Origin of the sequence: Apibacter adventoris (genome assembly GCF_002964965.1) — a bacterium.
Taxonomy (GTDB): Bacteria; Bacteroidota; Bacteroidia; order Flavobacteriales; family Weeksellaceae; genus Apibacter; species Apibacter adventoris.
Genome location: NZ_PSZN01000002.1, coordinates 115344 through 220224, shown reverse-complemented (window position 1 = coordinate 220224; position 104881 = coordinate 115344). Strand labels below are relative to the sequence as shown.

Annotated in this window: 97 protein-coding genes, 2 pseudogenes and 1 riboswitch (1 of these 100 running past the window's edge); of the genes and pseudogenes, 78 read left to right on the top strand and 21 right to left on the bottom strand. The window is 29.8% G+C overall.

What is annotated here, in order from left to right; translation table 11 throughout:
* The 15 genes and pseudogenes from C4S76_RS11720 to C4S76_RS01690 form a co-directional block, all read left to right on the top strand.
* Positions 1 to 404 (top strand): annotated as a pseudogene (locus C4S76_RS11720) (hypothetical protein); the annotation flags it as partial.
* 5 nt (positions 405 to 409) lie between these two features.
* Positions 410 to 1306, top strand: coding sequence for a hypothetical protein (locus tag C4S76_RS01755; RefSeq protein ID WP_105192972.1), 897 nt, complete (start codon positions 410 to 412; stop codon positions 1304 to 1306).
* A 5-nt stretch (positions 1307 to 1311) separates the two neighbouring features.
* Positions 1312 to 1968, top strand: a complete 657-nt coding sequence (locus C4S76_RS01750; RefSeq protein WP_146105659.1) for a hypothetical protein — start codon at positions 1312 to 1314, stop codon at positions 1966 to 1968.
* Positions 1969 to 1986: 18 nt separating this feature from the next.
* Positions 1987 to 2166, top strand: a complete 180-nt coding sequence (locus C4S76_RS01745) for a hypothetical protein (protein WP_105192090.1) — start codon at positions 1987 to 1989, stop codon at positions 2164 to 2166.
* Positions 2147 to 3148, top strand: coding sequence for a hypothetical protein (locus C4S76_RS01740; RefSeq protein ID WP_105192088.1), 1002 nt, complete (start codon positions 2147 to 2149; stop codon positions 3146 to 3148). The genes C4S76_RS01745 and C4S76_RS01740 overlap by 20 nt, the downstream gene beginning before the upstream one ends.
* A 344-nt stretch (positions 3149 to 3492) precedes the next feature.
* A complete protein-coding gene (locus C4S76_RS01735) occupies positions 3493 to 3852 on the top strand; it encodes a CHAP domain-containing protein (RefSeq protein ID WP_105192086.1) in 360 nt (119 codons plus the stop codon).
* A gap of 2 nt (positions 3853 to 3854) precedes the next feature.
* Positions 3855 to 4781 (top strand): hypothetical protein, encoded by a 927-nt coding sequence (locus C4S76_RS01730; protein ID WP_105192084.1) that lies wholly within the window; start codon positions 3855 to 3857, stop codon positions 4779 to 4781.
* 36 nt (positions 4782 to 4817) lie between these two features.
* Positions 4818 to 5648 (top strand): DUF3828 domain-containing protein, encoded by an 831-nt coding sequence (locus tag C4S76_RS01725; protein ID WP_181044025.1) that lies wholly within the window; start codon positions 4818 to 4820, stop codon positions 5646 to 5648.
* Positions 5649 to 5790: 142 nt separating this feature from the next.
* Complete coding sequence (locus C4S76_RS01720) at positions 5791 to 6930, top strand: SH3 domain-containing protein (RefSeq protein ID WP_105192080.1); 1140 nt, start codon at positions 5791 to 5793, stop codon at positions 6928 to 6930.
* 294 nt (positions 6931 to 7224) lie between these two features.
* Positions 7225 to 8844 carry a DUF4139 domain-containing protein gene (locus C4S76_RS01715; protein WP_105192078.1) on the top strand — a complete coding sequence of 540 codons (1620 nt, stop codon included), beginning with the start codon at positions 7225 to 7227 and terminating at the stop codon, positions 8842 to 8844.
* A gap of 105 nt (positions 8845 to 8949) precedes the next feature.
* A complete protein-coding gene (locus C4S76_RS01710; RefSeq protein WP_105192076.1) occupies positions 8950 to 9570 on the top strand; it encodes a SagB/ThcOx family dehydrogenase in 621 nt (206 codons plus the stop codon).
* 62 nt (positions 9571 to 9632) lie between these two features.
* A complete protein-coding gene (gene menA, locus C4S76_RS01705) occupies positions 9633 to 10556 on the top strand; it encodes a 1,4-dihydroxy-2-naphthoate octaprenyltransferase (RefSeq protein ID WP_105192074.1) in 924 nt (307 codons plus the stop codon).
* Between the two features lie 10 nt (positions 10557 to 10566).
* Complete coding sequence (locus C4S76_RS01700; protein WP_105192072.1) at positions 10567 to 11271, top strand: YjjG family noncanonical pyrimidine nucleotidase; 705 nt, start codon at positions 10567 to 10569, stop codon at positions 11269 to 11271.
* Between the two features lie 4 nt (positions 11272 to 11275).
* Positions 11276 to 11758 carry a ribonuclease HI gene (rnhA, locus tag C4S76_RS01695; protein ID WP_105192070.1) on the top strand — a complete coding sequence of 161 codons (483 nt, stop codon included), beginning with the start codon at positions 11276 to 11278 and terminating at the stop codon, positions 11756 to 11758.
* A 172-nt stretch (positions 11759 to 11930) separates the two neighbouring features.
* The gene (locus C4S76_RS01690) at positions 11931 to 12536 is read left to right on the top strand and encodes a C40 family peptidase (protein ID WP_105192068.1); all 606 of its coding nucleotides are present in this window, start codon (positions 11931 to 11933) and stop codon (positions 12534 to 12536) included.
* Positions 12537 to 12915: 379 nt separating this feature from the next.
* Here the strand turns inward: C4S76_RS01690 and C4S76_RS01685 are convergent, their stop codons facing one another.
* Entirely contained in the window at positions 12916 to 14538 is a 1623-nt protein-coding gene (locus tag C4S76_RS01685; protein WP_105192066.1) for an ABC-F family ATP-binding cassette domain-containing protein, read from the bottom strand.
* A gap of 44 nt (positions 14539 to 14582) precedes the next feature.
* On the opposite strand from C4S76_RS01685, the gene smpB reads away from it, so the two are divergent.
* The 7 genes from smpB to C4S76_RS01650 all read left to right on the top strand — a co-directional run bounded on the left by smpB (position 14583) and on the right by C4S76_RS01650 (position 20453).
* Complete coding sequence (smpB, locus tag C4S76_RS01680) at positions 14583 to 15041, top strand: SsrA-binding protein SmpB (RefSeq protein ID WP_105192064.1); 459 nt, start codon at positions 14583 to 14585, stop codon at positions 15039 to 15041.
* A gap of 60 nt (positions 15042 to 15101) precedes the next feature.
* On the top strand, positions 15102 to 16622 hold the full coding sequence (locus C4S76_RS01675) for an OmpA family protein (RefSeq protein ID WP_105192062.1): 1521 nt from the start codon (positions 15102 to 15104) through the stop codon (positions 16620 to 16622).
* A 164-nt stretch (positions 16623 to 16786) separates the two neighbouring features.
* On the top strand, positions 16787 to 17533 hold the full coding sequence (kdsB, locus tag C4S76_RS01670) for a 3-deoxy-manno-octulosonate cytidylyltransferase (RefSeq protein ID WP_105192060.1): 747 nt from the start codon (positions 16787 to 16789) through the stop codon (positions 17531 to 17533).
* Positions 17534 to 17537: 4 nt separating this feature from the next.
* Complete coding sequence (locus tag C4S76_RS01665) at positions 17538 to 18098, top strand: hypothetical protein (RefSeq protein WP_146105658.1); 561 nt, start codon at positions 17538 to 17540, stop codon at positions 18096 to 18098.
* Positions 18099 to 18126: 28 nt separating this feature from the next.
* A complete protein-coding gene (locus C4S76_RS01660; protein WP_105192056.1) occupies positions 18127 to 19200 on the top strand; it encodes an iron-containing alcohol dehydrogenase family protein in 1074 nt (357 codons plus the stop codon).
* Between the two features lie 80 nt (positions 19201 to 19280).
* The gene (locus C4S76_RS01655; RefSeq protein WP_105192054.1) at positions 19281 to 19946 is read left to right on the top strand and encodes a LolA-like protein; all 666 of its coding nucleotides are present in this window, start codon (positions 19281 to 19283) and stop codon (positions 19944 to 19946) included.
* A 3-nt stretch (positions 19947 to 19949) separates the two neighbouring features.
* A complete protein-coding gene (locus C4S76_RS01650; protein WP_105192052.1) occupies positions 19950 to 20453 on the top strand; it encodes a hypothetical protein in 504 nt (167 codons plus the stop codon).
* Positions 20454 to 20502: 49 nt separating this feature from the next.
* On the opposite strand, the gene C4S76_RS01645 is transcribed toward C4S76_RS01650, so the two are convergent.
* The gene (locus tag C4S76_RS01645) at positions 20503 to 20964 is read right to left on the bottom strand and encodes a hypothetical protein (RefSeq protein WP_105192050.1); all 462 of its coding nucleotides are present in this window, start codon (positions 20962 to 20964) and stop codon (positions 20503 to 20505) included.
* Between the two features lie 174 nt (positions 20965 to 21138).
* Between C4S76_RS01645 and C4S76_RS01640 the strand changes: the two genes are divergently transcribed.
* The 10 genes from C4S76_RS01640 to mnmA all read left to right on the top strand — a co-directional run bounded on the left by C4S76_RS01640 (position 21139) and on the right by mnmA (position 30473).
* The gene (locus tag C4S76_RS01640) at positions 21139 to 22599 is read left to right on the top strand and encodes an SLC13 family permease (protein WP_105192048.1); all 1461 of its coding nucleotides are present in this window, start codon (positions 21139 to 21141) and stop codon (positions 22597 to 22599) included.
* Positions 22600 to 22717: 118 nt separating this feature from the next.
* Complete coding sequence (gene miaB, locus C4S76_RS01635; RefSeq protein WP_105192046.1) at positions 22718 to 24151, top strand: tRNA (N6-isopentenyl adenosine(37)-C2)-methylthiotransferase MiaB; 1434 nt, start codon at positions 22718 to 22720, stop codon at positions 24149 to 24151.
* Between the two features lie 2 nt (positions 24152 to 24153).
* Positions 24154 to 25419, top strand: coding sequence for a sigma-54 interaction domain-containing protein (locus tag C4S76_RS01630; protein ID WP_105192044.1), 1266 nt, complete (start codon positions 24154 to 24156; stop codon positions 25417 to 25419).
* Positions 25409 to 25915 (top strand): LptE family protein, encoded by a 507-nt coding sequence (locus tag C4S76_RS01625; RefSeq protein ID WP_181044023.1) that lies wholly within the window; start codon positions 25409 to 25411, stop codon positions 25913 to 25915. Before C4S76_RS01630 ends, C4S76_RS01625 begins: the two co-directional genes overlap by 11 nt.
* Positions 25916 to 27076, top strand: coding sequence for a hypothetical protein (locus tag C4S76_RS01620; RefSeq protein ID WP_105192040.1), 1161 nt, complete (start codon positions 25916 to 25918; stop codon positions 27074 to 27076).
* Between the two features lie 21 nt (positions 27077 to 27097).
* Positions 27098 to 27418, top strand: a complete 321-nt coding sequence (gene secG, locus C4S76_RS01615; RefSeq protein WP_105192038.1) for a preprotein translocase subunit SecG — start codon at positions 27098 to 27100, stop codon at positions 27416 to 27418.
* A gap of 78 nt (positions 27419 to 27496) precedes the next feature.
* Entirely contained in the window at positions 27497 to 28402 is a 906-nt protein-coding gene (gene nusB / locus C4S76_RS01610) for a transcription antitermination factor NusB (protein WP_105192036.1), read from the top strand.
* A 13-nt stretch (positions 28403 to 28415) separates the two neighbouring features.
* Entirely contained in the window at positions 28416 to 28874 is a 459-nt protein-coding gene (locus tag C4S76_RS01605) for a DUF1573 domain-containing protein (protein ID WP_245915768.1), read from the top strand.
* A gap of 14 nt (positions 28875 to 28888) precedes the next feature.
* Positions 28889 to 29209: a preprotein translocase subunit YajC gene (gene yajC / locus C4S76_RS01600; protein WP_105192032.1), complete on the top strand. Its 321-nt coding sequence runs from the start codon at positions 28889 to 28891 to the stop codon at positions 29207 to 29209.
* A gap of 73 nt (positions 29210 to 29282) precedes the next feature.
* Positions 29283 to 30473, top strand: a complete 1191-nt coding sequence (gene mnmA / locus C4S76_RS01595) for a tRNA 2-thiouridine(34) synthase MnmA (protein WP_105192030.1) — start codon at positions 29283 to 29285, stop codon at positions 30471 to 30473.
* A gap of 4 nt (positions 30474 to 30477) precedes the next feature.
* On the opposite strand, the gene recO is transcribed toward mnmA, so the two are convergent.
* On the bottom strand, positions 30478 to 31188 hold the full coding sequence (recO, locus tag C4S76_RS01590; RefSeq protein ID WP_105192028.1) for a DNA repair protein RecO: 711 nt from the start codon (positions 31186 to 31188) through the stop codon (positions 30478 to 30480).
* A gap of 170 nt (positions 31189 to 31358) precedes the next feature.
* Between recO and rplM the strand changes: the two genes are divergently transcribed.
* The 4 genes from rplM to tsf all read left to right on the top strand — a co-directional run bounded on the left by rplM (position 31359) and on the right by tsf (position 34015).
* The gene (gene rplM / locus C4S76_RS01585; protein WP_105192026.1) at positions 31359 to 31814 is read left to right on the top strand and encodes a 50S ribosomal protein L13; all 456 of its coding nucleotides are present in this window, start codon (positions 31359 to 31361) and stop codon (positions 31812 to 31814) included.
* A 13-nt stretch (positions 31815 to 31827) separates the two neighbouring features.
* On the top strand, positions 31828 to 32214 hold the full coding sequence (gene rpsI, locus C4S76_RS01580) for a 30S ribosomal protein S9 (RefSeq protein WP_105192024.1): 387 nt from the start codon (positions 31828 to 31830) through the stop codon (positions 32212 to 32214).
* 152 nt (positions 32215 to 32366) lie between these two features.
* Entirely contained in the window at positions 32367 to 33167 is an 801-nt protein-coding gene (rpsB, locus tag C4S76_RS01575) for a 30S ribosomal protein S2 (protein WP_105192022.1), read from the top strand.
* A 29-nt stretch (positions 33168 to 33196) separates the two neighbouring features.
* Positions 33197 to 34015 carry a translation elongation factor Ts gene (gene tsf / locus C4S76_RS01570; RefSeq protein WP_105192020.1) on the top strand — a complete coding sequence of 273 codons (819 nt, stop codon included), beginning with the start codon at positions 33197 to 33199 and terminating at the stop codon, positions 34013 to 34015.
* Positions 34016 to 34091: 76 nt separating this feature from the next.
* On the opposite strand, the gene C4S76_RS01565 is transcribed toward tsf, so the two are convergent.
* The 3 genes and pseudogenes from C4S76_RS01565 to C4S76_RS01555 all read right to left on the bottom strand — a co-directional run bounded on the left by C4S76_RS01565 (position 34092) and on the right by C4S76_RS01555 (position 37454).
* On the bottom strand, positions 34092 to 35951 hold the full coding sequence (locus tag C4S76_RS01565; protein ID WP_105192018.1) for an Nramp family divalent metal transporter: 1860 nt from the start codon (positions 35949 to 35951) through the stop codon (positions 34092 to 34094).
* Positions 35952 to 36013: 62 nt separating this feature from the next.
* A pseudogene (locus C4S76_RS01560) lies at positions 36014 to 36332 on the bottom strand (MGMT family protein).
* 594 nt (positions 36333 to 36926) lie between these two features.
* Positions 36927 to 37454, bottom strand: a complete 528-nt coding sequence (locus C4S76_RS01555) for an NUDIX hydrolase (RefSeq protein ID WP_105192017.1) — start codon at positions 37452 to 37454, stop codon at positions 36927 to 36929.
* 252 nt (positions 37455 to 37706) lie between these two features.
* Here C4S76_RS01555 and tpx point away from each other — a divergent pair, with 252 nt between their 5' ends.
* From tpx to metE, 5 genes are all read left to right on the top strand, one after another.
* Positions 37707 to 38207: a thiol peroxidase gene (gene tpx / locus C4S76_RS01550; RefSeq protein WP_105192015.1), complete on the top strand. Its 501-nt coding sequence runs from the start codon at positions 37707 to 37709 to the stop codon at positions 38205 to 38207.
* 126 nt (positions 38208 to 38333) lie between these two features.
* Positions 38334 to 39401 carry a class II fructose-bisphosphate aldolase gene (gene fbaA, locus C4S76_RS01545; protein ID WP_105192013.1) on the top strand — a complete coding sequence of 356 codons (1068 nt, stop codon included), beginning with the start codon at positions 38334 to 38336 and terminating at the stop codon, positions 39399 to 39401.
* Between the two features lie 99 nt (positions 39402 to 39500).
* Complete coding sequence (locus C4S76_RS01540; protein WP_105192011.1) at positions 39501 to 40235, top strand: SIMPL domain-containing protein; 735 nt, start codon at positions 39501 to 39503, stop codon at positions 40233 to 40235.
* 15 nt (positions 40236 to 40250) lie between these two features.
* Complete coding sequence (locus tag C4S76_RS01535) at positions 40251 to 41357, top strand: NADH:flavin oxidoreductase (RefSeq protein WP_105192009.1); 1107 nt, start codon at positions 40251 to 40253, stop codon at positions 41355 to 41357.
* Between the two features lie 61 nt (positions 41358 to 41418).
* A riboswitch (cobalamin riboswitch) is annotated at positions 41419 to 41602 on the top strand.
* Between the two features lie 175 nt (positions 41603 to 41777).
* Positions 41778 to 44087 (top strand): 5-methyltetrahydropteroyltriglutamate--homocysteine S-methyltransferase, encoded by a 2310-nt coding sequence (metE, locus tag C4S76_RS01530; protein ID WP_105192007.1) that lies wholly within the window; start codon positions 41778 to 41780, stop codon positions 44085 to 44087.
* 248 nt (positions 44088 to 44335) lie between these two features.
* Here the strand turns inward: metE and C4S76_RS01525 are convergent, their stop codons facing one another.
* The 4 genes from C4S76_RS01525 to C4S76_RS01510 all read right to left on the bottom strand — a co-directional run bounded on the left by C4S76_RS01525 (position 44336) and on the right by C4S76_RS01510 (position 48136).
* Positions 44336 to 45979: an AMP-binding protein gene (locus C4S76_RS01525; RefSeq protein ID WP_105192005.1), complete on the bottom strand. Its 1644-nt coding sequence runs from the start codon at positions 45977 to 45979 to the stop codon at positions 44336 to 44338.
* Between the two features lie 63 nt (positions 45980 to 46042).
* Positions 46043 to 46651 (bottom strand): fumarylacetoacetate hydrolase family protein, encoded by a 609-nt coding sequence (locus C4S76_RS01520; RefSeq protein ID WP_105192003.1) that lies wholly within the window; start codon positions 46649 to 46651, stop codon positions 46043 to 46045.
* Positions 46648 to 47412, bottom strand: a complete 765-nt coding sequence (locus C4S76_RS01515; RefSeq protein WP_105192001.1) for a 3'-5' exonuclease — start codon at positions 47410 to 47412, stop codon at positions 46648 to 46650. Before C4S76_RS01515 ends, C4S76_RS01520 begins: the two co-directional genes overlap by 4 nt.
* A complete protein-coding gene (locus C4S76_RS01510) occupies positions 47393 to 48136 on the bottom strand; it encodes a CDP-alcohol phosphatidyltransferase family protein (RefSeq protein ID WP_245915767.1) in 744 nt (247 codons plus the stop codon). The genes C4S76_RS01515 and C4S76_RS01510 overlap by 20 nt, the downstream gene beginning before the upstream one ends.
* A gap of 343 nt (positions 48137 to 48479) precedes the next feature.
* Between C4S76_RS01510 and rimP the strand changes: the two genes are divergently transcribed.
* From rimP to recA, 14 genes are all read left to right on the top strand, one after another.
* Positions 48480 to 48950: a ribosome assembly cofactor RimP gene (gene rimP / locus C4S76_RS01505; protein WP_105191997.1), complete on the top strand. Its 471-nt coding sequence runs from the start codon at positions 48480 to 48482 to the stop codon at positions 48948 to 48950.
* A gap of 8 nt (positions 48951 to 48958) precedes the next feature.
* Positions 48959 to 50194: a transcription termination factor NusA gene (gene nusA, locus C4S76_RS01500; RefSeq protein ID WP_105191995.1), complete on the top strand. Its 1236-nt coding sequence runs from the start codon at positions 48959 to 48961 to the stop codon at positions 50192 to 50194.
* A gap of 67 nt (positions 50195 to 50261) precedes the next feature.
* A complete protein-coding gene (gene infB / locus C4S76_RS01495; RefSeq protein WP_105191993.1) occupies positions 50262 to 53075 on the top strand; it encodes a translation initiation factor IF-2 in 2814 nt (937 codons plus the stop codon).
* Positions 53076 to 53306: 231 nt separating this feature from the next.
* Entirely contained in the window at positions 53307 to 56426 is a 3120-nt protein-coding gene (locus C4S76_RS01490) for a SusC/RagA family TonB-linked outer membrane protein (protein WP_105191991.1), read from the top strand.
* A 10-nt stretch (positions 56427 to 56436) separates the two neighbouring features.
* Positions 56437 to 57843 (top strand): RagB/SusD family nutrient uptake outer membrane protein, encoded by a 1407-nt coding sequence (locus C4S76_RS01485; RefSeq protein ID WP_146105657.1) that lies wholly within the window; start codon positions 56437 to 56439, stop codon positions 57841 to 57843.
* 119 nt (positions 57844 to 57962) lie between these two features.
* Positions 57963 to 59885: a S8 family serine peptidase gene (locus C4S76_RS01480; RefSeq protein WP_105191988.1), complete on the top strand. Its 1923-nt coding sequence runs from the start codon at positions 57963 to 57965 to the stop codon at positions 59883 to 59885.
* 95 nt (positions 59886 to 59980) lie between these two features.
* Positions 59981 to 61921, top strand: a complete 1941-nt coding sequence (locus C4S76_RS01475) for a putative porin (protein ID WP_105191986.1) — start codon at positions 59981 to 59983, stop codon at positions 61919 to 61921.
* A gap of 35 nt (positions 61922 to 61956) precedes the next feature.
* Positions 61957 to 62364 carry an acyl-CoA thioesterase gene (locus tag C4S76_RS01470; protein WP_105191984.1) on the top strand — a complete coding sequence of 136 codons (408 nt, stop codon included), beginning with the start codon at positions 61957 to 61959 and terminating at the stop codon, positions 62362 to 62364.
* A 4-nt stretch (positions 62365 to 62368) separates the two neighbouring features.
* Positions 62369 to 63085, top strand: coding sequence for a nucleotidyltransferase family protein (locus C4S76_RS01465; RefSeq protein WP_105191982.1), 717 nt, complete (start codon positions 62369 to 62371; stop codon positions 63083 to 63085).
* A 60-nt stretch (positions 63086 to 63145) separates the two neighbouring features.
* Positions 63146 to 64069 carry a GYDIA family GHMP kinase gene (locus tag C4S76_RS01460; protein ID WP_105191980.1) on the top strand — a complete coding sequence of 308 codons (924 nt, stop codon included), beginning with the start codon at positions 63146 to 63148 and terminating at the stop codon, positions 64067 to 64069.
* A gap of 407 nt (positions 64070 to 64476) precedes the next feature.
* A complete protein-coding gene (locus C4S76_RS01455; protein WP_105191978.1) occupies positions 64477 to 66786 on the top strand; it encodes a multicopper oxidase domain-containing protein in 2310 nt (769 codons plus the stop codon).
* A 209-nt stretch (positions 66787 to 66995) separates the two neighbouring features.
* On the top strand, positions 66996 to 67451 hold the full coding sequence (gene bcp, locus C4S76_RS01450) for a thioredoxin-dependent thiol peroxidase (protein ID WP_105191976.1): 456 nt from the start codon (positions 66996 to 66998) through the stop codon (positions 67449 to 67451).
* A complete protein-coding gene (locus C4S76_RS01445; RefSeq protein ID WP_105191974.1) occupies positions 67448 to 67843 on the top strand; it encodes an effector binding domain-containing protein in 396 nt (131 codons plus the stop codon). Before bcp ends, C4S76_RS01445 begins: the two co-directional genes overlap by 4 nt.
* 2 nt (positions 67844 to 67845) lie before the next feature.
* Positions 67846 to 68859, top strand: a complete 1014-nt coding sequence (recA, locus tag C4S76_RS01440) for a recombinase RecA (protein WP_105191972.1) — start codon at positions 67846 to 67848, stop codon at positions 68857 to 68859.
* A 223-nt stretch (positions 68860 to 69082) separates the two neighbouring features.
* On the opposite strand, the gene C4S76_RS01435 is transcribed toward recA, so the two are convergent.
* The 3 genes from C4S76_RS01435 to C4S76_RS11710 are packed head-to-tail and all read right to left on the bottom strand — an operon-like array spanning position 69083 to position 71560.
* Positions 69083 to 69877: a triose-phosphate isomerase gene (locus C4S76_RS01435; protein ID WP_105191970.1), complete on the bottom strand. Its 795-nt coding sequence runs from the start codon at positions 69875 to 69877 to the stop codon at positions 69083 to 69085.
* Positions 69878 to 69895: 18 nt separating this feature from the next.
* Complete coding sequence (gene dhaL / locus C4S76_RS11715) at positions 69896 to 70534, bottom strand: dihydroxyacetone kinase subunit DhaL (protein ID WP_181044021.1); 639 nt, start codon at positions 70532 to 70534, stop codon at positions 69896 to 69898.
* A 24-nt stretch (positions 70535 to 70558) separates the two neighbouring features.
* Entirely contained in the window at positions 70559 to 71560 is a 1002-nt protein-coding gene (locus C4S76_RS11710; RefSeq protein WP_181044019.1) for a dihydroxyacetone kinase subunit DhaK, read from the bottom strand.
* 221 nt (positions 71561 to 71781) lie between these two features.
* Between C4S76_RS11710 and C4S76_RS01425 the strand changes: the two genes are divergently transcribed.
* The 16 genes from C4S76_RS01425 to C4S76_RS01355 all read left to right on the top strand — a co-directional run bounded on the left by C4S76_RS01425 (position 71782) and on the right by C4S76_RS01355 (position 90928).
* Positions 71782 to 72636: a transketolase gene (locus C4S76_RS01425; protein ID WP_105191968.1), complete on the top strand. Its 855-nt coding sequence runs from the start codon at positions 71782 to 71784 to the stop codon at positions 72634 to 72636.
* Between the two features lie 5 nt (positions 72637 to 72641).
* Positions 72642 to 73601 carry a transketolase family protein gene (locus C4S76_RS01420; protein WP_105191966.1) on the top strand — a complete coding sequence of 320 codons (960 nt, stop codon included), beginning with the start codon at positions 72642 to 72644 and terminating at the stop codon, positions 73599 to 73601.
* A gap of 285 nt (positions 73602 to 73886) precedes the next feature.
* The gene (gene gltB, locus C4S76_RS01415) at positions 73887 to 78386 is read left to right on the top strand and encodes a glutamate synthase large subunit (RefSeq protein ID WP_105191964.1); all 4500 of its coding nucleotides are present in this window, start codon (positions 73887 to 73889) and stop codon (positions 78384 to 78386) included.
* A gap of 6 nt (positions 78387 to 78392) precedes the next feature.
* Positions 78393 to 79814 carry a glutamate synthase subunit beta gene (locus tag C4S76_RS01410; protein ID WP_105191962.1) on the top strand — a complete coding sequence of 474 codons (1422 nt, stop codon included), beginning with the start codon at positions 78393 to 78395 and terminating at the stop codon, positions 79812 to 79814.
* A gap of 121 nt (positions 79815 to 79935) precedes the next feature.
* The gene (locus C4S76_RS01405; protein ID WP_221404965.1) at positions 79936 to 80826 is read left to right on the top strand and encodes a DMT family transporter; all 891 of its coding nucleotides are present in this window, start codon (positions 79936 to 79938) and stop codon (positions 80824 to 80826) included.
* Positions 80827 to 80832: 6 nt separating this feature from the next.
* Positions 80833 to 81525: a nicotinamide riboside transporter PnuC gene (gene pnuC, locus C4S76_RS01400; RefSeq protein ID WP_105191958.1), complete on the top strand. Its 693-nt coding sequence runs from the start codon at positions 80833 to 80835 to the stop codon at positions 81523 to 81525.
* A gap of 203 nt (positions 81526 to 81728) precedes the next feature.
* A complete protein-coding gene (locus C4S76_RS01395; protein WP_105191956.1) occupies positions 81729 to 82724 on the top strand; it encodes a hypothetical protein in 996 nt (331 codons plus the stop codon).
* A gap of 12 nt (positions 82725 to 82736) precedes the next feature.
* Complete coding sequence (locus C4S76_RS01390; protein WP_105191954.1) at positions 82737 to 83042, top strand: hypothetical protein; 306 nt, start codon at positions 82737 to 82739, stop codon at positions 83040 to 83042.
* 118 nt (positions 83043 to 83160) lie between these two features.
* Entirely contained in the window at positions 83161 to 83634 is a 474-nt protein-coding gene (locus C4S76_RS01385; protein WP_105191952.1) for a DUF4280 domain-containing protein, read from the top strand.
* 2 nt (positions 83635 to 83636) lie between these two features.
* Positions 83637 to 86405, top strand: a complete 2769-nt coding sequence (locus C4S76_RS01380; protein ID WP_105191950.1) for a hypothetical protein — start codon at positions 83637 to 83639, stop codon at positions 86403 to 86405.
* 9 nt (positions 86406 to 86414) lie between these two features.
* Positions 86415 to 87314: a hypothetical protein gene (locus C4S76_RS01375; protein WP_105191948.1), complete on the top strand. Its 900-nt coding sequence runs from the start codon at positions 86415 to 86417 to the stop codon at positions 87312 to 87314.
* A gap of 90 nt (positions 87315 to 87404) precedes the next feature.
* Positions 87405 to 88265: a hypothetical protein gene (locus C4S76_RS01370; RefSeq protein ID WP_146105656.1), complete on the top strand. Its 861-nt coding sequence runs from the start codon at positions 87405 to 87407 to the stop codon at positions 88263 to 88265.
* Positions 88266 to 88357: 92 nt separating this feature from the next.
* Positions 88358 to 88486: a hypothetical protein gene (locus C4S76_RS12065; protein WP_262494540.1), complete on the top strand. Its 129-nt coding sequence runs from the start codon at positions 88358 to 88360 to the stop codon at positions 88484 to 88486.
* 18 nt (positions 88487 to 88504) lie between these two features.
* A complete protein-coding gene (locus C4S76_RS01365; protein WP_105191944.1) occupies positions 88505 to 89410 on the top strand; it encodes a hypothetical protein in 906 nt (301 codons plus the stop codon).
* Positions 89411 to 89450: 40 nt separating this feature from the next.
* Positions 89451 to 90488: a hypothetical protein gene (locus C4S76_RS01360; protein WP_181044018.1), complete on the top strand. Its 1038-nt coding sequence runs from the start codon at positions 89451 to 89453 to the stop codon at positions 90486 to 90488.
* Between the two features lie 83 nt (positions 90489 to 90571).
* Positions 90572 to 90928, top strand: coding sequence for a hypothetical protein (locus C4S76_RS01355; protein ID WP_105191940.1), 357 nt, complete (start codon positions 90572 to 90574; stop codon positions 90926 to 90928).
* 7 nt (positions 90929 to 90935) lie between these two features.
* On the opposite strand, the gene rlmN is transcribed toward C4S76_RS01355, so the two are convergent.
* From rlmN to C4S76_RS01320, 7 genes are all read right to left on the bottom strand, one after another.
* Positions 90936 to 91976, bottom strand: a complete 1041-nt coding sequence (gene rlmN / locus C4S76_RS01350; protein WP_105191938.1) for a 23S rRNA (adenine(2503)-C(2))-methyltransferase RlmN — start codon at positions 91974 to 91976, stop codon at positions 90936 to 90938.
* Between the two features lie 33 nt (positions 91977 to 92009).
* Positions 92010 to 93059: a tRNA preQ1(34) S-adenosylmethionine ribosyltransferase-isomerase QueA gene (gene queA / locus C4S76_RS01345; RefSeq protein WP_105191936.1), complete on the bottom strand. Its 1050-nt coding sequence runs from the start codon at positions 93057 to 93059 to the stop codon at positions 92010 to 92012.
* A 182-nt stretch (positions 93060 to 93241) separates the two neighbouring features.
* Positions 93242 to 93976 (bottom strand): GH25 family lysozyme, encoded by a 735-nt coding sequence (locus tag C4S76_RS01340; protein ID WP_181044016.1) that lies wholly within the window; start codon positions 93974 to 93976, stop codon positions 93242 to 93244.
* A 169-nt stretch (positions 93977 to 94145) separates the two neighbouring features.
* On the bottom strand, positions 94146 to 94784 hold the full coding sequence (gene gmk / locus C4S76_RS01335) for a guanylate kinase (protein WP_105191932.1): 639 nt from the start codon (positions 94782 to 94784) through the stop codon (positions 94146 to 94148).
* Positions 94785 to 94792: 8 nt separating this feature from the next.
* Complete coding sequence (locus C4S76_RS01330) at positions 94793 to 95653, bottom strand: YicC/YloC family endoribonuclease (protein WP_105191930.1); 861 nt, start codon at positions 95651 to 95653, stop codon at positions 94793 to 94795.
* A gap of 29 nt (positions 95654 to 95682) precedes the next feature.
* A complete protein-coding gene (locus C4S76_RS01325) occupies positions 95683 to 96903 on the bottom strand; it encodes a metallophosphoesterase (RefSeq protein WP_105191928.1) in 1221 nt (406 codons plus the stop codon).
* Between the two features lie 11 nt (positions 96904 to 96914).
* A complete protein-coding gene (locus C4S76_RS01320) occupies positions 96915 to 97997 on the bottom strand; it encodes a 3-oxoacyl-ACP synthase III family protein (protein ID WP_105191926.1) in 1083 nt (360 codons plus the stop codon).
* 99 nt (positions 97998 to 98096) lie between these two features.
* Here C4S76_RS01320 and C4S76_RS01315 point away from each other — a divergent pair, with 99 nt between their 5' ends.
* The 6 genes from C4S76_RS01315 to rny all read left to right on the top strand — a co-directional run bounded on the left by C4S76_RS01315 (position 98097) and on the right by rny (position 103316).
* Complete coding sequence (locus C4S76_RS01315; RefSeq protein WP_105191924.1) at positions 98097 to 98663, top strand: hypothetical protein; 567 nt, start codon at positions 98097 to 98099, stop codon at positions 98661 to 98663.
* A 38-nt stretch (positions 98664 to 98701) separates the two neighbouring features.
* A complete protein-coding gene (gene ubiE, locus C4S76_RS01310; protein ID WP_105191922.1) occupies positions 98702 to 99424 on the top strand; it encodes a bifunctional demethylmenaquinone methyltransferase/2-methoxy-6-polyprenyl-1,4-benzoquinol methylase UbiE in 723 nt (240 codons plus the stop codon).
* 27 nt (positions 99425 to 99451) lie between these two features.
* Positions 99452 to 100210 carry a type IX secretion/gliding motility protein PorT/SprT gene (gene porT / locus C4S76_RS01305; RefSeq protein ID WP_105191919.1) on the top strand — a complete coding sequence of 253 codons (759 nt, stop codon included), beginning with the start codon at positions 99452 to 99454 and terminating at the stop codon, positions 100208 to 100210.
* A 693-nt stretch (positions 100211 to 100903) separates the two neighbouring features.
* Entirely contained in the window at positions 100904 to 101197 is a 294-nt protein-coding gene (locus tag C4S76_RS01300) for a hypothetical protein (RefSeq protein ID WP_105191917.1), read from the top strand.
* 4 nt (positions 101198 to 101201) lie between these two features.
* On the top strand, positions 101202 to 101483 hold the full coding sequence (locus tag C4S76_RS01295) for a cell division protein ZapA (RefSeq protein WP_105191915.1): 282 nt from the start codon (positions 101202 to 101204) through the stop codon (positions 101481 to 101483).
* Between the two features lie 261 nt (positions 101484 to 101744).
* Positions 101745 to 103316, top strand: coding sequence for a ribonuclease Y (gene rny, locus C4S76_RS01290; RefSeq protein ID WP_105191913.1), 1572 nt, complete (start codon positions 101745 to 101747; stop codon positions 103314 to 103316).
* Positions 103317 to 103406: 90 nt separating this feature from the next.
* Here the strand turns inward: rny and pdxA are convergent, their stop codons facing one another.
* Positions 103407 to 104498 (bottom strand): 4-hydroxythreonine-4-phosphate dehydrogenase PdxA, encoded by a 1092-nt coding sequence (pdxA, locus tag C4S76_RS01285; RefSeq protein ID WP_105191911.1) that lies wholly within the window; start codon positions 104496 to 104498, stop codon positions 103407 to 103409.
* 193 nt (positions 104499 to 104691) lie between these two features.
* Between pdxA and C4S76_RS01280 the strand changes: the two genes are divergently transcribed.
* Positions 104692 to 104881, top strand: partial view of a riboflavin synthase gene (locus tag C4S76_RS01280; protein WP_105191909.1) — the 5' portion only. Its footprint extends 398 nt past the window's final position; the window shows 190 of its 588 coding nt (coding positions 1-190); the start codon lies at positions 104692 to 104694; its stop codon lies beyond the right edge, outside the window.

Genomic DNA, 104881 nt, shown 5'->3' with positions numbered 1-104881 from the left:
AATCATTTAATTTAATTGCAGGCAAATATTATTCGACATATTATTTAGGTAACAATAAAAAACGCACTTCTGGATGGACTTCTGAACTTCAAAATATATATGCTGAAGATTGGAATCAAGATCTTTCGTTAATTTCAGAAGGCTCAGCAATGAAAGATGGAACATGTTTTCCAAGTGTTTCACATACTAATGGAGAAAGTATAGATTCGGATTATTTTAATTTAATAAATACACAAAAATATGTGAATGCAATGGCAAATTTTGGCATAACAACATTTTATTTTAAACCAGGAATGAAGTTAGTCAAACCTAAAAAAGCAATAACATTTAAAGAAGATTCTCATCATAAGGCTCATCTTTATTGTGGAGTAAAAAATATAGCTGTAATAGAAATAAAAGAATAAATTAAATGAAAAGAATACTTAGTTTAGTAATATTTGCATTGACAATTAATATTTCTTGTCAAAAAAAAGAAGTGATTCATAATATGACGGAATCAACAATAGATAGTTTAGTAGAAAAACCAAAATTATTATATTTTGATGATGATAATATTGAAGATAAAGCACAGATTCAAGAAAAAAATAGCACAAAATTTTTAAATTTTGTTCTTAAGATTTATTTGTCATCTCAAAGTAAAACAATTGAAATACCTGTTTTAAATAATAGTATATTGTATAATAATATAAAAACAGATTATTATGTAAGTGATCCGATTATTAAAGGTAAAATTATAGAGCTAAGTGTAGATTATGCAAATCAGGTTACGAAGAAAAATATTTCAGGAGAAAAGAAAAATTTGATTGAAAAGATTAAGTTTAGATATGATATTCATAATAAAAAAATACAAGTTATAGGATATGACTTAAGTTATACGAAAGATAATAATGGTGCCTATACTAAATCATTTAATTTAATTGCAGGCAAATATTATTCGACATATTATTTAGGTAACAATAAAAAACGCACTTCTGGATGGACTTCTGAACTTCAAAATATATATGCTGAAGATTGGAATCAAGATCTTTCGTTAATTTCAGAAGGCTCAGCAATGAAAGATGGAACATGTTTTCCAAGTGTTTCACATACTAATGGAGAAAGTATAGATTCGGATTATTTTAATTTAATAAATACACAAAAATATGTGAATGCAATGGCAAATTTTGGCATAACAACATTTTATTTTAAACCAGGAATGAAGTTAGTCAAACCTAAAAAAGCAATAACATTTAAAGAAGATTCTCATCATAAGGCTCATCTTTATTGTGGAGTAAAAAATATAGCTGTAATAGAAATAAAAGAATAAATTAAATGAAAAGAATACTTAGTTTAGTAATATTTGCATTGACAATTAATATTTCTTGTCAAAAAAAAGAAGTGATTCATAATATGACGGAATCAACAATAGATAGTTTAGTAGAAAAACCAAAATTATTATATTTTGATGATGATAATATTGAAGATAAAGCACAGATTCAAGAAAAAAATAGCACAAAATTTTTAAATTTTGTTCTTAAGATTTATTTGTCATCTCAAAGTAAAACAATTGAAATACCTGTTTTAAATAATAGTATATTGTATAATAATATAAAAACAGATTATTATGTAAGTGATCCGATTATTAAAGGTAAAATTATAGAGCTAAGTGTAGATTATGCAAATCAGGTTACGAAGAAAAATATTTCAGGAGAAAAGAAAAATTTGATTGAAAAGATTAAGTTTAGATATGATATTCATAATAAAAAAATACAAGTTATAGGATATGACTTAAGTTATACGAAAGATAATAATGGTGCCTATACTAAATCATTTAATTTAATTGCAGGCAAATATTATTCGACATATTATTTAGGTAACAATAAAAAACGCACTTCTGGATGGACTTCTGAACTTCAAAATATATATGCTGAAGATTGGAATCAAGATCTTTTAAATAAAATATTGTTATATGGAAATGAGAGGGAGTGATGCTTTATTTAAATTTTGATGGAAGAGTATGTTAGGTTTGACTTACAAAAGGAATGGCAAAATAAAATACTTAAATCATTTGCCAAAGAACACAGAAAAATCATCACCACCAAAAGTAAAGAAAAGGATGACGCAGTTAATTATAAATATACAGAAAATGGATACAAAACAAAATTGAATGCTCCAAAACAAGATTAAACAAAAGATTAAAATAATAGTATATTTCTTTATATTATTAAATTTTAATTCATGCCAATCCCAAGAAAAGAATATAGCTTTAGGTATAACTTATAATAATATTACCAATTTTTCTGACGTAATTTATGATGATTACAGTGGGGTAGGAATTACTCAAATTAAATCTGAAAGTATTTCAAGCTTTCTAAACACTAAATCCAGATATTTTATTCTATGGAATGAAGAAAACATTTCCAATACAAATAATATTTCTTTTACAGAATTAGCCCTTATTAATTCTAAAGATGATATAAAATCTGGAAAAGAAAAAATAAGATACCTGTTTATAGAAAGGAAAAAAGGAAAAAATAAAGAATTAATAGATACTTTAAAAATACCAAAAGGCTTTGATTATTCTCAATTTAATTACAAATCTGGTAATGTTGATAAAACAGGTATTGCTATTGGGAAATATAGCAACAGTACAAAAAAAGAATCTTTTGAGTTATACGAACTTTATGGTATAAGTAATGTAGGGAAAATAACTAGATTACCATTATCAACTATTATTTACGATTGCCCTCCCCCAACATACTATTTAAGAGAATATGAACCAGAAGAATATACATATAAAACTAAGCAAGAATATAATAAAAACAAAATTATTTCAAGTAAATGGTTTGGAATATATCATGTGGTAAGTAAAGAATCTAAAGATTGGAGGGAAGATAAAAGTATTACATTAAGTATTTCAAAAGATTCTATAATTTATGAAATAGCAGGTTATCAGATTTATCAAAAATATTTATTAACAGGAAAAGAAGTTGATAATAAATTATTATTGTCTTATTCAAAGTATTTAGATGGTAGTGAGAGCGCTATATTAGAAAAAACAAAAGATTTTGGGAATATATATTTTGATGGTAAAAAATATTTATGGGAATCTCCATATTTAGATTTTTATTATGATAATAAACAATATATATTAAATAAAATGCAGTAAATAAATATACATAACTAAGACTCCGCCTAGTATTTATCTCTTTTTTTCAATACTAAAAAAATGAAGAATTACTTTAAAATAAAAATATAATTCCTTTTTTATTACTTATAGCTTTGATAAGTTGTAAAGGAAGAACAGAGCAAAAACAATTTTTAGATTTTCAAAATAATGAAATTATCTGATGCTGTAAGGATAGAAGAAAAGAAAACACATTAATAAATAATTTTTATACATTGGGAGCTTATTGACGTAACACGATCTTTTGATAAACCTATCGAAGAAAAAGATTTAGAGAATTTAAAAAAAATTAAAAATTAAATTTTCAGAAGATACCTTAAAAATTAATGACAACACAAAGTGATTTTAGAAAAGCTATAAATTCTGATAAAATTGATTTTGTTTCAGGAAGTAATAAATCGGATTTTAAACCAGAAAGAGGAGATATATTTGTTTGGCGAAAAAGTAATGGTGTTGGTCATACAGGAATAGTATATGAGTATGATGAATCTACAGATTTAGTGACTATTTTAGAGGCAATAGGAAGAACAGGGGCTGTAGGAGAATCTCAACAAGTTAAAAATGGTGGATATTCAGGAAAAGGCTGTTCGAGGACGGCTATTTATATGAAGAATAGTGGAGCATTATCTAGTCATGATGGATGGAAAGGATATTTTAGACCTAAAAATTATACTAAAAAATTATAATTATGAAAAACAATTTTTTATATATAACCTTAATTATAATCTCATGTACTTTAGTTTTTTGTAAAGGGCAAGATAAAGAAAAGTCTTTGATTGAAATAAAAAATAAAGTAGATAGTTATTCTTTTGATAACATATTAAAATGCGGAGACTTTTCCTTTGAAAATGGTTATTTTGTAACAGCGGATTATGGCTGTATTTATAGTCCAAAAGAGAATAACAATTTAGGAAATATTCTAATTTATTATATACCTAAAAATGGCATAAATTTAAATACTGAAGAATCTGTTAAAGAAATTAATGAGTTATCTATTGATGAACTTAAACGTAAATTTAACATTTATGTTTTTCTGATTGAAAAAAAGTATTTAAACTATAATAAATCAGGAGATCCAATATATTATCAAAAAGATAACTATATGGAGAAATTATTTACAAATAATTTAAATGAGTGGGAATTATTAGATTCTATTAAAATTCAGTCCTTAAATGAAAATAATTTAGAACAAGAATGGAGAGAAAATTTCATAAATACTAAAATTCAAAAATTAAGAACTAATAATTTTATCACAGTAAATAATATTTCTGAAAAATGGTATGGGAATTATTCAGTATGGTTAGATTATGGAGATATAGGAGGGCAAAAGGTAGGTTATGAAATTATTATAGAGATAACAAAAGATAGTATAAAAGCAACGGGAGACGGTTTTCAAATGAGCTTTATAGACCTATTAACAGCTAAAGAGGAAAACAGTAAACTCATTTTATATCATTCAAGGAATTTGTATGGATATAAACAAGGGGGTGGGATGAATCCTGAATTTGTTTTAATTGAAGATAAAGGGAACTATTATTTGACAACCCAATGGGTATCTCAAGATGTAATAACAAAACCTAAAAAACTAGGTTATGAAATAATAAAGAAAAAATAATTATGATATATAAAGTTCAATAAAATAGCAATGGGCATGATTAAACCTGTTCTCTTTTTATTCCTTTTCTTTTGTAAGCAAAAAGGAATAAAATATGATGACAACAATTTATTGGAGCAAAATATTTCCATACAACAAGATTCGGCAATTGTTTTTTTAACAAACTTTTATTCAAATTACATTAAAGAAGGAATAAGAAATTCTCCTAATGAGAAGGCTTTAAATTCTTTAAAAGAAAAATATTTGTCTAAAAAATTTTTATCCAGACTTAGCAATAAAGAACTTGATTATGATCCGGTAATTAATGCACAAGATTTTATAGAACAATGGTTAGAAACAATAAATATAGAGCCTTTAGTTAAAGGACAGTTTTATAAAGTATGTCTTCCATATAATGATTTTGAAGGAAATCATAATCTTTGTATGAAAGTGAAATTAGAAAAAACAAAAGAAGGTTATTTAATAGATGATATAGAAGAATATAAAATGAAGGAAGAAATCACTGGTCAAATAGAACAAAAAAATATTGTAACAAGTTGGAAAGGAAAGTATGTGTATTTAACTAATGATAGAGATAACTATAAAAATGAATATAAAATAAACATTAAATCCTATGAAGATGTAAGAATATTAAATATTATAGATAATGATACCATTAAGTATAAGTCTAAAATTATTTCTTTACAAACTAATAATGGAATTTCAGAAATAGCTTTACCCCTAATTTCCTATCAAGGAGATAATAAATCTGATATTGATACCCTTTATTTAAAAAAAGAAAAAGCATCTTATTTCATTTCAGGAAATCCTATTTATGAAATTAATCCTGGAAATAATACTTGGAGTCCTTTAGAAATATCTAATTAATATTAAACAAAGAGAAGTGAATATGATAGTTATACTTAATCTAATAATTAAACTAAAATATTTATTGCATATAAATTATATGAAGAATATATAATAAACCTTAAATGAGTCGGATAATTATTTTAATTATTTGTGCATTTTTATGAAAAACAATTTTATATATATAACCTTAATTATAATCTCATGTACTTTAGTTTCTTGTAAAGGGCAAAAAGATCAAAACAATAATAAAAGTACAATGAATATAAATAATAAAGAAAATGCACCTTACAATATATATAAAGATGGAGAATTGGAGATTAATTATGATAAACTTATTATTAAAAATAAGGAACAAATAGAAAATGAGTTTAATAAATTTAATTATCAATATCCATCTCTGAATCTATTCATTGAAAAAATAAAATATTACTATGGAGTTAATATTGATAAATATAAAGAAAATATAGTAGTCTTAGACCAGAGTCTATCTCCTGTCATAGCTATTAAAAATTTACCTGCTCTTTATGTGGAAGATATTAAAGGAGATATAGATGGATTAACTTTACTTCATTATAATCAATTCATTTTTTGTGATAATAAATCTTCCCTAGAATGGTTAAAAAAAGAAAGACCCGATTTAATTATAGAATTAGTAAAAACTTTTGGATTTGATAAAAACAATACTATTTTAAAATATGCATTTAGCAATACTAATTTTAGAAACAAATTTGCTGTAAAAGAATTAATTTTTGAAGAAAGGAATCATACCTATATCTTAAGGGAACATTTAGTAGATAAGATTAGAGAAATAGAATATAATAAACAAATAATTAATGCTTTTTCAGAAACAATTCAAGGAGATTTCTATTATACACTATCTGATATTATTAAAGACATAGCAGACACTCCTAATGATTATAAGAATAATGAGTATTCAATCGCATTTCTCTTAAATGAATTAGCCTTATCAGGCATAACCGGATACATAGATTATTTTTATGAAAATTATCCATTTTATAAAAAAAATATTCTCAATAATGATTTTTATAATTTTAAAATGCTAAAGAAGTATACGGAAAAAGTTTATGAAAATAATGATCTGGAGGCAATGTATTATATCCAAGACCCCGATGGATTTACCAATCTAAGGAAAGAAAAGAATTCCAAATCAGAAATAGTGCAGCAAATAAAAAATGGAGAAAAAGTGGAAGTATTAAATGAAGAAGGAAAATGGTGGTTGATAAAAACCCAAAAAGAAAAACAGGGGTATGTGTATTATGACAGAGTAAAAGTTAAATAAAAAATGGTGTAAAAAAGAAAAATGCTTAGTCCTATTTTTATAGGATATTGGTTTTCTGTAAAGGAGCAAATAATAAAAAATACAACATATAATAGCTATAAAGTCTGAGAATTCAAAGTTGAATATGATGAAATTATTGTCAATGAGGAAAAGCATATAGTTTCTAAATAATCATAATATTCTTCCAAAAACGGAATTTTCATTTAAAAAATCAAAACCTAGGCAAAATAAAAAAAAAATTTTTTATGGAAATTTATTAGAAATAACATCTAATAAATAAAAAAAATAAATAAAATGAAAAAGTATTTTTTATTATGCCTTGTATGTTGTACTACATTGTTATTTTCACAAAAACCTATTTTTAGCACGGCAAATACGGAAGCAGTAACCGTCTATTTCAATTCTGCAGAAATAACACAATCTACTAATGTAAATCTTCCGGCAGGAACCTCCGAAATTATAGTTAAAAATGTATCAAACTATATAAATGAAAAAACGGTTATGGTAGGTGCGCCCTCTAACGTTACCGTGCTTTCTGTACAGTTTACCAAGGATTATATTTCTGAATATGACAAAGATCAAAACTTACCCGAGTTAAAGAAAGTAAGAGATAGTGTTGCATGGGTTAATAAAGAGTTGGATAAGCTAAACAATGAAAAAAGCAGTATACTAAAAACTATAGAAATGTTAGATAAAAACCAGCAGATTGCCGGTGTTAATACAGGATTAAATGCTTTAGAATTGACTAAAATTATTGAATATTACCAAAAAAAGAGAACAGATCTTAGTTTCCAACACTCAGCAATATTAGAAAAAGAAAAAAAATTATCTGATAGGCTTATAAGTCTAAATACCAAATTAAACTTCACCAAGCAAGAAGAAGAAAAAATATCTAAGGGTAAATTAATACTACAGGTTATGGCAAATGAAGCTGGAAATGTTCCTTTCAAAATATCCTATTTAAGTGGAGGAGCTACATGGACTCCCTTTTATGATTTGAGAGCAGATAATATATCTAGCCCTATTAAAATGATTTATAAAGCCCAGATAGAACAAAATACAGGAATTGATTGGAAGAAGGTGAAATTGACTCTTTCCAGTGGTATGCCCAGCCAAAATAATCAGGCACCTATCTTAAACCAATGGTTTTTAAGATTTGGAGATTATAACAAAAATAGAATAATAGCAAAAGGACAAATTTCTAAGAATACGATTCAATCAATGGATTGGCAAATGGCTCAAAAAAGTGTAGCAAAAGATTTTGATTCTCAATTTTCTTCAGTAAATTCTAATATAATAGAAAGCCAATTAAATACAAGTTTTGATATAGATATACCTTATGATATTATGTCTAATGGAAAACAACATAGCGTAGTGCTCACTAAAATACAAATTCCGGCCAGATATAAATATTATGCAGTTCCTAGATTAGATAAAGAATCTTACTTATTGGCGGAAGTTGGAAACTATTCTCAATATAATTTATTAAGCGGAGAAGCTAATATAATATTTGAAGGTGTATATGTAGGAAAAACTATTATAGATCCTAACCAAACTTCAGATACATTAAATCTTAGTATGGGGAAAGATAAAAGAGTTTCCATAAAAAGAGAAAAGATCGTAGATAAATCGGGAACTAAGTTTTTCTCATCCAATAAAGAGCAAATGTTTACTTATGATATTACAGTAAAAAACAACAAGAAAGAAAAAATTAATTTAATATTAAAAGATCAATACCCATTGAGTACAGATTCAGAAATAAAAATAGAATTAATAGAAAACGGAGGATCTACTGTAAATAAAGACCAGGGATTTTTGACCTGGAAATTAGAATTAGCCCCTAATGAGGTGAAAAAAATAAGAATTAGCTATAAAGTGAAATCCCCTAAAGATAAAGTTATAGGTAATTTATAAAAGAGGTTTATCTTTAATAAATAGTAATTATAAAAAGAATCACCCATACATCAAGGGTGATTCTTTTTATAAAAAAAACTAATTTTAGCAAAAATTTAAAAATACATGAAAAGAATACTAGCATGGGGAATAATATTATTGAGCATTCAGGTATTTTCTCAAGATTTAAAGACTATAAAACTAAAAGATCCGGATATCAAGAGAGGTTTGCCCGTTATGGAAGCATTATCTAAACGAAAAAGCAGTACAGATTTTTTAGATAAAGAGTTGGAAATACAGGATTTATCTGATTTATTATGGGCGGCTAATGGTGTAAACAGAACCGATGGAAAAAGAACAGCACCATCTTCTCTTAACACTCAAGATGTAGATATTTATATTTGTTTCAAAGAAGGGGTATATTTATACAATGCTCAAAATAAAGAATTAGAACCTATAGCGAAAGGCGATTACAGACATTTGATACATGGAGAAACAGGACCCTGTATTTTGATATTAGTAGCCGATAAATCTAAATATCCACCCAGCTTTAAAAAAGAAGATATTTTTGAATGGAATAAAATAGACGTAGGCATTGTGTCTCAAAATATTTCAGTTTTTTGTGCAGGGACAGGATTGGCTACAAGACCCAGAGCCGGAATGGATAGAGTAGAATTACATAAAATATTAAAACTAAAAGCCTCTCAACATATATTATTAAATCATCCGGTAGGTTATCCCCGATAGCATAAATATTAACTTAAAAAAATAAACGTATTTTTGCCACTTACTTCATATTAAAAAAAATAATGAAAAATTGGATAGAAGCAGCAAGATTAAGAACATTACCTCTCTCTTTGAGTGGCATTATATTAGGAGGATTATTAGCTAAATGGAAAGACTGCTTTGATGGAATCATATTTGGATTATCTTGTCTCACAACAATATTATTTCAGATATTGTCAAATTTTGCTAACGATTATGGAGATGGTGTGAAAGGTACAGATAATGAAAACAGAATTGGACCTGCCAGAGCAATACAATCAGGAGCTATAACCCAAAAGCAAATGTATAATGGAATTATAATTACCATTATACTTTCCCTTATTTCAGCCATTGTTTTATTGGCCTATGCCTTTATTCCCGATTATTGGAATGAATTCTTTATATTTATAGGTTTAGGAGTTGCCTGTATATTAGCAGCTCTTTTTTATACTATGGGAAAGAAACCCTATGGATATATGGGATTGGGAGATATTTTTGTGTTTTTATTTTTTGGATGGGTATCTGTTATAGGAAGTGAATTTCTATATACAAAAACATTTACTTGGGATACCCTATTACCTGCATCTGCAGTAGGTTTATTTAGTGTCGCAGTTTTAAACTTGAATAATATGCGCGATATGGATTCAGATAAATTAAGTCATAAAAAGACATTAGCACTAAGAATCGGGTTTACTAATGCAAAATACTATCAGCTGATACTTATGAACCTTCCATTTATATTATGCTTAATTTTCCTTTTAATACACCAAGATAAATTTATCATTAAAATGGAAAACTTATCCTCTATAACACCGTTTATATTTTTTATTCTCTTTATACCAGATACACAATTAAGACGTAAAATATTAGCAGTAAAAAACCCTAAAGAATTAGATAAATATATGAAACCTACTGCACTTCTTGCATTAGCATTTGCAGTATTATTTGGAATGGGATTAAGCCTCTAATAAATATTAAATGGAAAACAAAATAAAACATATATTTTTTGATCTAGATAATACACTATGGGATACAGACAAAAATTCTAAAATTACCCTTCAGTCAATGTTTGAAAATATGCAGATCAGAGAAAAATATAAAATTAATTTTTCTGACTTTTATAAAAAATATTATGCTAGAAACGAAAAGCTTTGGAGCCTTTATAGACAAGAAAAAGTAACCAAAAGTGATATATTAAATCATAGATTTACAGATACATTTTATGAATTAGGAGTAAAAGATCAACAAATATGTAGTTATTTTAATGACCATTTTATTAATAAAGTTGTAGAAAATAATAATCTGGTAGAATATGCAGAAGATATATTAAAATACCTTAAACAAAAAGGTTACCAATTACATATTATTTCGAATGGATTTATTGATGCTACTGAAAATAAGATACAAAAGACACCTATAAAAAATTACATTTCAACAACAACCAGCGGAGAAGAAATAAATAAGAGGAAACCAGCAAAAGAAGTTTTTGAGTTAGGGTTACATAAAGCAAAAGCAAAGGCTGAAGAATCTTCTTATATAGGAGATGATTGGGAAGGGGATATAATAGGAGGAAAAAATATGGGAATGTTTCCAGTGTTTTTTGATTACAAAAAAGAAAAGAAATATACCTCCAGAGAATTTCCTGTTATACAAGAACTGAAGGAATTAAAAGAAATATTTTAAATTAATGATTGAAGTATTTACAGATGGCTCTTCTTTAGGAAATCCCGGGAAAGGTGGATATGGGATTATTATGAAGCTGAAAGGAACTTCTTATATAAAAAAAATTTCTGAAGGTTTTAGATTAACTACAAATAACAGAATGGAACTATTAGCAGTAATTATTGCCTTGGAGAAAATAAAAAAAGATCATCAGCAGGTAGTAATATATTCTGATTCTAAATATGTAGTAAATGCCGTTCGAAAAGGCTGGATAAATAATTGGGAAAAAAAAAGGTTTGACAAGGTGAAAAATCCGGATTTATGGATACGTTTTTTAAAAATATATAACAATCATACAGTTCATTTTGAATGGATAAAAGGTCATGCCGGTCATCCCGAAAATGAAGAATGCGATAAAATGGCTGTGAATGCTGCAAAATCTGAAAATCTATCAATTGATGTAGGATACGAAAATATTGCTGAAAACAAAAGTGAATTATTTGATTAATTAGAGTATGAAATTTTTTATAAAATCCTTATAATAAAGTTTTTTCTAGGATTTATATTAACAATTATCAATTAAATATTTAAAATTCAACAAATTAACAGAAAATAAAGATTTAAAACTTATTGGCAAATTATTTATATTTATTTAATTTAGCAAATCATAAAAAATAATTATGAAAAGTAGAAAAAAATTATATTTATTATTTTTTGGTTTTGCTATGTCTTTGGCATCGTGTGCATCTTATGAAACAAAAAATGTAACCGCAAAAAATAAAAAAGCTACTCCTTGGGTCTATAATACGAAAAATACACATACTCCGCCCAAGAAATCTACTCAAAAAAATACCCATAATAAATCTACAACTTTAAAGTCCAATAAAACTTATTCATCAAAATCTTCAGACGTTAAAACAGTACTTAGAGAAGCTGAAAAATACAAAGGAACACCCTATAAATTGGGGGGGACAACTTCTAGTGGTATAGATTGTTCAGGTTTAGTCTATATGTCATTTCAAAAAGTAAATAAATCATTACCCAGAAGATCTATAGATATGTCAAAAGAAGGAAATTCGGTAAATATATCGAATGTAAAAGAAGGAGATTTACTGTTTTTTGCCACAAGCGGGTCATCCATAAATCATGTCGGTATAGTATATAATGTTAACAACTTAGGCAAAATTTCCTTTATACATGCATCTTCATCAAAAGGAGTAATAATAAGTTCATTAGAAGAGAACTATTGGAAAGGAAAATATGTAAAAGCAACAAGAGTTTTATAATATTAGCCTTATTTACAAACTAAAATCATATATCGAAATTAGATACAAAAGAAATAAGAAGAAGAAATATATGTTGTATCGCTACTAAAATAGTATGTACACTTAATTATATGGAATAATAAAATAAAAAAGATGTTTAAATAACTTTAAACATCTTTTTTAACTAAGTATAAATTAATGTATGTATGATTATAAAATCTTAAAGAACAAATTGTTATTTTATTAAGTTAAATAACATATATAATATGCCAAATAATATGCCAAATATTGAAACATAATTAAATTTTAAATAATATTTTTTTAAATTATTTGTACACATTAATAAAAAAAGAGTAATTTAAAACTACTCTTTTTTTTCATGTAAATTTTTTTATAAAAATTAATTATAATATTGATTTTTAAGTTCCTTAACCTTGGGGTCATTAAGATATTCATCATAGGTCATATATCTGTCAATAATTCCTTTAGGCGTTAATTCTATAATACGGTTACAAACTGTGGAAAGTAGTTCGTGGTCATGAGAAGCAAGTAAAATAGTACCCTTAAAATTATCCAAAGAATTATTTAAAGCAGTAATGCTTTCAAGATCCAGATGATTAGTTGGTTCATCAAGTAATAATACATTAGCTTTAAATAACATCATTCTAGAAAACATACATCGCATTTTTTCTCCTCCGGAAAGGACTTTACAAGATTTTAAAGCTTCATCTCCACTAAATAACATTTTACCTAAAAAACCCCTTATATACTCTTCATGTCTTTCCTCATCTGTATTTACATACTGCCTAAGCCAATCTACTAAATTATCATCCGACTGGAAATATTTAGTATTATCTAAAGGTAAATAACTTTGTTTAGTAGTAACCCCCCAATTGAAAGAGCCTTTATCGGGTTCTGATTCCCCAGCTAATATCTGGAAAAATTCCGTAATAGCTAAAGAGTTTTTAGAAAGAATAGCAACCTTATCTCCTTTTTTTAAATTTAAATGAATATTACTGAATAATAATTCCCCATCTTTAGTTTTCTCAAGATCCTTTACGTCCAAAATTTGATCTCCCGCTTCTCTTTCCTGTTCAAAAATAAGAGCAGGGTATCTTCTTGAAGAAGGTTTAATTTCTTCAATATTCAGTTTTTCGATCATTTTTTTACGAGCAGTAGCTTGTTTAGCTTTTGCAACATTGGAACTGAATCGAGCAATAAAATCCTGAAGCTCTTTTTTCTTCTCTTCCGCTTTTTTATTTTGTTGAGACCTTTGTCTTGCTGCAAGTTGGCTGGCTTGATACCAAAACGTGTAATTCCCGGTATATAAATTTAATTTACTGAAATCTAAGTCACAAGTATGTGTGCAAACTGCATCTAAAAAGTGACGGTCATGAGAGACAACAATAACAGTATTTTCATAATCAGCAAGAAAATCTTCCAACCAGGAAATTGTTTCAATATCTAAATCATTAGTTGGCTCATCTAGGATTAATACATCAGGATTGCCGAATAGAGCTTGAGCTAGTAATACCCTAACTTTATCTGCATTTTCTAATTCTGACATTAATTTATAATGTATATCTTCTTTAATCCCTAAATTTGATAATAGGGTAGAAGCATCTGCTTCTGCATTCCAACCGCCCATTTCTTCATAAATTGCACCTAGCTCTCCGGCTTTTACCCCGTCATCATCAGAAAAATCAGGTTTTGCGTATAGGGCATCCATTTCCTCTTTAATCTTAAAAAGCTTTTGATTTCCCCTCATTACAGTTTCCAAAACAGGATAAGAATCATATGCAAAGTGATTTTGCTCAAGAACAGACATCCGTTTGTCGGTTTCCAAACTTACATGACCGGTAGTAGGGTCAATATCTCCGGATAATATTTTTAGAAAAGTAGATTTTCCGGCTCCATTAGCCCCGATAATCCCATAACAATTTCCTTTTGTAAATTTAATATTTACCTCATCAAAGAGAATTCTTTTTCCAAATTGTAAAGATAAATTTGATACTGTAAGCATATACTTAATAAATTTGCACAAAAGTAATAAGAAAATGTCTGAATATGAAATTTCAAAATAAAGTTAATATATTGAATAGGAAAGCCCGGTTTAATTATGAATTGCTGGATAAATATGAAGCAGGCCTGGTTTTATATGGTACAGAAATAAAATCTATTAGAGAGGGTAAAGCAAGCATATCAGAAAGTTTTTGTCAGTTTATAAATGAAGAGTTATATGTAATTAATATGACAGTAGAGGAATATTTTTTTGGTACAAGGTATAATCATCCAATAAAAAGGGAACGAAAATTGCTATTACAAAAAAAAGAAATTAACAAAATATTAAGAAAAACCAAAGAAACTGGTTTGACAATAGTTCCAACCAGATTATATATTAATGAAAAAGGATGGGCTAAAATACAAATATATATAGCAAGAGGTAAAAAATTATTTGATAAAAGGGAAAGTATAAAACAAAGAGAAACTAAAAGAAATATTGATAGATTGGTAAAGAAATATTGATTTTTTTTTGTATGTTAGCCAAGAAAAGCTTTACTTTGCATTTAAAATTAGATTTTATATATGAAAAAGTTCAATTTGTTAGTTACAGCTGTAGCCACCATGTTTGCTACTGCTGTATTTGCGCAAAACACTAGCGAAAAGTGGTATATTGGGATAGGAGCTCATGCTACTGACCATACTTCTGTTCGTGGTGCGTTTGATGGGTTTTTTGATACTGATGACTATAGCATAGTACCTCCATTATCAAAATTAACTGTAGCAAGAAGTATAGGTAAGAATTTAGCTGTAGATTTACAAGCTTCTATTGGAGAAATTGATAACAAAAGATTAAAAGTTAAAGATGAATTTTTCCTATTAGCAGGTTTAGGGGTAAGATACTCCCCTTTGAGTGAATCCAAATCTTTAAAATGGCTTGATCCCTATGTGAGAGTAGGTGCTAACTACCATAGATATGATTATGACGGGATAGAAATAGATGGTAAAAACGGAAAACATTATACTGCTTATGATGATGATTATAAAGAAGATAAAAATTATGAGTTAGGTGGTAAATTTTCTGGTAAAAATGATATGTTTGTACTTAACGGAGGTGTAGGTATAAATTTTTGGATTACTAAAAATTTCGGTTTAAATATAGAGTCTCAATATAATTGGGTAACCAATCAAAAAACAGATTATTCAGACTTTTTCCAACATTCAGCCTCTATTATCTTTAAATTTGGTAACAATGATAGAGATAAAGACGGAATCCCAGACAAAGAAGACAGATGTCCAGATATTCCAGGGTTACCTGAATTTCAAGGTTGTCCTGATACAGACGGAGATGGTATCCCAGATCCAGATGATGCATGTCCAAATGAACCAGGACCAAAAGAAAACAACGGATGTCCTTGGCCAGATACTGACGGAGACGGAGTGTTAGATAAAGATGATGCTTGTCCAACAGTTCCAGGACCAAAAGAAAACAACGGATGTCCTTGGCCAGATACTGACGGAGACGGAGTGTTAGATAAAGATGATGCTTGTCCAACAGTTCCAGGACCAAAAGAAAACAACGGATGTCCTTGGACTACAAAAGATGTATCTTATAAAATTAAAAATATTTTATTCGAGTTCAATAGCGCTAAATTAACAAAAGAATCTTTACCAATGATTGCAGATGCTGCTCATTTATTAAAAGATAAAGGATTTGACGGTAAAAAATTCTATGTAGATGGACATACTGATAGAGTTGGATCTGTAGCTGTGAATAATAAAATTTCAAAAGAAAGAGCCCAAGCTGTAGTTAATGAATTAGTGAAAGAAGGTATATCTAAAGATAGATTAGAAGCTAGAGGTTTTGGTAAATCTGAGTTATTATGTAAAGAACATGATATTAAAGTAGCTAAAGATAAAAATGGTAACATTTTATATCCAACACAAGAAGTTTGTGATAAAGAAAATAGACGTGTGGTAATTTTAGATCAAAATGAAGCTAGAGTAGTTAAAACAGTAAAAGTAATTGATAAAACTAAAAAAGCTCCAGCTCCAAAATCTAAAGCTCATACATCAAAATCTAAAGCTCCAGCTCATAAAAAATAAATAAATTATAAATTATAATTATAAACGAAAGCCACTCTACAGCAGAGTGGCTTTTTTTTATCCATAAATTGTCAAAAACTAATTCTTTATCGAAAAATTTATTTTTATGGAAACCTTTATACTACCTATTTTAATTAAATTTGCAACATAATAATTATATATAAGTGAAAATTATTGCAGTTATCCCGGCACGTTATGCAGCCTCTAGATTTCCCGCTAAGTTAATGGGAATGTTAGGAGAAAAAACCGTTATCAGATCTACGTATGAAAATGCTAAAGACACCCATCTATTTGATGATGTATTTGTAGTTACAGATTCTGAAATTATACATAATGAAATTACTAGAAATGGTGGAAAAGCTTTAATGAGTAGTAAAGAACATGAAACCGGAAGTGATAGAATAGCTGAAGCTGTAAAGAATATAGAATGTGATATAATTGTAAATATACAAGGAGATGAACCTTTTGTAGATAAAAAACCTTTAGAACGAATTATCAAAGCATTTAAACAAGATATAAAACATGAAATAGATGTTGCAACTCTTATACGCAAATTAACGGATTGGAACCTTATTAAAGATACAAATTATGTTAAAGTAGTAAAAGACATAAATGATTATGCTTTATATTTTTCAAGATCAGTAGTTCCATATCCTAGAGAAAAAAAATTTCAAGCAGAGTATTTTGAACATGTAGGAGTATATGCATTTAGAAAACAGTCTTTATTAAAGTTTGCAGAACTTTCTATGTTACAAAATGAAAAAGCAGAAAAAATAGAGTGTATACGGTATTTAGAATATGGAATGAAAATAAAAGTAATAGAAACAGATTTTGTGGGTGTAGAAATTGATACTCCGGAAGATTTGGAAAAAGCTAATAGAATATTAGCTCAAATGAATGACAAAAACTAAATCAGTGAAAAAATTAGTATTTTTATTCACAATATTGGGTATTGGCATTGTTTTTTCACAAAAAAAACAAGAAATAAAAAGTCCGGCTGAAGGAAAATCCTTAGTATATATTATAAGAGAAAAAGAAGCTTTTTTATTGAATTTTAGACTCTATGATAAAGATAAATATTTAGGAGCTATAGGCTGTAACCAATATATAGTATATGAATGCGATCCTGGTGAGCATCTGTTTTGGGCAGTTTCAGAAAATAGATCTTTTGTTAAAGCTGATTTAAAAGCAGATAAGGCTTATGTCCTAATAATAGAAGTAAAAGCGGGAGTGTTTATAGCTCATGTAAAATTAGTTCCATTAGACCCGAGAAGTAATAATAGTAAAAAATATAAAAGAAAATTCTATAGAGCTATAAAAAATGATATTCCTATAGTTTATACAAAAGAGAATGTAGATGTTGATAAATCAGTAAATATAAAACAAGGTTTAAAAAGATATGAAGAAATTAAAGATACTAAATCAGTTAAACAATTGTCTCAAGATATGTATATAGAAAATGCAGATAAACCTTAATAGAATAAGATATTAAAAAAATTAAAATATGAAATTTAGAAATTTTCCAATGGTCCCAAGAGTAATTTATGGACGTGGAAGCTTTGAGCAAACCTCAGAAATTATAGAAGAAAAAAGGAACAAAGAATATCCTTTTATCTTTTTGTTGGATAAAGTTTTTGAAGGAAAAGAATTATCTAAACGAGTTCCATTAAAAGGGAAAGATAAAATTATATATCTGGATACTACAGATGAACCTAAAACTAAGGGAATTGATGCTATTAGAGATTCTTTAAAAGATGAATTTGGAACCGTATCTGGAATTATTGGTATAGGTGGAGGGAGTGTCATGGATTCAGCAAAAGCTGTAGCTTTAATGATGACAACAGAGGGATCTTCAGCACAATATCAAGGTTGGGATTTAATTAAAGTACCAGGGGTATACCATGTAGGTATACCAACTATAAGTGGAACTGGAGCAGAAGTATCCAGAACTTGTATATTAACTGGTCCTGAAAGAAAATTAGGAATTAATTCAGATTATACACCGTTCGATCAGGTTATTTTAGATCCTGCCCTAGTAAAGGGAGTTGAAAAAAATCAAGCATTTTTTACTGGAATGGATTGTTATATACATTGTATAGAATCTCTAACAGGAACCTATCTCAATGCTTTCAGTAAAAGCTATGGAGAAAAGGCATTGGAGCTTTGTCAAAAAATTTATGTAAAGAAACCTGTATGGGATGATGAATCTGATGAAGATTTAATGATGGCTTCTTGGCATGGAGGAATGAGTATAGCTTATTCTCAGGTAGGAATAGCTCACGCCGTTAGCTATGGGTTATCTTATTTGTTAGGAACACATCATGGAGTGGGAAATTGTATTGTATTCGATAAATTAGAAGAATATTATCCTGAGGGCGTAAAAGAGTTTAAATATATGGTTGAGAAAAACCAGATTGAGATTCCTCAGGGAATATGTAAAGGTCTTACTGACGAACAATTTAACATTATGATCAATGTTTCGTATGGTATGGTACCCCTTTGGGAAAATGCATTGGGGAAAGATTGGCAGAAAATAATGACAAAAGATAAATTAAGAGCCCTTTACGAAGAAATGTAAAATAATATTATATGATAAGAAAATTCCAGATTTACATTTTAAAATCTGGAATTTTTATATTTTAATATAAAAAAATCATTATGAGAACACAATTATTATTCGTATTTTTATTCATATTTATAATATTTAGTAACTCCCAAACTGCAGATCAAATTATAAAAAAACATTTAGAAATAACAGGTGGAATAAATAAATGGAAAGATTTTAACTCAGTAGTATTAAAAGGTGAAATGGTTTTAGGATTAAAAGAAGCTTACCCTATTGAGATTTATCAAAAAAGACCTAACTGGAATAAGACTATTATGATTACAAATGGAAAGAAAATGCTACTTAATGGATATAATGGTAAGAAGGCAGTAAAATATAACTTTCATTCCAATAAATTAGAAAATGATTTTAGTTATGTTCCCGAGGCTTTTGATTCAGATTTATTAGATTATTTAAATAAAGGATTTCAAGCAGTATTAATAGGAACAGAAAAAATAAACGGAACAAACTGTTATAAGGTGAAACTTATTAAAAATACAAATGTGACTACCTATTGTTTTGATGTGAAAAGTTATCAGTTAATAAGAGAAATAAATACAGAAGAAACTAAAACATATTCAAATTTTAGAAAATCTTCCACATTAACCTTCCCTTATAAAATAGAAATTAAAAGTATAGATAACCAATCAGATTTTGTTTTGATATTTAAAACTATAGAAGTAAATAAATTGATATCTTCAAAAGAATTTAATTTTTAATAGATGATTAAATATATTAAAATAAAATGGACTATAGTTTTTTTATTTCTATACGTATTTAATTTTGGTCAGTCCCAAAAAGAATATAAACTCATTTCAAAACATGACAAATCAGACTTTAGATATAAATTATTTAAAAAATTTAAACATTCTATATATTCAAAAGAAATAAGAAAAGCATTTACCCCTAAAAAAGGGAAGTATGATGTATATTTTTTTATATCTGAAGAATTAGGAAACTCATATGACGGAACTCAGAAATTATTTCATGATTATCTTATATTAAAAACCGAACCTAAAAAAAAAATTATTAAAGATGCTTTTCAATATACTATAGAGTGGACAGATGATCCTTCATTAGATTTATATAGATTAACAGAAAATACAATTCATTTAAAAAATCATTTGAATTTAGATTTATTAAAAATGAAAAGCCAAGCTCCTTATGCATGGATTAAAAATGAAAACCCACATTTATTAGACGGAGGTCAGCTAATAATTGAATAATATAAAATAATAAAATCACATATATTATTAAATACTAAAAGGTAGCAGATTATAAATATATCTTAGCCCAACTCTTATAAAGAGGTTGCTTAAATTTTTCATTAAATTCTTCAGAAGAGCTTACAGATAAATTATATACCCAAGTATCTGGAGACAATAAGCCAGCTTTTACTTTTTCTTTAAAATCTTTTAGAGCAATTGTTTCAATATCTTTATTATTTTCTTTATAACTTATCCATAAACGATTAAGCAGTTCAAGGTGATATTGAGCATCAATTTCCCTAATACATTGATTTAAACTATCTATAGAACATCCGCTAGCTTTGGTTTGAGCTTCATCCACACTGATTATAAGAAATTTATGATCTAAAATATTTATTTCAGATTTAAGTTCAGCACCATGTGCAGCCCAAGATTTTAAAAAATAATGTATCTTTTCTAAAATTTCTTCTTCTTCTTTTACAGTAATAGTTCTTTTAGATTGAAAAACCCAAAGTTTATTATTATTCATTTATATTTCTATGTTAGTTATAATAAAATAAATCTAACTACAAATATAGGTAATAATAAATTATTAATGAATGATAATAATTAGCACGCCATAATTTGAGTAATAATCTTAATAATTGTACTTTTACGTAATTAATTTGAGATAGAAAACGGATTTTGACTTTAATAAATAAATATGGACCTAAAAAAAATAAATTCAGATATACGCCTTTATAGTAATTTATTAATAGAAAAATCTTTAGATGTATGGAATATTAAGACAAAAGTAGGGTTATTTTTTTTCTCTATGGGTATATCTATACTTGCTACATATCTTTTGTCTCCGGATGTATTTACAAAAGCTCAGCAATATACCATGTTTATATTAATATTTTCCATATGCCTATGGGTTACAGAAGCTATTCCACCTTTTGCCGTAGGTATCATGATTACAGGTTTTTTAATATATACGATGGGCAATATTGAAGGATCGACTATAGACCCCAAAACTATATCAAACACCTGGTCAGATAGTGTTATATGGATTTTTTTAGGTGGATTTTTTCTTAGTGAGGGCATGCGTAAAACTAATTTAGATATTTCACTGTTTCGAGGAACTATCTCAATTTTTGGATCCCGACCTAAATATGTACTTTTAGGTATTATGTTAGTGACTTCTTGTTTGTCTCTTATTATTTCTAACACCGCTACATCCGCTATGATTTTAGCTGCTGTAATGCCTTTTTTAAAAAAAGAAGGAAAAGATTCTCCTATGTCACAAGCTATATTAATAAGTATTCCTGCATCTGCAACATTTGCAGGCATGGGAAGTCTCATTTCATCTCCTCCTAACCTAATTGTAGTAGATACACTTAAATCTGCCGGAATAGATGTGTCATTTTTCGATTGGTTAATACTAGGAATGCCTATAGCTGTAGTTTTACTTTTATTATTTTGGTTTATACTTAAACAAAAATACACTTCCAAAATAGATAAGATAGATCTTAATTTTTTAGATGAACAACCTAAATTATCTTCCAAAATAAAACTACAAAGACTTTTTGTAGTGATTATTCTAATTATAACTGTAATTTTTTGGATGATGGGGACCAAACTAAATATACCTACTGCTGCAACTTCAGGAATTCCTATCATGTTTCTTCCTATGTTGGGAATTATTACGGCAGAAGATATACGTAAACTTCCTTGGGATACTCTAATGTTAGTTGCAGGAGGGTTGTCTTTAGGTATAGCTATAAAAGAATTATTGGCCCCCTACTATTCACAAATATTAGGAAACATACAATTTAATGAATATTTGATAATGATAATTTTTGCTATCATTACGGTCATATTTTCCAATATTATGAGCAGTACAGCAACCGCAACCATAGTTATAAATATAGCGGCGGTAGTACTACCACCAGAACAAATATTACCAGTTGGATTAGTTATTGGATTAAGTTCATCTTGTGGCTTATTTCTGCCCGTATCAACTCCTCCTAATGCAATTGTTTACAGTACCGGAATGTTAAAACAGTCCGATTTTTATTTAGCAGGATTTTTTGGGGCTATTGTAGGAACAATTGCAATAATTACTTGGGTACTGTTTTTGCAGTATTTTACTCCATATTTTGGAATGGTATTAGGGCAATAATTTCATAGTATTAAAAAAACATAACAAAATAACTGCCAAGTTGACATATTAATTTCTATCTTTGCATATTGTTTGTAAAATATATAGAATAACTCTAAATATTAGAGATATTAATTATATGGAAAAAAAAATTATAGAAAGTCGTCAGGGAGAGGTATTAGTTAAGCAAAGTAATGTCAAAAATTCAAAAAAACTATTTTTAGAAAGTTATGGTTGTCAAATGAATTTTTCTGATAGTGAAATTGTTGCGTCTATATTAAATGAAGAAGGATATAATACTACTAATGAACTAGATGAGGCAGATCTTATATTATTAAATACATGTTCTATTCGGGAAAAAGCAGAACAAACTATAAGAAAAAGGCTTTCACAATTTAATACACTTAAAAAGAATAAACCCAAACTAACTGTTGGTGTATTGGGGTGCATGGCAGAAAGATTGAAAACAAAATTTCTTGAAGAAGAACATTTAGTTGACTTAGTGGTAGGGCCAGATGCTTACAGGGATTTACCCAATCTTCTTAAAGATATGGAAGAAGATGGAAGAAATGCAATAAATGTAATTCTATCGAAAGAAGAAACTTATGCAGACATTAATCCGGTTCGGTTAGGCGGAAATGGAGTAACTGCATTCGTTTCCATTACCCGTGGGTGTGATAATATGTGTACATTTTGTGTAGTACCATTTACAAGAGGACGAGAAAGAAGTAGAGATCCCTATTCGATTATTAAAGAATGTAGGGAATTGGTAGAAAATAATTATAAAGAAATTACACTTTTAGGTCAAAATATAGATAGTTATTTATGGTATGGTGGAGGACCTAAAAAAGACTTTGCCAAAGCTACAGAATTACAAAAAGCAACCGCCATTAATTTTGCACAATTATTAGATATGGTTGCTACAGAATGTCCGGACATTCGAATTCGCTTTTCTACCTCCAATCCTCAAGATATGCATGAAGATGTCTTACATATGATGGCAAAACATAAAAATATATGTAAATATATTCACCTTCCGGTACAAAGTGGAAATACAAATGTTTTGAAAAGGATGAATAGACAACATACCCGTGAAGAATATTTATGCCTTATTGACAAAATTAGGCAAATAGTACCAGAATGTGCGATTTCTCATGATATGATTGTAGGTTTTTGTGGAGAAACAGAAGAAGAACATAAAGACACACTAAGTTTAATGGAATATGCTAAATATGATTTCGGGTATATGTTTGCCTATTCTGAGCGACCAGGAACTCCTGCACATAAAAAAATGGCCGATGATGTGCCTTTAGAAATAAAGAAACGGAGATTGACTGAAATTATCAACTTACAACAAAAATTATCATTAAATAGAATGAAATCTTATTTAAATAAAATACATGAGGTTTTGATAGAAGGAACTAGTAAAAAAAATAAAGAAGAATGGTATGGAAGAATATCACAAAATGCAGTCGTAGTTTTTCCTAAAACAAAAACTACAAAAGTAGGTGATTTTGTAAATGTCAAAGTAGAAGATTGTACATCAGCTACATTAATAGGTAAAATAGCATAACAATGGATGCATTACAAACCATAAAACAAAGATTTGGTATAATTGGAAATGATATATTACTTAATAGGGCTTTAGAAAAAGCCATACAAGTAGCTCCAACAGATATTTCTGTTTTAGTAATAGGAGAAAGTGGTGTAGGGAAAGAATTTATACCTAAAATTATACACAATCTATCTCCAAGAAAGCATAAACAATATATAGCAGTAAATTGTGGAGCTATACCTGAAGGAACCATAGATTCCGAACTTTTTGGACATGAAAAAGGGTCTTTTACAGGAGCAGATAAAGTAAGAAAAGGTTATTTTGAAGTAGCAGACGGAGGTACTATATTTTTAGATGAAGTAGGCGAATTACCTCTTCAAACACAAGTTCGTTTATTAAGAGTGTTAGAAAGTGGAGAATTTATGAAAGTAGGTTCTTCTAACTTACAAAAAACCAATGTAAGAATTGTTGCAGCAACTAACGTAAATTTATTAGATGCTATTAAAAAAGGAAATTTCAGAGAAGATTTATATTACAGATTAAATACAGTACAAATTGATATACCCGCATTAAGAGATAGAAAAGAAGATATACCTTTATTATTTAGAAAATTTGCGATTGATTTTTCTGAAAAATACCGAATGCCTTCCATACAACTATCGCAAGAAGCTATAAATTATATTCAAAATTATTACTGGCCTGGTAATATACGTCAGTTAAGAAATTTTACAGAACAAATTACAGTAGTAGAAACTCAAAGAGAGTTATCTTTAGAACAGGTTCAAGAATATTTAAAAGCTATACCTACTACTTCACTGATCAATGTCAAAGATAAAAGTGAAAATCATTCAGATTTTTCTACAGAAAGAGAAATACTATACAAATTTCTTTTTGATATGAAAAAAGATTTAAATGATTTAAAAGCGCTAACCTTAGACCTTATTAAAAATAAAGGAGAAACAGGTCTTACACCCAATGAAAAAGATTTATTTCAAAAAGTATATAAAGACTATGAATCCCCTAAGCCAGAAGGAGTACTATATTATGAGGAAAAACCTATTTTACCAAATGTTACTACAGTAAATAATTATCATGATGATGTTATAGAAGATTATGAAGATATATCTAGTCAGGCAGAATCTTTATCTTTACAGAAAAAAGAAGAAGAATTAATTAGAAAAGCACTTGAGAAATATAATGGAAAACGGAAATTGGCTGCCAAAGAATTAGGGATTTCAGAAAGAACTTTATACAGAAAAATAAAACAATTTAATCTTGAAGAATAAAATAATAAAAATAACGACATTTTTTTTTGTAACTATTTTTTTATTAGGATGTTATACCTTTACAGGGTCTTCATTAGACCCAAGCATAAAAACAGTTCAGATAAAATCTTTTCCTAATTTTTCGGCATATCAAAGTCCTAACTTAAGTGTAGATTTTACTACTGCATTACAAAATAGATTTAATCAACGAACAAAATTACAAGCAACAAACATTAACCCGGATATTACAATAGAAGGAGAAATTACTAATTTTGCTGAGTCTCCTGTTAGTATTCAAAGTGGATCAGATCAGGCTATTAATAATAGATTGACAATTACTGTAGCTGTAAGATATGAAAACAAATTACAACCTGATAAAAACTTTCAAAAATCATATTCAGATTATGAAGACTTTGCAAGTTCTGAACTTCTAATAAATGTTCAGGATGCTTTAACACAAAAAATAAATCAAAGAATAATAGATCAAATATTTAATGACATTGTAGCCGATTGGTAGATGAGTGAAAGCAGAATTATACAATTAATTAATTCACCTGAATTGTTGGGATTTTCAGATGAAACTTATATTGCAAGAGAATTAGAAAAATACCCTTTTGTGCAATCATTTCATTATCTTTATTTAAAATGGAAGTTAAGTTTTACGAAAGAAGATTGTACAGATAGTATAGAAAAGTTATCGATATATTCTACTCATAGAGAATTAATAAAAGAAATAGTTGATCATACAGAAAAAAAAGTATTAAAGTTTGCAGATCATACTGATAAAGAAGATTGGGCTCAGGAAAATAATTTAGAATCTACTACATTAGAAGAAAATTCGAAAAAAGAGATAGAAAATAAAATTTCAGAAGAAGAAAATAAAGTAACAACCGATGAAATGAAAACAGAATCAGCCGAAAATAAATTTACTGATTTAGAAAACAACCATGATAAAAATTTAATAAATAATTTTGAAGAAGAAAATTATATAAAATTAGCACAAGAAGAAAAGAATAAAAAAGGACAAATTAATATCAATAAATTAGGATTATCTTATTTATTTACACCAGAAGATGATGATACAAAGTATGATCAAAGCCTTAAGGAAATAAAAAATGTTTCTGATATTAAAAAAGAAGATTTACAAATAGAAAGTGAATTTATAGATTTAGATACATCAGAAAGTTCAGATATGTCTAAAAATCATGTATCTACAGAGTTAGGCAACCAATATATTCAAGAAGACGATAAGGGCAAAGAAGAAAAAGAACAACATAAAAGCTCAATTATAAATATAACAACCTCTGGAGAAAAATTAACATTTAATCAATGGTTGTCGTTTTCAAAACATTCTCTAGACAATAAAGATGATAAAAAGACAGATACAGATACATCAAATAAAAAAAATCAAAAAAATGTCATAGAGAAATTTATAGAAAACAACCCTAAAATAACTCCTCCCAAAAAAGGAGGAAAAAGTAAACAAGAATTTGATTTTAAAAAAGAAGAGATAAAAGATATTGCGAATTTGATGACAATAACATTGGCTCAATTATATGTAGAACAAGGCAGATATGATACAGCAATTACAGCATATAAAATATTAAGTTTGAAATATCCAGAAAAAAGTAGTTATTTTGCATTGGAAATTAAAAAAATTAAGAAATTAAAAAACTGAAAATAAAAAAGAAATAAAAATATGACAACAGTTTATGGTATAATAATGATATTTATAATTATAGCCTGTATTTTACTAGTTTTAGTTGTGTTATCACAAAATCCTAAAGGAGGAGGATTAAGTTCAACTTTTGGCGGAAGTGGAACCCAAATGTTTGGTGTTCAGAAAACTAATGATTTTATGGATAAAGCAACCTGGTCGTTGGGAGGGATTATTGTAGTTCTATCAATTTTTGCAGCAGTGTTGATAGCAAAACCATCAGTATATAATTCTAAAGACCAACAAGTTCCACAGTCCAGTCATTCGCAACAACCAGTTAATCCGGCTAATAACGGAAAATAATATACATTATACATTGAAAATAATATAATTGACACTAAAAAAAATAATAACTTAAAGCTCTTAAAAAAAATCATTGTTGTGTTAGGAAGAAGGCAGATTAGAGAAAAGATTCTACAAGCTATCTATGCATATAACATAGGAGGGAATAGTATAGAATATGTAGAAAAGAAGATGTTTCAGTCAATAGAAGAGATTTATGATTTATATGTTTATGAATTAAACTTATTATTGGCAGTTAAAGAATATGCATTAGAAATAATTGAAAGGAAAAAACAAAAAAGATTTGCAACAGAAGAAGAAAAAAATCCGAATTTAAAATTTGTTCAAAACAGAATATTCCAATTATTAGAGGAAAATAAAGCAAGAAAAGAATATTCTGCTAAACATTTAGAATTATCATGGCATTTAAACAATAACTATCCGGCTATGATTTTTAAAAAGTTTCTGACATCCAGAAGCTATTTTGAATATATGGAAAACCCAACTTCTGATTTCGAGGCAGATAAAAAAATTATTTTAAAATTGTTTTTAAAATATATTGCAGATAATGATATAATGTATGAATGGTTTGAAGAATTAAAACTATCATGGGCAGATGATATGCATATTGCAAATAATATGGTCCTGAAGACTTTAAAATCAATAGAAGAAGGAAAACCATTTAAAACACTTATTCAAGTTCTTAAATCCGAAGAAGACATAGACTTTGCAAAAAATTTATTTCGAGCAACCATTAAATACTATCCTGAAAGTTTAAATCTTATTGAAGAAAGGTCTAAAAACTGGGAGTTGGATAGAATTGCTGAAATTGATAAAATTATTTTATCGATGGGATTTACAGAACTTAATCATTTTCCACAAGTTCCGGCTAAAGTAGTTATTAATGAATGTATAGAATTAGCTAAAGTATATTCAAGTTCAAAAAGTAATGTATTCATAAATGGAATCTTAGATAAATATGCAAGAGATACCAATAAAGTGTAATATAGAAAAAATCATGAAACTAAATAATAAAAAAATATTTATCTTATTGACTGCGATTTTGACTTTAGGAAGTTGTACTAAACAGAAAGAATCGACCTCTCAAAATCAATTAAATGAGGAGAATCAGGAATTGAGAAGTAAAAATGATAAAACTCTTAAAATTATTGACGAATCAGAAATACAGTTTGATGAAGATAGCTATGATTTCAAAGAAATTAAGAAAGGAGAAACAGTAAGTCATGTTTTTCATTTTACCAATAAAGGAAAAAGGCCTTTAGTAATTTCAGAAGTAAGACCCTCTTGTGGATGTACAACTCCTAAATATACAAAAGAACCTGTGGCACCAGGGAAAAAAGGGTCTATAACCGTTACTTTTGATTCATCTAATTTCGAAGGAACTGTTTTAAAATCAATAACCGTATCAGGTAATTTTCATACAAAAGTAATTAAATTTCAAGCAAAAATTAATTAAACAAGAATCAATATATGTTAGCAATAGTTTTACAAGCAAAGCAAGGAATGGACTGGACGGCTTTTCTTCCGTTAATTTTATTATTTGTAGTTTTTTATTTCTTTTTTATTAGACCTCAGACAAAAAGGCAAAAAGAAGAAAAAAGCTTTCAGGAAAATATTAACAAAGGCACTCGAATAGTAACTACTTCAGGAATTCATGGTAAGGTGGCTGAAATTATGGAAGATGGAATAATTATTGAAACAATGGCGGGAAAAATAAAATTTGAAAAATCATCAATATCAAGAGAACTTTCTATAGCTCGCTATCCGGAAAATGCTCCCGCAAAAAAATAGAATAGAAATTTAAAATAATCATAGCATACTCTATTCTGTATAGAGTATGCTTTTAATTTTTAGTAATAAACGAATGAGAGTTGTAGTAGGTTTATCAGGAGGTGTAGATTCAAGTGTAGCAGCTTATTTGCTCCAAAAACAAGGTCATGAAGTAATCGGCTTATTTATGCGTAATTGGAATGATGCAGAATTTACGCTCGAAGAAGAATGTCCTTGGGTAGAAGATAGTAATGATGCACTCTTAATAGCTCAAAAATTGGATATTCCTTATCAAGTAATTGACTTATCAAATATTTATAAGGAGAAAATTGTGGATTATATGTTTAAAGAATATGAGCGAGGAAGAACTCCCAATCCAGATGTATTATGTAATAGAGAAATAAAATTTGACGTCTTTTTACAGACAGCTTTATCGTTGGGGGCAGACAAAGTTGCTACTGGTCATTATGCCAGAATAGATACTTTAGATTTGAAAGATAAAACCTATTATAAACTTTTAGCAGGAGTTGATAAAAATAAAGATCAATCCTATTTTTTATGTCAATTAAATCAATATCAATTATCCAAGGCATTATTTCCGATTGGTAATCTTACTAAGCCAGAAGTAAGAGAAATTGCGCGGGAAATAGGTTTAGTAACAGCAGATAAAAAAGATTCACAAGGCTTATGTTTTATAGGGAAAGTAAGTCTTCCTGATTTTTTACAACAACAATTGAAGTCCAAAAAAGGAGATATAATAGAAATTTCATCAGATAATCCAAAATATAAAGAAAAACAACTGTTTTCCGATTTTTTAAACAAAAAAGAAGAATTAAGTTATTTATCTACTCCGATTCAATACAGTAAACATGATGGAAAAAAAATAGCAGAACATATGGGGGCTCATTATTATACCATAGGTCAGCGAAAAGGCTTAGGTATAGGAGGCCATATAGAACCCTGTTTCGTGTTAGCTACTGATACTAATGAAAATATTATTTATGTGGGAGAAGGTAAATTACATCCAGGTTTATTCAGAAAAGTATTATCTATAAACAAAAAAGATATACACTGGATCAGAGAAGATTTAAAATTAGAATCAGGACAACATTTAGATGTAGATGTAAGAATAAGATATAGACAATCCTTACAGCATGCTACTTTATATCAGTTTGAAGAAAACTTATTCATAGAATTTAAAAAACCGCAATCAGCAATAACAAGCGGTCAATTTGCTACTTGGTATGTTGCAGATGAATTACTTGGGAGTGGTGTCATTGCTTAAAATATTATTCAAAAATTAATTTTAAAATATCCAAAGAAGTAGGTTTTTTAAAATTAGTTAAATGCATTTTATAATAGGTTAAAATTTCTTCTAACATTTGGGAACGTTGAGTCGAATTAAAACAATTTTTTTCATCATTAAAATCGTATTCTAGTAAAATATTCCATAAATGTGAATTATTTTCTTGATTTATACTTTTTCCTTTCAAAGAAAATATTCCATCATCTAAATTAAAATATGGTAATTTAGAATTTGTATTTAAAGGATAAAATCCCAGATATTTAGAAAGATTTATTAAGAAATAAAGATGGAAATCTGCAAAATTATTTTTACGATTATCCAAAGCAATGAGGTGGGTTTTTATAAACTGATATAGAGATAGATCCTTAACATGTTCATTACTAAGAATTTGATTTAAAATTTCACCAATAAAAGTAAGGATGGAAGATTTAATAAGATCAGTATGAATCTCTTTAAAAAAATAGCTAGGATTAATTTCTTTAACCAATTCTAAAGAATCATTTTTTTTAGGATAAAATATAATCTCAATTTCATTTAAAATAAATAGGAAATATTTTTTTCTATATTTTTTAAAAAAATAATTTTTTAAAATAAAACTTTTAAAACCGTATTCTTCTGTGTAACAACGAAGAATTAAAGAAGTATCCCCATATTTTATATAAGAAAGTAAAAAAGCCTTAGTATTTTGCATCATTCTGAATACAAAAATAAAATACTATTTTTGAAGTTAAAACAGAAGAAATAATTTTTAATTGAAAAACTTATTAACAAAAAATTCGCCAAGATATTTGGTAAGTCAAAAATGTTTTATAAATTTGCAACCCTGTTTAGATCAATTATTTTAAAAAAGGTAAAAAGATAAAAGTGAATACACTAAGTTACAAAACCGTATCAGCAAATAAAGAGACTGCAAACAAAGAGTGGTTACTTGTAGATGCAGAAGGACAGCGTTTAGGTCGTTTAGCTTCAAAATTAGCTAAGATTTTGCGCGGAAAACATAAAACAAATTTTACGCCTCATGCAGATTGTGGGGATAATGTAATTGTTATTAATGCAGAAAAGGTTGTTTTGTCTGGAAATAAAAATGAACAAAAAGAGTATATAAGATATACGGGATATCCTGGTGGACAAAGATTTTCAAGTGTTTCTGATGTTAAAGCTAAAGATCCTAAAAGATTATTGGAATTTGCGGTAAGAGGAATGCTTCCTAAAAATAAATTAGGAAGAAAAATCCTTAATAACCTATACCTTTATGAGGGAACAGAACATGAACAATCTGCTCAACAGCCAAAATCATTAGATATTAACACTTTCATTTAATTAATTAATCATAATGTCAGTTACACATAAAATAGGAAGAAGAAAGACCTCTATAGCGAGAGTTTATCTATCTGAAGGAAAAGGACAAGTTACCGTTAATGGTAGAGATTATAAAGAATATTTTCCAACAGAAATGTTACAATATAAAATAAACCAACCTTTTCAGCTAACACAAACTGTAGGGCAATATGATCTTAAAGTTAGTGTTTATGGAGGAGGAGTAACAGGGCAAGTAGAAGCTATTAGATTAGCAATTTCCAGAGCTTTGGTATCTATAAATGAAGAAAATAAAGCATTTTTAAAACCTGAAGGACTTTTAACAAGAGATCCAAGGATGGTGGAAAGAAAGAAATACGGTCAGAAAAAAGCACGTAAAAGATTTCAATTCTCTAAACGTTAATATTTTTTCACTGCAAAAAATTAACCACTATACAATAGTGGTTATTTTAATTAAAAAAATAAAGTAAATTTAAAATTGCCGTTTAGTTTAGCATCCAAACTCAATAATATTGATGTTGATTGCACAAACTGCGGAACGTAAACTAAAAAAATATGGCAAAAGTAAACGTCAAAGACCTTTTAAATGCGGGAGTGCATTTTGGTCACCTTACCAGAAAGTGGAATCCACATATGGCTCCATACATTTTCATGGAGAAAAATGGAATCCATATTATAGATTTGCATAAAACAGCTGTAAAATTAGATGAAGCTTCAAATGCATTAGGTAAAATTGCTACTTCAGGAAGAAAAATTCTTTTTGTAGCTACAAAAAAGCAAGCCAAAGATATTGTTGCAAAACATGCAGAATCTGTGAATATGCCATACATTACAGAAAGATGGCCAGGAGGTATGTTAACAAACTTTGTAACTATTCGAAAAGCAGTTAAAAAAATGAATTCCATCGATAGAATGAAAAAAGATGGAACATTTGAAACTTTATCTAAAAAAGAAAGATTACAAGTTGATCGTCAACGTGCCAAATTAGAGAAAAATTTAGGTTCTATTGCAGATATGACCCGTTTGCCATCTGCAATATTTGTTGTTGATATACTAAGAGAACATATAGCTGTAACAGAAGCTAAAAAATTAGGAATTCCTGTATTTGCAATTGTAGATACAAACTCAGATCCTCAATTAGTAGATTTTCCAATTCCTGGAAATGATGACGCTTCTAAATCCATTGATTTGATACTTGAAACTGTAACAAATTCTATAAAAGAAGGATTATCTGTAAGAAAAGCAGAGAAAGCAGAAAAATCTAAAAGTAAAGAAGAAGCCAATGACGATGATATTCTACTAGGAGAAGAAAATGAAGTAATAGTAGAAGAAAATGCTGAAGGAAACGAAGAATAAAAATCAGTTTAATAAAAAATAAAATAAAAATGTCATATTCACCAAAAGCCGCTGATGTAGCTAAATTAAGAAACGTTACAGGAGCTGGAATGATGGACTCAAAAAAAGCTTTAATTGAAGCAGAAGGAGATTTCGATAAGGCTATTGATTTATTAAGGAAAAAAGGACAAAAAGTTGCAGCTAATAGGGCAGATAGAGAAAGTCATGAAGGAGCTGTAATTGCAGTTGTAAATCCGGAAAATACTAAAGCAGCAATAATAAAATTAAATTGTGAAACTGATTTTGTTGCTAAAAATGATAACTTTATTAAGTTAGCCACAGACTTTGCTAACTTAGCTTTAAAATTTAATACTAAAGAAGAATTATTATCTGCTGATTTTAATGGAATTCCTGTAAGTGAAAAGCTAATAGAACAAACAGGCATTATTGGAGAAAAAATTGAAATATCAGAAGTAAAAATATTAGAAGCTCCATTTGTAGGCTCTTATATACATGCAGGTAATAAAATTGCTGCAGCTGTTGGATTATCTAAATCATTTGATAAATCCGCAGAAGTAGCTAAGAATATCTCTATGCAGGTTGCAGCAATGAATCCAATAGCATTAGATGAATCACAGGTAGATGCTTCAGTAATTGAAAAAGAATTAGAAATTGCTAAAGACCAATTGCGTCAAGAAGGTAAGCCTGAAGCTATGCTAGAAAATATAGCCAAAGGTAAATTAAATAAATTTTTCAAAGATAATACTTTAGTTAAACAAGATTATATTAAGGGAGAAAAAACTTCAGTAGAAGACTATGTAAAATCCGTAGACCCCGAAGTAAAAATTGTTGGATTTATTAGAATATAAAATTAAATATATTTATATAAAAAAAGACTGCTTTATGCAGTCTTTTTTTATAAACTTAAAAACTTGACTTGTAGATTTAAACCATTAATATAGGTATATCGGCTTTATGCCTTAATTTATTTGCCGTTGTTCCAAAAATAAAATCACCTAATGCCTTATGACCATGTTTTCCTACTAATAAAAAGTCTATATTTTCTTCTTTAATTAATTCAGGTAGCCTTAACGAAGGAGTACCGAAACCAAGCTTTGTTTCAACATTATTATAACCTTCATTAATTAAAAATTTTTTATATTCATTTAATTTATTTTGGTCAAAATTCACCTCATAATCATTAGCCATTTTTCCATAATAATTAGCCGATACACTTTCAGTTATATGAAATATTGTAATTTTACAATTTTCAGTTACAAATAAAGGAATATAATTTAATATTCGATTATCGGCTTCACTAAAGTCTAAAGCAATTCCAATATTTTTTAAAGGTTTAATTTGATTTATTTTTTTGTGAATCGGAAGATTATGTATATTGAAATTGACTTTTTTAGTTTTTCTAATAAATGGATAGAAAAGAATGTATAATAAAAATAATAAAAGGCTTAAAGAAAATATACTTATAAATATCTTGGTAATCGAAGAAATGGCCGAATTATTAAGTATTACAATTTCTTCATCATAAATTAATTTTATATTAAGAAATACAATTACGCCGCAAATGATCCATGATAAAATCTTTATGGGAAGCTTTATTACAAATTTTCCCATCTTTTCTTTATCGCTAACAAAATGAATTAATGGAATTATTGCAAAACCTAATTGCATGCTAAGTAAAACCTGGCTAAATATTAACATTTCATCCACCGAACTTTCTCCTAGTATACTAATTATAATTACTGCAGGAATAATTGCTAATAATCGTGTTAATAATCTACGTAAAGCAGGATTCATACGAAAATGTAAATAGCCTTCCATTACTATTTGCCCCGCAAGGGTACCAGTAACTGTAGAACTTTGTCCAGCAGCAATTAAAGCAATAGCAAACAGAAAAGGGGCAAGAGTTCCCAGTAAGTTAGTTAACATCTTATAAGCGTCATGTAATCCAGCGATTTCATAAAATCCAGCTTTATGAAAAGTAGCTGCTGCAAGTATTAAAATTGCAGCATTTACAAAAAAAGCCAAGTTTAAAGCAATTAAACTATCATAAAAATTATACTTAATAGCTTTTTTTATAGATTTATAATCTCTCCCTATTTTTCTAGTTTGTACTAAAGCTGAATGTAAATATAAATTATGAGGCATTACTGTTGCTCCAATAATTCCTATGGCTATATATAAAGCTTCATTATTAGGAAGAGTAGGTCTGAAACCTTTAACCACTTCACCAATTTCAGGTTTGGCTAAAAACATTTCAATTAAAAAACATCCACCTATAATACTAATTAAGACGATGATAAAAGCCTCCATTTTTCGTATGCCAAATCTTTGAAGAACTAATAATAATAAGGTATCTAAAGCAGCAATCCATACTCCCCATATCATATCTAGTCCGAATAGAAGCTGCAAACCAATTGCCATCCCTAAAACCTCTGCCAGATCAGTAGCAGCAATAGCTATTTCCGCAAAAACATAAAGAATATAATTTATCCATTTAGGATAGTATTCTCTATTGGTCTGAGCAAGATCAAGGCCTCTAACAATACCTAATCTGGCACTTAATGATTGTAGAAGAAGAGCCATAATATTGCTCATAAGTAGTACCCAGATAAGTGCGTACCCAAATTTACTACCTCCAGCAATATCTGTTGCCCAATTTCCAGGATCTAAATATCCGACTGCAACCAAATATGCAGGTCCAAAAAAGGCAAATAATTTTTTCCATTTATTTCTATTATCTGTATTTACAGATTGATGTACTTCTTGTAGAGATTTCTTACTCAATTGTTAGACTTTTCTAATTTTGTAAAGTTACATAAATTTTTTATTATCTATTATAAATATTTTTATGAAGGAATCCATAAATGATCTTTAAAATCGACTACTTTATTATTTTCTATTTTAATACCTTCACTTTCAAGTAATTCTTGCATTAGATTTGAAGATGCAAAATGATTTTTTCCCGTTAGTAAACCATTTCTATTAACTACTCGATGCGCTGGTAAATTTTTAATGGAATGAGAGGAATTCATTGCATTAACCTACTAATCTAGCAGACTTTTTAGTTCCTAAAAAATTAGCGATAGCTCCATACGTGGTTATCTTTCCATAGGGGATTCTTTGTACAATTTGGTAAACTTTTTCAAAAAAATTATCATTTTTCATAAATTATATTAAAAAATTGGAGCTTTTTTATTAGTTAAAAATAGTAAAAAAACGTAATATTATAAGTTTATTATTAATTGAGATAAACATATACTTTTATGAAATTTATTTTAATTTATTGATTTTCATTTATTTGATAGCGTACAGATAAATTCACTTATTAAAAGTATAAAAATTTCATTCATTTTTGTTCATATATTAAAAATATTATTATATTAGAGCAAATGAAGTTAAGACTTCAAGCACAAACCAAAAAATGAGAAAAAATATATTTTGTTTTCTTAATGTTTTTTAATATTTTAGAAGGTTAAGGAAGTAAAATAAAGGAATGACTCTAAGTAAATTTAGAGTCATTCTTTTTTTATAAATTAAAATGATTCTTGTACTATAATTAATTACAAAGAAGTTAATAAATCACGGAATTTTTAAAATATCAAAAAAACAGTTTAAATATATTTTGTTTTATCAACATAATAATTTTAATAGATTAAAGGATAGTAAATTTATTTATAACGAAGAAATGAAAAATGTTAAAAAAGAAAATGATGTTGGAAAAGATATGTTCATATTTTTAAAATAATAAAAAATATTTGATCAACCTTTATACAATTGTTTTTTTAGGAGGGAAAGAGTCTTTTTTTGACTTTCAAAAGCTAATTCGTCTATGTCTATTTCTGTAATTTTTTTCCATAAGAACCCTTTTAATTCTATAGTATCAAAATCTTCTATTAATAAATGATCATCTCTATATAGGAAAAATAAATCAATAGTATTATATAAAATATTTTTATATAAATAAGTATTAGGATTAGAATTTATGTATTGAAGTTTAGTTTTGTCAATGTCTATATTTAATTCTTCTTTTAATTCCCGTACACAGCTGAACTCGGCAGTTTCTGCGGGATCTATAAAACCACCTGCCAGATCCAGATAACCTTTTTGAGGATCTTTATTTCGTACAGTTAGTAGGATTTTGTCTTCTTTTTGAATTATAACAGCTACAGCACCTGCTGTATTATGGTAAAACTCAAAATCACAATCGGTACACGTAATTTTAATTCCTTTATCAAATATAAGATGAGGACTTTTACAATTGGGGCAATATTTGAAAATAGGATCCATAAGAAAATTTATTTGACAAACAAATGTAAGCAGGAAAATATAATATTTTGCATAAAATATTAAAAATCTATTTGTTATAAACTAAATATAAATTTGTTAAATAAATAAAAATAAAACAGTTAAAACATTATTACTTATAAAATCGGATAGTATATATTTTCCCTATTGTGTTATTAATAAAATAAAAAATAAATTGTTTTTTATCTGAATTTATTACTAGTAAATTTGATTTAGATTTATAAAATAAAAATTATGGCAACAGTAACATTAAAAGGAAACCTAGTACATACAACAGGGAATTTGCCCAAAGTGGGTTCACTAATTCCTGATTTTACATTGATAGATGCAGATTTATCACCAAAAAAATTATCAGATTATAAAGGAAAGAAATTAGTATTAAATATTTTTCCAAGTGTTGATACAGGTACATGTGCAATGTCAGTGAGAGAATTTAACCAAAAAGCTTCAACATTAGAAAATACAGTAGTGTTGTGTATATCTAAGGACTTACCCTTTGCTCAAAAACGTTTTTGTGCTGCTGAAGGATTGAAAAATGTAATTACGCTTTCAGCTTTTCGTTCTTCATTTGGAAAAGACTATGGACTAGAGTTTTCAGATGGACCTATGAAAGGGCTATTAAGTCGTGTAGTTATTATTGTAGATGAAAAAGGAAAAGTTATATATGAAGAACAAGTTCCTGAAATTTCACACGAGCCGGATTATGATTCTGCTTTAAAAACACTAATAAAATAGATGTAAAAATTTAAATAAAATAAAAAATGTTTTGATATATTTTATGAGGAAACTCAGGTTTGATTAAATAATTATATTTCAACTATTTTGTACCTTTACATCAAAAAATAATAAAAAATAAAAATCATGAGTAGAAAATTTCCTGCTGGTGTAGCAACCGGTTCATTAGTAAAAGAAATATTTGAGTATGCTAAAGAAAAACAATTTGCTTTACCCGCATGTAACGTAATAGGTTCTAGTAATATAAATGCAGCGTTGGAAACTGCTGTTAGGTTAAATGCACCTATTATTATACAGTTTTCTAATGGAGGAGCACAATTTAATGCCGGAAAAGGATTTAAAAGTGAAACCCAAAGAGCAGATGTACTAGGAGCTATTGCAGGAGCAAAACATATACACACATTAGCAGAAGCCTATGGTGCTACTGTAATTTTACATACAGACCATTGTGCTAAAAAATTATTACCTTGGATAGACGGGTTACTAACAGCAAATGAAGAATTTTATAAAAAAGAAGGGAAAACCTTATATTCTTCTCACATGTTAGATCTTTCAGAACAACCATTGAATGAAAATTTGGAAATTTCTTCCCAATATTTTGAAAGAATGGCTAAAATAGGAATGACTTTAGAAGTAGAAATTGGTATAACCGGAGGAGAAGAAGACGGAGTAGATAATTCAGATGTAGACAGTTCTAAACTATATACCCAACCGGAAGATGTATATAAAACTTACCAAGCACTAAACGCTATAAGTCCCAATTTTACAATAGCTGCAGCTTTTGGTAACGTACATGGGGTTTATAAACCTGGAAATGTAAAATTAGAACCTAAAATTTTACATAATTCTCAAGAATATATTCAAAAGCAGATTGGAGGTACTTCCAAGCCAATTAATTTTGTGTTTCATGGAGGATCAGGTTCTTCTTTAGAAGAAATAAGAGAAGCCATTAGTTATGGGGTAATTAAAATGAATATAGATACAGATCTACAATTTGCCTATTTAGAAGGAGTAAGAAATTATGTGGAAACAAATATAGATTACTTAAAATCTCAGGTAGGTAATCCAACAGGAGAAGATGCTCCTAATAAAAAATATTATGATCCAAGAGTATGGGTTCGAAAAGCTGAAGATTCTTTTTCTAAAAGATTAGAAAAAGCTTTTGAAGATTTAAATAATATCAACACTTTATAAAAAATAATATTAAAAATAAAAAAGACTTCCATGATTTCGGGAGTCTTTTTTTTGTACATTTATAAATTATAATCTATACTTAATTAAAAATTAAAAACTATGAAAGAATCAAAGTATTTAATAACAGCAATAATTGGAGGTTTATCTATAATTTTAGCAGCCTACTTTTTAGGGAATTCTATTAAAAATAAAAATAAAACAACTTCTATTTCCGTGACAGGGTCGGGAACTAAAGATTTTGTATCAGATCTTATAGTGTGGAATGGAGGATTTTCTAAGAAAAATATGGATTTAAAAGAAGCCTATGTAGGATTAGAACAAGACAGGCAAAAAATAAAAGAATATCTTATGTCTAAAGGATTCGCAGAAGCAGATATTGTTTTTTCTGCCGTAGATATTGACAAGGAATATGATTATAAAGGTTATGATGTAGGCAGTCAGAGAATTTTTACAGGATATAAGTTGCAGCAAACCGTATCAATAGAGTCTAAAGATGTTCAAAAAGTGGAAAACCTTTCCCGCCAGATTACAGAATTAATTAATAACGGAGTTGAACTGTATTCTAGAGCTCCCTCTTATTACTATACCAAGTTGGCAGATCTTAAGATACAGATGATAGCGGATGCCACTAAAGATGCTAGAAAAAGAGCAGAAGAAATTGCAGTTAATGCAGGAGGAAAGTTAGGCAATTTAAAAAAGGCGAACTTAGGAGTTTTTCAAATTACTGCACAAAACTCATCAGACGAAGATTATTCCTGGGGAGGAACATTTAATACTTCTTCTAAAAACAAGACAGCAAGTATAACCATTAGATTAGATTATGAAGTTAAATAAAAATGTAGAATAATAATGAATCAATCCGATGTATTATTTAAGAAATTCAACAGTTCTAAATTAGATCTGAAAAATAGAATTGTTATGGCCCCGATGACTCGTTTCTTTTCTGCGAATGGAGTTCCAACAACAGAAGTTGCAGAATATTATGCCAGAAGGGCTAGGGCTGATGTCGGATTGATCATTACGGAAGGAACAGTGATTAATAGGGCTTCAGCATCTAACGATCCCAATGTTCCTCATATATATGGTGAAGAATCATTGGAAGGATGGAAACAAGTAGTGAATAGAGTGCACGAAGAAGGAGGAAAAATAGCCCCGCAGTTATGGCATATGGGAATTGTTCCATATATGAAAAACTGGAGACCCTCAGTTCCGATGGAAGGACCTTCTGGCTATATTAATCCGGAACAAAAATCCGGAATACAAATGACAGAGGAAGATATTCAAAAAACAATATCCGCCTATGCAGAAGCCGCTTTAAATTCAAAAAACCTAGGATTTGATGCAGTAGAGATTCATGGGGCTCACGGCTATTTAATAGATCAGTTTTTTTGGGAAAAGATGAATAAACGAACCGATCATTGGGGAGGAAAGAACATTGGAGAGCGAACTCATTTTGCCATAGCCGTTATAAAAGCTATTAGAAAAGCTGTAGGAGAAGATTTCCCTCTTATTATACGATTGTCTCAATGGAAACAACAGGACTATACAGCTAAGATAGCAACCAATCCTAAAGAAATGGAAGAATGGCTATTACCTTTGTCAGAAGCCGGAATAGACATTTTTCATTGTTCTCAAAGAAGATTTTGGGAGCCGGAATTTGAAGGTTCTGATTTAAATTTTGCCGGTTGGGCAAAAAAAATAACTCATAAACCTTCTATATCTGTAGGATCAGTGGCATTAACATCAGATTTTTTAGGTACTTTTAAAGGTGAATCTTCTCAGCCTAATGCAGGGTCTATAGAACAGTTATTAAATAAAATGCAAAAAAATGAATTTGATCTAATAGCTGTCGGTAGAGCCTTATTAGCAGACCCGGAGTGGGTTATAAAAGTTAAAAATAATAATATTCATGATTTTAAAGACTTTAAAAAAGAGTATTTAAAAACCTTATTTTAAAAAATATATAATCAATATTTATTTTTACTATCTTTGTTGAGTTAAGTTCTTTCCTTAATTTCTTTATCAACTAAAATTAGGTTTTGCTTAACTGCAAATTAATAGGGAATCATGTGAAAATCATGAGCTGACGCGCAACTGTAAGTAATAAAAAAAGTTTTTACCCTTAGCATTCCATTGCAAATAGCGAGAAGGATGGTAAAAATGTTATAAGCCAGGAGACCTGCCTATTTTGAATTGACAATGCTTTCGCGGTATAAAGTTAAGAGTCAGGATGTGTATTGTAATAGGGATTATTATATGATAAATTTTGTATTATAATTCTAGTTATAATGTAATTCTATTTCTCTTCATAAATATAGAGCATTGTGAAGTTTAGCAAAAGAACTTTTTATAGTTAATCCTTTAAAAAGTTAAAAAATGCAGACAAACAACCTTGGCTATCCACGAATTGGTAGTAACAGAGAACTAAAAAAATCCAGTGAAAAATATTGGGCTGGAAAAATATCAGTTACAGAACTGATACGTACAGGAGTTGAAATACGTAAATCCAACTGGGAATTGCAAAAAAAAGCTGGTATTGATTTAATTCCATCTAATGATTTTTCATTTTATGATCATGTATTAGACATGTCATTGATGCTAGGAGCTATACCTAAGCGATACCATAAAGTAATATTGGATAAATCAAATTCGGAAATTGATTTATATTTTGCAATGGCTAGGGGATATCAAAAAAATAATTTAGACATAAAAGCAATGGAAATGACTAAATGGTTTGATACTAATTATCATTACATTGTTCCGGAATTTACTAAAGACCAGAAATTTAATTTATTTTCTACAAAAATTGTAGATGAATTTTTAGAAGCAAAAAATTTAGGTATACAAACCAAGCCTGTATTAATAGGACCTGTATCTTTTATATTATTAGGAAAGGAAAAAGAAACAGGGTTTCATAAATTAGATTTACTAAAAAATTTGTTACCTGTCTACATTGATATTCTTACCAGGCTAAAAGAAGCACAAGTGGAATGGGTTCAATTTGATGAACCATTCTTAGGCTTAGATTTAGATTCAACTGCAAAAGAAGCATTTATATATGCATATGAAGAAATAAATAAAACGTTTCCAACTCTTAAAAAATTAGTAGCTACTTATTTTGAAGGTTTAAAGGACAATACAACCTTAGCTTTATCCTTACCAGTACAGGCAATTCATATAGATTTAGTTCGTTGTCCGCAACAATTAGATGAAATATTACAAAAAATTCCTAGTGGTAAAAAACTATCTTTGGGTATTGTTGATGGAAGAAATATATGGAAAAATAATTATCAGCATTCTTTAAAAACAATACACAAAACAATTGAAAAAATAGGGGAAGAAAATGTTATGATAGCTCCATCATGTTCTTTAATACACTCTCCATGTGATTTGGATTTAGAGACTAACGAAGAAATCCTTACATCAGAGATTAAACAATGGATGGCATTTGCAAAGCAAAAGATAGAAGAATTAGCTTCTTTAAAAAAACTTATTGAAAAAGGAAATTCAGAACCTAATACTACTTTACTAAAAGAAAATATAAAAGCACATAGAAATAGAGAAATATCAGATTTAATTCATGACCAAAGAATAAAAAGTAAAATAACCGATATAAATTTAAAAATTAAAAGAGAAAATACTTTTCCAATAAGGAAAGAAAAACAGAATTATATTTTACAACTACCTATATTACCCACAACTACGATAGGATCATTTCCACAAACTAAAGAGGTTCGCAGTTGGAGGTCTCAATACAAAAAAAAACAAATAAGTGCAGAGCAATATGAACAATTATTAAGAGCAGAAACTGAAAAAGCAATTCGTATTCAGGAAAAAATAGGATTAGATGTATTAGTTCATGGTGAGTTTGAACGCAATGATATGGTCGAATATTTTGGAGAACAATTAAAAGGTTTTGTTTTTTCTAAAAATGGATGGGTTCAAAGTTATGGTAGCCGATGTGTAAAACCACCTATCATCTATGGAGATGTTTCAAGGCCTGAACCGATGACTGTTCAATGGTCTACCTATGCTCAATCATTAACTGACAAAAAAGTAAAAGGAATGCTAACAGGTCCGGTAACTATTTTGCAATGGAGTTTTGTTCGTAATGATCAACCACGTTCAGAAACATGTAATCAAATTGCGGTAGCAATAAAAGAAGAGGTAGAAGACTTAGAGAAAGCAGGAATTCAAATTATCCAAATTGATGAACCTGCGATCAGGGAAGGTCTTCCATTAAGAAAATCTGATTGGCAAGAATATTTACAATGGGCTGTAAAATCTTTTAAAATATCATCAAGTAGTGTAAAAGATGAAACTCAGATACATACCCATATGTGTTATTCTGAATTTAATGATATTATTGAAAATATAGCGGAAATGGATGCAGATGTTATAACCATTGAATGTTCACGTTCTAATATGGAGCTATTAGATGTTTTTTCAAAATTTAATTATCCTAATGATATAGGACCAGGAGTATATGATATACACTCACCAAGAATTCCTTCTAAAGAGGAAATGGAACGACTTTTAGACAAAGCGAGTAAAGTAATTCCTGTTGAAAGGTTATGGGTAAATCCGGACTGTGGACTTAAAACACGTAATTGGGAAGAGACAGAAAAGGCATTAAAAGAAATGGTCTTGGCAGCTTCTGAAATGAGAAAACAATTAATAATGTAATAATATTTAATAGATAAAAAATATAAAATAAAATTGTAATCTCGGTATGGCGTCTTGTAAAATTATAATATAGTTAATCATTTAAATTTAATGGATTATTAAAAAAATAAATTTAAATTACATGATCAAAGAGAAAAAAATCTATAGATAAATTATATAAGAATTATAGAATAAATATAAAAAGCCGTATCTGATTTTTTAAAAGCAGATTTGGCTTTTTTATAAGTAAAAAGTTGAAAATATTTTATTTATGAAGTTTTAATTTTTGCAATAGATTCAAGCCCAAGCTCTTTTATTGAAATTTCTTTCATTTCTACCTTTCTTACTTTACCTGTTACTGTTATAGGAAAAGCATCTACGAATTTCCAATATTTAGGTATTTTATAATGTGCAATTTGCTCTTTACAAAAGCGAGTTAAACTATCTTTAGTCACCACTTCGTCATTTTTTGCTTTTACCCAAGCCATAATTTCCTCACCAAATTTTTCACTGGGAACTCCAATTACATGAACATCTTCTATAGCAGGACATGTGTGTAAAAATTCTTCAATTTCTCTAGGAGAAATATTTTCTCCTCCACGTATTATAACATCTTTGATTCTTCCTGATATATTAATATATCCCTCCTCATCCATAACACCTAAATCTCCTGTATGCATCCAGCGGGCCTCATCAATTACTTCATTGGTAGCTTTAGGGTTATTCCAATATTTGAGCATCACAGAATAACCACGTGTACAAACTTCTCCGGGAACACCTCTTTCTACTATTTCACCCGTTTCATGATCTATAATTTTTATTTCCAAATGATCTTGAATAGTACCTACGGTACTTACTTGCTTTTCTATTGAGGTACCAATTATAGTTTGAGTAGAAACAGGAGAAGTCTCTGTCATTCCATAGCAAATAGATACTTCTTTCATAAACATTTTAGATTGTACCTGTTTCATTATTTCTACTGGACAAGGAGAGCCTGCCATTACTCCTGTACGTAATGATGATAAATCATAGTCATCGAAATTTGGGAGTTGCAATTCTGTTATAAACATAGTAGGCACTCCATATAGGGAAGTGCATTTTTCTTTTTCAACGGTTTCTAGTGTTGAAACCGGATTAAAACTTTCATCAGGAACAACCATACAAGCTCCGTGTGTAGTACAGGCTAAATTACCTATGACCATACCAAAACAATGGTAAAAGGGTACAGGTATGCATACTCGATCATGTTCTGAATAGTGAAGTCTTTCTCCTACAAAAAAACCATTATTTATAAGATTATGATGTGAAAGAGTAACCCCTTTGGGGAAACCTGTAGTGCCTGATGTGTATTGTATATTTACCGGCTGATCGAATTGAACGGAATTTTCAAATAATTCTAATTTTTCATCTGAAACAGAAGATGCTGATTTTAAAAATTCATCCCATGTTTCATCAAAAAAAATAGTATTTTTTAGTTCATTACAATATTTAGCAACTTTAGCCACCATTTTTTTGTAATCACTAGTTTTAAAAACTAAGTCAGAAAATAGTAGCCTTACACCAGATTGTTTTAATACAAATTTGAGTTCACTACTTCTATATGCGGGATTAATATTAACCAGAATAACTCCAATTCTTGCAGTTGCATATTGTAGTAAAACCCATTCATAACGATTCGGAGCCCAAATTCCTATTCTGTCACCAGAAGTTACTCCGCTTGAAATAAGAGCTTTTGCAACCACGCTGGATTGGTCCCAAAATTGTTGATAAGTAGCTTTATAATTTTGTTTCACACAAATAAGAGCATCTCTTTTAGGGAATTTAAGAGTAGTTTTTTTTAAGTTTTGTCCAATAGTTTCTCCTAAAAGAGGTTTATTGGAATTTCCAAATATATATGAAAGTTGTTTGTTCATAATGTGTCTGTTAAATAGTATTTGTGTAATATTTACGAATATTAATGTATATAAAATATGGGATTATTTTATAGAGACTTCAAAAACCTTTTTATTTTCAATGAATCCTTCTAAAAAATCGTTTTGTACTACTTTTGATACTCCTTCTGGAGTTCCTGTAAAAATAATATCTCCTGTTTTTAACGTAAAATATTGCGAAATATAAGATATAAGATTATCCAAAGAAAAAATCATATCGGCTGTATTTCCCTTTTGTTGTAATAATTTATTTTTTAATAAACTAAAATTGATATTGGAAAGATTCAAACTTTCTTTTGGTACAAAATTACCTATAAGAGAAGAATGGTCAAAAGCTTTTGCTTTTTCCCAAGGAAGCCCATTAGCCTTAAGTTTGTTTTGTAAGTCGCGAGCAGTAAAATCAATACCTAAGCCAATTTCAGAATAATAATTTCCGGCAAATTGCGGCTGTATATACTTTCCAACCTTTGATATTTTTATTAAAATTTCTACTTCATGTTGTAAATCATTAGTAAATTCTGGGATATAAAAATCTTCGCCTGCTCTTAAGATTGATGTATCGGGTTTTAAAAAAAGAACAGGTTCTTTAGGAATTTCATTAAGTAATTCTCTAGCATGGTTAGTGTAATTTCTTCCTACACAAATTATTTTCATAACCCATTTTTTAATTTAATTCTAGTAAATATTTTTTTTGAATATAGAGGAAAATCTGCATTCATTAACCAAGAATAGTACCCTAAGTCCGTTTTAAAAATGTCTTTTAATTTCTTTCCCCTATATTTCCCAAAATTAAATATTTCATCGTTTTCCTTATCCAAACCAACAAATCCTGCTAAGTCTGCATTTTTATTTTGTGTAGTAAATTCGTGCAAAAATTTGATATCATTTTCAATCTCATCATATTTTTCAATCTGAGACTTTAAAACTTCATAAGTGGCTAAAGTGTCTGCAGAAGCAGAATGAGCATTTTCTAAAATTCCATCACAATAAAACTTATATGCTGCAGATAATGTGCGTGGCTCCAATTTGTGATAAATAACTTGGACATCTATGGGACGATGTTTCTTAATGTCGAATTCAAAATCATTTCTTAATAATTCCTCTGCTAATAAAGGAATATCAAATCGGTTGGAATTATACCCTGCTAAATCAGAATCTTTGATCATTCCTAGTATTTGCGGAGCTATTTCCTTAAAAGTAGGAGCATTAATTACATCTTTATCATAGATGCCATGAATTAAAGAAGATTCCTCAGGAATAGGTATTTGAGGATTAATACGCCAAGTTTTACTTTCTTGAGATTGATTAGGGGAAATTTTTAATATACTTATTTCAACTATACGGTCTTTACTAACATTAATTCCGGTAGTTTCAAGATCAAAAAAGCAGATAGGTTTATGTAGTTTTAGTTCCATGGGCAATAATTTTTTTTCTAAATATAATTGATAATATAATATATATAATGATTAGCAACGGAATAGCTAGTACTTTGAGAAAAATAAAAAGAATTAAACAAATAAAAATAAAAGAAAAAACTAGAGAATTATCTTTCCATTTTTTGCTTTTAAACTTTAAAGAGAATAGAGGTAAATTAGCAATTAAAAGATAACTACATATAAAAGTAATAATCAATAAGAACCAGAAATTATTTAATAATTCAAATGTATAATTTTTATGGATATAGAAAAGTGAAAAAATAAAAATAGTATTAGCTGGAGTATTTAATCCTTTAAAGTAATATGTTTGTTCTTGGTCAATATTGAATTTCGCTAACCTTAATGCAGAAAATAATGTAATTAATAACCCTAAAAATGGTAAGTAATTACTATAAATATATTGTCCAAAGAAAGAAAAAGAAATTGATTCTTTAAAAAGTAACATCATGAGTATTCCTGGAAAAAAACCAAAAGAAATCATGTCAGCTAAACTATCCAGTTGTTTGCCTAAATCCCCATTAGATCCAGTTAATCGGGCAGCAAAACCATCAAAGAAATCAAATATTAAACTTAAGCAAAGCAATATAATAGCAGTATCAATAAAATTTGAATTTTTAATCATTAAAATGGAAGCTATGCAACCACTTAATAAATTTAAAAGCGTAAGTACATTTGGAATTTGTTTCATTATTGAATATTTCATCACAAATCTATGAATTTTTAAAATAGAGAGTCAGCTTCTAATTTTTTTATTCATTTTTAATACATAAAAGATTTCTTTTTAAAGAAAGTAAACAAAGATTAAAGATAACTAGAATAAGGGTAGCAAATACAATATTTACAAAATATAATAAACATTTATATAATCAATTAACTCTAAGGGCTTAATATTTTTATAATTGAAAAAAATGTGTTATATTTGCATAGTTTTTGGGACTAATTAAAAATGTGAAGCCTATTTACAAGGGCTTTTTTTTGTATTTATGCTCTGTAAGGTATTTGTAGTATAAATGTTTTAAATTCAGTTTCTTAGATTAAAGTATAAAATGACGTTAGAAGAAAAAGTTAATTTATTTTTAGAAAAATTTTTATTATTAAGATCAGATTTATTTTTGATATCCTGTAAAATTTCTCCTACAAATAAAATAGAGGTGATTATAGACGGAGACAGCAATGTCTCTATTCAAGATTGTTTAGATTGCAGTAGAGCTATAGAGAATAATTTAGATAGAGAAGAAGAAGATTTTGAATTATCAGTGTATTCATCTGGGATTTCTAGTCCTTTACAAATTCCTAGGCAATATAAAAAAAATATAGGAAGGGAAATTAATCTTATTACTATAGAAGATAAAGAACTCACAGGTATTATAGATAGGGTAGATGAAGAAGGTATTTATTTAGTATGGAAAGAAAGGTGGCCCAAAGAAAAGGGGAAAGGTAAAGAAACCGTAGAATTAGAAGAATTTATTTCTTATAAAAATATAAAGAAAGCAATAATATCATTAAAATTTAAATAAGCGAATCAATGGACAGTATAGAGTTAATCGAGTCATTTGCAGATTTTAAAGACGAGAAAAATATAGATAGAATTACTTTAATGGCTATAGTTGAAGAGTCGATGAAAACTGTATTAAGGAAAAGATATGGTTCAGATGATCATTTTGATGTAATTGTTAATCCAGATAAAGGAGATTTGGAAATATATTTAAACAGAAAAATAGTTGAAGATGAAATGTCTGAGGATGATTTGTTAGAAATAGAAATAAGCGAAGTTAGAAAAATTGATCCCAGCTTTGAAGTAGGGGAAGAATATACCCAAAAGATAGAATTAAACGAATTAGGAAGAAGAAATATTTTAGCATTTAAACAGGTTTTAAATACTAAAATAGCAGAATATGATAATTCAAATTTATATGAAAAATTCAAATCAATAGAGGGGGATATTGTAAGCGGAGAAGTTCATCATATTCGACACAAACAAGTAATCCTAATGGATGAAGAACAAAATGATATGATTCTTCCTAAGGAAAATCAAATTCCTTCAGATTTTTTTAGAAAAGGTGAAACAATTAGGGCTGTTGTTGAAGAAGTAGGGTTGAAAGGAGGGAAGCCGCAGATTGTATTATCCAGAACGTCTTCTAAGTTTTTGGAAAAGCTTTTTGAGTTTGAAATTCCTGAAGTATACGATGGTTTAATTACCATTAAAAAAACAGTACGTATTCCTGGAGAGAAAGCGAAAGTAGCTGTTGAGTCTTATGATGACAGAATAGATCCGGTGGGAGCTTGTGTTGGAATGAAAGGGTCAAGAATTCATTCTATAGTTAGGGAGCTCAGGAATGAAAATATAGATGTAATTAATTATACAAATAATAAACAACTTTATATACAAAGAGCTTTAAGCCCGGCAAAAATATCTTCTATAGAAATAGATGAAGAAAATAAACATGCAGTTGTATATTTAAGACCCGAAGAAGTTTCAAAAGCAATAGGGAAAGGTGGTCAGAATATAAAATTAGCCAGTTGGCTTACAGAATATGAAATAGATGTTCGCAGAGATGAACCGGAAGAAGAAGATATTGAACTAACAGAATTTTCTGATGAAATTGACTCATGGGTTATAGAAGAACTCAATAAAGTTGGTTTAGATACAGCAAGGTCTGTATTAGAAAAAGATGTAGACGATTTATTAGAATTAACAGATTTAGAAGAAGAAACAATTTTAGATGTAATTCGTATTCTTAAAGAAGAATTTGAAGAATAAATAGGAATTACACCAAATAATTTTATCATATTTGTAAATAAATATAAGAATAACAACAAAATATAGTATGTCGGGTATTCGATTAAGTAAAGTAATAAAAGACCTTAATATCTCTCTTGACAGAGCCGTGGAATATTTAATATCCCAGGATGTTAAGATTGAGAAGAACCCTAACGTGAAGTTAGATCAAAAAGCACACGAATTATTAGTAACTGAATTTTCAGAAGATAAACTAAAAAAGGTGGCGTCTTTAGATGTGGTCATTAATAAAATTCCTGAGAAGAAAAAGGAAGAAAAGCCGATTCAAACAGAAGTTATTAAAGCCAAAGCAAAAGAAATTTCTAAGCCTAAAACTTTAGGTAAAATTGACCTGGAATCACAAAAAAGAACCAAAACAGAAACAAAAAAAGAGCCAATTGTTCCAGTAGAGGAAAAGAAAGAAGAGCCTATTGTAGAAGAAGACAAATCTAAGAAATTTTCAGGAGTTAAAATTATTGGTAAAATGTCTCCCGAAGAATTAAAAAGATCCAATGAACCCACTCATCCAACAAAGAAGATAAAAGAAAAGAATGTTCAAGATCCACAAAAAACTGATACAATTGAAAATAAGAAGGAAGAAGTAGAGGAAAATTCAAAAATAAACGAACAAGAAAAGGAAGCAGTCGTTGTAAATGGAGGAGATGCATCAGAACCTGAAAAAATTGAAACACAATATCAAAAATTAGATGGTCCTAAAATGACTGGTCAAAAAATTGATTTAACTCAATTTCAAAGGCCAAAGAAAGTCAGTAAAGAAAATAATGCAGAAAAGAAAAAAAGAAAAAGAATTGTAAAAGATTCCAAAGTAGATGTGAACCAGGTTGCTAAAACAATAAATGGAGAAAAAAAATCTGGAGGACAATCAGGTCAAGGACAAAATAGATATAAAAAATCAGGAGGAAACAATAATAGGAATACACGTCCGGTTGAACTAACTGATGAACAAGTTAAAAATCAAATAAAAGAAACGTTAGAGAAATTAACCTCTAAAACAGGTAAATCGAAAAGCTCTAAATTTAGAAGAGATAAAAGGATTCAGAGAAAAGAACAAGAAGCAGAGCAATATCAACAATTGGCAAAAGATAATGTAATAAAAACCACAGAATTTATTACAGTAAACGAATTAGCTAGTTTGATGGATGTTTCTCCAACAGAGGTTATTTCTGCTTGTTTTTCCCTAGGTGTAATGGTTACTATGAATCAACGTTTAGATGCAGATACATTAGTTTTAGTCGCAGAGGAATTTGGATACAAGATAGAATTTACCGATGCTGAAGTAGAAGAATCCGCAGCAGATGAAGAAATAGATAATCCTGAAGATTTAGTGCAAAGAGCACCTATCGTTACCGTAATGGGACATGTGGATCATGGAAAAACCTCTTTACTGGATTATATAAGAAAAACAAATGTAATTGCCGGAGAATCCGGAGGAATTACCCAACATATAGGAGCCTATAACGTTAAATTAGCAAATGGACAAAGAATTACATTTTTGGATACCCCTGGTCATGAGGCTTTTACAGCGATGCGAGCTAGAGGGGCGCAAGTAACAGATTTAGCTATTATTGTAGTAGCTGCAGATGACAATGTAATGCCTCAGACGAAAGAAGCAATCAGCCATGCGCAAGCTGCGGGAGTTCCAATGATTTTTGCAATTAATAAAATAGATAAACCCACATCTAACCCAGATAAAATTAAAGAAGAATTATCTCAAATGAATTTATTGGTAGAAGATTGGGGAGGAAATATTCAATCACAGGAAATATCTGCAAAATTTGGTAATAACGTAGATGTGTTACTCGAAAAAGTATTATTAGAAGCCGAATTATTAGATTTAAAAGCTAATCCGGATAGATCTGCTAGTGGAGTAGTAATTGAAGCAACCTTAGATAAAGGTAGAGGATATGTATCAACCATTTTGGTGCAAAATGGAACCTTACGTGTAGGTGATTATGTGTTGGCAGGAAAAAATCATGGAAAAGTACGTGCCATGTTAGATGAAAGAGGAAAACCTATGAAAGAAGCGGGACCATCAGTTCCGGTAACTATATTAGGTTTAGACGGAGCACCTACAGCCGGAGATAAGTTTAGGGTGTTTGAAGACGAAAGAGAAGCTAAGCAGATAGCTAATAAAAGAGAGCAGCTTATGCGAGAGCAATCTATCAGAACACAAAAACACATCACATTAGATGAAATAGGAAGACGTATTGCCTTAGGTGATTTTAAAGAATTGAATATCATTATAAAAGGAGATGTTGATGGATCAGTAGAAGCCTTAACAGATTCATTACAAAAATTATCTAATGATCAGATTCAAATCAATATAATTCATAGGGGAGTTGGACAAATTACTGAATCAGATGTTTTATTAGCAGTAGCTTCAGATGCTGTATTGATAGGGTTTAATGTACGACCTAATTTAAGTGCTAAAGATTTAGCAGAAAAAGAAGAAATAGAAATTAGAACCTATTCTATAATTTATGATGCAATAAATGAAGTCAAAGAAGCAATGGAAGGCATGCTTTCTCCAGAAATTAAAGAACAAATTATAGGAAATGTTGAAATCAGAGAAACATTTAAAATTTCTAAAGTTGGAACTATTGCCGGATGTATGGTTTTAGATGGTAAAATAACACGAAACTCTAAAATTAGAATTATTAGAGAAGGAATCGTAGTATATACAGGAGAATTAGAAAGCTTAAAAAGATTTAAAGATGATGTTAAGGAAGTAACTAAAGGATATGAATGTGGTCTGAATATTAAAAACTTTAATGATATACAAATAGGGGATTTATTAGAAGCTTTTGAAGAAGTAGAAGTGAAGAAAAAGTTAAAAATCTAAAAAATAATATTTAAAATAGTAAATAAAAGCTGTTTATCCATAGATAAACAGCTTTTATTTTATAATTAAATAATAAAAAAACAGCTCTTGTTTTGATTTTTTAATATAATTATATAATTATTATAACACTTATTATGTTAATTTTACAAATTATCGGAAAATATTGTTATTTTTTTGTTTTTCTTAAAAAAATGTTAGAGCTTTGCCAATTAACTAAGTATAAATTATTGTATGAGGAAAGAACTTAAAATTTTAAGTGTGCTTGCCCTATCCTTAACAGGCCAATTGGCCTTTGCTCAAATTAAGGGAAAAGTGCAAGAATCTGACGGGCTTCCGTCAATAGGTTCTAAAGTAGAAATTAAAGGAACAGGAACTTTTACACGAACCAATGATGACGGTGAATTTGAATTATCTACTGCAAAAGTTGGAGATGTATTAGTAATAACAAATTTAGATGATCAAAAACAAGAGGTTAAAGCTACAGATGATTTGGTATTTAAGTTTTCAGCACCTTTAGTTTCTAAAAAAGAAACAGAAATTGATGCGGTTACAATTATTGGATCAATTCAAATGAATCCTAATGAACAAATTGGGTCAATTGCAAGTGTCAAAAGTGATGATTTAGCCTCAACACCTATGGCGACGGTAAATGAAGCCCTAAATGGTAAAGTTGCAGGGTTAAATTTTGCAGGTAATGGAGGACAACCAGGTGCTGAAAGTAGTACAATTATAAGAGGTATAAACTCTTTTTCAGGATCGTCTAATCCATTATACGTAATAGATGGAGTTCCCGTAGGGAGAGGAGTAGATGCTTCAGATCTTTTAGGAGGATATACATCTTTTAATCCATTATCAAGTATTGATCCTAATTCTATTGAAAGTGTAACTGTATTAAAAGATGTTTCAGGAACATCTTTGTATGGTGCTCAGGGAGCAAATGGAGTAATTTTGATAAAAACAAAATCAGGAAAATTTAATCAAAAAACAAAATTTAGTTTTACAACAGAAATTGGATATCAAGACGAAGCTTTCAATAAGCATCATTGGATGTCTTCAGAAGAATATATTAAATGGGGAGGGTTAGCTATCGCAGGAAAAGATTATAGAAATGGTGCGTTAGATGCCTATTCTGATGCAAATTTAGCAAAATATGAAGCACAATATAGAGATATTGTAACAGACCCCAGTGGCATAGGTTGGGATGGTATAACAAACACAAAATGGGATAAAGAAATTCAAAGAAATAGTTCTACAGTAACTCAATATTCATTTAATGCCGTAGGAGGAGGTGCAAATACTTCTTTCAATATTGGGGCATCTTATTATAAAAATGATCCCTTAGTTAAATTTACTAATTTTGACAGAACTTCTGTAAATATAGGATTAAATCATAAAGCTACAGAAAAATTAAGTTTTAATTTTAATGGTAGCGTTTCAAATGTAAAAACAAAAACATATTCTGGCGGAACATCTTATTCTAATCCTTGGCGAGCAGGTTTTGCAAATTTGCCTTTTTACAGCGTAACCAACCCTGATGGATCATATAATACAGAACAATTAAATGGTTTTAATGCTGTAGAACTATTGCAGTCCGACTTTTTAAAAGGAGATATGACTACCTTTTTAGGTGCTGTAGGGATGGATTATAATTTCATTAAAGATTTTAAATTTACCTCTAATTTTTCAACACAATATCAAATGTTAAATGAAAAATCATGGTGGAATCAGTATACTGGAAATGGTAAATCTCGTAACGGAGTATTACAGACAAGCAATGTGAGAATTTTTGATTATGTTTGGAATAATTTTGTACAATATCAAAAAAGATTTGCAGAAAAACATAATTTAACAATAGATGTAGGGATGGATTATCAAGAACATTCCAGAAGAAATGAATATGAAGCAGGAAGTGGGTTCCCAAATTATTCTCAACCTGAGTTATCTTGGGCAAGTAACCCATTAGCTATTGATGGTAGTAAAGAAACATGGACGCAAATTTCTTATATAGGACGTTTAGCATATTCCTTTGATAGAAAATATACAGTAACTGCCAATTTTAGAAGAGATGGGAATTCTACTTTTGGAGAAGATAAAAAATGGGGGAATTTTTGGAATGCAGGGTTGATGTGGACACTTTCTAATGAATCTTTTCTGGTGGATAGTAAAGTTATAAATGATTTAAAATTAAGAGCTAATTATGGAATTTCAGGAAATGCTGTGACTGCTGCTTGGGGCTTAACCCAAAGATATAGACCTACTTTACTTGGAGCTACATATAATGACGATAATGCACCTGCTTTATATATAAATTCTGCTGGGAATAAAGATTTAAAATGGGAGCAAGCTAAACAGTTAAATGTTGGAGTTGATTTTGGGTTTCTTAATAAGAGGTTAAAAGGTACAATAGATTATTACAATAAAAAAACAGAAGATTTAATAGCCTTACAAACTATACCATATACAACAGGAGGTCCAAACTCATATTATGCAAACGTTGGATCCATAAGAAATAGAGGTTTAGAAATAACATTAACTGGAGTACCTATAAAAACAGAAGATTTTTATTGGAGCGTAACAGCTTTAGCTTCAACGAATAAATCTAAAGTATTAAAAATAGCAGAAGGAGCTAATTTAGATGCTTATGGTAAAAGATTAGATGTTGGTAAACAAGCGGGAGAGTATTATTTATATGGATGGGCTGGTGTAAATCCTGAGACAGGAGCCGGTCGATGGTATACAGATGAAACTAAATCAGCAATAACAGAAAATAGAAATGAAGCTAAAAGATATTATCAAGGACATACTAATGTACCAATCTGGCAAGCTACATTAACAAACGAATTTTCTTATAAAGGATTTAGCCTTTCATTTATGTTTTCTGGATCATTCGATTATAAAGTATATGATGTATTAACGGATTTATGGATGAGTGATGGATATTCTTTAGGTTCAGTAAATCAAGATCGTGATTTACTTTATAATAGTTGGACTCCTAATAATCCAAATGCTGATAATCCAATTCAGATAGAGGGAAATGATACAAACTCTAGATTAATGTCAACACGTTTTTTAAGAAAAGGAGATCATATTCGTTTAAAAGATGTTAAATTTTCCTATACCTTTGGTAAAGAAACATTAGGGGATATAGGAATAGATGCCGTAACTATTTATGTGAGAGGAACCAATTTAATTACTTGGGCATTTGATAGTAAGCTAAAGTCTGATCCGGAAACTGTTGCAGCTTCTTCTACTGTTAGAGCAGGATACCCAGATTTTTATCGTAGAGGAATGTATGATTTTTCTTCTCCTTTATTAAGAACATATTCTTTTGGGATTACTGTTAATTTTTAAATTTAAATTTATGAAAATAATTAATAAAATTTTAATTAATTTATCTTTCCTTTTTGCTATTATTGGATGTGGAGATGATAGGTTAGATATAAATCCTACTGATAGGGTAGGTATTAATAGTGCTAATAAAAATGAATCCACATTAGAGAGTGTAAAAAATGGAATTTATTATAAATTAGCTAATGATGAGGTATTTGGTCGTGATGTAATTGTTGCAGGAGATTTGCTTTCTGATGATTCTTTTGTAAGTGTTAAAAATTCAAATAGGTTTACAACTTTAAATATTATGGATTATTCAGAATCTTCTAATGATATTTATCCAATTGATTATTTATACGATGCTTATAATCAAGCTAATGTAGTTATAAATACTACATTGCCTGAAACTTCAAATGTAAAACAGATGAAAGCTGAGGCGTATGCAGCAAAAGCTTTAGTATTATTTTATGCAGTAAATTTATACTCTCCAAGTATAGCTTCCGGATTATATCAAGATTATGGAGTTCCTATCTATTCTACTAACTATGATCCAAATTTAAAGTATCCAAGATCAACAATAGCTGAAGTTTATGATGAAATAGAGAGAAACTCGTTACAAGCATTAAGCCTTTTTCAAAATGAACCTTCTAGTAAACAATTTTTAGGACCTACAGCTGTAAAGCTTTTATTATCAAGGTCATATTTATTCCAACAAAAATGGCAAAAAGCATATAATTATGCTGTTGAAGTTGAAAATATGTCGGGGAGCTTGTTTCAGTTTGTTAATAAAGCAGATTATCCTACTTATTTTTATACAAATAATGCTCCAGAAACAGTTTTTGAACTTGGATATTCTCAAAACAATTCACCTCAAATTAATCATATAGCTGGAGTATATGCAATAGATGGAGCATATAAACAAAACGAGTTTAGACAAAGTTTGTACGATATATATGATGCATCAGATATAAGAAAGACTATGTATGTATATGATAGTAAAAATATTGGAAACAATATTATAAAAGGATATTTCACAAAGAAGTATACTATTGCAAATGAATATTCTCAGAGTATAAAAATATTTCGTATGACAGAGGCTAAATTAAATAAAATTGAGGCTCTATACCATTTGGGCAATGAATCTCAGGCATTAGCAGAATTAAATGCTTTTGTAGCTACCAGAGGTATATATACCTATTCAAGTACAGGAACACAATTGCTAAATGATATTTTAAAAGAAAGGAGATTAGAATTTGCTGCAGAAGGATATAGGTTTTTTGATTTAAAAAGAAATATGTTACCAATTAATAAAGTTACAAATTGTTCTGCCTGTACAGTTTTACCTACAGATAAAAAATTTGTTTTACCTATGCCTCAATGGGAGATCATAAACAATCCTAAAATGGAACAATATCCTGAATATAAATATAAAAAATAAAAAATTATATTTATAAAAAAAGCCCCCTATTCAGGGGGCTTTTTATTTAGATTATTATTAACAAATCTATGGTGTCCATTTTATTTTTTTATAATTTTGTGTAATTAAGTAATAATAAAATGAAAAAAAAATTATTTTCTATTTTGTTTTTTTATTTTGCTTGTTGGATGTTTTCACAATCTCTTGAAGATCGACAAGCAATTATAAGATCTAATAATGAAGAAACAATATCCTTTATGCAAAAGCAAATCCAAGCTTTTAGCGTAGATAAAAAGCAAAAAATTGATAACTTTTTAAATAAAAATCCAGAAATTTTAAAACGTTATGAAAAAGATGATGTAATCTATGAAATAGTAGATATTTCTCCCTTCGGAACTCCGATTTATTATAAGACACTAAACGAAGGATCTTCTAAAACCATACAAGCATCTAGCCTATATACAGGAGGAGAATTAGGATTAGAAATAAATGGAGAAAAAATGGTTGCAGGGGTGTGGGATGCAGGATTAGTCTTGCCTACTCATGTAGAATTTGCAGGAGGAAAGATAACGGTAGGAGATGGGGTTCAAAAAGTAAACTCGCATTCTACACATGTAGCAGGAACAATAGCTGCAAAAGGTATAGATCCAAAAGCCAAAGGAATAGCCCCCGAATCTTCCATTATTTCATATGATTGGAATAACGATTTTGATGAAATGTCAAATTTTGCAGCAAATGGATATTTAGTATCTAATCATTCTTATGGGCAAGCATCTATTGATAATAATAAATTTGTGCTGCCAACTTTGTATTTTGGCTCTTATATGAAATCAGCTTATCAGGCAGATTTAATAACCTATGCCAATAAAAATTATCAAATAGTGCAAGCGGCAGGAAATGATAGGGCAAATGCATGGTATATTAATCCACATAAAAAAGGATATGAATTAATAACAACTACAGGCGTTTCTAAAAATGTGCTAACAGTAGCTGCTGTAGAAGAATTATTAAACTATACAAAACCTTCAGATGTTAAAATGTCTACCTTCAGTAGTCCAGGACCGACAGATGACGGACGTATAAAACCTAATATTTCAGCAAAAGGAGTAAATGTATATTCCACTTACGATAATCCCGATAATAAAAGTTATATAGAATTACCAGGTACATCAATGGCTACACCGGCGATTACTGGTGCTGTATTACTATTGCAGCAGCATTACAAAAATCTGAATGCTGTGTATATGCGATCAGCAACCGTCAGAGGATTATTACAACATACAGCTCTAGAGGCTGGAGCATTTGATGGTCCGGATTATTCTTTTGGATGGGGTTTGGCTAATGTTAAAGCTTCAGCTGAAGCAATTACCAATAATAAAAAAACTTCATTAGTAGAAGAAAATATTTTGGAAAATAATAAAACTTATACTAAAATAATTAGCATAGAAGATGATAAAAAACCATTGATAGTTTCAATTTCATGGACAGATCTACCGGCAAAAAATTATAATTTTGATGAAACTGATCCTGATATAGTGTATTTAGTTAATGATTTAGATGTAAGGGTAACAGATTCCTCAGGCAAAATATATTACCCTTGGAAATTAGATGGTAAAAAACCATGGCTATCTGCTACACAAGGAGATAATATAGTGGATAATTTTGAAAGGATTGACATTCCTAACCCTAAGAAAGGAATATATACAATTACAGTTTCACATAAAGGAAATTTACAAGAAATTGATGCTTCTGGAAACCAAATTATTGGGAATCAAGAGTATTCTTTAATTATAACAAGTTCAGGATTAAATTTAAATCCCAAGGCTCCTCTTAAATTAGAAGCTAATCAATTATATCCCAATCCTGCTAAAGATATTTTAAACATTTTTATAAAATCGGCAGGAAAATATGAGATTTATGATGTTACCGGGAAATTCATTCAATCAGGAGAATTGTTAGAAGGAGAAAATACAATTAAAGTTTCTAATTTATCTGCAGGAGTGTATTTTTTTAAATCAAAAACCGGTTCAAAATCACATACACAAAAAATTATAATATTATAAAAATTAACAATATCCATAATAATTTAACATATTGAATTAAAATGCCGGCTTTTCTGCCGGCATTTTATTTATATATTTGCATATTGTTTGCATAAATGATTAAAACAAAGTTTTTAGTGTTGGCTTCTCTTTTTTATATTTTTTCTTTTTCTCAAGATATTAAGAAAGAAGAAGAAAACTCATTATTCAATATAAAATCGGGAACAGAAAATGACTCTGTAAAGTATTATAATCCTACCATACAATCTTATAAATATTGGACTGAAGATAAGGCTAAGGCAATTTTTGATACAGTTTTGACCCTTGATAAATATTATAAAAATAAAATGTATAATCATGAAGACAGTTTCGGACTTATGCCTTTTTCTAATATAGGTCAAGCTTTCAATCCGTTATTGTATACTACTAATATAAGTTCATCCATAGATCTGTTACCTCAAGGTAAATCCTTTAATTTAATGGATGAAAAAAATATAAGATATTTTGATGTTCAAACACCCATGACAGAATTTCAATATAATAACGGATACAAACAAGGTCATTCTCTTTCAAGTTTATTTACCCATAATATAAATTCACAATTTAACTATTCCATTCAATATAAAGGATTAAGGTCTTCAGGAAAATATATGGAGCAATTAGCAGAAAATAATACTTTATTAATAACCTCTAACTATCATACCAAAAATCAAAGATATAATTATTGGACACATTATTTAGTTACGCATGTAAATAATGAAGAGAATGGTGGAATAAAATATCCGAATAATTTTGAAGATGGAGATTCTAGATTTAAAAACCGGAATAATATGGAAGTGAATTTAACAGGTGCTAAATCAGAGTATGAAAAAAGAAGATTCTATTTTGGGCAACAATTGGGTATTTTTAAATCTTTGAATAATAAGTATCCTATATCTGTTAAAAATATATTTAGCGCAGAATCGGCACATTATAAATATGAAGAAAAAGAATTCTTAAATCAATATTTTGATACTTCTGTAAATATGTTTGGAAGTACATTAGATTCACATAATAATACTAAAAAACTTAGAAAAATTTCTAATACTTCATCAGCAGTAGTTGACTGGACTGAAAAATTGCATGTAGAAGCCGGATTGAAATATGAACATTTAGAATTTAGTTTTGACAGAATGATAGATCCCAGTATTACATTTCCCAGAACTATTATTGATAATAGATTAGGAATAGCAGGGAAATTATCATTCAATTGGAAGGAAGATGTTAAATTAAATACAGAAGCAGAAGCGTTAACAGGAGATAAATTTGGGAATTCATATTTTCTAAATAATTATTTAACTCTACAACCTTTAAAAAATTATTTTCTTGAGGTAAATTTAGGAATCAAATCGCAAATACCTTCTTTAAATCAGTTATATAACCAAAGTTTTTATAAAAAATTTAATTACTTTAATGATAATTTTGAAAATGAACGAACTGTACAAGTAGGTGGTAAAATACATTTAAAACCTTTTAATTCTAGAATTTCTGCACAATTCTATAATATAGATAATTACGTATATGTAGATTCGGATTATAAGCCTCAACAATTGAGTTCTTCTGTTAATTTAGTTCAATTAGGATTACAAAATTCTTTTGAATATAAAAAGTTTCATTTAGAAACATCTTTAATGTATCAAAAGGTAACAAGTAATGAAGAATACTTACCACTTCCTGAATTTGTGGGAAGAGCTACATTATATTATCAATCACAAATATTAAAAAAGAACTCAGAAATACAGTTAGGTTTAAATGCTTATTATTTCACTAAATTTAAATCAAGAGAATTTTTTCCGGTCACCAATGAATTCAAATTACAATCAGAAAATGGACGTAAAATAGGAGAATATCCAATTTTGGATATCTTTTTACACTTTAAAGTAAAAAGAATGCTGATTATTTTAGAAGGGCAACATTTCAACTCCAGCTTTACCGGTTATGATTTTTACAGTACTCCGGGTAATCCCTATATAGATTTCCGCTTAAATGTCGGAATACTATGGTACATTTTCACCTAACAAAATTTACATTATATATGAAAATATAAACGGTTATGGAACATTCAATCTTCAATTTTAACTTAAAAGTGCGTGATTATGAATGTGATGCACAAGGAATTGTAAACAATGCAAATTATCAACATTATTATGAAGTATGTAGACATGAATTTTTGGAATATAATGGTTTAAATTTTTATGAATTGCATACCCAAGGTATAGACCTAGTTTTAGTGAGTATTTTTGTGAAATACAGCAATTCATTAAAAGGGGGAGATCTTTTAGCATGCACCATAGATTCAATAGAAAAAGAAGGAATCCGCTATTTTTTTAATCAGAAAATAATACGTCTATCTGATAATAAAATATGTTCTGAAGCAAGAGCAGAAGTTGTAACCTTAGTTAAGGGACATGTAAGTCTTCCTGCAATTTTAGATAAAGCTTTAAGTCAATACATAAAATAAAAAAATGAAAGCTATGCTTTTTGCTGCCGGCTTAGGAACGCGGTTAAAACCTTTTACAGAAAAACATCCCAAAGCATTAGTGGAAATAAATGGGAAGACTCTTTTAGAAAGAAATATCAATTATTTAAAATCTTTTGGTATTTGTGAAATAGTAATCAATATTCATCATTTTGCAGATCAAATTTTAGATTATCTTCAAAAACATAATTATTTCAATTGTATCATTAATATTTCACATGAGAAAGAAAAACTGTTAGAAACAGGCGGAGGATTAGTATATGCGCAAAAATTTTTTGACAGACAGTCTTTTTTAGTTATGAATGTTGACATACTTACTAATATGGACTTACATGCTCTTATTAAAGATCATCATGAAAACCAATCTCTAGTTACTTTAGCAGTTTCTGATAGACAATCTTCTAGAAAATTATACTTTAATGAAGATAAAAAATTAGTAGGCTGGAAAAATTTACAGACACAACAAAAAATATTTATTAATTCAAAAGAAGAAGAAAAATCTATTCCTTTGGCATTTAGTGGAATTCAAGTTTTACAACCTGAAATATTTTCATTAATAACTCAGGAAGGTAAATTCTCTCTAATTGATACATATTTAGATTTAATGAGAACACAGAAAATTTTAGGATATAAACATCAATCTTATATATTAGATGTAGGAAAACCGGAATCTATTAAAGAAGCTGAAAAGCATTTTAAATAAAGGAAGGAATTTTTCAATAGAGAAAATTAATACATTTGAAAAACACATTAAACCTATAAAGTGGATTCATTACATAAATATAAAAGTAAGGGGAAGCTCCTATTTACAGGAGAATATACGGTTTTAGACGGAGCTTTAGCCTTGGCGGTTCCTACGAAAATAGGGCAATCTTTAACGGTTTATCCAACAGAAGAAAAAAAAAATATTATTTCATGGCTCGCTTATAAATATAATGGTGAATTATGGAGTAAGACAGTTTTAGATATATCAAAACAAAAAATTATAGAAGCTAATGATGCTAAAATAGCAAAAACTCTTTTAAATATATTTATACAAGCAAAAAAACTAGATTCTATCATTATAAATCAACCTAACTTTGGGTATGAATGTGAAACCCATTTAGAATTTCCACAAAAATGGGGATTAGGATCTAGTTCAACACTAATAAATAATATAGCTAAATGGCTAAAAATAAACCCCTATTTATTGTTAGAAAAAACATTTGGCGGAAGTGGATATGATCTAGCTTGTGCCGAAGCACATTCACCTATAACCTATCAGTTACAAAATAAGAAACCTATAGTGAAAGAAGTATTTCTTCCATCCCAAATTACAGACAATTTATTATTTATTTATTTAAATAAAAAACAGGATTCAAGAGAAGGAATTAATCACTACAAAAATAAGCAAAAATCAGAAGAGCTAATTGAAAAAGTATCTTATATAACACAAAAAATTATAGAACCCAATTGTAGTTTTAAACAATTTTCAGAATTAATACAAGAGCATGAGGATTTAATTTCAAAACATATTCAGATTCCTACGATAAAAAAGAAATTATTTTCAGACTATTCAGGTTTTATAAAAAGTTTAGGTGCTTGGGGGGGAGATTTTATAATGGCAGAAAAAATTTACGGAGCAGAAAACTATTTTAGAAATAAAGGACATAAAATTTTAAAAACCTACGATGAATTTTTATTGTAATAGGATTTTTTGTGTAAAAAATTATAAGCATTGGGTTTATATCGATATATCTAATATATTAAATAAACAATTACCCATAAATAATTTCATCTAATATAAATAAATTTAAGCTTTAAAAACTATAAGTCTATAAATTATAATTATTTTAAAACAAAATATAAAATATGTGATGAAGAATAATAACATCATCACAAAATATAGATACTTGTTTAAAATTTGTAAATTTAAGCTTTTGCACAAATACGATTAGTAGCTCCCTCAAAAAAAAACTTCTATTTTTTTTATAAATGAAATGTTTGTTAAATATTTTAATATAAACTAAAGTTGTTTTTATGCGTATTTAATAAAAATCACTACCTTGTGTTGAAATTATCACAAAGCATATAAGATGCAAAATCATTAACCATATGAAAATAAAATTATTCTTATTACTATTTGTGTTTTTCAATCTAATAGTAAAAGCCCAAAAAACCATAAGATATGATCTTATTATCAAAGATACAATAGTTAATTATACAGGAAAAACAAAAAAAGCTTTTTCTGTAAACGGGAAAATACCCATGCCTACTCTTACATTTACAGAAGGAGATACCGCACTCATTTACATACACAATAAACTAAAGAAAAAAACAACATCCTTACATTGGCATGGAATTATTCTTCCCAGTCAGTATGATGGAGTAGATTATATAAATTCAGCCCCTATAAAAGCAGGAGAAACTGTTGTTTATAAATTTCCTATAATACAAAACGGAACCTATTGGTATCATTCGCACACGGGATTCCAAGAACAAGATGGAATGTATGGGTCTTTTATAATACATAAAAGAAACGAAAAACAGCTTTTACCTGAATATACAGTATTATTAGGAGATTGGACTAATGCAAACTCTAAAGATGTAATGAGAAGATTATATTTTGGAGAGGATTGGTTTTTCATTCAAAAAAATAAAATTCAGAAAGGAGCCACTCAAAGTTACTGGGATGCATTAAAACAAGGATATTTAGGAACAAAACTTAAAAATGAATGGAAACGGATGGAAGCTATGGATGTTAGTGATATTTATTATGATATAGTAACAATTAACGGAAAAAAAGAAGACCAGTGTTTATTACCCTTATATCCAGGTGATAAAATTAAATTAAGATTAATAAATGGTGGTTCATCTTCTTACTTTTGGATAAATTATGCCGGAGGAAAAATGAGTGTAGTAGCAACAGATGGTAAAGAAGTACAACCGGTCAGTGTAGATAGATTAATTATAGGAATAGGGGAAACTTATGATGTAATAGTTACAATACCCGATAATAAATCATACCAGTTATTGGCTACCACTGAAGACCGAACACGGAGTACATCTTTATGGTTAGGAAATGGAGAAAAGCATTATGCAGAATCTTTAAAGCCTTTAAAATATTTTGAAGGAATGAAAATGATGAATGGAATGATGAAAATGAATGGGAATTTAGAAAAATCTCATATGGATATGAGTCTGCAAAAAATGGATATGAATGCAGTAATGTACCCAGAAATATCTCCGGAACCTAAGCGAAATCAAAACAATGGGAAAATGAATGAAGAAAAAAATACGAAGGATCAAAACACCATACATAGGTCAAATCATGATTCAGAAAACGTTGAATCTCATATGGCAAATATGGGATCAATGGAACAAAGTATGCATCATATATCAAACACAACACTTTCTTCTACCCCTGTAACATTAAATTATACTAACTTAAAATCTGTTGTACCTACAATATTGCCAGAAGGTCCGGTAAAAGAATTAAAATTTGAATTGACAGGAAATATGAATCGGTATTTATGGGCTATTAACAATAAAACAGTCTCAGAATCAGATAAGATTTTGATCAAAAAAGGAGAAAAAATAAAAATTACCCTGTACAATAACACAATGATGAGACATCCGATGCATCTTCATGGTCATTTTTTTAGAATTCTAAATGGTCAGGGAGAATACTCTCCTCTAAAACATACAATAGATATTATGCCAATGGAAACAGATACAATAGAATTTGAAGCCAGTGAATCCGGAGACTGGTTTTTCCATTGTCATATTTTATATCATATGATGAGTGGGATGGGTAGAGTTTTTAGTTATGTAAACTCTCCGAAAAATCCACAATTACATGATCCCAAAATGGATTGGAAAATGTTTACCATGATGGATAAAATGAAAAGATTTATGATTCAGAATGAAGTTAGTAACCAAGGAAATATAGGAAAAGCTAGGTTAGAAAACAAACGATGGGGCACACAGGCAGAATGGGAATTAGCATATAAATCAGATCCGGGATATGACGTGGAAGCAAGATTTGGAAGATATATAGGGAAAATGCAATGGTTTTTTCCCTATATTGGATATAATTTTTCTTACAATAGAGGCAAAAAGGACAAAAATATTTTTGGTCAAAAGTATACAGATGATACTCGGAATTTATTTACTGCAGGTTTTCGTTACCTACTACCCATGAGAGTTTTTTTAGATGCAAGAGTATCACATGATGGAGAAGTAACAATGAAACTTGAGAAAGAAGGTATGGTAATTGCTCCACGAATAAGAATGGATTTACTTATAAACAATCATTTAGATTTTACAACAAGAGCAAAATATATACTTACAAAAACTACTTCCATCTCAGGCTTTTATGATAGTAAAATAAAATGGGGAGCAGGCTTAACATTTAGATATTAATAAATAACTTTAAAATTAATCGAATAAAAATAAAAAACTAAAAATGGTGTGAAAAATTAGATAACATTTAAAAGTTATTTTATTGAATTAAATTTCTAGTAATTTATAGAATTTTAAATCAAAGAATCCTCGAAAATAATTCCATTAAAATTGAATCTTATATTTTTTATAAATATCTTTACATGTTTAATATTTTTTAAAAAAATAATATGCTAAAAGTAGGTGATAAAGTACCTGATTTTCAAGGGGTAGATCAAGATGGCAAAACTATAAAATTTACAGATTATAAAGGAAAGAAACTTATAATTTATTTTTATCCTAAAGCTAATACCCCAGGTTGTTCTGCCGAAGGATGTAGTTTGCGTGATAATTATGATGCATTACAAAAAGAAGGTTATCAAATTATAGGAATAAGTAAAGATCCTGTAGAAAAACAAAAAGTATTTCATGATAAATACTCATTTCCTTTTCCACTTATAGCAGATGTAGATAAAAAAATAATAGAAACTTTCGGAGCTTGGGGAAAAAAGAAATTTATGGGAAAAGAATATGAGGGAATTTTAAGATACACTTATTTAATTGATCAAAAAGGTATTGTTTCCCAAATTTATACTAAAGTAAAGACCAAAAACCATGCAGAACAAATACTAGAAAAAAACGAATGAAATTATCGGTTATAAGAGAAGTTAGAACAAATAATTTTAATGATTCAGAAATCATTAATAAAATTCAAACTCTTTGGAATGACTCTATGCAAGATATTCAAAAATTAAATTATAAAGGAAATATTTACGGAGTATATCATAAATATGAGTCAAACTACCAAGGAGACTATACAGTAAGCATAATGATAGAAGACAATAAGAAAGGAATAGAGTTATCTTTGGAAAATTATAAAATATTTAACGAAGAAAAGACTGATAAAGAAAGTGTTTTTTTAACTTGGCATAAAATATGGAAATTAGAAGAAGATGGGAAATTACATAGAGCTTATACTTATGATTTTGAAAAATACGATCCTTCTGGAAGGATAGAAATTTATATAAAAGAAAAATAAACATGGCAGAAAAAGAAGCAAATAACTCAGACGCAAAAAAGAAAGCATTAAATTTAATATTAGACAAATTAGATAAAACCTATGGAAAAGGAGCAGTAATGCGAATGGGGGATAAACCTGTAGAAGAGATAGATGTAATTCCTACTGGTTCATTTGGATTAGATTTAGCCTTAGGCGTAGGAGGGTATCCCAGAGGGAGAGTAATTGAAATATTCGGTCCGGAATCTTCAGGAAAAACAACATTAACGTTGCATGCTATAGCTGAGGCTCAAAAAAAAGGAGGAGTAGCCGCTTTTATAGATGCAGAACATGCTTTTGATCCTACATATGCACAACATTTAGGTATAAATTTAGATGAATTAATTATTTCTCAACCAGATGATGGAGAACAAGCGTTGGAAATAGCTGATAATCTGATTCGGTCCGGAGCTATTGATATTGTAGTAATAGATTCTGTAGCAGCGCTAACTCCCAGAGCGGAAATAGAAGGCGAAATGGGGGATTCTAAAATGGGATTACATGCCCGTTTAATGTCTCAGGCACTAAGGAAGCTTACTGCAACTATTAATAAAGCTAAATGTACGGTAATATTTATTAATCAATTACGAGAGAAAATAGGAGTAATGTTTGGAAATCCTGAAACAACAACAGGAGGAAACGCATTAAAATTCTATGCTTCAGTAAGAATAGATATACGAAAATCAGGTTCACCTATTAAAGATGGAGAAAATGCCATAGGGAGTCGTGTAAAAGTTAAAGTAGTTAAAAATAAAGTCGCTCCGCCTTTTCGCCAAACAGAATTTGATATTATGTATGGAGAAGGTATTTCAAAAGTGGGAGAAGTTCTAGATTTAGGTGTGGATATGGGAATAGTTGGTAAATCAGGTTCATGGTTTAGTTATCAAGATACTAAGTTAGGGCAAGGACGAGATGCTGTAAAACAATTATTAAAAGACAATCCTGAACTATTAGAAGAGATAGAAACTAGAATAAAAGAAAAATTAGCAGAAAAATAATAGGCCTTTATTTAGAAATAAAAAGGCAGATTGATTTAATCTGCCTTTTTATTTTTTTAATTGAAAATAATTTAATAGGATTTATCTATTGATTTCATTTAATAAAAAATAAACTAATCATAGAATATTGAAAAATAATAATATTTTATAAATACTTTTTAAGTATAAACATATCATAAAAAACTACTGATTCCATTTCATTGGCTTTTTACGAAATTTAAACTTAATTTTTTTTCTGAAATAAAGGTAATACCTCACGTATTATCTTATTAAAATTATCTGCTTGCCAAGCACTTCTTCCAATAAATAAACCATCAATTTCAGGCATTTGGATTAATTCAGAGGCATTTTCAGGATTTACACTTCCTCCATATAAAATTGGGATTTCATTTCCCTTTTCTTTTCCGAATAATTCAACTAAAGTTTTACGAATTACCCCATGCTTCTCACTTGCATATTCTTTACTGGCAGGTATTCCGTTTACCCCTATAGCCCATACAGGTTCATAAGCTACCCAAAGATGATGGACTTGTTCAGGATTCACTCCGCATAAACCTATTTTTAGCTGGGTGCGTAACACTTCATCACTTATACCATAATTTTTTTCCTCTAAGGTTTCTCCAATGCATAATAATCCGGTAAAATTATGACGTAAAGCACAAAGAATTTTTTTATTTTCTTCCAGATTGGTTTCATGAAAAACATGCCTACGTTCAGAGTGACCGATTTCTACTAAATCAACACCAACCTCTTTCAACATTAAAGGAGATATTTCTCCGGTAAATTGACCTTCATCTTCCCAGCACATATTTTGTGCACCAATAGTAATTGAAGATTTCGGAACACATTTTCTCGCATTTTCTAATGTAGTAAAGGATGGAATTACAAAAATTTCTATTTGCTTGCGATCTATATCAGAGGTTAATTTATGTAAACAAGTAAGAAAATCAACGGTTTGAGCGATCGTCTTATACATTTTCGTATTAGTACCGATCAATAGTTTTCGATTTTTAGTCATGGTTTTAGATATATAAAATTATTTTTTTTCTACATATTCTCGCATGGAACGGAAAATAATCCATACTGAAGTAGCCCCAGCATCTTGATAACCAATTGCTCGCTCCATAAGAGATTTAGCTCTACCGAATTTTGCTACATACTTTTTTGTATTTTCAACTCCTTGTGCAGCAGCGGCTTCTGCTTCCAGTAACATAAGGTGAAGACCTTTCGATGAATTGGCTTTTAAAGATTCCACAGCAGGTTCCAAAGCATCTATCATAGTTTTATCTCCTACCTGAGCTTTTCCTCTTTCTTTTATGGAAATTAAGCCTTTTTCCATTATTTCTGCAATATCTTGTGCATTTAGTTCTGTTTTTGGATCAACATTTTTAGAACCGGCAAGAAACAAACTTCCAAAAATTACACCCGAAGCTCCTCCCATAGACATAAGCATAGTTTTTCCAACGGTATTGAATAAATCATATACATTTGAAATATTGTCTAAAGTCAAAAGCTTATTTTTTGCTTTTTGCAATCCGCCAGCCATCCCGATACCATGATCTCCATCCCCTATTTTGCTATCTACTTCGGTTAAAAAAGGCTTACTTTCTATAATTTTATCAGCTATATAAATAAGCATTTCTTTAGTGCTATTAACATTCAGAGCTTCAGTCATATATTTTAATATTTATTTGTTAAATTATTTTCCTTCTTTTGCATAGTAAGGACAGAAACAAGGAGCATTATAATATTTTTTTAATTCAGAATCCAATTTTAAAATACTTATGGAAAAACCGCCCATACCCATAGAAGTACAATAATTATTTATATCTGCATCATATACAGAAATACCATCTGCTTCTAAAAGTTGCTTTACTCTACGGTAAACAATACTCATTTCAATAAGAGTTGTAGACCCCAAACCATTGATTAAAACACAAACTTCATCTCCTTTATTAAGAGTAATGTCTTGTTTAATATTTTCATATAAAGTTTCTACCAATATATCTGCCGGTTGCATGATCGTACGTTTTATTCCGGCTTCTCCATGTAAACCCATTCCAAATTCAATTTCATTTTCGCCTAATTCAAATGTAGGCTTTTCATTTCCTGGAATTTGACCGGGCGAAGTAGCAATTCCAATGCTACGTAAATTTTCTCTGGCTTTTTCAACCACTTTGACTACCTTTTCTAAAGATAGACCAGCATCGCAGGCTGCTCCTGCAATTTTTACCATAAATACATCTCCTGCAATTCCCCTTCGATCTTCTATCCTATCTTTAGGGGCAGAAACACAGTCGTCCCAAACTCTAACAGTGGCAGTTTTAATACCCTCATCCTGAAGCATTTCTTCAGCCATGTCAAAATTTAAATTATCACCCGCATAGTTTCCATACACAAACAAAATTCCCTTTCCTGCATGTGCAGCCATGGCCGTTTGGTAAATAGTATTTGGGTCAGGAGAAGCAAAAATATTTCCACAAGCAGCAGCATCGGCTAACCCTTTTCCAACAAATCCTCCAAACATAGGCTCATGGCCGCTGCCTCCTCCAATAACTAAAGAAACTTTTTCTTTTCTCCTGTTTTTTAATAAGATTCCGTTTACATCTTCTACTTTATCATAATACCTGCTATGTGCTCCTATAAAGCCTTCCATTACTTCAGGGATTATATAATCTATGTGGTTTACAATTTCTTTCATATTATAAAACAAATTAGTTTTTATACATACAAATATTATAAAAACATATTAATTTTCCATATAAATTATAAGTGATTCTTATCATTTCATTAAGATCTTAATGAGTGAATTGTATTATAAATATAAATGAGGTCTTGGCTATGAATTATAATTTTATATAATTAAGGAAGCATAAAAAAATAAAGTTTGTTTTTCTACTTTTGTATAAAAATGTATGAAATATGAATGAATTAGATGAGCTGAAACAATTGGAGTTAAAAACGGAAAGGGCGCGTTTGCGTTTATTAGACGTTATTTATAATTCTAAAACAGGACATACGGGAGGGGACTTATCATCTTTAAATATTTTAGCAACCTTGTATTTTAACATATTAAATATAAATCCGAAAAATAAAGAGAAAAAAGATAGGGATAGATTTATTCTGAGTAAGGGGCATAGTATAGAAGCTTTATATTCTATATTAGAAGCCTGTGGATTTATAAGTACGGAACAGTTGAATACATATGGTTCCTTTAATACTTTATTGACAGGTCATCCATCACATAAAGTTCCGGGAATAGAAATAAGTGGCGGATCTTTGGGGCATGGACTTTCAATTGGGGTTGGAATGGCTATAGGAGGAAAACTAAATAAATTAAAATTTAGAACATTTGTATTAATGGGAGACGGAGAGCTGGGCGAAGGTTCTATCTATGAAGCTGCTATGGCTGCAAGTCATTACAAACTTGATCACTTAGTAGCAATTGTAGATAGAAATGGTTTGCAAATTAGTAATTCTACAGAAAAAGTGATGGGGCTAGAACCTTTAAAAGATAGATGGGAGTCTTTAGGGTGGGACGTTAAAGAAGCTAATGGAGATAATACTTCTGGGCTGTTAAAAACTTTAAAATCTATAGATTACGAAAATCATAAACCTACTCTTATTATAGCAAAGACAATCAAGGGGTACGGGGTTTCATTTATGGAAAATCAGTTATCATGGCATCATGGAGTTCCTACAGAAGCTCAATATATACAGGCGAAAAAAGAAATATCAGAAAAAATCCAAAAATTAGAAAATACCATAACACAATAAAAATTATGTCACAATTCCATATACCTTGTAGGCAAAGTTTTACTGATACAATATTAGAGCTTGCAAAAAATGATAAAGAAATAATAATAGTAACTTCAGATGCAGCAGGAACGGTAACACTAAATAAATTTGCAAAGGAATTGCCCTCCCAATTTATAGATGTAGGAATTGCTGAACAAAATGCAGTAGGAGTAGCGGCAGGTATTGCATCAGTAGGGAAAAAAGTATTTGTTTGCGGTCCGGCTTGTTTTTATACCTCCAGAAGTTTAGAACAAATAAAAGTGGATATTGCCTATTCCGGAATAAATGTGAAAATTATTGGAGTAAATGCAGGGGTTAGTTATGGTGCCTTTGGAGCAACCCACCATTGCTTACATGATATAGCTACTATACGTACTTTTCCGGGTATACAAATTATTTCTCCAAGTGATGCTATTCAGGCTAAGAAAATAACGGAAATATTGCCTGATCATAAAAACCCGGTTTATGTAAGAATGGGGAGAAATTCTGTTCCGAAAATTTATTCAGAGAATAATATAAGTTTTGAAATAGGAAAAGCCAATACTTTAATAGAAGGAACAGATATTACCATAATAGGAACGGGCGAAACCGTATATCATTGTTTACAGGCAGCCAATCTTCTAAAAAAAGAAGGAATTAGTGCACGGGTTATTGATATGCATACTTTAAAACCTTCAGATGAACAAGCTGTATTAAAAGCAGCTAGAGAAACGGGGAAAATAGTAACGGTTGAAGAACATAGCGTGTATGGCGGATTAGGTGCCATCGTATCAGAGATAGTTGTTCAAAATTACCCGGTTCCCATGAGAATATTAGGAATTCCTGATGAAAATGTAATTAATGCTAAACCATCAGAAATATTTGCATATTACAAAATAGATGCTCAGGGCATTTATCAGGAAGTACTAGATTTTTTACAAAATATTTCAAATTCGGAAAAATAAAATAATACTGATTTTATTTTTTATAATTGAGGTAATTATAATTTTATAAATAATAATTAGTTAAAAAAACAGGTTTAAAACAATAATAATTTAAATTAATTTAAGAGAATGTTTAAAATTATTATTATTTTAAAATAAAATTTCTCTGTGACTTTATTAAGAATATTTCTAAATAATTATTAATCAAACAAAATTGTGATAATAAATATAATTTATTGACACAAAAATGGTTATATAATTAAAAAAAATTGTAGCTTTATAGTCTCAATTTATCCGAAAAGAAATATGCAACAAAAAGAAGTAGTACAAAAAGGGTTATATAGTCCTGATTTTGAACATGATGCTTGTGGTGTAGGCTTAGTTGTCCATACCAAAGGGATGAGGTCTCATTCTATTATTGAAAATGGATTACAGGTTTTGGAAAATATGACTCATAGGGGGGCAGAAAGTGCAGATGATAAAACCGGAGATGGAGCCGGAATTATGGTTCAAATTCCTCATGAGTTTATTTTACTACAGGGAGTAGCAGTTCCGGAAAGAGGAAGATATGGCACGGGATTAATGTTTCTTCCTAAGGATGAAGAAGAAAAAGAAGCAGCTATGATGTTGCTTACAAATCTAATTTTAAAAGAAGAATTGCATCTTTTAGCAGTAAGAGATGTTCCGGTTAACACGCATATATTAGGAGAAATTTCCAGATCCAGTGAACCTGTAATTAAACAGATTTTTATAACCGGAGATAATTTTTCGAAGGATGTTTTAGAACTTAAATTATATTTATTACGCAAAAAATTTGAAAGAGAATTATTAAATTCAAAAATTCAAGACAAAAGAAGTTGCTATATAGTGAGCCTTTCCCTTAAAACAATAATATATAAAGGAATGCTAACTTCAATGCAGCTAAGGCAATATTTTCCTGATTTATTACATCCTAACTTTACAAGTGCTGTAGCTCTAGTCCATTCACGGTTTAGTACCAATACATTTCCTACTTGGGATTTAGCCCAACCCTTTCGTTTCGTAGGACATAATGGCGAAATTAATACAATCAAAGGGAATCGTCTTTGGATGGAAGCCAGAGAGAGTGTACTTAAATCAGAAAAAATTGGGAAAATAGAAGATATTTGGCCAATAGTACAACAAGGGATGAGTGATAGTGCCTCTTTTGATAATGTATTGGAATTTTTAGTCATGTCTGGTAAATCTCTTCCCCATGCGTTAGCGATGATGGTTCCTGAATCCTGGAATTCAAAAAATCCGATTTCTTCAGAACTCAAAGCTTTTTATGAATATCATAGCATATTGATGGAACCTTGGGATGGACCCGCAACTATTCTTTTTAGTGACGGCAGATATGCCGGAGGACTTTTAGACAGAAACGGATTACGTCCTGCCAGATATCTGATTACCCATAAAGACGTAATGGTTGTTGCTTCAGAAACCGGAGTATTGTCTTTTGATCCATCAGAAATTAGAGAAAAAGGAAGACTAAAGCCCGGCAAAATGTTAATGATAGATACAGAAACCGGTATTATACAATATGATAAAGAATTAAAAGAAGATTTAGCCAAGGCCTATCCTTACCAGAAATGGTTAAGCAAAAATAGAATATCTTTAGATGATATAAGCTCAGGAAGAAGCGTAAAATATGAAGTAGATAATTTTGAAACCTTACTTTCCGCTTTTGGATATTATCGGGAAGATATAGAAAAGCTTATAGTTCCTATGGCATTAGATGGAAAAGAACCGATAGGTTCTATGGGGAACGATGCCCCTTTAGCTATATTATCTAAAGAGCCCAATCGCTTATTCAGTTATTTTCGACAACATTTTGCACAGGTAACCAATCCGCCCATCGATCCTATACGTGAAGAATTGGTTATGTCATTAGAAGGTTATATAGGTTCTATTCATAAGAATATATTAGAACCAATGCCGGAACACTGTAAAATGGTGGGATTATCTTATCCTATAATTACCAATAAGGAATTAGACCTTTTACAAAACTTAGAATATAAAGGATTTAAATCAACGGTTATTCCTATACTCTTTACTCCTGATTCACAGGAAGAAGCATTAGGATTAGAAAAAGGATTGGAAGAAATTTGTCAATTAGCAGTACAGGCCGTAGATGCCGGTAGTAATTATATCATATTAAGTGACCGGGCTGCCAATGATAAAAAAGTAGCTATTCCTTCATTGCTAGCTGTTTCTGCGGTGCATCACTATCTTATTTCTCAAAGAAAAAGAATGCAGATAGATATTGTATTAGAATCTGCCGAGCCAAGAGAAGTGATGCATTTTGCACTTTTATTTGGCTACGGAGCCAACGCAGTAAATCCATACCTTTCCTTTGCCATCTTAAATAATTTAGTCAAAAATGGAGAAATTCAAATGATATTCTCTACAGCAGAAAGGAATTATATGAAGTCCATCCATAAAGGCTTGTTGAAAGTACTTTCAAAGATGGGAATATCTACACTTAAAAGTTATATAGGAGCTCAAGTATTTGAAGCTGTTGGAATAAGTACTAAAGTATTAAACACCTATTTTGGAGATACTCTTTCAAAAATAGAAGGAATAGATCTCAAAGACATTGCAGAAGATGCCATAAAATCTTTTGAAAATGCATTTGAAGAACATAAGGTAGATTCTGCTACAGATAACTTAGGATTTTATTCTTGGCGAAAAGGAAAAGAATCCCATGCATGGAATCCTGAAACAATAGCCAAACTTCAAATAGCTACTCGTTTAGGGGATTACAAGAAATTCAAAGAATTTACTCAAGAAGTAGATAATAAAACAGATAAAATATTTATAAGAGACTTTATAGATTATGCTGCTCATCCCATATCAATAGATGAGGTAGAACCTGCCTCAGAAATTATGAAAAGGTTTGTTACAGGAGCCATGTCCTTTGGGTCAATCAGTCAGGAAGCACATGAGGCAATGGCTGTAGCTATGAATACCATTGGAGGTAAAAGTAATACCGGTGAAGGAGGGGAATTGTCCGAACGTTTTGCTACCAATGCACGTTCAGCCATAAAACAAGTCGCTTCCGGAAGGTTTGGGGTTACTGCAGAATATTTGGTTAATGCAAACGAGATACAAATCAAAGTAGCACAAGGTGCAAAACCAGGAGAAGGAGGGCAGTTGCCTGGTTTCAAAGTAGATAAAATTATAGCTAAAACGCGTCATTCTATTCCGGGAATTTCTTTGATTTCCCCTCCTCCTCATCACGATATTTATTCCATAGAAGATTTGGCACAATTAATATTCGATTTAAAAAATGTTAATCCTCAGGCAATAATAAGTGTAAAATTAGTTTCTGAAAGTGGAGTAGGCACTATTGCTGCAGGAGTAGCCAAAGCTAAAGCAGATTTGATTTTGATTAGTGGTTGTGACGGAGGAACCGGAGCCAGCCCATTAAGTTCCATTAAACATGCCGGTTTACCTTTAGAAATTGGGTTAGCTGAAACTCAGCAAACCTTAGTTTTAAATAATTTGAGAGGAAATATCAGATTACAAACCGATGGACAATTAAAAACCGGTAAAGATATAGTAATTGCAGCTATGTTAGGTGCGGAAGAGTTTGGTTTTGCTACCAGTGCGTTAATTATTTTAGGTTGTGTAATGATGAGAAAATGTCATTTAAACACCTGTCCGGTAGGCGTAGCTACACAAAATAAAGAGCTCAGAGCTAAATTTAACGGGAAAAGCGATTATTTAATTAACTTTTTCAATTTCTTAGCAGAAGAAGTCCGAGAGCATCTGGCAAATTTAGGATTCCAAAAATTAGAAGATATAGTAGGTAGAGCTGACCTTTTAAAAGAAAAAACAGGAATAGAAGATCCAAGACATAAAAAATTAAACTTTTCGAAAATCCTTTATTATCCAAAAAATAATACAAATTCTTTACGTCATACCAAAACTCAAGATCATAAATTAGAAAAAGTTTTAGACAAAGAACTTATTGAAACCTGTCGCTTGGCTATACAAAAAGCCATGCCGGTAGACCTTACTCATAAAATAAATAATACCGATAGAGCCGTAGGTGTTATGTTGTCCGGACAAGTTGCTATGAAATACGGAAATACAGGACTTCCTCACGATACTATCAGATGTGCCTTTAATGGATCGGCCGGTCAGAGCTTTGGAGCATTTTTATCTAAAGGAATAACTTTTACCTTAAATGGAGATGCTAATGATTATTTAGGAAAAGGACTTTCCGGAGGAAAAATTATTCTATTGCCTCCCGGATCTTCAAATTTTAAACCAGAAAGCAATATTATAGCCGGAAATACTTTATTATATGGCGCTACCTCTGGCGAAGTGTATATTAACGGACAAGTAGGAGAACGTTTTTGTGTTAGAAATAGTGGAGCTATAGCAGTTGTGGAAGGAGTAGGAGACCATTGTTGTGAGTATATGACCGGAGGAAGAACCGTAGTACTTGGAAAAACCGGTAGAAACTTTGCGGCAGGAATGAGCGGAGGAATTGCTTATGTGTATAATATTGATGACGATTTTGACTACTATTGTAATATGGAAATGGTTGAACTATCTTTAATCGAAGATCTTTCTGAAAATAAAGAATTACATCATTTAATAAAAACTCATTTTGAATATACCCAAAGTCCAATGGCTAAAAGAATTTTAGACAACTGGCAAGAAGAGGTAAATAAATTTATAAAAGTGATGCCAATAGAATACAAAAAAGTATTACATGATGAAAAAATAGCGGCAATTAACGAAAAAATTTCAAAATTAGAATTTGATTATTAAGAAAAAATGGGAAATCCAAAAGCATTTTTAACAGTACATAGAAAAGAGGCAGGATACCGTCCTAAGCATGAAAGAATATTAGACTATGGTGAAGTAGAACAGACATTAAATGCAGAAGACCGATTACTTCAGGCATCCCGGTGTATGGATTGCGGAGTGCCCTTTTGTCAATATGGTTGCCCCTTAGGAAATAAAATGCCCGAATGGCAAGATTACATATATAAAGGAAATTGGAAGAAAGCAATGTTAAGTTTGCAATCAACCAATGATTTTCCTGAATTTACAGGTAGAGTGTGTCCTGCCCCTTGTGAAAAGACTTGTGTACTTTCCATTCATGATTCACCCGTAACCATAAGGGAAAACGAAGCTGCTGTTATGGAACAGGCTTATTCCGAAGGATATATGAAGCCTAAAATCCCACAATTTAGAACCGGAAAAAAAGTTGCGGTTATAGGCTCGGGGCCTTCCGGATTAGCCGTAGCTAACCGATTAAACCAAAAAGGACATGAGGTTACTGTATATGAGAAAGAACACAGTATTGGAGGATTGTTACGTTATGGAATACCAGATTTTAAGCTTAATAAAAATATAGTAGAAAGACGAGTGAATTTAATGCGTGAAGAAGGCATAGAATTCATAACCAATACAGAAATAGGAAAAGAAATTAAAGCCAAAGAATTGCATAAAAAATATGATGCAATCTGTATTGCCATTGGCTCTCAAGTACCTCGCGATTTGCCCATAGAAGGAAGAGATTTGCAAGGGGTTTATTATGCTATGGAATACCTTACTGTGCAAAATAAACTGAATGCGGGAGAGCCTGTTTCAGAAGAAAAACTAATAAATGCAAAAGGAAAAAATGTATTGGTAATCGGAGGTGGGGATACAGGTTCAGACTGTATAGGTACTGCAAACAGACAAGGAGCTGCCAGTATTACCCAAATTGAAATATTGCCTAAGCCAAAAGAATTAAAAGATATAGAAAATCGTTGGCCGGTTCCATTTCCTGTGTATTTAAAAACTTCATCATCTCACCTCGAGGGGGGGGAAAGGCGCTGGGCATTAAATACCAAAAGATTTATCGGAGAAAATGGGAAACTAACAGCCGTAGAATTGGTAGAAATAGAATGGGGAAAAGATGAGTCCGGTAAATTTATAATGAAAGAAACCGGTAAAGTAGAAATTTTAAAAGTTGATTTGGTTTTTTTAGCCTTAGGTTTTATACACCCCATACAAGAAGGATTTTTGGAAGAAATGGAAATTGTTATGAATGAGCGAAAGAATATTCATACTGATGAGGTTAGGAAAACGAATATCGATAAAGTATTTGCCGCCGGAGACTGCGTAAGCGGACAATCCCTGGTAGTTAGCTGTATTGCATCAGGAAGAAAAACGGCTGAGCATATAGATGCATTTTTAAAAAAATAAAATTGATAAAATAAAAATACATTTCAGAGTATTTTACTGGCAGCTATATTAATAGCTGCCAGTATACTTATAAAATTATGAAATAATGGGAACGAAAAATTTGAGTATAAAATACCATCTAATGGCTGTAATTACGGTAATTATTTGGGGAACTACATTCATTTCGACGAAAATCCTTATCAATAATGGTCTTAGCCCGGTAGAAATATTCTTTTACCGTTTTTTAATGGCATATCTCTGTATTTGGTTTTTTACACCTAAAACCTTACTTTCTAAAAATAAAAAAGATGAATTTCTTTTTGTTTTATTAGGACTGTGCGGAGGGTCTTTATATTTTGTTGCAGAAAACATGGCTTTAGGGATTACCCTAGCTTCCAATGTATCTCTGATTATATGTACAGCTCCTTTACTTACAGCCTTTTTATCATTTATTGTGTACAGAAAAAAAGAAAAACCTACCAAAAATTTAATATATGGGTCATTGCTAGCTTTGGTAGGTGTCACTTTGGTAATTTTTAACGGGAGTTTTGTATTACAGCTAAATCCTTTAGGGGATTTTTTAACTGTATTGGCAGCCTTGTCCTGGGCTTTTTATGGGTTGATTTTGAGGAAGATGGAAAATAATTATCCTACCTTATTTATCACCCGCAAAGTCTTTTTTTATGGAATAGTTACCCTTTTGCCCTTTATGTATTTTCAGCCTATACACTTTAATAAGGATATTTTATTTCGACCATCCGTGATTTTAAATTTATCATTTTTAGGCTTTATAGCCTCCATGCTTTGTTTTTTCATGTGGAATACTGCTGTCAAAAAATTAGGAGTAGTCAGAACCTCCAATTATATATACGTAGTTCCTTTAGTAACCTTACTCACCTCCTCTCTGGTTTTAGAAGAGCAGATTACCAAAATAGCTATTTTAGGTTCTATATGTATTCTATTGGGAGTATATATGGCAGAAAGAGGAATAAACCTCCAATTCATAAAAAATATAACTCAAAAACGAATATAGAAAAATATGATTTCAGTAAAATCAGAAAAAATATTCAGGATTTTTTGGTATATAGCTGCTTTTGGACTCACATTATATATAGGAATTAGTGATTTACAAACCGGCAAAATTCCATTCTATGTAACCGTTATTTCAATGATAACCGTTATTTTAGGATACATTTGTGTAAGTGTTTTAGTGAGCCGCTCTCCTGTATTTTCCAATGTATTGGGAATGTCTGCCAATACCGGAGAAATTTATATGCAGATTTTATTTAGAAACCCGGGAATGGCTCTTAGTAGTGTGTATTATTTTATTACTCATATTTTTGGACTGTATCTGTGGACCCGGAAAGAAAATCTGGATGAAGAAGGAAAAGTGAAAATTTCACATACTAATAAAAAAGCACTGATTTTTACTCTTATTTTCTGTATAGCAGGAATATTTTTTTTATATAATTACGGAGATTTTTTATTTAAGGATAAAAAAAATATGTATGTATTTGTCCTGAATAGTATAGCCTTTCTGTTGGGGGTTGCAGCTCAATTTACCATGATCATGCGTCAGCCTTTTTCTTGGATTTTATGGAGTATAAGCAATTGCGTTTGGTTTATATTAAATATACTATCTCATAACTATATTTTTGCTATACAATCGGTTCTTTATGAGATTAATGCCCTTGTAGGAGTTTATAAATGGTATAAAGAAGCTCGTAATTAATATTTGTATATCAAATACTTAAATAGTAATTTCCAGATGAATATTGTACACAATATGTGTAAAATTTTATTTATTTTTTTGAAATGAATACTCGTATTTTACTTTTCAGCTATAAAAAAAACTAAATATCTAATAAATTTTTTATGTGTAATTTTTAATTTAAAATAAAAATAAGTAAATTTATCCGATAGATAGGTTCTTATATGTCTAATTTAGGTTTTTATATAGACGACTCGGAAAAGCAATTTTTAAAAAGCGAAAAGAAAGAAGTATTAGCTTCTACTCAATCAGGAAAAGTACATTGGGGAGCAAAAAATTCCTTATACCTGCAAGATCTTCCCCTAAGGGTATATCGAGTACTCATTAAATATCCGCTATCATCTTCGCAGGTAAATTATGAAATTACAGCTCAAGGGCGGGGTACTGCTCAGAATATAACCCGGATTCGGTTTCAGAAAGACCGGTTCTTTGTTAATGGTCATTCTCCGGATAGAGTGGCCGATGAACTGGCTATACTTACTACCCGAGCCTTGTATCCTTTGGAACTAAATATTGATTATAATACCCGCAAACAAAAAATAATTAACCGAGAAGAAATACAAAATAACTGGAATAAACTGGTTCCATATTTAGAAAGAGAATATGGCGGAGCGTTATTAGAGTTGTATAAACATACAATTGAAGAACAATTGGCCGATGACCGCCTGTTTCGAAAGTCTTTACTTAGCAATGATCTGTTTTTTTCTCTCTATTGTCATTCCCTGTATGGAGAATATTCTTCGGAATTAGATAAAGAAAGCAGCCTTTGGTTCAATATAGGAGAGTATAACCGGCCTCTTCTTTTTAAAGGAAAACAATGGGTGGAAAAAGAATATAACCAGGTAGGAGGTGTATTTCTTCATTTTCACGGACAGGCGATAAGTGCAGGGGTGCGCTATGAGCTGGAAGTAGAGTATAATCTGGAAAAGCAACGGTTTACCATCAAAGATATTTTGGCAACGCTTTTCCGTGTAAAAGAAGGACATAAAGAACCTCTTACGGAAGTAAGTATATGGCAACAGCGCGGAAAAGAGCCGGTAATAGATTATGAAAAGCAATACGAAGAAGAAAGAAAAAAGCTGGATGAAGATGAGGTAGTCTATCAGAAATATTTAAAAAACAAAGGCAAAGGATGGTTTGACCGCTTGTTTGGATTTTAAAGTTAAAATCTTATGAAAAAGTACAATTTTATAGTAACGGAAAATGCCGTATTAGAATGTGGTAAAGGGATTTCCTGCGGAGTTTTCCGGTCTTTAGATACGGGAATATTGAGAATGAAAAAAGACGGTCAGCGGGTAATGTCAGAGGCAGATACCGGAGTTTACGGATATATGTTTTGCAGCTATACCCACGAGCTTTGCTACTGTATGCCAGGAGAAAGTATAAATAATTCCTGTAGGGCGTTGATGGTGGAAAGGCAGCGGGTAGTCTGTACCCAATCTTTTTACCCTGCCGAGCAGGAGAAATTATTACCGTAAAAAATTAGGAGCAAGAATGAGTATTTGAAAAATGCCTGTCTTAAATTATTGTTAATAAGCAAGTAAATAATAAATATTACAAAATAATTATAATTTATAATCAAAATACTAACTAAATATGGGAGTAAAATATATAGTGCAAGGAGCAGTTTGCAGCTGTCTGTACGGGAGTGGTACCGATGCGTTGAAAGTAAAAACCCAAAGTAAAGTGTTCCTTAATGATATGGACGGAGCCAAAAAACTGGCGGTAACCACTACAGACCTGGGCACTACCTTTGAAAAGAATTGCTTTGGCAGTTGTGCTAAAAAAAAGAACAATCCTTGTACAGTTACCCTTACCGCCTGGAGTGGCGAGGAAACCAAGAAGAAAATAGAAGGAGCCGGAAACCTCCTTACTGAAGAGTCTAAGGCTACCTGCCCAATAGGAGGCAAAGACTGCATCAGTATTTTGTATCATGGACAACAAGCTGAGGTATCTCCTCAGAATTTTAGTAATACCGATCCTCAGGTACAGGCGCAGATCAATCCATTGGTAGATACCGCCCACCTGGGACGTAACCTGAAACCTTCCCCGCAACTTAAAGCTAAATAACTATGGCCAGAGGAATTACGGGAATACTTATTACAGACGAAGATCTGGAAACCGGACAGATAAAAGAATATCCGTCCCTTAAAAACTGCAGGGTGTACGGAGTAATGGCCAACAGCCTTTTTGCGTATATAGAAGCAGGAATAGTCGAAGAAAGCCGCAACAGGTCGGAAATACTTAAAGAAAAAGGCTATAAAAATTCCGGCATTAAATGGGTATACGGTCGTGTAAACTCCTTGGAAAAAGGAGGAATAGAATGGTTACACTGGTTTAAAGATACCAACCAAAATAATAAAAAAGACCCCGGGGAACAAAATATAGAAAATGAGCCCCTTATCAAAATATCCGGCTCGGACCTCTATGGCGTAGGCGGGGCCTATAACCGTGCGAACTCTATATCTCTGTGGTTTGATAAAGACGAAAAATTTCTTCCTGCCCTGTACTGGGTAGAACCCTTTCTGGTTCATCCCGAACTTCATTTTGGTGCGGCGCCCAAAGGCATGTTTATGATGCCGGCCCAGCATCCCGGTCCTTATGAGGTTACTATAAGCGGGAACCATACAGTACACAGGGGTGCATTTATCCGGATATTGGCTTCAACGGTGAAACAGGCAAAGTATACCTACTTGTATTACGGCGAAAATATAGAGTTTTTTATAGAGACACTTCATATTCCCGAGGGGGAAAAGCTAAGCATAGAGATATGGGATGAATCGTCTGATAAAACCCTGTATAGCACTACGGCTACTGTAACGAAAAATAAACCGGCACAGGAAGAAGAAGAAACGGATGAATTGCAGGACTATCTGGAGCAGTTTAAAGGCTTTGCGGAAGTAACTGTTCCGTTGGATATAAGCAAAATGCCCGAAGATCAGAAAAAGAAGGAAGCCCGCGTGTTTAAAGTTCAGATTTCGTATCTCCCTTCAGATTTTAGTCTGGTTAATGAGATGGGGGCAGTGGCAGCTGCTTTTGAGATTTCTTCTGCGGTAATCTCTTCCCGTTTCCGAAAAGAATTGGCTAATAAACCCCGGGCTCAGTCGGTAACCGGCTATATACAGATTATGTACGAAGACACCGAAGCCTATATTAATACCCGTAATGCTCCGGTAAATCAGGTGGTGGAAAGGGAAACTCCTGTTTTATTGACACCCAAAGGAGAACCTTGCCACTATACCCAGATTAAAGCCCAGCGTTACAAAGACGAGGGTTTTACAAAAAAAGACGGAGTAGAAGCAATTATTTTTGATGAGACTAAAATGATATTGCCTAAGTCGCAACCAACGATTGAGGTAATTGCCGGAGATGCAAAACCGGCTTTCCTGAAGTTGATGGCCGACCTGCATACCAATGAGGCCTGCCGCCCGGGTACCCATACCCGCGGAGGGAAAAGCGTCTTTTACTTTCATAAAGAAGCCGGCGCGGAACAGCAAAATCTTACTGTGGTAAATATAAAAGAAAAAGAAATAGATCTTACCCTTCCCTATATCTATATAAAAGATAAGAAGGTAGCTAATACGGTAAGTACCTTCCCATTTAATTATTTCTGGCTTACAGAAAAAGATAAACAGCCCTATGTGGTAATGATAAAAACCTGCCGGTATACCAATGATGTCTTGATTAATGTATATCCGGATATGGAATGGGATTTTAATTTCTTTTACAATACAAAAGATCCTGTTTGGTATGGAGAGAAGGAGCCTAATTATAATTTATACAATTTGGATGATAAGAATTCGGTTAATAAAAATATTTCTTTAAAAGATGTACGAAATTGGGGAGATGTTAAGGCAGTAGCAGATTTAAAAAATGAAGAAAGGAACCGGAAAAGACAAAATACATCTACTCAAACCCGTATGACAACAATGGCAAACCGTAATTTAGGAGATAAGCTTACTAATTTTGGTTTGACTATAAAGGCGAAGTATAACGGGAAAATAACGGAAGAATTAAGTTGGAATTTTGCGGAAAAATATCGGAGCACGACAAAAATATTAAAAAGTATATATGATACCGCAGAAAAAATAACCGGGGCTGTGCAAGCCAGGAAAGCGGCTAAGGAGGTAGGAACAAAAACCCCAAGTTTATTAGGGAGGTTAAATGCTATGAGTTTGTCTTTACAAGCTCCAGCACCTTCTGCCGGAATAAACTGGAAATATGCTACTACCAAAAATAGAGTAGGATTGCAATTGGAAGGCTATGTAAAATGTACTCCTTTAATTGGAGGAAATCTGAAAATTGATTTACTGGCTTTGGGAGAAAAGATCCCGGTATATGGAAAATTAATTACAGCACTTGATATAGCTACCTGGCTGGCAAGTAAGATTACTTTTGGTTCTTTAGATGTTAGCTACCGGATAGATTTAATTTTTTATGCTAATTTAGCTATAGATAAGGCGTATGTAAACTGGAATGGAACCCGGCCTAAAGGAAAACAATTTGATACCGATATGAAAATTAGCGGGACTTTTGGGGGAAAATTAGAATTAAGTTTAAATGTGAAAATAAGAGCAAATAAATTTAAAAAATTTCCAGAAGTTGATTTAGAAGCTGGTGTTAAGGCTGATTGTTATTTTAAGATAACTGCCGATCCTAATTTTAATAAAGAGAACAAGGTTAATTGGACTACAGAGTTTTCTGGTTTAATGGTTGAGGTATACTTTAAGGCAGGAGTTAAGAAAGGAAATCAAGATGTACCGAAAAGGAGTATTAACCCTATTAAATTAATACCATCATATACAGGTAAAACAAGTATGGTATTTGGAAAAGATAGATAAAAAAATAAAATGAAGAAAGGAATTCTATTTTTGTTGTTTTTGGTTTATATGCTAACTGCATGTCAAGAAAAGAAAAGTAATTCAACACAACAAAAAGTATTTTTAAATAAAGAAAAAAAAGAAAAAAAAGAAAATATGAATGTACATAATACACCTATTTACAGGATTAATTTTGAAAGTTACTTACCTTTTGAGTTATATTTAAATGATGTATTAATTGATAAAAATAATTCGAATGGATCCGTTGATTTTTTTGAAACATTAAATGAATATATTTTATCTTCAGGAAAGCAGGAATTAAAAATAAAATTATATCCTTTTATAGGTAAGTCAAAGGTTTCCTATAAAGATATGGAAGACATAAAAGTTCAAATATATAAATCTCCATCTCTTAATGATGAAACATTTACATTAATACAGGATATTAAATTTCCAAATTTTAAAGATAATCTTCCAAATTTTGAATATAAAACTTACTTTGAAGTAGAAGTCCCATATAAGAATATAGGATGGATGAATTCTAAAGATTTAACTAAAGAAGAAAATTTATTAGATGAAGTAGTTTTATTTTATGAGAATGTGAGAACTATTTTAAATAATGGTGATTATGAAAAATATTTTGCACTAAATAAGTTAGCAGATGATGAAATATATAAATCTTTATATCTTGGTAGAGATAAGGAAAAAGAAGATAAGGAAAAAGAAATAAATAGAATTATAGATAGTAAAGGGAAAATGAAAAAATTGGAAGATTATGTATTAAAATACTATGGAAATGGTAGATTAGTAAGGTTAGAAAAATTAGACGGTAGCTCACCTTTATGTGCAGATAGGGATGATGTGGAGTCCTATTATAATTTCTTTCTTCATAAAAAATTGGACTCTAACAGATTAGTGATTGTTCGTTAATCATTTTGAGTTGTGAATTTAAAGTTTATATTGTTATATTACCTTCTTATAAAGGGTTGAAAACTATGGAGTTCAAATAAAATATTACATATGAGAAATAAAGTTCTAATGGTTTTTATAATGGCAATGGTTTTTATAGTAAGCAATTGTCAAGATAGTAATATAAAAAAAAATAAAAATATGAATACACCAATATATAAAATTAAGTTAAGTATTTCAATTCCTTATGAACTATATGTCAATGATTTTCTAATTGATAGGAGTTTTGATGAAGAAGGAGCTGTTGAAACAAATTTATTTATAAACAATTTTATTTTAAAGTCAGGAATACAAACAATAGTTTTAAAAATGTATCCTAAAAGAGGTGAAAATCATATATCTGACAGAAGTCTTGATTTTATAAATGTAAAAATTGTAGAATTACTTAATATTGATTCTCAAGATTCAAAATTAGTTAAAGAGTTTTCTATTGATAAAGAAAAGATTATAAACGATAAATATATTCAAGAAGTAAAGATTAATGTACCCTATCATCTACAAGGATGGTCAACATCAGTTGAATTAATTAATGAAAATCAAGAAAAGCTTTTAAAAGAATTACAAGCATTTTATCAAGAAGTTTACACAATAATAAATAATGGAGATTACGATAGGTATTCTAAAATCATTTCTAAAAGAACTCAAGAAGCTTTGATTTCATATTACGACTCGCAAATTATAAAAATGGAGCAAGAGGAATTAAAAGACAGAGTTATTGCTGCAAAAGGTAAAATGAAGCCAATTAATTTTAACCAATATGAATTGAAAATTTATGGAAATGGTAAATTAGTAACATTAGAGGATAGTAAAGGAGATTCTCCATTATCATATTCGACTAAAGAATATAAAGATTACTTTGGGATTATTTTGTATCGTCCATCAAATAATTCATCATTAGAAGTAATAAGATAAACAAATTACAGGATTAAAATTATTTTAAGATAACTGCCGATTTTAATTTTAATAAAGAGAATAAGGTTGATTGGACTACAGAGTTTTCTGGTTTGATAGTTACAGTTACTTTTAAAGCTGGGATAAAGAGAGGAAAAGGGAATAACAAAAAACCAAGAGAACTTGATCCAATTAAACTGATTCCAGGATATAAAGGTTCTTTTCCTATGAATTTTAATTAAAATTTAGAATAAAATAGTATGAAACTAATAAAATATTTCTTTTTTTTATTGATATTAACTTTTAATTGTACTAATAAAGCACAAGAAAATAAAATGGATGCAAAAAACATAATGGAAAAAATTGTAATTAAAAATAAAATTTATAAACAACCTATTTATGGGATTCATATACAGTCTGCTTCTCCTTATGAAGTAAGTATAAATGATATTTTATTGGATTCTTTTTATGATTCGGGTTCTGTTGATTATGATTTAGACTTAAACCAGTGGCTTCTAAAAAGTGGAACTATTACAATAAAGTCAAAAATATATCCAACAAGAGATAAACCTAAAGCTAATTTAGTAGAAGAGAATATTGCTTCTTATTTTCAAATATCCCTTTATGTTTATGAAAAAGATGACGGACAGGTAAGTAAAAATAATTTAAAAACATATAAATTTTCAAGCTTTACTATTCCTGTACCTTATTTAGAAGAAGAATGGAAAATGGATATCAAGCTTCCATATAAATTAACAGGTTGGGATGATGGAGTAAATTTAATTGAAGAAGATAGAGGTAAACTTGCTCAAGAAGTTATCGCCAAATATGAGGAATTATTTAAAATTTTAAATTCTGGTGATCCTTATAATTACTTAAAAATGTTTAAAAAAGCAGATCAAGAATATTATTTAAGCAATTACTATACGAAATTTGAAATAGAAGAAGAGGATAAATCAAATTCTCAAAGAGTCTTAGATAGTCAAGGGAAAGTTCTTTTCAAAAAAGATTATATTTTAAAATTTTTTGCTAATGGTAAATTGGTAACATTAGAAAGTATGGAGGGAGATTCTCCAATTTTTTCAGAACAGGAATTAGATAATGAATATTTTAACATGATGTTATATCGTCCTACATTAGGTAAGCCGTTAGAAGTTATACGATAGATAATAGGCTAAAATAAAATCAGAAAAAACTATTGTATTAATGTTCAGGTATATACATAAAGTTATTTTTTGTTTATTTCTGGTGTCTTCTCTGTTTTCCTGTGGGCAAGGGAACAAAGAAAGAAGTTTGCCGCAAAACGATCAAATAAAAAAAATAACCGTATATAAACAACCCGAAATTATGAATGATATGTTAAAGCCCTACCTATTTATTCCAACTCCTTTTATACCCAATACAAATATTAAAAATAAAAGTTATACTATTGCAGTAAGGGCAGGTAATTCTCAATTAGAGTTATTAATAGGAGATGTTCCAGTATCCATAAATTTATTTTGGGGAGAAATATCAAAAAAAAGTGGGCGGAGTATAGGACCCCAAGTTCCTATTAATTCCTGTATCTTAAAAAGCGGAAAATATAAAGTAGTAGGTAGAATTTATCCTCGTTATGGAGAAACTTCATTTGATTACCATTCTTATTTACAAATGGAAGGATATTATAGAAAATCCGGAGATTGGGATGATAAATATCCTATGTTTACTATAGAAACTCCCGATACAAAATATGATGCCAATGATAAACCCTATAATCCAATTGTAGGATTGCCTTATTTCGAACTACAAACCGAAATAGAGGTAGAAGTTCCCTATGAAGTAGAAGGCTGGAGCCATTCTGTAAATCTGAAAGAACAGAATGAAGAAGAACTAAAAAAGGAGATGCAACAACGTTATGATGACATACGTCAGCTTATAGCCCAAAAAGACACCGCGGCCTTTCGTCAGTTAATACAAGAAAGAGAAGATCTTTTAGGAATCGTATATTACTATTCCGAGTCAGAAAAAGAAAACAGGATAAAGGATTTACTCATGGTCATTATGAGTGAAGAATTTGATATAGTTCCTTATCCGCAGGAAGCTCAGCTCTTATACTTTGCTGAAGGTAAAATGGTGACTTTGGTAGACCCGGTAAACCGCGAAGGGGTAATCCGTTTGGTAAACCGAAAAGATCCCAAAGATATAGTTTCTTTAGAGTTCCGTTTCCACCGTAAAAAACCCGGGCAAAAGCTTAGTGTTATTTAATAGGTATTTCGATTTAAATCTTTTTGATTTATTAAAACTAATTTAGTAGTTTCGCGGATCAATAGATCATAGAAAATTAAATTATGAGTTATTTTGTAAATAATAAATTGAGTTCATCATCTGCATTTACTCATGTATATCAATGTGCATCTCAAAGTGAGCTGGAAAATTCCATTGATATTGCACTACGAGGGCAAGGATATAAAAAAGGAGAATCATCCAAAGATCTTATTTATATAAAAGGAAACCGCTGGGTTCGTTTAATGTTAGGAGCGTTTCATAAGTATTATAAATTTAAAATAGTGATAAGACCAGAAGGAGAAAGCCACTTTTCTGTACTGGTTTCTTCTGCTTCTACAGGAATGTCGGGCGGTATTATCGGAGTTGGCCAGATTAAGGATGAAACTAAGAAATTATATAACTTATTTCAGTTTATTTAACGTAGATTTAATGTTTGTTGGCTAATTGACCGCAAGCCGCATCAATATCTTGTCCGCGGCTTTTCCTGATTTTAGCCACAATTCCATTTTTCTCCAGTAAAGACACATATGCCTCAATAACCGGAGAGGATGCTTGAGAGTACCCCCCTTCTTCAATAGAATTATATTGAATCAGGTTTACTTTCGAAGGAACCTTTTTGCAAAATTTAATTAAGGCCTCTATATCTTCTTTTTGGTCATTAATTCCATCCCAAACAATATATTCGAAAGTGATGCGGCTTTGGGTTTGTGCATACCAATATTTCAGGGATTTTATAATATCCGATAATGGAAATTTGATGCTGAAGGGCATCAGTCGGTTTCTTTTTTCCTCTATAGCTGAGTGGAGAGATAGGGCTAACTTAACTTTCAGGTTGTCATCTGCCAGTTTATTAATTATTTTGGGAATACCAGAAGTAGATACGGTAATTCGGCGAGGAGACATTCCCAAGCCCTGGGGCTGAGTTATTTTACCGATGGCTTCCGTTACGGCCGGATAGTTTAGCAAAGGTTCGCCCATACCCATAAAGACAATATTGGAAAGAGGTATTTGATGATATTCGCGGCTTTGTTTATCTATGAGTACAACCTGGTCTACAATTTCAGCAGAGGTAAGGTTTCTCATGCGCGTAAGGCGTGCAGTAGCGCAGAAGGTACAGTCCAGGCTGCAACCTACCTGAGATGATACACAGGCGGTGGTTCTGTGAGCGGTAGGAATCATAACCGATTCTACTATATTACCGTCATAGAGTTTTACGGCATTTTTAATGGTTCCATCTTTAGAACGCTGCATTACATGAATTTCTGCCGGATTTATAAGGAAATCCTCTTTAAGTTTAGCCCTTAGAGCTTTAGAAAGATTAGTCATCTCTGAAAGGGAATGAGAGTTTTTGCTCCAAATCCATTCATAAACCTGGTGTGCACGGAAGGACTTTTCTCCTATGGAGTAAAAATAAGCCTCAAGTTGTTGTAAACTTAAGGCTCTTATATCTTTTTTATTATCTTTCAAATTAATAAAATTCTTTTTGAAAAGAAACCTTGCTTATAAAATAAGCATAGCATCTCCGTAAGAATAAAATTTATATTTTTCTTTTACAGCTTCTTTATAAGCTTTCATAACCAAATCATAGTCTGCAAAGGCTGCAATCATCATCATAAGAGTAGACTTTGGAGTATGAAAATTAGTAATCATAGCATCTGCAATACCGAAGTCATAGGGTGGGAATATAAATTTATTGGTCCATCCGTTATAAGGATTTAAACGGTTATTAGCAGAAACAGAAGTTTCTATTGCCCTCATGGAAGTAGTACCTACAGCACAAACTCTATGTTTGTTTTCAATGGCATGATTAACAATTTTACATGTATCTTCACTGATAATTACTTGTTCGCTTTCCATCTTATGTTTTGATAGGTCTTCTACTTCTACGGAAGCAAAGGTACCAAGCCCTACGTGTAAAGTAATTTCTGCAAATTCAATTCCTTTAATTTCCAATCTTTTTAATAAATGTTTGGAAAAGTGAAGACCAGCAGTTGGAGCAGCTACAGCTCCTTCTTCTTTTGCGTATATAGTTTGGTATCTTTCGATATCATCAGCATCTGGTTTTCTTTTAATATATTTAGGAAGAGGAGTTTCTCCCAATTCTTTAAGTTTTCTTCGGAATTCTTCATAAGAACCGTCGAATAAGAAACGAAGAGTCCTACCTCGAGAAGTGGTATTATCTACGACTTCTGCTACTAAACTATCATCATCTGTAAAAAACAGCTTATTTCCAATTCGTATTTTACGAGCAGGATCTACTAATACATCCCATATTCTGGATTCTGCATCTAGTTCTCGCAATAAAAAAACCTCAATTTGCGCACCGGTTTTTTCTTTGTTTCCATATAAACGAGCCGGAAAAACTTTAGTATTATTTAAAATAAAAACATCTCCTTCATCAAAATAGTCAATTACATCTTTAAATAATTTATGCTCTATTTCTCCTGTTTTTTTATGTACTACCATTAATCGGGCTTCGTCTCTAGTCTCAGAAGGTCTTTCAGCCAGCAGTTCCTGTGGTAATTTAAAATCGAAATCTGAAGTTTTCATGTTTTATTTTTTATTTTAAAGTTGCAAATATACAATACTTATACCCCCGAAGTCAAGTATTTACTATCAATATACAATTATTCTTGTAAGTTTACCTAAGTTATAATTGCTATATAGGATTACTTATTTATAATTTTAGGGATAAAAGTGGTTTTTTTATCCTGATAAAAGAAAATTATTTTTTAATGAAGAGTTATTTTTTTCAGGTCATTTATATCTCCTTTAAAAACGTTAAGATCTACAAAATTTTGAGTAATTCCTTTGATAATTCCTTGTTCGGAAAATTGCCAGAAAGACCATTGCTGATGTTTAGGGTTGTCTCTCGGGTTATAATTAGCCACCCAAATATGATAGTCACTAAGATCTAAGTCGGGAATATGATGTATGAAATATGCATCATTGGAATAGATGATAGGTTTTATTTTATACTTAGATTCAACTATTTCTAACCAATTGAGTATTCCTTTTTTTAATTGTGTTAATGATTGTTTTCTGGGAAGTTCTTCTATATCAAGAACAGGAGGGAGATCTCCTTTTTCTAAAGTGACAGTATTTATAAAATTGTTTGCCTGATCCGTAGAACTTTTGTTTACATCATAATAATGATAAGCGCCACGAATAATATTTTTTTGTTTAAGATTTTTCCAGTTTTTGTTAAAAAAAGCATCTTGATAAAAAATTCCTCGGGTTGCCCGTACAAAAGCAAAAGATATGGGTAGATCTTTTTTGATTAAATTTAAACTGTCCCAATTTATATTGCCCTGATGCTGGCTTATATCAATGCCGAAAGCATAACTTCGGTACCGATTAATGGTCATTTGTATTTTTAATTCTTCAGATTTTTTTCTTTTTTTTTCTAAATTGTTAAATACGTATTCTTTTTTATCAAATTTTTCTTTGATTATGTAATAATACATAATTATAGTAGTTCGAAAAAAAAATATAAGCGATATAAAAATAATAATACCCGTAAGCCAATAATAAATCTTATAGATATTATTAGAATTATTTTTTTTCTTTTTCATAGTTTTCCTCGTAGTCATAATTTGGACTATTATATAACCTCAAAAGGATAATAAAGGAAGATTAGTTTATTTCCAGAAAAGATTTTACTAAAGCTTCTGCTTTTAATTTTGTCTTTTCTAGGTTTTCATTAATAAGTATTGTATCAAATTCTTTAGCATAAGACAATTCCTTGTCTGCTTTTTCTATGCGTATTTTTATATTTTCTTCTGTTTCTGTGTTTCTGTTTTTTAAACGAATTTCTAATTCTTTTAAAGATGGAGGAGCCACAAATAGAGCAAGAGCTCGGTCTTTGAATTGTTTTTTAAGGTTTATTCCCCCTTGTACATCTATATCAAAAATCACATGTTTGCCTTCGTTCCATAGTCTTTGTATTTCTGAATTTAAGGTGCCGTAAAATTTTCCTGGATAAACTTCTTCATATTCTATAAATTTTCCGTCCTGAATATGAGTCTTAAATTCTTCATTTGTAATAAAATAGTAGTCTTTCCCTTCAATTTCATTTTCTCTTTTAGGCCGTGTTGTACAAGAAACAGAAAATGAAATATTAGGAATTCTAGATAGTAAATACTTAACTATTGTTGTTTTTCCAGCTCCTGAAGGAGCAGAAAATATAATTAATTTTCCTTCTTTTAATTTTCCAGGAAGTAATTCTTTGAGTTGTAAAGTATCATTTCCGGGTTTATTATAAATGAGTCCCATATTTATTGCTACAAAACGTTATTTGTTTGTTCTTTTATTTTTTCAAGTTCTTCTTTCATTAAAACTACTAATTTTTGTATTTCAGAATGATTAGCTTTAGAACCAATGGTGTTGATTTCTCTTCCCATTTCTTGAGCTATAAAACCTAGCTTTTTTCCGTTTTGTTCTTTTTCTTCCATTACTTGTATAAAATACTTACAGTGTTGTTGTAAACGGTTTTTCTCCTCATTTATGTCCAATTTTTCAATGTAATAAATCATTTCTTGATGAAATCGTTGTTCGTCTACTTGTATCTGTAATTCGGTTAATAGTTTTTTAAATTTTAGTTGAACAGCATCTATTCTTTCTTTTTCGTACTTTTCTATTTGGTTTAAATAGTTTAATATATTAAAAGTATATTGTTTTAAAACGGTTTCTAATGATTTACCTTCCTCTTTGCGAAATAAGATTACTTTTTCTAAAGATAAATTTACACAGTTTACTATAGTATCCCATTCTTCATTATTAATTTCAGAATCCTGGGTAACAAATACTTCCGGCATTCTAATTGCCATGGTAAGAAAGTCTAGAGCTGTTCCTTCAATATTAAGATCTTCTAATTCGGCAATATAATTTTTTAAAACATTTTTATTGATTTTACAATTATTTTCTGAACCCAGATTTTCAATGGAAAGGCAAAAATCAATTTTCCCTCTTTGCAATTTGTCTCCGATTATTTTTCTGAGTTCTAATTCTTTGCTTTTGTATCTGGTAGATATTCTTGTAAATAAGTCCAGTGATTTACTGTTTAATGTTTTAATTTCAACAGAAATTTTTAAATTTTCAGTATTGACTTCAGATTTTCCGTATCCGGTCATTGATTGTAGCATATGTTTTCGATTTTAGTTTTTATATACTTTTAACCTTTTTTAAGTTCTATAACTGTAATTTCAGGCCATATACCTACGCGTCCAGGAAAGCCAATATAGCCAAATCCTCTATTCACATATAAAAATCTTCCTTTGTCTTGATAAAGTCCTGCCCATTTAGGGTATCTATATTTAATAGGAGACCACTTTATTATACCGGGAATTTCAACACCAAATTGCATTCCATGTGTATGTCCGGCAAGAGTAAGATGCATTTTTTTAGGAAATTCTTTTACTTTAACATCAAAATGTGTAGGATCATGAGACATTAAAATATTAAAATCGCCTTCTTTTACATCTTTAGTTGCTTTAGATAAGTCTGCATATTTAGGGAAATGTCCTAATCCCCAATTTTCTACACCAATGATGTTAATGTATTGATCATCTTTATAAATTTTTACTGCCTCATTATTCAATAAAACCCAACCAATCTTTTGATGTCTTATATGTATATTTTCTGTATTAGCTTTTTGATCTTTTCTGCTTTTTAGCATATATATTCCATAATCGTGATTTCCTAAAATGGAATATTTTCCATCTTTGGCTTTGATGGTTTGTAATAATGATAACCAAGGATCCATTTCTTTTGCCAAATTATTTACAGAATCGCCTGTAAATAAAAAAAGATCCGGGTTCTGATCATTAATTAATTGTATTCCTTTAGCTACTTTATCGTATGCATTTATATCAAAACTTCCTAAATGCATATCAGATACTTGAACTATTTTATACCCATCAAATTTGTCTGGAAGATTAGGAAAAGTCAAATGAACTTTTCTAACAGTAAAATCATATTTACCCCATACGATGCCTTCTATTATGGATAAAAATGGTATACTAGCCAAACCGATTCCTAAAGTGCTTATAGCCTTTCTACGAGCCGGGAAATAGGCCTTTTCTTTTGATGAAGAAAATATTTTCTTAAATAGAAATGTGATTAAGCGTATTATGTCATTAATAAATAGAACTAGGGCAAGAACTAATTTGGGCACATAATCGATAATAAAAAATGCCATAAGAAACTGTACCTGTGTCTTATTGTTACGGTCTATGTTTAATGACCAAATTAGAATAAGTAAAAGAGCTGATAAGGAAATTATAATCCATGTTTTACGAATCCATTTCTTATCGGTAAGTGTTTTTATTGCCTGATAAGAATAGAATTCTATAAAAATAGAGCTAATGAATAATATTCCTATTAAAGATTTCAATATCTGAAAAATTAAGGCATTTTATAAAGAATAGCATTAATGTTCATTCCAGCACCTACGGAAGCAAAGATTACCAAATCTCCGGATTTTAATGTTTGATTTTCAAAATTTCCTTTTACCATCATATCATACATGGTAGGAATGGTAGCTACAGAAGAATTTCCAAATTTTTGTATAGTCATTGGAGCTATTCTTTCCGGAATATCTTTAATTCCAAGACCATATAGTTTAAAAACCCGGTTCAACATTGCATGATCCATTTTTGCATTTGCCTGATGTATTAAAACTTTGTTTATGTCTTTAATATCGTATCCGGCATTGTCAATAACATTTTTTATGACTTGTGGAACGTGGGTAAGAGCATATTCATAAATTTTTCTTCCTTTCATTCGTATATTTACTTTAGAACCTGCATAATTTGGGTTTAAAGAAGTATCTGTATCTAAAAAAGAAATTTCCTCTCCATTGTCACTTCGTGTGTAATGATTTAAAATACCTACGGGAACCTCACTTTCTTTTGCTTCTAAAACAACTCCGGCTGCACCATCTGAAAATATCATACAATTACGATCAAAAGGATCTACGCTTCGGGATAAAGTTTCAGATCCTACTACTAATATTTTTTTTGCAATTCCGGCTTTAATAAACTGGTCTGCTAAAATCATACCCTCATTCCATCCGGGACAACCAAAATTCATATCATAGGGTTTGCAATGAATATTTTTAACCCCTAATTTATGTTTGGTTAGGGCAGAAATGGATGGCATTATACGAATTTGCCTTTCATGAGCATCTATCTCTCCAAAATTATGTGCTACAATAATATAGTCTAAATCCTCTTTGTTTATTCCTGCATCTAAAATAGCTAACCTTCCTACCTCTGTGGCCAGATCTGAATTCATGATATCATCATTATCTACATACCTTCGTTCGGTTATTTCAGTAATATCGGCAAATTTTTGAATAACTTCCGGGGTAGGTTTGGTTATAGGTTGTCGGTTTTCATCATAAAAAATTACCCCTTCAAAACTACTATTGGGAACAATTTTTTTAGGTAAATAAGACCCTGATCCTGTAATGATACTTTGTAACATATATCTTTTGAATTATCGTTTATAGAATTGGACAAATTTATGTAATAATTACTAATTAATCTATCATATTATTATCTTTGTATTTAATTTTTATTAAGTATGTCTAATAAAAAATCATTAATAGGATTACTAATTGCTTTACTGATTTGTGCCTTCTCCGTTCTTTGGTATAAATTTTTCTTAGAAAATAAAGATGAATTTTTATTGGATAATCCTACTTCTGAAAAAATTACTGTTGTTCTTAATGGCAAAAAATATATTTTAGGATCCGGGCAAACCCTTAGTGTTTCAATAAAAAAAGGAAAGAACACAATATCATCTATTGCAGAAAATGGGACTATTTTGTTGCAGGATACTACTATAAATATACAAAATTTTACTAGAGGATTAATCAATCCTGCCCGGGCTAACTATTATACATTTAGAAGATATTATGGACATATTAAAAATTTAGATTCTTTATATAAAGCACATAAGACATATATTGGGGGAAAGCTATATGTAGGGGAAATTAAAAAATATAATACGGTTTTAATACAGGATTTTTATTTAAATATTAATCAAAAATATCCTAAAATTATAAATAAAACCGACAGTATAGGATCTAGGGTAAAGTTATTTCGTGAAAATCAATTTTTAGATTTTTATCAAAAAAGTTTTGAATAAAACTATTACTTTTGCAAATCATACATAAATTTATATTTATGCCCAATATAGTTAGACCTTATAATGAAACAGAAAGTAAGAAGAAACAAGTTGAACAAATGTTTGACAATATTTCTGAAAACTATGATTTTTTAAACAGGTTGTTGTCTTTTAAAATAGATATTTATTGGAGAAACCGATTAGAAAAAAAAGTAATAAGTTATAATCCTGAAAAGATATTGGATGTTGCCACTGGAACTGCAGATTTAGCAATAGAACATGCAAAAAGGACCAATGCGCAGGTAACAGGATTGGATTTATCTCAAAAAATGCTTAATTATGGGCAGGTTAAAATAAATAATAAAGGATTACAGCAAAGAATAAAATTAGTAAAAGGAGACGCAGAAAACCTTCCTTTTCATGATGGGGTATATGATATTGTAACTGTTTCTTTTGGAGTTAGAAATTTTGAAGATTTAGAAAAAGGGGTTTTTGAAATGGGAAGAGTTTTAAAAAAAGGAGGTAAGCTTTTAATTTTAGAATTTTCTAAACCGTCTGGTTTATTTGCACCGATTTTCATGTTTTATTTTAAAAGAATATTGCCTAATATTGGGAAATTGATTTCAGGAGACTCAAAAGCATATACTTATTTACCTAATTCAGTAGATGTTATGCCTTGTGGCGAGGACATGAAAAATCTAATTTTAAAAAACGGGTTTAGCGAGGTCCGATTTAAAAAATATACTTCTGGAGTAGTAACTATTTATGAAGGAATAAAATAAATAAATAAAAATAACGTTTTCTCTACTATGAAGAAAATTATCACACTTGTATTACTGATATTATTTTACTCTGTAAATGCCCAATTTCGTTCAAGAGACGTATTGGATCGATATACAGATTTTGATGATCAACAATTTTCTTGGGGATATTATTTGGGGATCAATTATTTTGATATGAAAATTCATCCCAGCAATCAAGGGTTAGCAGATTCTAAAAGATTTTTAATTGATGTAGATACTAAGCCAGGGTTTACTGTAGGTTTAATAGGTAAAATGAAAGTGCATGATTTGGTAGATTTGAGGCTAGAACCTTCAATGCACTTTGTTCAAAGAGATTTGCTGTTTAAAAATGTTCAAAAAATCATTGACGATGAGATTGCAAATGGCATTGAACCAACATTAACTGAAAAAGATGTTAAAAGAAATGTTAAATCTACGTATTTAGATATTCCTATTTTTATAAATTTACATGGTGATAGATGGAATAATACAAGACCATATATTCAAACAGGAGTTAGTTGGTTAGTAAACCTACAGGCAAATGAAAAGAAAGAACAAGATAATGCCGATCAGACATTTAGAATGAAAACCCATAATTTTTCCTATCAATTAGAAGCAGGAATTGAAATTTATTTTAAAAGGTTTAAAATGACTCCTTCCGTTAAAGGAATATTCTTCTTTAATAATGAATTGGTGGCAGATAATGAAGGAACTCCTCCATATTGGGCAGGAGCGCTTAAATCTATTAATTCAAGAGCGTTTGTATTTTCAGTTAAATTTGAATAATATAAGTTTTTTGTATTTAATCTAGGTCTGTTTTAGATCAGTATTTATTTAGATAAATAATAATTTGTTAATTATAATTTTTAATTAGATATTTATCTTAATGAGATATTAAATAGATATTGAGGTTGCTTGAGTTAATTTTATCATTAAGATTATATTAGGATTAGAAGAAATTTATATTTAGCTATTAATGATTTTAAAAAAGGTAAATTTCTAAATTTCAATTTAAACTAAGCTTTCAATATATGACTATATATCTACATAACCTTTTCTTCCAAAGATATATAACTTTTTAAGAAAATAAAAACGAATTTAAATTTTAACCCTTAGAATTATAACTTCAATTATGATGAAGTTATATATTTAATTATATGCTCTTGCAATAATAAAAAATATTGTTGAAACTTTAATCAGATTTTTTTGTAAGTGTCTATTAAGATGTAACAACTATTGTTGAGATAATTAAACATTATGAAATAAATATCTTTATAAAATATATCTAATAATATTAGAAAAATCAAAAAAGAATAATTGTTTAAAGATCTTACCATGAGCAATAGGAGAAAAGGGATGATAATAAATAATAAGTTATAACGCTTAGAGTTAAAGTAAAATAGTAAACTTTTATTAATTAAAAATAAATTTATATCTTTGTAAAAGAGTTAGAGTAGTAAACGTTTTCGTTCTAAAAATATGAAAGAGATAGTTCAGGAACTCAAAATGCTGGAATTGCAATTACATGAATTAATAAAAGAAAATGAAGCATTAAGAGTGGAAAATGAATATTTAAAAGATTCTCTTTTAAAAAGTGAGGATAAGTTTATACAAAAGGAAAAATTAAATAAAGAATTAGAAGAGCAAAATAAAAGATTGAAAGTTATAAATGCAATTTCTGGGAATAATGAATATAAAAAAGTAATGAAATTGCAGATGAATAGAATGATAAAAGAGATAGATAGTTGTATTTTAGAAATACAAAATACATAATAAAATGTCTCAGAAAGTTAACATACGGATAGCTGGAAGATCTTATCCTTTGGTAGTTAAAAATGAAGAAGAGGAAGTATTAAGAAAAGCAGCTAAAAGGATAGAAGAATATGTTAGCACATTTGAGAATAATTATAACATAAATGATAAACAAGATGCTTTAGCTATGAGTGCTTTGCAGCTTGCTTCAGAATTAGAGAATTTAATTAATAAAAATTCTGAAGAAAAAAGTGAAATTTTGCTTAGAATAAAAAAGATTAGTAACCTAGTTACTACGGATAAATAAAAATTAATAGATCTTAAAAATATAAAATTGTAGAACAAAATAGCCTACATTGGTTCTAACTCAATTTAGTAAACTCAACAGATATTAAACTGACCGAGTGATTTGTTTTTTTAATGGCGGGCTGCTTCCTTTTTAGGAATTTGATTTATTTCAAACAGCAGATTACAGAGAAAAAACATAGCTTAAATCCTGATTAATGGAGTTTACTCAAATCAGTTATTAGAATTAGTGTAGGTTTTTTTATATATATTAAATAGAATTATGGATATAACGATAATCATCGAATTGATAGCAACCTTGTTTTTGGGAGGTCTTATAGGTTTTTTTCTATCTAAGAGTTCTCTTAACAAATTCAGGGAAAATTTGATTAATGAAGCTGAACAAAAGGCTAGGGCTATTGTTAAGGAATCAGAACTGAAAGCCGAAAATACTAAGCAAGAAAAAATGCTTCAGGCTAAAGAAAAATTTTTAGAATTGAAGCTACAGCATGAAGAACAGATTAATCAGAGGGAAAAGAAAATGTTGGAGAGTGAAAAAAGGATAAAAGATAAAGAAACGAAGTTAAATGAAGAATTGCATCAGAATAATATACAGAAGAAACAGCTCGATTTAGCAATTCAAGAAAATTTAATCAAAGCAGATTCTTTTGCTAAAAAACAGGAAGAGCTTAAACTTTTGCATATACAACAGGTAGAAATATTAGAAAAGATTTCTGGTTATTCTGCAGAGGATGCAAAAGCAGAATTAGTTGAAACATTAAAGCAAGAAGCAAGAACAAAAGCCCAAGCTCAAATTCAGGCTATAGTTGAAGAAGCCCAGCTAAACGCGAAAGCAGAAGCAAAAAAAGTTATTATTCAAACTATACAAAGAGTTGGAACAGAGCAAGCCATTGAAAATTCAGTTTCCGTTTTCAATATAGAATCAGATGAGATAAAAGGAAGGATTATTGGTAGGGAAGGAAGAAATATAAGAGCTTTAGAAGCTGCTACCGGTGTAGAAATTATTGTAGATGATACTCCTGAAGCTATCTTGTTATCATGTTTTGATCCGGTTAGAAGAGAAATTGCCAGATTATCTTTACATCGTTTAGTAACTGATGGAAGAATTCACCCGGCAAGAATAGAGGAAATAGTTACTAAAACCCAACATCAGATAGAAGAAGAAATTATAGAAATAGGTAAAAAGACAATTATAGATCTTGGAATACATGGATTGCATCCAGAATTAGTAAAAATAGTCGGAAGAATGAAATATCGATCTTCTTATGGTCAAAATCTTTTGCAGCATTCTAGGGAAGTAGCTAATATTGCTGGAATTTTAGCTTCAGAATTGGGATTGAATGCTAAGATTGCTAAACGTGCCGGCTTGTTACATGATATTGGTAAAGTCCCTGAAGAAGAATCTGAACTTCCACATGCTATTTTAGGTATGCAATGGGCTGAAAAATTTGGAGAAAACCCAACCGTCGTAAATGCGATTGGTGCACACCATGATGAAATTGAAATGAAAACATTAATAGCACCAATAGTACAAGTGGCTGATGCTATTAGTGGGGCTAGACCAGGAGCGAGAAGACAAGTGGTAGAGTCTTATATTCAAAGATTAAAAGATTTAGAAAATGCAGCATTAAGTTTTGATGGTGTAAATACAGCTTATGCTATCCAAGCGGGAAGAGAACTTAGAGTAATGGTTCAAAGCGAAAAAATTGATGATCAAAGAGCTTCTCAACTTTCTTTTGAAATCAGTGAAAAAATCCAGAATGAATTAACCTATCCGGGGCAGGTAAAAGTAACAGTTATTAGAGAAACGAGAGCTGTTAATATAGCAAGATAAAAAAATTTTATAATAATAAAAGTATCAAAAAAAGTAGCTTTAGATAAAATTTCTAAAGCTACTTTTTTAGTTTAAAATTTATTTGATTAATTAATCTTCTGTAGGTAAATCTTCATCAATGGTACTATCTATTCCCTCTATCTTTATTTTTTGTAATGCATTTGATTTAAGATCAATATATTCCGATCTGTTTTTGTAAATTTTTATTGCATTAAAAATAGCCTTTTCAAAAGACCCTGCATGAGCTATTCCTTTTCCTGCAATAGAATAAGCGGTTCCATGATTAGGAGCTGTTCTAATAAAAGGTAATCCGGCTGTATAACTTACTCCATTTTCATAAGCTAGGGTTTTAAAAGGAATGATCCCTTGATCATGATACATAGCTAAAATCCCATCAAATGAAGAATAAATGTATGGAATAAAGAAACTATCTGCAGAATAGGGTCCAAAAGCGAGTATACCTCTATCAAAAGATTCTTTAATAGCCGGCTCTATTATTTGCTGTTCTTCTTTGCCTAAAAATCCATGATCGCCTGCATGAGGATTTAACCCCAAAACTGCAATTTTAGGTTTTTCTATACAAAAATCCTGAATTAATGTATGATTAAGAGCTATAATTTGTTTTTTTATTAATTCTTTGCTAAGCTTTTTATTCACTTCAGATAAAGCAATATTATGAGTTGCTATGGCTATTCTTAAATCTTCATTTTCCAGTAACATAATCGCCTTTCCTCCTAATTTATGCTCTAAATATTCCGTATGGCCAGGAAAATGAAAATCAGAAGATTGAATAGCTTCTTTATTAATAGGACAGGTAACTAAAACATCTATAAGATTATTTTCAAGGGCCTCAACGGCAGCAATTAAAGATGTTCTAGCCATATTCATTCCTTCTTTTGTAGGCTTGCCAAATTCAATAGATACATTATCTTTCCATAAATTTACCACATTAATTTTTCCAGGAATTGCTTCTTCAGGTTTAAAAATCCCTTGAAAATAAATGTTATTGATATTAAAAATATTTTTTTGGTAAGATAACAACTTGGTAGAAGCGAAAATAATAGGAGTGAAAAATTCAAGGATTTCTTTCTTCTGAAAGGTTTTAAGAATAACCTCTACCCCAATACCATTAGGGTCTCCTACACTAATTCCAACTTTTAACTTGTTATTTTTCAAAATTATAGATATTCATTGATAAAATGTATAACAAAAATAGGAAAAAATATGAATATACATTCATATTTGAAGTAGAACATAACTCTTTTTAATATAATACTATATTATTGAAAACAGATCATTAAATTATTGAAAATGTATATGTATAATGAAAATATGAAAAATATAGTAATTTTGAGAAAAATTAAATTAGTAAATTATGTTTACAGGAATAGTAGAAATAACAGGGAAAGTTATTCATCTTAAAAAAGAAAACAATAATTTGGAAATTTCTATAAATGCCTCTTTTTTGAATGAATTAAAAATAGATCAAAGTATTGCCCATAATGGAGTGTGTTTAACTGTAGTTGATATTAAACAAAATTTTTATACAGTAACAGCCGTTGCTG

Bases quoted from the DNA above. Each gene is read 5' to 3' on its own strand.
- C4S76_RS01755 (WP_105192972.1), top strand. From the start codon at position 410: ATGAAAAGAATACTTAGTTTAGTAATATTTGCATTGACAATTAATATT.
- C4S76_RS01750 (WP_146105659.1), top strand. From the start codon at position 1,312: ATGAAAAGAATACTTAGTTTAGTAATATTTGCATTGACAATTAATATT.
- C4S76_RS01745 (WP_105192090.1), top strand. From the start codon at position 1,987: ATGGAAGAGTATGTTAGGTTTGACTTACAAAAGGAATGGCAAAATAAA.
- C4S76_RS01740 (WP_105192088.1), top strand. From the start codon at position 2,147: ATGCTCCAAAACAAGATTAAACAAAAGATTAAAATAATAGTATATTTC.
- C4S76_RS01735 (WP_105192086.1), top strand. From the start codon at position 3,493: ATGACAACACAAAGTGATTTTAGAAAAGCTATAAATTCTGATAAAATT.
- C4S76_RS01730 (WP_105192084.1), top strand. From the start codon at position 3,855: ATGAAAAACAATTTTTTATATATAACCTTAATTATAATCTCATGTACT.
- C4S76_RS01725 (WP_181044025.1), top strand. From the start codon at position 4,818: ATGATTAAACCTGTTCTCTTTTTATTCCTTTTCTTTTGTAAGCAAAAA.
- C4S76_RS01720 (WP_105192080.1), top strand. From the start codon at position 5,791: ATGAAAAACAATTTTATATATATAACCTTAATTATAATCTCATGTACT.
- C4S76_RS01715 (WP_105192078.1), top strand. From the start codon at position 7,225: ATGAAAAAGTATTTTTTATTATGCCTTGTATGTTGTACTACATTGTTA.
- C4S76_RS01710 (WP_105192076.1), top strand. From the start codon at position 8,950: ATGAAAAGAATACTAGCATGGGGAATAATATTATTGAGCATTCAGGTA.
- menA (WP_105192074.1), top strand. From the start codon at position 9,633: ATGAAAAATTGGATAGAAGCAGCAAGATTAAGAACATTACCTCTCTCT.
- C4S76_RS01700 (WP_105192072.1), top strand. From the start codon at position 10,567: ATGGAAAACAAAATAAAACATATATTTTTTGATCTAGATAATACACTA.
- rnhA (WP_105192070.1), top strand. From the start codon at position 11,276: ATGATTGAAGTATTTACAGATGGCTCTTCTTTAGGAAATCCCGGGAAA.
- C4S76_RS01690 (WP_105192068.1), top strand. From the start codon at position 11,931: ATGAAAAGTAGAAAAAAATTATATTTATTATTTTTTGGTTTTGCTATG.
- C4S76_RS01685 (WP_105192066.1), bottom strand. From the start codon at position 14,538: ATGCTTACAGTATCAAATTTATCTTTACAATTTGGAAAAAGAATTCTC.
- smpB (WP_105192064.1), top strand. From the start codon at position 14,583: ATGAAATTTCAAAATAAAGTTAATATATTGAATAGGAAAGCCCGGTTT.
- C4S76_RS01675 (WP_105192062.1), top strand. From the start codon at position 15,102: ATGAAAAAGTTCAATTTGTTAGTTACAGCTGTAGCCACCATGTTTGCT.
- C4S76_RS01660 (WP_105192056.1), top strand. From the start codon at position 18,127: ATGAAATTTAGAAATTTTCCAATGGTCCCAAGAGTAATTTATGGACGT.
- C4S76_RS01655 (WP_105192054.1), top strand. From the start codon at position 19,281: ATGAGAACACAATTATTATTCGTATTTTTATTCATATTTATAATATTT.
- C4S76_RS01650 (WP_105192052.1), top strand. From the start codon at position 19,950: ATGATTAAATATATTAAAATAAAATGGACTATAGTTTTTTTATTTCTA.
- C4S76_RS01645 (WP_105192050.1), bottom strand. From the start codon at position 20,964: ATGAATAATAATAAACTTTGGGTTTTTCAATCTAAAAGAACTATTACT.
- C4S76_RS01640 (WP_105192048.1), top strand. From the start codon at position 21,139: ATGGACCTAAAAAAAATAAATTCAGATATACGCCTTTATAGTAATTTA.
- miaB (WP_105192046.1), top strand. From the start codon at position 22,718: ATGGAAAAAAAAATTATAGAAAGTCGTCAGGGAGAGGTATTAGTTAAG.
- C4S76_RS01630 (WP_105192044.1), top strand. From the start codon at position 24,154: ATGGATGCATTACAAACCATAAAACAAAGATTTGGTATAATTGGAAAT.
- C4S76_RS01620 (WP_105192040.1), top strand. From the start codon at position 25,916: ATGAGTGAAAGCAGAATTATACAATTAATTAATTCACCTGAATTGTTG.
- secG (WP_105192038.1), top strand. From the start codon at position 27,098: ATGACAACAGTTTATGGTATAATAATGATATTTATAATTATAGCCTGT.
- C4S76_RS01605 (WP_245915768.1), top strand. From the start codon at position 28,416: ATGAAACTAAATAATAAAAAAATATTTATCTTATTGACTGCGATTTTG.
- yajC (WP_105192032.1), top strand. From the start codon at position 28,889: ATGTTAGCAATAGTTTTACAAGCAAAGCAAGGAATGGACTGGACGGCT.
- mnmA (WP_105192030.1), top strand. From the start codon at position 29,283: ATGAGAGTTGTAGTAGGTTTATCAGGAGGTGTAGATTCAAGTGTAGCA.
- recO (WP_105192028.1), bottom strand. From the start codon at position 31,188: ATGATGCAAAATACTAAGGCTTTTTTACTTTCTTATATAAAATATGGG.
- rpsI (WP_105192024.1), top strand. From the start codon at position 31,828: ATGTCAGTTACACATAAAATAGGAAGAAGAAAGACCTCTATAGCGAGA.
- rpsB (WP_105192022.1), top strand. From the start codon at position 32,367: ATGGCAAAAGTAAACGTCAAAGACCTTTTAAATGCGGGAGTGCATTTT.
- tsf (WP_105192020.1), top strand. From the start codon at position 33,197: ATGTCATATTCACCAAAAGCCGCTGATGTAGCTAAATTAAGAAACGTT.
- C4S76_RS01555 (WP_105192017.1), bottom strand. From the start codon at position 37,454: ATGGATCCTATTTTCAAATATTGCCCCAATTGTAAAAGTCCTCATCTT.
- tpx (WP_105192015.1), top strand. From the start codon at position 37,707: ATGGCAACAGTAACATTAAAAGGAAACCTAGTACATACAACAGGGAAT.
- fbaA (WP_105192013.1), top strand. From the start codon at position 38,334: ATGAGTAGAAAATTTCCTGCTGGTGTAGCAACCGGTTCATTAGTAAAA.
- C4S76_RS01540 (WP_105192011.1), top strand. From the start codon at position 39,501: ATGAAAGAATCAAAGTATTTAATAACAGCAATAATTGGAGGTTTATCT.
- C4S76_RS01535 (WP_105192009.1), top strand. From the start codon at position 40,251: ATGAATCAATCCGATGTATTATTTAAGAAATTCAACAGTTCTAAATTA.
- metE (WP_105192007.1), top strand. From the start codon at position 41,778: ATGCAGACAAACAACCTTGGCTATCCACGAATTGGTAGTAACAGAGAA.
- C4S76_RS01525 (WP_105192005.1), bottom strand. From the start codon at position 45,979: ATGAACAAACAACTTTCATATATATTTGGAAATTCCAATAAACCTCTT.
- C4S76_RS01520 (WP_105192003.1), bottom strand. From the start codon at position 46,651: ATGAAAATAATTTGTGTAGGAAGAAATTACACTAACCATGCTAGAGAA.
- C4S76_RS01515 (WP_105192001.1), bottom strand. From the start codon at position 47,412: ATGGAACTAAAACTACATAAACCTATCTGCTTTTTTGATCTTGAAACT.
- C4S76_RS01510 (WP_245915767.1), bottom strand. From the start codon at position 48,136: ATGAAATATTCAATAATGAAACAAATTCCAAATGTACTTACGCTTTTA.
- rimP (WP_105191997.1), top strand. From the start codon at position 48,480: ATGACGTTAGAAGAAAAAGTTAATTTATTTTTAGAAAAATTTTTATTA.
- nusA (WP_105191995.1), top strand. From the start codon at position 48,959: ATGGACAGTATAGAGTTAATCGAGTCATTTGCAGATTTTAAAGACGAG.
- infB (WP_105191993.1), top strand. From the start codon at position 50,262: ATGTCGGGTATTCGATTAAGTAAAGTAATAAAAGACCTTAATATCTCT.
- C4S76_RS01490 (WP_105191991.1), top strand. From the start codon at position 53,307: ATGAGGAAAGAACTTAAAATTTTAAGTGTGCTTGCCCTATCCTTAACA.
- C4S76_RS01485 (WP_146105657.1), top strand. From the start codon at position 56,437: ATGAAAATAATTAATAAAATTTTAATTAATTTATCTTTCCTTTTTGCT.
- C4S76_RS01480 (WP_105191988.1), top strand. From the start codon at position 57,963: ATGAAAAAAAAATTATTTTCTATTTTGTTTTTTTATTTTGCTTGTTGG.
- C4S76_RS01475 (WP_105191986.1), top strand. From the start codon at position 59,981: ATGATTAAAACAAAGTTTTTAGTGTTGGCTTCTCTTTTTTATATTTTT.
- C4S76_RS01470 (WP_105191984.1), top strand. From the start codon at position 61,957: ATGGAACATTCAATCTTCAATTTTAACTTAAAAGTGCGTGATTATGAA.
- C4S76_RS01465 (WP_105191982.1), top strand. From the start codon at position 62,369: ATGAAAGCTATGCTTTTTGCTGCCGGCTTAGGAACGCGGTTAAAACCT.
- C4S76_RS01455 (WP_105191978.1), top strand. From the start codon at position 64,477: ATGAAAATAAAATTATTCTTATTACTATTTGTGTTTTTCAATCTAATA.
- bcp (WP_105191976.1), top strand. From the start codon at position 66,996: ATGCTAAAAGTAGGTGATAAAGTACCTGATTTTCAAGGGGTAGATCAA.
- C4S76_RS01445 (WP_105191974.1), top strand. From the start codon at position 67,448: ATGAAATTATCGGTTATAAGAGAAGTTAGAACAAATAATTTTAATGAT.
- recA (WP_105191972.1), top strand. From the start codon at position 67,846: ATGGCAGAAAAAGAAGCAAATAACTCAGACGCAAAAAAGAAAGCATTA.
- C4S76_RS01435 (WP_105191970.1), bottom strand. From the start codon at position 69,877: ATGACTAAAAATCGAAAACTATTGATCGGTACTAATACGAAAATGTAT.
- dhaL (WP_181044021.1), bottom strand. From the start codon at position 70,534: ATGACTGAAGCTCTGAATGTTAATAGCACTAAAGAAATGCTTATTTAT.
- C4S76_RS11710 (WP_181044019.1), bottom strand. From the start codon at position 71,560: ATGAAAGAAATTGTAAACCACATAGATTATATAATCCCTGAAGTAATG.
- C4S76_RS01425 (WP_105191968.1), top strand. From the start codon at position 71,782: ATGAATGAATTAGATGAGCTGAAACAATTGGAGTTAAAAACGGAAAGG.
- C4S76_RS01420 (WP_105191966.1), top strand. From the start codon at position 72,642: ATGTCACAATTCCATATACCTTGTAGGCAAAGTTTTACTGATACAATA.
- gltB (WP_105191964.1), top strand. From the start codon at position 73,887: ATGCAACAAAAAGAAGTAGTACAAAAAGGGTTATATAGTCCTGATTTT.
- C4S76_RS01410 (WP_105191962.1), top strand. From the start codon at position 78,393: ATGGGAAATCCAAAAGCATTTTTAACAGTACATAGAAAAGAGGCAGGA.
- C4S76_RS01405 (WP_221404965.1), top strand. From the start codon at position 79,936: ATGGCTGTAATTACGGTAATTATTTGGGGAACTACATTCATTTCGACG.
- pnuC (WP_105191958.1), top strand. From the start codon at position 80,833: ATGATTTCAGTAAAATCAGAAAAAATATTCAGGATTTTTTGGTATATA.
- C4S76_RS01395 (WP_105191956.1), top strand. From the start codon at position 81,729: ATGTCTAATTTAGGTTTTTATATAGACGACTCGGAAAAGCAATTTTTA.
- C4S76_RS01390 (WP_105191954.1), top strand. From the start codon at position 82,737: ATGAAAAAGTACAATTTTATAGTAACGGAAAATGCCGTATTAGAATGT.
- C4S76_RS01385 (WP_105191952.1), top strand. From the start codon at position 83,161: ATGGGAGTAAAATATATAGTGCAAGGAGCAGTTTGCAGCTGTCTGTAC.
- C4S76_RS01380 (WP_105191950.1), top strand. From the start codon at position 83,637: ATGGCCAGAGGAATTACGGGAATACTTATTACAGACGAAGATCTGGAA.
- C4S76_RS01375 (WP_105191948.1), top strand. From the start codon at position 86,415: ATGAAGAAAGGAATTCTATTTTTGTTGTTTTTGGTTTATATGCTAACT.
- C4S76_RS01370 (WP_146105656.1), top strand. From the start codon at position 87,405: ATGAGAAATAAAGTTCTAATGGTTTTTATAATGGCAATGGTTTTTATA.
- C4S76_RS01365 (WP_105191944.1), top strand. From the start codon at position 88,505: ATGAAACTAATAAAATATTTCTTTTTTTTATTGATATTAACTTTTAAT.
- C4S76_RS01360 (WP_181044018.1), top strand. From the start codon at position 89,451: ATGTTCAGGTATATACATAAAGTTATTTTTTGTTTATTTCTGGTGTCT.
- C4S76_RS01355 (WP_105191940.1), top strand. From the start codon at position 90,572: ATGAGTTATTTTGTAAATAATAAATTGAGTTCATCATCTGCATTTACT.
- queA (WP_105191936.1), bottom strand. From the start codon at position 93,059: ATGAAAACTTCAGATTTCGATTTTAAATTACCACAGGAACTGCTGGCT.
- C4S76_RS01340 (WP_181044016.1), bottom strand. From the start codon at position 93,976: ATGTATTATTACATAATCAAAGAAAAATTTGATAAAAAAGAATACGTA.
- gmk (WP_105191932.1), bottom strand. From the start codon at position 94,784: ATGGGACTCATTTATAATAAACCCGGAAATGATACTTTACAACTCAAA.
- C4S76_RS01330 (WP_105191930.1), bottom strand. From the start codon at position 95,653: ATGCTACAATCAATGACCGGATACGGAAAATCTGAAGTCAATACTGAA.
- C4S76_RS01320 (WP_105191926.1), bottom strand. From the start codon at position 97,997: ATGTTACAAAGTATCATTACAGGATCAGGGTCTTATTTACCTAAAAAA.
- C4S76_RS01315 (WP_105191924.1), top strand. From the start codon at position 98,097: ATGTCTAATAAAAAATCATTAATAGGATTACTAATTGCTTTACTGATT.
- ubiE (WP_105191922.1), top strand. From the start codon at position 98,702: ATGCCCAATATAGTTAGACCTTATAATGAAACAGAAAGTAAGAAGAAA.
- porT (WP_105191919.1), top strand. From the start codon at position 99,452: ATGAAGAAAATTATCACACTTGTATTACTGATATTATTTTACTCTGTA.
- C4S76_RS01300 (WP_105191917.1), top strand. From the start codon at position 100,904: ATGAAAGAGATAGTTCAGGAACTCAAAATGCTGGAATTGCAATTACAT.
- C4S76_RS01295 (WP_105191915.1), top strand. From the start codon at position 101,202: ATGTCTCAGAAAGTTAACATACGGATAGCTGGAAGATCTTATCCTTTG.
- rny (WP_105191913.1), top strand. From the start codon at position 101,745: ATGGATATAACGATAATCATCGAATTGATAGCAACCTTGTTTTTGGGA.